The 113,824-nt window shown below is 63.0% G+C and carries 104 protein-coding genes and 1 other RNA gene (1 of these 105 cut by a window edge); 34 read left to right on the top strand and 71 right to left on the bottom strand.

The window, feature by feature from the left end; translation table 11 throughout:
• Positions 1-33 precede the first annotated feature (33 nt).
• The gene (gene dnaX / locus ABOC32_RS11675) at positions 34-2,103 is read right to left on the bottom strand and encodes a DNA polymerase III subunit gamma/tau (protein ID WP_426811113.1); all 2,070 of its coding nucleotides are present in this window, start codon (positions 2,101-2,103) and stop codon (positions 34-36) included.
• Between the two features lie 124 nt (positions 2,104-2,227).
• Between dnaX and ABOC32_RS11670 the strand changes: the two genes are divergently transcribed.
• The gene (locus tag ABOC32_RS11670) at positions 2,228-2,992 is read left to right on the top strand and encodes a substrate-binding periplasmic protein (protein ID WP_426811112.1); all 765 of its coding nucleotides are present in this window, start codon (positions 2,228-2,230) and stop codon (positions 2,990-2,992) included.
• 350 nt (positions 2,993-3,342) lie between these two features.
• On the opposite strand, the gene ABOC32_RS11665 is transcribed toward ABOC32_RS11670, so the two are convergent.
• Entirely contained in the window at positions 3,343-3,612 is a 270-nt protein-coding gene (locus tag ABOC32_RS11665; RefSeq protein WP_426811111.1) for a hypothetical protein, read from the bottom strand.
• Positions 3,613-3,996: 384 nt separating this feature from the next.
• Here ABOC32_RS11665 and ABOC32_RS11660 point away from each other — a divergent pair, with 384 nt between their 5' ends.
• The gene (locus ABOC32_RS11660) at positions 3,997-4,176 is read left to right on the top strand and encodes a hypothetical protein (RefSeq protein ID WP_426811110.1); all 180 of its coding nucleotides are present in this window, start codon (positions 3,997-3,999) and stop codon (positions 4,174-4,176) included.
• A gap of 4 nt (positions 4,177-4,180) precedes the next feature.
• Here the strand turns inward: ABOC32_RS11660 and ABOC32_RS11655 are convergent, their stop codons facing one another.
• Complete coding sequence (locus ABOC32_RS11655) at positions 4,181-4,669, bottom strand: DUF2938 family protein (RefSeq protein WP_426811109.1); 489 nt, start codon at positions 4,667-4,669, stop codon at positions 4,181-4,183.
• An 82-nt stretch (positions 4,670-4,751) separates the two neighbouring features.
• Between ABOC32_RS11655 and ABOC32_RS11650 the strand changes: the two genes are divergently transcribed.
• A complete protein-coding gene (locus tag ABOC32_RS11650) occupies positions 4,752-5,171 on the top strand; it encodes a helix-turn-helix domain-containing protein (RefSeq protein WP_426811108.1) in 420 nt (139 codons plus the stop codon).
• A 28-nt stretch (positions 5,172-5,199) separates the two neighbouring features.
• Here ABOC32_RS11650 and ffs read toward each other — a convergent pair.
• From ffs to ABOC32_RS11625, 5 genes are all read right to left on the bottom strand, one after another.
• Positions 5,200-5,296: signal recognition particle sRNA small type (ffs, locus tag ABOC32_RS11645), an RNA gene on the bottom strand.
• Positions 5,297-5,649: 353 nt separating this feature from the next.
• Positions 5,650-7,980 (bottom strand): NAD-dependent DNA ligase LigA, encoded by a 2,331-nt coding sequence (gene ligA / locus ABOC32_RS11640; protein ID WP_426811107.1) that lies wholly within the window; start codon positions 7,978-7,980, stop codon positions 5,650-5,652.
• Between the two features lie 217 nt (positions 7,981-8,197).
• Positions 8,198-9,088: a cell division protein ZipA gene (gene zipA, locus ABOC32_RS11635; protein WP_234226773.1), complete on the bottom strand. Its 891-nt coding sequence runs from the start codon at positions 9,086-9,088 to the stop codon at positions 8,198-8,200.
• Between the two features lie 205 nt (positions 9,089-9,293).
• Complete coding sequence (gene smc / locus ABOC32_RS11630; RefSeq protein WP_426811106.1) at positions 9,294-12,782, bottom strand: chromosome segregation protein SMC; 3,489 nt, start codon at positions 12,780-12,782, stop codon at positions 9,294-9,296.
• Between the two features lie 3 nt (positions 12,783-12,785).
• Positions 12,786-13,445 (bottom strand): GntR family transcriptional regulator, encoded by a 660-nt coding sequence (locus ABOC32_RS11625; protein WP_016498621.1) that lies wholly within the window; start codon positions 13,443-13,445, stop codon positions 12,786-12,788.
• A gap of 268 nt (positions 13,446-13,713) precedes the next feature.
• On the opposite strand from ABOC32_RS11625, the gene xdhA reads away from it, so the two are divergent.
• From xdhA to guaD, 4 genes are all read left to right on the top strand, one after another.
• Positions 13,714-15,168: a xanthine dehydrogenase small subunit gene (xdhA, locus tag ABOC32_RS11620; RefSeq protein ID WP_043197254.1), complete on the top strand. Its 1,455-nt coding sequence runs from the start codon at positions 13,714-13,716 to the stop codon at positions 15,166-15,168.
• Positions 15,161-17,560 (top strand): xanthine dehydrogenase molybdopterin binding subunit, encoded by a 2,400-nt coding sequence (gene xdhB, locus ABOC32_RS11615; protein WP_426811105.1) that lies wholly within the window; start codon positions 15,161-15,163, stop codon positions 17,558-17,560. Before xdhA ends, xdhB begins: the two co-directional genes overlap by 8 nt.
• Before the next feature lie 149 nt (positions 17,561-17,709).
• Positions 17,710-18,555, top strand: a complete 846-nt coding sequence (gene xdhC, locus ABOC32_RS11610; protein WP_426811104.1) for a xanthine dehydrogenase accessory protein XdhC — start codon at positions 17,710-17,712, stop codon at positions 18,553-18,555.
• A gap of 10 nt (positions 18,556-18,565) precedes the next feature.
• Positions 18,566-19,870 carry a guanine deaminase gene (gene guaD / locus ABOC32_RS11605; RefSeq protein ID WP_043197248.1) on the top strand — a complete coding sequence of 435 codons (1,305 nt, stop codon included), beginning with the start codon at positions 18,566-18,568 and terminating at the stop codon, positions 19,868-19,870.
• On the opposite strand, the gene aqpZ is transcribed toward guaD, so the two are convergent.
• Both aqpZ and ABOC32_RS11595 read right to left on the bottom strand, forming a co-directional pair.
• Positions 19,867-20,565, bottom strand: coding sequence for an aquaporin Z (aqpZ, locus tag ABOC32_RS11600; protein WP_019472843.1), 699 nt, complete (start codon positions 20,563-20,565; stop codon positions 19,867-19,869). The two genes, guaD and aqpZ, sit on opposite strands and share 4 nt — an antisense overlap.
• A 236-nt stretch (positions 20,566-20,801) precedes the next feature.
• Positions 20,802-21,557, bottom strand: a complete 756-nt coding sequence (locus tag ABOC32_RS11595; RefSeq protein WP_012273431.1) for a GntR family transcriptional regulator — start codon at positions 21,555-21,557, stop codon at positions 20,802-20,804.
• Between the two features lie 284 nt (positions 21,558-21,841).
• Between ABOC32_RS11595 and ABOC32_RS11590 the strand changes: the two genes are divergently transcribed.
• Positions 21,842-23,191: an NCS2 family permease gene (locus ABOC32_RS11590; protein WP_019471483.1), complete on the top strand. Its 1,350-nt coding sequence runs from the start codon at positions 21,842-21,844 to the stop codon at positions 23,189-23,191.
• A gap of 165 nt (positions 23,192-23,356) precedes the next feature.
• On the top strand, positions 23,357-24,100 hold the full coding sequence (locus ABOC32_RS11585) for an RHS repeat-associated core domain-containing protein (RefSeq protein ID WP_426811103.1): 744 nt from the start codon (positions 23,357-23,359) through the stop codon (positions 24,098-24,100).
• 60 nt (positions 24,101-24,160) lie between these two features.
• Here ABOC32_RS11585 and uraH read toward each other — a convergent pair whose 3' ends face one another.
• Both uraH and ABOC32_RS11575 read right to left on the bottom strand, forming a co-directional pair.
• Positions 24,161-24,514, bottom strand: coding sequence for a hydroxyisourate hydrolase (uraH, locus tag ABOC32_RS11580; protein ID WP_198749790.1), 354 nt, complete (start codon positions 24,512-24,514; stop codon positions 24,161-24,163).
• 17 nt (positions 24,515-24,531) lie between these two features.
• Positions 24,532-24,837 (bottom strand): hypothetical protein, encoded by a 306-nt coding sequence (locus ABOC32_RS11575; protein ID WP_426811102.1) that lies wholly within the window; start codon positions 24,835-24,837, stop codon positions 24,532-24,534.
• A 76-nt stretch (positions 24,838-24,913) separates the two neighbouring features.
• Between ABOC32_RS11575 and puuE the strand changes: the two genes are divergently transcribed.
• From puuE to ABOC32_RS11540, 7 genes are all read left to right on the top strand, one after another.
• Entirely contained in the window at positions 24,914-25,840 is a 927-nt protein-coding gene (gene puuE / locus ABOC32_RS11570) for an allantoinase PuuE (protein WP_426811101.1), read from the top strand.
• On the top strand, positions 25,840-26,355 hold the full coding sequence (uraD, locus tag ABOC32_RS11565) for a 2-oxo-4-hydroxy-4-carboxy-5-ureidoimidazoline decarboxylase (RefSeq protein WP_234226763.1): 516 nt from the start codon (positions 25,840-25,842) through the stop codon (positions 26,353-26,355). Before puuE ends, uraD begins: the two co-directional genes overlap by 1 nt.
• 49 nt (positions 26,356-26,404) lie before the next feature.
• A complete protein-coding gene (locus tag ABOC32_RS11560) occupies positions 26,405-26,908 on the top strand; it encodes an ureidoglycolate lyase (RefSeq protein WP_016488365.1) in 504 nt (167 codons plus the stop codon).
• A 43-nt stretch (positions 26,909-26,951) separates the two neighbouring features.
• Entirely contained in the window at positions 26,952-28,280 is a 1,329-nt protein-coding gene (locus ABOC32_RS11555) for a urate hydroxylase PuuD (protein ID WP_016488366.1), read from the top strand.
• Between the two features lie 207 nt (positions 28,281-28,487).
• Positions 28,488-29,843 (top strand): nucleobase:cation symporter-2 family protein, encoded by a 1,356-nt coding sequence (locus ABOC32_RS11550; RefSeq protein ID WP_012273436.1) that lies wholly within the window; start codon positions 28,488-28,490, stop codon positions 29,841-29,843.
• 140 nt (positions 29,844-29,983) lie between these two features.
• A complete protein-coding gene (locus tag ABOC32_RS11545; protein ID WP_426811100.1) occupies positions 29,984-30,769 on the top strand; it encodes an outer membrane protein OmpK in 786 nt (261 codons plus the stop codon).
• 355 nt (positions 30,770-31,124) lie between these two features.
• On the top strand, positions 31,125-31,907 hold the full coding sequence (locus ABOC32_RS11540) for an outer membrane protein OmpK (RefSeq protein ID WP_426811099.1): 783 nt from the start codon (positions 31,125-31,127) through the stop codon (positions 31,905-31,907).
• Positions 31,908-31,985: 78 nt separating this feature from the next.
• Here ABOC32_RS11540 and ABOC32_RS11535 read toward each other — a convergent pair whose 3' ends face one another.
• Complete coding sequence (locus ABOC32_RS11535) at positions 31,986-32,300, bottom strand: hypothetical protein (RefSeq protein ID WP_426811098.1); 315 nt, start codon at positions 32,298-32,300, stop codon at positions 31,986-31,988.
• A 154-nt stretch (positions 32,301-32,454) separates the two neighbouring features.
• Here ABOC32_RS11535 and ABOC32_RS11530 point away from each other — a divergent pair, with 154 nt between their 5' ends.
• Positions 32,455-34,398 carry an LTA synthase family protein gene (locus tag ABOC32_RS11530; protein ID WP_426811097.1) on the top strand — a complete coding sequence of 648 codons (1,944 nt, stop codon included), beginning with the start codon at positions 32,455-32,457 and terminating at the stop codon, positions 34,396-34,398.
• A gap of 143 nt (positions 34,399-34,541) precedes the next feature.
• Here ABOC32_RS11530 and ABOC32_RS11525 read toward each other — a convergent pair whose 3' ends face one another.
• Positions 34,542-35,456, bottom strand: a complete 915-nt coding sequence (locus ABOC32_RS11525) for a DUF808 domain-containing protein (RefSeq protein WP_426811096.1) — start codon at positions 35,454-35,456, stop codon at positions 34,542-34,544.
• A gap of 132 nt (positions 35,457-35,588) precedes the next feature.
• Here ABOC32_RS11525 and ABOC32_RS11520 point away from each other — a divergent pair, with 132 nt between their 5' ends.
• Complete coding sequence (locus tag ABOC32_RS11520; RefSeq protein WP_426811095.1) at positions 35,589-36,200, top strand: TetR/AcrR family transcriptional regulator; 612 nt, start codon at positions 35,589-35,591, stop codon at positions 36,198-36,200.
• A 135-nt stretch (positions 36,201-36,335) separates the two neighbouring features.
• Here ABOC32_RS11520 and ABOC32_RS11515 read toward each other — a convergent pair whose 3' ends face one another.
• Positions 36,336-36,776 (bottom strand): GlcG/HbpS family heme-binding protein, encoded by a 441-nt coding sequence (locus ABOC32_RS11515; RefSeq protein WP_426811094.1) that lies wholly within the window; start codon positions 36,774-36,776, stop codon positions 36,336-36,338.
• Positions 36,777-37,033: 257 nt separating this feature from the next.
• On the opposite strand from ABOC32_RS11515, the gene gcl reads away from it, so the two are divergent.
• The 6 genes from gcl to ABOC32_RS11485 all read left to right on the top strand — a co-directional run bounded on the left by gcl (position 37,034) and on the right by ABOC32_RS11485 (position 44,732).
• On the top strand, positions 37,034-38,809 hold the full coding sequence (gcl, locus tag ABOC32_RS11510) for a glyoxylate carboligase (protein ID WP_426811093.1): 1,776 nt from the start codon (positions 37,034-37,036) through the stop codon (positions 38,807-38,809).
• A gap of 54 nt (positions 38,810-38,863) precedes the next feature.
• Complete coding sequence (hyi, locus tag ABOC32_RS11505; RefSeq protein WP_049273327.1) at positions 38,864-39,646, top strand: hydroxypyruvate isomerase; 783 nt, start codon at positions 38,864-38,866, stop codon at positions 39,644-39,646.
• A 171-nt stretch (positions 39,647-39,817) separates the two neighbouring features.
• Positions 39,818-40,711 carry a 2-hydroxy-3-oxopropionate reductase gene (locus ABOC32_RS11500; RefSeq protein WP_086974384.1) on the top strand — a complete coding sequence of 298 codons (894 nt, stop codon included), beginning with the start codon at positions 39,818-39,820 and terminating at the stop codon, positions 40,709-40,711.
• A gap of 247 nt (positions 40,712-40,958) precedes the next feature.
• A complete protein-coding gene (locus ABOC32_RS11495) occupies positions 40,959-42,233 on the top strand; it encodes a glycerate kinase type-2 family protein (protein WP_426811092.1) in 1,275 nt (424 codons plus the stop codon).
• Positions 42,230-43,645, top strand: a complete 1,416-nt coding sequence (gene pyk, locus ABOC32_RS11490; RefSeq protein WP_426811091.1) for a pyruvate kinase — start codon at positions 42,230-42,232, stop codon at positions 43,643-43,645. Before ABOC32_RS11495 ends, pyk begins: the two co-directional genes overlap by 4 nt.
• Before the next feature lie 211 nt (positions 43,646-43,856).
• Complete coding sequence (locus ABOC32_RS11485) at positions 43,857-44,732, top strand: urea transporter (protein WP_426811090.1); 876 nt, start codon at positions 43,857-43,859, stop codon at positions 44,730-44,732.
• Positions 44,733-44,744: 12 nt separating this feature from the next.
• Here ABOC32_RS11485 and ABOC32_RS11480 read toward each other — a convergent pair whose 3' ends face one another.
• Positions 44,745-45,488 carry an RHS repeat-associated core domain-containing protein gene (locus ABOC32_RS11480; protein WP_426811089.1) on the bottom strand — a complete coding sequence of 248 codons (744 nt, stop codon included), beginning with the start codon at positions 45,486-45,488 and terminating at the stop codon, positions 44,745-44,747.
• 145 nt (positions 45,489-45,633) lie between these two features.
• On the opposite strand from ABOC32_RS11480, the gene ABOC32_RS11475 reads away from it, so the two are divergent.
• The 3 genes from ABOC32_RS11475 (at position 45,634) to ABOC32_RS11465 (ending at position 49,904) form a co-directional block, all read left to right on the top strand.
• Positions 45,634-46,455 carry an ion transporter gene (locus ABOC32_RS11475; protein WP_426811088.1) on the top strand — a complete coding sequence of 274 codons (822 nt, stop codon included), beginning with the start codon at positions 45,634-45,636 and terminating at the stop codon, positions 46,453-46,455.
• 217 nt (positions 46,456-46,672) lie between these two features.
• A complete protein-coding gene (locus tag ABOC32_RS11470; protein WP_132845361.1) occupies positions 46,673-47,671 on the top strand; it encodes a sulfate ABC transporter substrate-binding protein in 999 nt (332 codons plus the stop codon).
• Positions 47,672-47,879: 208 nt separating this feature from the next.
• Complete coding sequence (locus ABOC32_RS11465; protein WP_426811087.1) at positions 47,880-49,904, top strand: mechanosensitive ion channel family protein; 2,025 nt, start codon at positions 47,880-47,882, stop codon at positions 49,902-49,904.
• 101 nt (positions 49,905-50,005) lie between these two features.
• Here the strand turns inward: ABOC32_RS11465 and ABOC32_RS11460 are convergent, their stop codons facing one another.
• Together ABOC32_RS11460 and ABOC32_RS11455 are read right to left on the bottom strand one after the other, a co-directional pair.
• Positions 50,006-50,932, bottom strand: a complete 927-nt coding sequence (locus ABOC32_RS11460) for a class I SAM-dependent methyltransferase (protein ID WP_426811086.1) — start codon at positions 50,930-50,932, stop codon at positions 50,006-50,008.
• Positions 50,933-51,077: 145 nt separating this feature from the next.
• Positions 51,078-51,974 carry a DMT family transporter gene (locus ABOC32_RS11455; protein ID WP_426811085.1) on the bottom strand — a complete coding sequence of 299 codons (897 nt, stop codon included), beginning with the start codon at positions 51,972-51,974 and terminating at the stop codon, positions 51,078-51,080.
• Positions 51,975-52,107: 133 nt separating this feature from the next.
• On the opposite strand from ABOC32_RS11455, the gene ABOC32_RS11450 reads away from it, so the two are divergent.
• The 3 genes from ABOC32_RS11450 to ABOC32_RS11440 all read left to right on the top strand — a co-directional run bounded on the left by ABOC32_RS11450 (position 52,108) and on the right by ABOC32_RS11440 (position 55,378).
• Positions 52,108-52,545: an Lrp/AsnC family transcriptional regulator gene (locus tag ABOC32_RS11450; protein WP_019473363.1), complete on the top strand. Its 438-nt coding sequence runs from the start codon at positions 52,108-52,110 to the stop codon at positions 52,543-52,545.
• 555 nt (positions 52,546-53,100) lie between these two features.
• On the top strand, positions 53,101-54,633 hold the full coding sequence (locus ABOC32_RS11445) for an NCS1 family nucleobase:cation symporter-1 (RefSeq protein ID WP_426811084.1): 1,533 nt from the start codon (positions 53,101-53,103) through the stop codon (positions 54,631-54,633).
• Between the two features lie 16 nt (positions 54,634-54,649).
• Positions 54,650-55,378, top strand: a complete 729-nt coding sequence (locus ABOC32_RS11440; RefSeq protein WP_426811083.1) for an aspartate/glutamate racemase family protein — start codon at positions 54,650-54,652, stop codon at positions 55,376-55,378.
• Positions 55,379-55,473: 95 nt separating this feature from the next.
• Here ABOC32_RS11440 and ABOC32_RS11435 read toward each other — a convergent pair whose 3' ends face one another.
• The 18 genes from ABOC32_RS11435 to ccmA all read right to left on the bottom strand — a co-directional run bounded on the left by ABOC32_RS11435 (position 55,474) and on the right by ccmA (position 69,626).
• Positions 55,474-56,691 carry a D-amino acid dehydrogenase gene (locus ABOC32_RS11435; protein ID WP_426811082.1) on the bottom strand — a complete coding sequence of 406 codons (1,218 nt, stop codon included), beginning with the start codon at positions 56,689-56,691 and terminating at the stop codon, positions 55,474-55,476.
• 44 nt (positions 56,692-56,735) lie between these two features.
• Entirely contained in the window at positions 56,736-57,398 is a 663-nt protein-coding gene (locus ABOC32_RS11430) for a histidine phosphatase family protein (RefSeq protein WP_234226745.1), read from the bottom strand.
• A 233-nt stretch (positions 57,399-57,631) separates the two neighbouring features.
• Positions 57,632-57,970 carry an FKBP-type peptidyl-prolyl cis-trans isomerase gene (locus ABOC32_RS11425; protein ID WP_016498588.1) on the bottom strand — a complete coding sequence of 113 codons (339 nt, stop codon included), beginning with the start codon at positions 57,968-57,970 and terminating at the stop codon, positions 57,632-57,634.
• 39 nt (positions 57,971-58,009) lie between these two features.
• Positions 58,010-58,951, bottom strand: a complete 942-nt coding sequence (locus ABOC32_RS11420; RefSeq protein WP_426811081.1) for a DMT family transporter — start codon at positions 58,949-58,951, stop codon at positions 58,010-58,012.
• Positions 58,952-59,072: 121 nt separating this feature from the next.
• Entirely contained in the window at positions 59,073-59,480 is a 408-nt protein-coding gene (locus tag ABOC32_RS11415) for a GFA family protein (RefSeq protein ID WP_426811080.1), read from the bottom strand.
• A 183-nt stretch (positions 59,481-59,663) separates the two neighbouring features.
• Complete coding sequence (locus ABOC32_RS11410) at positions 59,664-60,452, bottom strand: PhzF family phenazine biosynthesis protein (protein WP_426811079.1); 789 nt, start codon at positions 60,450-60,452, stop codon at positions 59,664-59,666.
• A 52-nt stretch (positions 60,453-60,504) separates the two neighbouring features.
• Entirely contained in the window at positions 60,505-61,443 is a 939-nt protein-coding gene (locus tag ABOC32_RS11405) for a 2-hydroxyacid dehydrogenase (RefSeq protein ID WP_426811078.1), read from the bottom strand.
• Between the two features lie 64 nt (positions 61,444-61,507).
• Complete coding sequence (locus ABOC32_RS11400) at positions 61,508-61,663, bottom strand: hypothetical protein (protein WP_426811077.1); 156 nt, start codon at positions 61,661-61,663, stop codon at positions 61,508-61,510.
• A 617-nt stretch (positions 61,664-62,280) separates the two neighbouring features.
• Positions 62,281-62,697, bottom strand: coding sequence for a hypothetical protein (locus ABOC32_RS11395; RefSeq protein WP_234228958.1), 417 nt, complete (start codon positions 62,695-62,697; stop codon positions 62,281-62,283).
• 12 nt (positions 62,698-62,709) lie between these two features.
• Positions 62,710-63,906, bottom strand: a complete 1,197-nt coding sequence (gene ccmI, locus ABOC32_RS11390; protein ID WP_426811076.1) for a c-type cytochrome biogenesis protein CcmI — start codon at positions 63,904-63,906, stop codon at positions 62,710-62,712.
• Complete coding sequence (locus ABOC32_RS11385) at positions 63,899-64,375, bottom strand: cytochrome c-type biogenesis protein (protein ID WP_426811075.1); 477 nt, start codon at positions 64,373-64,375, stop codon at positions 63,899-63,901. Before ABOC32_RS11385 ends, ccmI begins: the two co-directional genes overlap by 8 nt.
• Positions 64,372-64,908, bottom strand: a complete 537-nt coding sequence (locus ABOC32_RS11380) for a DsbE family thiol:disulfide interchange protein (protein ID WP_016498582.1) — start codon at positions 64,906-64,908, stop codon at positions 64,372-64,374. The genes ABOC32_RS11385 and ABOC32_RS11380 overlap by 4 nt, the downstream gene beginning before the upstream one ends.
• Complete coding sequence (locus ABOC32_RS11375) at positions 64,905-66,893, bottom strand: heme lyase CcmF/NrfE family subunit (RefSeq protein WP_426811074.1); 1,989 nt, start codon at positions 66,891-66,893, stop codon at positions 64,905-64,907. The genes ABOC32_RS11380 and ABOC32_RS11375 overlap by 4 nt, the downstream gene beginning before the upstream one ends.
• A complete protein-coding gene (gene ccmE / locus ABOC32_RS11370) occupies positions 66,890-67,345 on the bottom strand; it encodes a cytochrome c maturation protein CcmE (protein ID WP_426811073.1) in 456 nt (151 codons plus the stop codon). Before ccmE ends, ABOC32_RS11375 begins: the two co-directional genes overlap by 4 nt.
• A complete protein-coding gene (gene ccmD, locus ABOC32_RS11365) occupies positions 67,342-67,518 on the bottom strand; it encodes a heme exporter protein CcmD (protein WP_012273475.1) in 177 nt (58 codons plus the stop codon). Before ccmD ends, ccmE begins: the two co-directional genes overlap by 4 nt.
• Positions 67,515-68,282 (bottom strand): heme ABC transporter permease, encoded by a 768-nt coding sequence (locus tag ABOC32_RS11360; RefSeq protein ID WP_043197173.1) that lies wholly within the window; start codon positions 68,280-68,282, stop codon positions 67,515-67,517. The genes ccmD and ABOC32_RS11360 overlap by 4 nt, the downstream gene beginning before the upstream one ends.
• A gap of 46 nt (positions 68,283-68,328) precedes the next feature.
• Positions 68,329-68,997: a heme exporter protein CcmB gene (gene ccmB / locus ABOC32_RS11355; RefSeq protein WP_012051653.1), complete on the bottom strand. Its 669-nt coding sequence runs from the start codon at positions 68,995-68,997 to the stop codon at positions 68,329-68,331.
• Positions 68,994-69,626: a cytochrome c biogenesis heme-transporting ATPase CcmA gene (ccmA, locus tag ABOC32_RS11350; RefSeq protein ID WP_426811072.1), complete on the bottom strand. Its 633-nt coding sequence runs from the start codon at positions 69,624-69,626 to the stop codon at positions 68,994-68,996. The genes ccmB and ccmA overlap by 4 nt, the downstream gene beginning before the upstream one ends.
• 266 nt (positions 69,627-69,892) lie before the next feature.
• Here ccmA and ABOC32_RS11345 point away from each other — a divergent pair, with 266 nt between their 5' ends.
• The 4 genes from ABOC32_RS11345 (at position 69,893) to ABOC32_RS11330 (ending at position 77,313) form a co-directional block, all read left to right on the top strand.
• Positions 69,893-71,449 (top strand): flagellar hook-length control protein FliK, encoded by a 1,557-nt coding sequence (locus tag ABOC32_RS11345; RefSeq protein ID WP_426811071.1) that lies wholly within the window; start codon positions 69,893-69,895, stop codon positions 71,447-71,449.
• A complete protein-coding gene (locus tag ABOC32_RS11340; RefSeq protein WP_426811070.1) occupies positions 71,446-71,790 on the top strand; it encodes an EscU/YscU/HrcU family type III secretion system export apparatus switch protein in 345 nt (114 codons plus the stop codon). The genes ABOC32_RS11345 and ABOC32_RS11340 overlap by 4 nt, the downstream gene beginning before the upstream one ends.
• A 63-nt stretch (positions 71,791-71,853) precedes the next feature.
• Positions 71,854-74,580: a dermonecrotic toxin domain-containing protein gene (locus ABOC32_RS11335; protein ID WP_426811069.1), complete on the top strand. Its 2,727-nt coding sequence runs from the start codon at positions 71,854-71,856 to the stop codon at positions 74,578-74,580.
• Between the two features lie 45 nt (positions 74,581-74,625).
• Complete coding sequence (locus ABOC32_RS11330) at positions 74,626-77,313, top strand: dermonecrotic toxin domain-containing protein (RefSeq protein ID WP_426811068.1); 2,688 nt, start codon at positions 74,626-74,628, stop codon at positions 77,311-77,313.
• Between the two features lie 33 nt (positions 77,314-77,346).
• Here the strand turns inward: ABOC32_RS11330 and ABOC32_RS11325 are convergent, their stop codons facing one another.
• The 35 genes from ABOC32_RS11325 to ABOC32_RS11155 form a co-directional block, all read right to left on the bottom strand.
• Positions 77,347-77,742: a DUF2802 domain-containing protein gene (locus ABOC32_RS11325; protein ID WP_086975508.1), complete on the bottom strand. Its 396-nt coding sequence runs from the start codon at positions 77,740-77,742 to the stop codon at positions 77,347-77,349.
• Position 77,743: 1 nt separating this feature from the next.
• Positions 77,744-78,223, bottom strand: coding sequence for a chemotaxis protein CheW (locus tag ABOC32_RS11320; RefSeq protein ID WP_003254393.1), 480 nt, complete (start codon positions 78,221-78,223; stop codon positions 77,744-77,746).
• A gap of 41 nt (positions 78,224-78,264) precedes the next feature.
• Positions 78,265-79,158 (bottom strand): chemotaxis protein CheW, encoded by an 894-nt coding sequence (locus ABOC32_RS11315; RefSeq protein WP_426811067.1) that lies wholly within the window; start codon positions 79,156-79,158, stop codon positions 78,265-78,267.
• Positions 79,158-79,946: a ParA family protein gene (locus tag ABOC32_RS11310; RefSeq protein WP_426811066.1), complete on the bottom strand. Its 789-nt coding sequence runs from the start codon at positions 79,944-79,946 to the stop codon at positions 79,158-79,160. The genes ABOC32_RS11315 and ABOC32_RS11310 overlap by 1 nt, the downstream gene beginning before the upstream one ends.
• Positions 79,947-80,149: 203 nt before the next feature.
• On the bottom strand, positions 80,150-81,007 hold the full coding sequence (motD, locus tag ABOC32_RS11305) for a flagellar motor protein MotD (RefSeq protein ID WP_426811065.1): 858 nt from the start codon (positions 81,005-81,007) through the stop codon (positions 80,150-80,152).
• Between the two features lie 3 nt (positions 81,008-81,010).
• On the bottom strand, positions 81,011-81,751 hold the full coding sequence (locus ABOC32_RS11300; RefSeq protein WP_016488409.1) for a flagellar motor protein: 741 nt from the start codon (positions 81,749-81,751) through the stop codon (positions 81,011-81,013).
• On the bottom strand, positions 81,751-82,881 hold the full coding sequence (locus ABOC32_RS11295) for a protein-glutamate methylesterase/protein-glutamine glutaminase (protein ID WP_426811064.1): 1,131 nt from the start codon (positions 82,879-82,881) through the stop codon (positions 81,751-81,753). Before ABOC32_RS11295 ends, ABOC32_RS11300 begins: the two co-directional genes overlap by 1 nt.
• 46 nt (positions 82,882-82,927) lie before the next feature.
• Positions 82,928-85,165 (bottom strand): chemotaxis protein CheA, encoded by a 2,238-nt coding sequence (locus ABOC32_RS11290; RefSeq protein WP_426811063.1) that lies wholly within the window; start codon positions 85,163-85,165, stop codon positions 82,928-82,930.
• Between the two features lie 12 nt (positions 85,166-85,177).
• Positions 85,178-85,966, bottom strand: coding sequence for a protein phosphatase CheZ (locus ABOC32_RS11285; protein ID WP_234228936.1), 789 nt, complete (start codon positions 85,964-85,966; stop codon positions 85,178-85,180).
• A gap of 20 nt (positions 85,967-85,986) precedes the next feature.
• A complete protein-coding gene (locus ABOC32_RS11280; protein WP_161775562.1) occupies positions 85,987-86,361 on the bottom strand; it encodes a chemotaxis response regulator CheY in 375 nt (124 codons plus the stop codon).
• A gap of 120 nt (positions 86,362-86,481) precedes the next feature.
• A complete protein-coding gene (fliA, locus tag ABOC32_RS11275) occupies positions 86,482-87,222 on the bottom strand; it encodes an RNA polymerase sigma factor FliA (protein WP_019472908.1) in 741 nt (246 codons plus the stop codon).
• The gene (gene fleN / locus ABOC32_RS11270) at positions 87,219-88,052 is read right to left on the bottom strand and encodes a flagellar synthesis regulator FleN (RefSeq protein ID WP_012273492.1); all 834 of its coding nucleotides are present in this window, start codon (positions 88,050-88,052) and stop codon (positions 87,219-87,221) included. Before fleN ends, fliA begins: the two co-directional genes overlap by 4 nt.
• A 93-nt stretch (positions 88,053-88,145) precedes the next feature.
• Positions 88,146-89,453, bottom strand: a complete 1,308-nt coding sequence (flhF, locus tag ABOC32_RS11265; RefSeq protein ID WP_426811062.1) for a flagellar biosynthesis protein FlhF — start codon at positions 89,451-89,453, stop codon at positions 88,146-88,148.
• A gap of 11 nt (positions 89,454-89,464) precedes the next feature.
• Positions 89,465-91,594, bottom strand: coding sequence for a flagellar biosynthesis protein FlhA (gene flhA, locus ABOC32_RS11260; protein WP_426811061.1), 2,130 nt, complete (start codon positions 91,592-91,594; stop codon positions 89,465-89,467).
• A 218-nt stretch (positions 91,595-91,812) separates the two neighbouring features.
• Positions 91,813-92,955, bottom strand: coding sequence for a flagellar biosynthesis protein FlhB (flhB, locus tag ABOC32_RS11255; protein WP_426811060.1), 1,143 nt, complete (start codon positions 92,953-92,955; stop codon positions 91,813-91,815).
• 2 nt (positions 92,956-92,957) lie between these two features.
• Entirely contained in the window at positions 92,958-93,734 is a 777-nt protein-coding gene (fliR, locus tag ABOC32_RS11250) for a flagellar biosynthetic protein FliR (protein WP_234228927.1), read from the bottom strand.
• A 7-nt stretch (positions 93,735-93,741) separates the two neighbouring features.
• Positions 93,742-94,011, bottom strand: a complete 270-nt coding sequence (fliQ, locus tag ABOC32_RS11245; protein WP_234228925.1) for a flagellar biosynthesis protein FliQ — start codon at positions 94,009-94,011, stop codon at positions 93,742-93,744.
• Between the two features lie 21 nt (positions 94,012-94,032).
• Entirely contained in the window at positions 94,033-94,788 is a 756-nt protein-coding gene (fliP, locus tag ABOC32_RS11240; protein ID WP_426811059.1) for a flagellar type III secretion system pore protein FliP, read from the bottom strand.
• The gene (gene fliO / locus ABOC32_RS11235; RefSeq protein WP_426811058.1) at positions 94,788-95,222 is read right to left on the bottom strand and encodes a flagellar biosynthetic protein FliO; all 435 of its coding nucleotides are present in this window, start codon (positions 95,220-95,222) and stop codon (positions 94,788-94,790) included. The genes fliP and fliO overlap by 1 nt, the downstream gene beginning before the upstream one ends.
• Before the next feature lie 12 nt (positions 95,223-95,234).
• Complete coding sequence (gene fliN / locus ABOC32_RS11230; protein ID WP_426811057.1) at positions 95,235-95,702, bottom strand: flagellar motor switch protein FliN; 468 nt, start codon at positions 95,700-95,702, stop codon at positions 95,235-95,237.
• 47 nt (positions 95,703-95,749) lie between these two features.
• Positions 95,750-96,718 (bottom strand): flagellar motor switch protein FliM, encoded by a 969-nt coding sequence (gene fliM / locus ABOC32_RS11225; RefSeq protein ID WP_013973595.1) that lies wholly within the window; start codon positions 96,716-96,718, stop codon positions 95,750-95,752.
• Between the two features lie 9 nt (positions 96,719-96,727).
• On the bottom strand, positions 96,728-97,225 hold the full coding sequence (fliL, locus tag ABOC32_RS11220) for a flagellar basal body-associated protein FliL (RefSeq protein ID WP_426811056.1): 498 nt from the start codon (positions 97,223-97,225) through the stop codon (positions 96,728-96,730).
• A 185-nt stretch (positions 97,226-97,410) separates the two neighbouring features.
• A complete protein-coding gene (locus ABOC32_RS11215) occupies positions 97,411-98,658 on the bottom strand; it encodes a flagellar hook-length control protein FliK (protein WP_426811055.1) in 1,248 nt (415 codons plus the stop codon).
• A 72-nt stretch (positions 98,659-98,730) separates the two neighbouring features.
• Positions 98,731-99,078 carry an Hpt domain-containing protein gene (locus tag ABOC32_RS11210; RefSeq protein ID WP_043197137.1) on the bottom strand — a complete coding sequence of 116 codons (348 nt, stop codon included), beginning with the start codon at positions 99,076-99,078 and terminating at the stop codon, positions 98,731-98,733.
• Positions 99,079-99,126: 48 nt separating this feature from the next.
• Entirely contained in the window at positions 99,127-100,818 is a 1,692-nt protein-coding gene (locus ABOC32_RS11205; protein WP_426811054.1) for a SpoIIE family protein phosphatase, read from the bottom strand.
• 8 nt (positions 100,819-100,826) lie between these two features.
• Complete coding sequence (locus tag ABOC32_RS11200) at positions 100,827-101,132, bottom strand: STAS domain-containing protein (RefSeq protein WP_016711787.1); 306 nt, start codon at positions 101,130-101,132, stop codon at positions 100,827-100,829.
• A 232-nt stretch (positions 101,133-101,364) separates the two neighbouring features.
• Positions 101,365-101,817, bottom strand: coding sequence for a flagellar export protein FliJ (gene fliJ, locus ABOC32_RS11195; RefSeq protein ID WP_016498552.1), 453 nt, complete (start codon positions 101,815-101,817; stop codon positions 101,365-101,367).
• Between the two features lie 6 nt (positions 101,818-101,823).
• Entirely contained in the window at positions 101,824-103,179 is a 1,356-nt protein-coding gene (gene fliI, locus ABOC32_RS11190; protein ID WP_426811053.1) for a flagellar protein export ATPase FliI, read from the bottom strand.
• Positions 103,169-103,963 carry a flagellar assembly protein FliH gene (gene fliH / locus ABOC32_RS11185; protein WP_426811052.1) on the bottom strand — a complete coding sequence of 265 codons (795 nt, stop codon included), beginning with the start codon at positions 103,961-103,963 and terminating at the stop codon, positions 103,169-103,171. Before fliH ends, fliI begins: the two co-directional genes overlap by 11 nt.
• Before the next feature lie 181 nt (positions 103,964-104,144).
• Positions 104,145-105,164 (bottom strand): flagellar motor switch protein FliG, encoded by a 1,020-nt coding sequence (gene fliG, locus ABOC32_RS11180; protein WP_016488432.1) that lies wholly within the window; start codon positions 105,162-105,164, stop codon positions 104,145-104,147.
• A complete protein-coding gene (gene fliF, locus ABOC32_RS11175) occupies positions 105,157-106,935 on the bottom strand; it encodes a flagellar basal-body MS-ring/collar protein FliF (protein WP_426811051.1) in 1,779 nt (592 codons plus the stop codon). Before fliF ends, fliG begins: the two co-directional genes overlap by 8 nt.
• A 15-nt stretch (positions 106,936-106,950) precedes the next feature.
• A complete protein-coding gene (gene fliE / locus ABOC32_RS11170) occupies positions 106,951-107,283 on the bottom strand; it encodes a flagellar hook-basal body complex protein FliE (RefSeq protein WP_003254438.1) in 333 nt (110 codons plus the stop codon).
• Positions 107,284-107,517: 234 nt separating this feature from the next.
• A complete protein-coding gene (locus ABOC32_RS11165) occupies positions 107,518-108,873 on the bottom strand; it encodes a sigma-54-dependent transcriptional regulator (protein WP_426811050.1) in 1,356 nt (451 codons plus the stop codon).
• On the bottom strand, positions 108,873-110,090 hold the full coding sequence (locus ABOC32_RS11160) for a sensor histidine kinase (protein ID WP_426811049.1): 1,218 nt from the start codon (positions 110,088-110,090) through the stop codon (positions 108,873-108,875). Before ABOC32_RS11160 ends, ABOC32_RS11165 begins: the two co-directional genes overlap by 1 nt.
• 212 nt (positions 110,091-110,302) lie before the next feature.
• Positions 110,303-113,824 carry the 3' portion of a glycosyltransferase gene (locus ABOC32_RS11155; RefSeq protein ID WP_426811048.1) on the bottom strand. 1,338 nt of this gene lie beyond the right edge of the window, so only the last 3,522 of its 4,860 coding nucleotides appear in the window; its start codon lies off the right edge, out of view; the stop codon is at positions 110,303-110,305.

Below are 113,824 nucleotides of genomic sequence, written 5' to 3'. Positions count from 1 at the left end.
GGCCCGGCGCTGGGCCAGCCGCATGGTTATCCGTTACTGGCCCTGTTTGGCCAGGGCCTCTACAGGCTCAATAGTATCCTGCCGCACCTTGGCACCGAACAACTTGATCATCTGCTGGATCAACGGATCCTGCTCGATCGAGGTGACCGCGTCCTGCTGGCGCTCTGCACGCTTGCGCGACGCCGCCTGGGCCGGGGTTTCCTGCTCGGGCAGGATCAGCTCGATACGCAGGTTCAGCGTTCGCCCCAGGTGCTGGTTGAGCGCATCGTTCAGCCGCCGCTGCTGGGTAGTGTTGAACAGCGCGCCCTGGCCAGGGTCCAGGTGCAGCAGCCAATCGTCGCCATCGGCGGCAATCAGCGTACAGTTTGCCGCGATGTTGCCTGTCATCCCGGACACAGGCAACTGTGGGAATAATTCCAGCCATTGCAGGGCCAGCCCGGTGGCCGGCTTGGCTGCCGGCAGCGGTTCGGCAGCCGGTTTGGACACGTCTTCCTGGACATGTTCGGCCAACTCGTCCAGGTAGCTGAAACCGACCGGGTCGCTTTCACCGCCGTAATAGTCTTCGTCCAGCGGCGGCTCATCGTCGCGGTCCATGCCAACATCGGCGTAGGCGGATGGGTCGAAGGGCGGCGCGTCGTGGTGCGCCGGGGCAGCCTGTGGGGCTGGAGCAACCGGCACAGGCGCTGGGGCCGGCGCGGGCTCTGGCTCGGCCACGGCAGGCGCTGCTGCGGGCTCTTCCCATGGCAGGTCGATTACCGGGGCAGCGGGCTCTGGCTCTGGCTGGATTACAGGGGCAGGCTCAGGCTCAACAGCCACAACTGGCTCAGCTACAGGCCGGGGTGGTGGCTCGACCGGCGCAGGTGCCTGAGCCTGTGGCGTGGCAGCCACTGCAGCAGGCTCCACCACAGGCGCTGATGGCGCCATGGCAACCGCTGGCGCTGCCACCGCTGTTGCAGGATCAGCTGTGGCCTGGCTGATCCCCACTGGCTTTAGCACCGGTTTCGGCGCGTCGTCGGTATCGGCCGGGCGGAACGCCAGCATGCGCAGCAGGACCATCTCGAAGCCACCACGCGGGTCCGGGGCCAACGGCAGGTCTCGGCGGCCGATCAAGCCCATCTGGTAATAGAACTGCACGTCCTCGGCCGGCAATGCCGAAGCCAGCGCCAGCACGCGCTCGCGGTCGCCCTGGCCGTTGTCCACCGCTTCCGGCAGCGCCTGGGCAATGGCCACACGGTGCAGCACGTTAAGCATCTCGGCCAGCACGCCAGCCCAGTCCGGGCCCTGCTCGGCCAGGTTGCGCACGGCCTCCAGCAATGCCCGGGCATCGCCTTCGAGCAACGCCTGCAACACGCCGTAGACCTGGCCGTGATCAAGGCTGCCAAGCATGGCCCGCACATCCGCGGCCAGCACCTTGCCTTCGCCAAAGGCGATGGCCTGATCGGTAAGGCTCATGGCGTCACGCATCGAGCCATCGGCCGCGCGGCCCAGCAGCCACAGGGCATCCGGCTCGAACGGTACGTTTTCGGCCGCCAGTACGTGGCTGAGGTGTTCCACCACCCGCTCCGGGCTCATGTTCTTCAGCGAGAACTGCAGGCAGCGCGACAGGATGGTGGCCGGCAGCTTCTGCGGGTCGGTGGTGGCGAGGATGAACTTGACATAGGGCGGCGGCTCTTCCAGCGTCTTGAGCAAGGCGTTGAACGAGTGGGTCGAGAGCATGTGCACTTCGTCGATCAGGTAGACCTTGAAGCGCCCACGGCTCGGGGCGTACTGCACGTTGTCCAGCAGTTCGCGGGTGTCCTCGACCTTGGTGCGGCTGGCGGCGTCGATCTCGATCAGGTCGACGAAGCGGCCTTCGTCGATTTCACGGCACACCGAACAGGTGCCGCACGGCGTCGAGGTGATGCCGGTCTCGCAGTTCAGGCACTTGGCGATAATACGGGCGATGGTCGTCTTGCCCACGCCCCGGGTACCGGTGAACAGGTAGGCATGGTGCAGGCGCTGATTGTCCAAGGCATTGATCAAGGCCTTCAGCACATGGGCCTGGCCGACCATTTCGCGGAACGAGCGCGGACGCCATTTACGTGCAAGAACCTGATAACTCATCGAAAAACCATCGTAGCCTGATAGAGCGGAAGATCGCTAATGCTAGCGGAGCGGGGGCAAAATTGCACCCTGCGCGAGTCGTCTACGCTTTGAGGCAGGCGCGGTGTTCAGGGAGGATACGCCTTTGCGAAGATTGCTGGCCCTGCTATTGCTCTGCAGCGCCCATAGCCTGGCTGAACAGCCGGTGCTGCGCTTTTCCGTGGCGGAGAGCTGGGGCATGCCACTGGTGCGCCTGGAAGGCGACCAGCCGGTAGAGGGGTTGCTGTATGACCTGATGCAGGCGCTGGCCAAGGAAGTGGGCGCACGCCCCCAGTACCACGTCATGGCCCGCCTGCGCCTGGAAGAGGCCATGAACAGCGGTGATATCGATGTGCGCTGCTATGTCAGTACCCGCTGGCTGAACGACCGGCCGGGGGATTTTGTGTGGAGCATTCCGCTGATTCACCAGCGTGACGTGCTGGTTGGCCGCGTGAGCGACAGCACCCCTATGCCCCCGGAGCAACTGCCGCCCCAGCCTATCGGCACGGTGCTGGGCTACACCTACTCAACCCTGCAGCCGCTACTGGACCAGGGCCGGTTGCACCGGGAGGACAGCCGCAGCCAGTTGCTGGTGCTGCAAAAGCTGCAGGCCGGACGGTACCGGCATGCGGTGAGCAACCAGCTGTCGTTGCAGTGGTTCAACCAGGGTTTGCCCGCTGAGCAGCAATTGCAAGCGCTGGCGGTGCTGGAGGAGCAGGACCTGGGGTGCATGGTGCGCAACGACCCGGCGATACCGACACAAGGGCTGTTGCGGGCGCTGGTAAGAATGAAGCAGTCGGGGGAGATCGAGCGGATCTTGCAGCGGTATGGGGGGGCGGGGTTTTCAGGGGTTTCAGTGGCTCGACCTTGATCTGGGGAGGGCTGACGGGTGTACGCCGATGGTTTTTTATTGCCTGTGAGACCGAGCGCCGCCCGCGCGGCGCATCGCGAGCTGCGCTCGCTCCTACGTCTGTTTCAGGCCAATTATTCCTATGGGATTTGCGCGCGAACGCCTTGGCGCATGGCGTGATATCGCGTCGTACCAACAAGGCGGTCGCGCGCCTCTGGCACAGGCTTTACTGGCCCGAAACAGACGTAGGAGCGAGCGCAGCTCGCGATGCGCCGCGCGGGCGGCGCTAGATCTCACAGGCGCCAAAGAACGCAAGCCAAGCACCCGGCAGCCATCACGCGATTACACGGCAACGCTCAGCATCCGTAATGTCAACGCCGCTCAACCGCCAATGCCACAGCATCCGCCTGCCCCCAAGCGATCTGCATGGCCCGCAGCCCATGCTCCAATAACTGCCTGGTTTCTTCGTCATGAATGCGCTCAAGCGCCCGGCGGCTGTCGCTGTAGGCGAACATCAAGTAGTGGGAAACATTCATCAGCGCGAACTCCATCGGGACGATGCCTTCGCTGATGGCGCGGGAAAGGGATTTGCCTTGGGGAAGATCGAAGACGTGGGGTGGATCGGGGACCAGCTTTTTCATGAATTCACCATACCGGGCTGAGGACACCCTTTCGCTTCCACACGTAGGGTGACAGTTGTACGCGGGGTGGAAGACCAGGGGCACGGCAAACCCGGCAGGCCCGAAGGCCTCCCACGCACAACTGTCATGACGACAGCCGCCACACCCCAGGCTTCCACACCCGATCGCTGAACTGACAGCGACCGCAAAAGCCTAGTGGGCGGGGTTTCCCGGGACAATCAGACGGGAGTCGACGGAGATCGTAGGATAATTCGCTGCACTTATATGGGCCGTAGGAGTTTTCTCAGGCTGATGTCAGATCCATCTAAAAACACACCATGCCTGCGATTGCCAAGGTTAATGCAGGCATCATTCCCCTAGTCATCCACCCGCAAGGAATCGCAAATGCGCCGCACCACCCAAGCACCCTCCGAGAACATGCAGAGCGAAGCCGAGATACTCGACGAGGAATTGCGCAAACTCAGAGCATCTTCACCCTGGACGGGCGTTCTCCTTTTCTACCTCGGGGCAGCATCTACAGCGGTAATGCTGATAGCAGGGATATTGATTGCACGCTGGCTCTGACCGCTCACACCAAAGCCAGCAACCCCGCACCCAAGAACAACCCCACCCCAAACACAAAATGCGTAACCAGGCTCTTCAGGCAGTTACGCGCAGGCGTCGGAGTTCTGGACGCAAAGAACCCCGCCCCCATCACCGGCTGCATGAAGCACAGCGGCGCCACGACCGTAGCTACGCCAACAACTACTGCAGGCAGCAAAGTAGGCGCCAGCAACCAACCCTCCCCTACGACCGCAACCAGCAGCATCGCGAACAGCACGCCGATGGCGTAATGAATCCCCCATCCCCACGCCAGCTCATTTCGTACCGGTTCGGCCTTGGCAATCGCTTGATGCCGTACACGCCCGTTGAGCAAATGCCCCGCCCAACGCCCAACCATGGCGAAGTTCAGTGTGGCGACACCCAGCCGCCTCAGCAGCAACCCCCACAGGTCCATCACCACAGTGGCACCGATGCCAATCGGCAATGCAGCTAAAAGAATCGCAGTAAACGTCATTGAACAAGCCCTCGCAGATTGACGGTGATCACCATGCCGCGCAGCATAGAAGTTAAAGTCAACTTCAAGTCAAGGGCCCGAAATGGACATTGCCGACGTCGCCAAACGCACAGGCGTACCCGCATCGACACTGCGTTACTACGAAAAGAAAGGCTTGCTCAAGTCACTCGCCGGCCGCGGCCAACGGCGGCAGTTTGCAGCCGATGTGACGGACAGGCTGGCATTGATCGCCCTGGGGCAAGCTGCTGGGTTTTCACTGGATGAAGTGGGGGCGATGCTGGTGGACCTGCAGGTGAACCGGCAAATGCTGATCGCCAAGGCGGATGAACTGGATGCGCGGATCAAGCGGTTGCAGGCGATGAGCAAGGGGTTACGGCATGCGGCGCAGTGCCCGGAGAATGATCATCTGGCATGCCCGAAATTCCAAAGGCTGATGAAACTTTCTGCGGCAGGGGCGCTGAACAATAAGCAGGAAAGAACGAAGGCGTTCGCTGCAGATTAAGGTTTTCTGACCCCGGAAATGGAGGCGGCCCCACCAGCCACACCCCGGCACTCGATGTTCCCGCTATGGCTGCTCCCTTCCGGGCCTGACCAGGTTAACGGGTAATCAATGCGGGGGGACCGATGGGGCCACCACTACATGCCTCGCTGAGCAGCGAGTGGCGCCATTGTACCGGTCTTGGGGGCAGATACAACCTCTGAGGGAGAAAAAGTCATCATTTCTCAATGACTTGTCAGGGGTGAGGTGGCCTGGGCTGGCCTCTTCGCGGGTAAACCCGCTCCCACAGGGGTAGCGCTGACGCATGATCAGCGCAGGCCCTGTGGGAGCGGCCCGCGAACACCGGCGCAGCCGGTGCCATTCATCGCGTCGCCTGCTTCGCGGGCATGCCCGCTCCCACAGTGTCTGCATCAGCCCTTAGCCTTTGTGCAAGACAGTTACCCTACAAAGATTGTGCATACCTCTGGATCGAGATTCAGCCTTAGATAGCGATGCCCTGCTCAGCCAGGAATGTGACGAAAGTATCTTCGTCCAGCACCTTCACGCCCAGCTCAGCAGCCTTGGCCAGCTTGGAGCCTGCCCCCGGCCCTGCCACCACGCAGTGGGTCTTGCCAGACACCGAACCGGCCACCTTGGCCCCCAGGCTTTCCAGCTTGTCCTTGGCGATGTCGCGGCTCATGCGCTCCAGGGTACCGGTCAGCACCCAGGTCTGGCCGGCCAGCGGCAAGCCTTCGGCTACTTTCTTCTCGCTGCTCCAATGCATACCGAAGGCCAGCAACTGGGCTTCGATGGCCCGCGCCAGTTTCTGGTTCGCTTCATCCTTGAAGAACTCGCGCACTGCATCAGCCTGCTTGGCCGCCAGGGCCTGGCGCAGGTCGATGCCGTCGGCGGCGATGATCTTGTCCAGGCTGTCGAGCTTGGCCACCAGCTTCTCGGCACCGGTTGGGCCTACCGAGGCGATGTCGAGCTTGGCGATCATCCCGGCCAAGGTGGTGCTGGCAGCGAATTCTGCAGCCAGTTCGCCTTCGTCCTGTAATTGCATGCCGCTGGCCAGAAGCTGTTCAATGACCTTCTGGTTATGCTCGTCTTCGAAGAAGTTGTGAATCTCGTAGGCCACTTCCAGGCCGATGTCCGGCAGGTAAGTGAGCACCTGCGGCAGCGCCTGCTGCACGCGCGCCAGGCTGCCCAGCGAGCGGGCCAGCACCTTGGCGGTCTCTTCGCCTACATCCGGAATGCCCAGGGCGTAGATGAAGCGCGCCAGGCTCGGGCGCTTGCTGGCTTCGATGGCGTCCAGCAGCTTCTTGCTGGACACCTCGGCAAAGCCTTCAAGGCCGACAATCTGCTCGAACTCCAGCTTGTACAGGTCCGCTGGCGAGCGGATCAGGCCTTCGTCCACCAGTTGCTCGACGCTCTTCTCGCCCAGGCCGTCGATGTCCATGGCACGGCGCGACACGTAGTGAATGATCGCCTGCTTGAGCTGGGCGCCACAGGCCAGGCGACCGACACAGCGGTACACCGCACCTTCGCTGGTGGTTTCCTTGCCTTTGCTGCGCTTGACCAGCTGGGTACGTTCGACCTGCGAGCCACACACCGGGCACTCGCTCGGCACTGCTACCGGGCGGGCATCTTCCGGGCGCCGCTCCAGCACTACCTGCATCACCTGCGGGATCACGTCGCCGGCACGGCGGATGATCACCGTGTCACCGATGCGCAGGCCCAGGCGGGCGATTTCGTCCATGTTGTGCAAGGTGGCGTTGGACACGGTCACACCGGCAACCTTGACCGGCTTCAGGCGCGCCACAGGCGTTACCGCGCCGGTGCGGCCTACCTGGAACTCGACGTCCAGCACCTCGGTCAGCTCTTCCATGGCCGGGAACTTGTGGGCGATCGCCCAGCGTGGCTCGCGGGCACGGAAGCCCAATTCGCGTTGCGCCGCCAGGCTGTTGACCTTGAACACCACGCCGTCGATCTCGTAGGGCAGGCTGTTGCGCCGCTCGCCAATGTCGCGGTAGTAGGCCAGGCACTCATCGATGCCGGCAGCGTGCCTGAGCTCGTGACTGATCGGCAGGCCCCAGGCCTTGAGCTGCTCCAGAGTGCCGATGTGGCTGTCGCCAATGCTCTGAGACACCTGGCCGACGCCATAGCAGCAGAACTCCAGCGGGCGGCTGGCGGTAATCTTCGAATCCAGCTGACGCAGGCTGCCGGCGGCGGCGTTGCGCGGGTTGGCGAAGGTCTTGCCGCCGGCTTCGGCCTGGGCAGCATTGAGCCGGTCGAAACCGGCCTTGCTCATGTACACCTCGCCGCGCACTTCCAGCACTGCGGGCCAGCCTTCGCCCTGCAGCTTGAGCGGGATGTTGCGCACGGTGCGCACGTTGGCGCTGATATCCTCGCCGGTGGTGCCGTCACCCCGGGTGGCGCCCTGCACCAGCTGACCGTCGCGGTACAGCAGGCTCACCGCCAAGCCGTCGAGCTTGGGTTCACAGCTGTAGTCGACCGCACCGGGCTGGTCGAGGCCTTCTACCACGCGGCGGCCGAATTCACGCAGGTCCGTTTCTTCGAAGGCGTTGCCCAGGCTGAGCATGGGCACTTCGTGGCGCACCTGGCTGAACGCGGACAACGCCTCGCCACCGACGCGCTGGGTTGGCGAATCGGGGGTTACCAGGTGGGGGTGTTCAGCCTCAAGCGCCTTGAGTTCGTTGAACAGGCGGTCGTATTCGGCATCGGGCACGCTGGGTTCGTCGAGCACGTAGTAGCGGTAGTTGTGCTGGTCGAGTTCGGCACGCAGTTCGTGGATACGGGTTTCGGCAGTCATGGGGTTGTCTTCTCTTGCAAAGCAAAAGAGCAGCCAGGATGGGCATGGGGTGAGAATGGTTGTTGCCTGCACTGGCCTCTTCGCGGCACAAGGCCGCTCCTACAAGGGAACGCGGTCACCTGTAGGAGCGGCCTTGTGCCGCGAAGAGGCCGGTGCAGGTAACAACGGTACCCGAACCGACCAGCACGCCCTCAGGCTGCTCTTTCGTCTGGATCTGTCAGCGCTTCTGGGTCAGCGCGCGGCGCTCGAATTCGACGATGCGCTGGCGGTAGTGCTCGATGGTCTGGGCGGTCAGCACGCTGCGCTGGTCGTCCTTGAGCTCGCCGTTGAGTTCGTGGGCCAGCTTGCGTGCTGCGGCCACCATCACGTCGAAGGCCTGCTTCGGATGACGCGGGCCCGGCAGGCCAAGGAAGAAGCTCACCGCACGGGTGCTGAAATGGTCGATGTCGTCCAGGTCGAACACGCCAGGTTTCACCGCGTTGGCCATGGAGAACAGCACTTCGCCGTGACCGGCCATGCTTTCGTGGCGGTGGAAGATGTCCATTTCGCCAAAGCGCAGGCCGCTTTCCAGTATGTTCTGCAGCAATGCCGGGCCCTTGAAGCCGCCTTCGTCACGGGAGATCACGCTGATCACCAGCACTTCCTCGGCCGGTGGCAGCTCCTTGAGGCTGGTGGCAGGCGCTGGCCCGCTGCTGCGGGTATTGTCGGCGGCAAAGTCGTCATCACTGTCGGCAAACAGGTCGGGCTCGCGCGAGTCGGCACTCAGGTTCAGGTCACCCTGCTGCACATCCGCCGCTGCGGTGGCGCGCTTGTTGCGCTTGCTGGCCTTGGCCGGCTTGGGCTCGCGTTCGCGGTCACGCGAAGAAGCGCTGAGCGACGGCAGGTCGCTTTCGTCCAGCTCAGGCTCCTTGTGGGCATCCAGCACCCGCGACGGGCCGAGCACTTCGGCGCTGCCACCCTCTTCGTCCGGCTGGTTGGAATAACTGCGATCCAGACGGAATTTCAACTTGCCTTTCCCGCCGCGCATGCGGCGCCAGCCGTCGAAAAGAATCCCGGCAATGACAATGATGCCGATGACGATCAGCCACTCGCGCAGACCGATTTCCATGTAATCCCGTGCCTCTATAAAAATATGCTTGAAAACAAAGGGTTCAAAGCCCTTTAACACGTGGCGCCAACTCTATGTTCTGACAGGCGTTTTACCCACGCAAAAAACGAGTGACATTAAGCTAGCACGACCAAAGACAACTTTACACCGTCTGTCGCACATGACGGGGGCATTTCGCTACAGAATGTGCCCCCATCTTCGCGCATCAAGCGTCGACCATGGCCATGGCCGCCTCCACATCAACTGCAACAAGACGTGAACAACCTGGTTCATGCATGGTCACCCCCATCAATTGGTCCGCCATCTCCATGGCAATCTTGTTATGGGTGATGTAGATGAACTGCACGCTCTCACTCATTTCCTTGACCAGGCGCGCGTAGCGCCCGACGTTGGCATCGTCCAGCGGTGCATCGACTTCGTCGAGCATGCAGAACGGTGCGGGGTTCAACTTGAAGATGGCAAACACCAACGCCAACGCGGTCAGTGCCTTCTCGCCGCCGGACAGCAGATGGATGGTGCTGTTCTTCTTGCCCGGTGGTCGCGCCATGATCGTCACCCCTGTATCGAGTAGATCTTCGCCCGTCAGTTCCAGATAAGCGCTGCCACCACCGAAAACTTTTGGGAAAAGTGCCTGTAATCCGGCATTTATCTGATCAAAGGTATCCTTGAAGCGGTTGCGCGTTTCCTTGTCGATCTTGCGGATGACGTTTTCCAGGGTCTCCAGGGCTTCGACCAGGTCGGCGTCCTGCGCGTCCAGGTAGCGCTTGCGCTCGGACTGCTGCTCGTATTCCTCGATGGCCGCCAGGTTGATCGCGCCCAGGCGCTGGATGCGGGCTTCAAGCTGCTCCAGTTCCTGTTCGGTACCCTGCTCGCTGGCCTCGGCCTCCAGGGTGGCGAGCACGCCTTGCAGGTCGTAGCCATCGGCCAGCAACTGCTCCTGCAGGGTTTTGCGTCGCACATCCAGGCCCTGGCACTCCAGGCGCAGTGTTTCCAGCTGGCCGCGCAGCAGTTGGGCTTGCTGCTCGGCCTGGGTGCGGCGCTTTTCGGCATCACGCAGTTCGCGGTCGGCCTCGTCCATGTGCAGGCGGGCCTTGCGCATTTCCTCGTCGACGCTCATGCGCCGCTCCAGCAGCTCTTCAAGCCTCAGGCGCAGTTCTTCTTGCGGGGCCTCACCCTCTTCCAGGTTCAGGCTCAGTTGCTCCTGGCGCTCGGTCAGGCGCGCGGCCTGCTGCTCCAGGCGCTCCAGGGCCTGATGGGTGGAGTCGTGCTGGGCGCGCAGCGAACCCAGGCGCACGGCCAGCTGGTGGGCGTGATCCTTGTGCTGGCGGGCCTCCTGACGCACCCGATCGAGGCCTTCGCGCAGGGTGTCGCGGCGGGCCATCAACTGCTCACGCTGCTCGGTGTCCTGGGCCATCAGCTCCAGGGCCTCCTGCAGCAGCAAGCGCGCTTCGCCCAGCTGCTCATGCTCCAGGGCGCGCTGCTCTTCCAGCTCGGCCAGTTCTTCAAGCAGGCGCCGACGCCGCAACTCGACCTGCTCGGCACGGGCACGGCTGGCCGACAGGCTGGCGTTCAGTTCGCCATGCAGACGGTTTTCTTCCTGGGTGCGGCGGCGCAACTGTTCGCGCTGCTCTTCCTGGTCCAGTTGCTGCTCGCGCAGGGCCTGCAGCTGTTGCTCCAACTGCTCCAGTGCCGCCTCCTGCTCATGCTGCTCCTGGCCCAGGCGCTCGATCTCCTGGCCGCGCGCCAGCACGCCGCCTTCGGCTTCACCCCCTCGGCGCACCCGCAGGAAGTGCCGGCCAACCCAGTAGCCATCGCGGCTGACCAGGCTCTGCCCTTCGCCAAGCGACGCGCGCTGCGCCAGCGCCTGAGCCAGGTCTTCCACCGGTTTTACCTGCCCTAACCAAGGCGCCAGATCGATACGGCCCTCTACCTTTTCCAGCAGGCTGCCGGGCAACGACGAGCCATTGCCGCTGGCCTGCAGCAAGCGCAACTCACCTTGCTCCAGGCCCGTGAAATCGAGCACGTTGAAATCGTCCACCAGCACGGCCTGCAGATCGGCGCCAAGCACCGTTTCTACCGCCAGCTCCCAACCCGGCTCTACCCGCAAGTCTTCTGCCAGGCGTGGCTGTTGCTCCAGACCTTGGCCTTGCAGCCAGCCTGCAGCGCCAGCGCCTGGCTCCAGTGCGGCCTGCTGCAAGGCTTCGAGCGAAGCCAGGCGCCCCCCCAGGCGCTGCAGGTCGCCCTGCGCCTGCTGCTGGGCCTGGGTGGCCTGTTGCAGTTGCTCGCGCGCGCTTTCCAGGCGCTCGACCACCTGTTCTTCAGACAGCTGCAGTTCTTCCAGCAGCATTTCACTGCTGGCCAGCTGCTCGGCCAATTCGAGCATGGCCGCATCCTGCGGGTCACTACCCAGTTGCTCGCGTTCCTCGCCCAGCTTGCGCTGACGCTCGGCCAAACGCTCCAGGCTGGCTTCCAGCTGTTGCAGGCGCGCCTGCTGCACTTCAGCCTGGCGGCGTGGTTCGGCGGAGCGGCTGTTGAAGCTGTCCCACTGTTCCTGCCAGCCGTGCATGCCCGACTCGGCCTCTTCAAGGGCCGCGGCGGCCTCTTCGGCGGCAGCCAGGGTCATTTCCTGCTCGGGCTCGAGCATGGCCAGCTCTTCGCCCAGGGTGGCCAGCAAGGTGCGGTCGTGGCCCAGGTGCGATTCGGTCTCCAGGCGCGTGCGCTCGGCTTCCTTGAAGTCGTCCTGCAACTGGCGCAGGCGCTGCTGGCCGTGCTGGATACTCTGCTCGACCCGGGCGATGTCACCGGCTACCGAGTAGAAGCGGCCCTGCACCTGGTTGAAGCGTTCGGACAATTCGTGATGGCCATCGCGCAGGCGCTCGATGCTGGCATCGGCATTGCGCTGCTCGGCCACCAACGCCTCATGGGACACATCCTGGTCGCCAATCACCGACTCGCGCTGGCGCACCTGTTCGTCCAGGCCGCGCCAGCGCAAGGCCGACAGGCGTGCCTTTGACTGGCGCTCCTGGGCTTTGTACTCGCGGTACTTCTCGGCCGCCTGGGCCTGGCGGTGCAGGCGCTCCAGCTGGCGCTCCAGCTCTTCGCGCAGGTCGGTCAGACGCGCCAGGTTTTCCTGGGTGCGGCGGATGCGGTTCTCGGTTTCGCGGCGGCGCTCCTTGTACTTGGAGATGCCAGCGGCTTCCTCGATAAAGTTGCGCAGCTCCTCGGGCTTGGCTTCGATCAGCTTGGAGATCATGCCCTGCTCGATGATCGAATAGCTGCGCGGCCCAAGGCCGGTACCGAGGAAAATATCAGTGATGTCGCGCCGGCGGCACTTGGTGCCGTTGAGGTAATAGCTGTTCTGCCCGTCGCGAGTGACCTTGCGGCGGATCGAGATTTCGGCGTAGGCGGCATATTCGCCGACCAAGGTGGTTTCGCTGTTGTCGAACACCAGTTCGATGCTGGCCTGGCTGACCGGCTTGCGGCCACTGGAGCCGTTGAAGATGACGTCGGTCATCGACTCGCCGCGCAGGTTTTTTGCCGAACTTTCGCCCATCACCCAGCGCACCGCGTCGATGATGTTGGACTTGCCACAGCCATTGGGGCCGACCACGGCCGCCATGTTGCTGGGGAAATTGACCGTGGTCGGGTCGACAAACGACTTGAAGCCGGCCAGGCGAATGCACTTCAGGCGCATCGGTCAGCCTCGGGCCAGCGCCGCCAGCACCAGTTCGCAGCTGCGCTGGCCGTAGGCGGTAAGCACCTCGCGAATGCGCGGCAGGTCGCGGGCGACCACGGCGTCGAGCAGGCGGGCAAACAGGTCGAGGTAGTCGATCATGTTGGCCTGGCGCTGGTCCAGCGACAGGTAGTAGGCACGGCTCATGGCCGGCTGCAGGTTTTCCACGGTTTCCTGCAGGAACGGGTTGTCGGCGAACGGATAGGCCGCGCGCATCACCGCGAAGCTGTCGGCGACAAACGTCTTGATGTCGAGCTGGTCATGGGCGCGCTGCAGGCGCTGCTGAATATCCAGAAACGGGCGCAGGTCGGCATCGGTGCGCCATTTTTGCGCAACCGCGTTGCCCAGCAGGATGTAGAACTCGCCCATCAGGGAACACAGGCTGCGCACGCTGCGCTCGTCCAGCACGGTCACGTGGGCACCCCGGCGCGGCAAGATTGCCACCAGGTGCCGGCGTTCGAGGATCAGCAACGCTTCGCGCACCGAGCCGCGGCTGACGTTGAGGGCCAAGGTCACCTTCTGCTCCTGGATACGCTCGCCTGGCGCCAGCTCGCCGCGGATGATGCGTTCGGCCAGGTAATCGGCAATCTGCTCGGAGAGGCTGTCCGGGGCCTTGAACGTCATGGTTTTCCTTCAAAATCATTGAACTGGGCACAAGGGGCGGATTGTAGCGTACTTGGGCGGTAATCGCGCAGAGGGGCCAGGCGGTTTATTTGACCTGCCAGACAGCCGCACGCCCGGCGCGATCTATGCTTGTTCTATAGGCAATGTGTTCGGCCGGGCGTTGACTTGAGCAATTTCCTGACCTTTGAGTCAGAAAAATATTGACCTGATAGACAGGTGTTGCTTAGAGTCCGCCCAACAACAATAAAACCATTGCGAGGCCATCCCCGTGATCCAGTTTCTCGTCAACCAGGAGCTGCGTAATGAGCACGCCCTGGACCCGAACATGACGGTGCTGCAGTACCTGCGCGAGCACCTGGGCAAACCCGGCACCAAGGAGGGCTGCGCCAGTGGTGACTGCGGCGCCTGCACCGTGGTGGTAGGCGAATTGACCCAGGACGAACAAGGCAACGACAGCCTGCGCTACCGCAGCCTCAACTCGTGCCTCACCTTTGTCTCGTCGCTGCACGGCAAGCAACTGATCAGCGTCGAAGGCCTCAAGCACCAGGGCCAACTGCACAGCGTGCAACAGGCTATGGCCGATTGCCATGGTTCGCAATGCGGCTTCTGCACCCCAGGCTTTGTCATGTCGCTGTTCGCCCTGCAAAAGAACAGCAGCGGCCCCGACCTGCACCAGGCCCAGGAAGCCCTGGCCGGCAACCTGTGCCGTTGCACCGGCTACCGCCCGATCCTCGACGCCGCCGAGCAGAGCTGCCGCCAGCCCTGTCGCGACCAGTTCGATGCCCAGCAGGCGCAAACCATCAGCCGCCTCAAGGCCATTACCCCGACCCAGACCGGCGAGCTGAACAGCGGCGACAAGCGTTGCCTGGTGCCGCTGACCGTGGCCGACCTGGCCGACCTGTACAGCTCGCACCCCGAAGCCCGCCTGCTGGCCGGTGGTACCGACCTGGCCCTGGAAGTGACCCAGTTCCACAAGACCTTGCCGGTGATGATCTATGTCGGCCACGTGGCCGAGCTCAAGCGCATCGAAAAAACCGCCAGCCACCTGGAAATCGGCGCTGCCACCCCGCTTACCGACTGCTACGGCGCACTCCACGAGGAGTACCCGGACTTCGGCGACCTGCTGCACCGCTTCGCCTCGCTGCAGATCCGCAACCAGGGCACCCTGGGCGGCAATATCGGCAACGCCTCGCCCATCGGCGACTCGCCTCCCCTGCTGATTGCCCTGGACGCGCAGATCGTCCTGCGCCAAGGCGAGCGCCAGCGCACCATGGCACTGGAAGACTACTTCATCGACTACCGCATCACTGCCCGCCAGGACAGCGAGTTCATCGAGAAGATCATCGTGCCTCGCGCCACCAGCGACTGGGCGTTCCGCGCCTATAAAGTGTCCAAGCGCCTGGACGACGACATTTCTGCGGTGTGCGCGGCCTTCAACCTGAGCATCGAAGACGGTGTGGTCAGTGGCGTGCGCATCGCCTTCGGCGGCATGGCGGCCATCCCCAAGCGCGCCCGCGCCTGCGAAGCAGCACTGCGCGGCAAGCCGTGGAACCAGGCCGCCATCGAGCGCGCCTGCCAGGCCCTGGCCGAGGACTTCACCCCGCTCAGCGACTTCCGCGCCAGCAAGGAGTACCGCCTGCTGACCGCGCAGAACCTGCTGCGCAAGTACTTCATCGAACAGCAAACGCCGCACATCGAAACCCGGGTGACCGCTTATGTCTAACCATCACGTAGCCAAGAGCCAGGCCGAGATGGCCGAGCTGTTCAGCCAGGACCTGACCACCGGGGTTGGCCGCAGCGTCAAGCACGACAGCGCCGACAAGCATGTATCCGGCGAGGCGCTGTACATCGACGACCGCCTGGAATTCCCCAACCAGCTGCACGTCTATGCGCGCACCGCCGACCGCGCCCATGCGCGCATCCTGCGCATCGACACCGCGCCGTGCTATGCCTTCGAGGGTGTGCGCATCGCCATCACCCACGAAGACATCCCCGGCCTGAAAGACATCGGCCCGGTGGTGGCCGGTGACCCGCTGCTGGCCATCGACAAGGTCGAGTTCTTCGGCCAGCCGGTGCTTGCCGTGGCCGCCCGCGACCTGGAAACCGCACGCCGCGCCGCCATGGCCGCCATCGTCGAATACGAAGACCTGGAGCCGGTGCTGGATGTAGTCGATGCGCTGCGCAAGAAGCACTTCGTGCTCGACAGCCACACCCACCAGCGCGGCGACTCCGCTGCCGCCCTGGCCAGCGCCCCGCATCGCATTCAGGGCACCCTGCACATCGGCGGCCAGGAACACTTCTACCTGGAAACGCAGATTTCCTCGGTGATGCCTACCGAAGACGGCGGCATGATCGTCTACTGCTCCACGCAGAACCCCACCGAAGTGCAGAAGCTGGTGGCCGAAGTGCTCGACGTACCGATGAACAAGGTGGTGCTGGACATGCGCCGCATGGGTGGCGGTTTTGGCGGCAAGGAAACCCAGGCCGCCAGCCCCGCCTGCCTGTGTGCGGTGGTGGCGCGCCTGACCGGCCAGCCGACCAAGATGCGCCTGCCGCGGGTCGAAGACATGACCATGACCGGCAAGCGCCACCCGTTCTATGTCGAATATGACGTGGGGTTTGACGACAACGGCCGGCTGCACGGCATCAACTTCGACCTGGCCGGCAACTGCGGGTACTCGCCCGACCTGTCGGGCTCGATCGTCGACCGCGCCATGTTCCACTCCGACAACGCCTACTACCTGGGCGATGCCACCGTGCATGGTCACCGCTGCAAGACCAACACCGCCTCCAACACCGCCTACCGCGGCTTCGGCGGCCCGCAGGGCATGGTCGCCATCGAGCAGGTGATGGACCATATCGCCCGCCACCTGGGCCGTGACCCGCTGGCGGTGCGCAAGGCCAACTACTACGGCAAGACCGAGCGTAACGTCACCCACTACTACCAGACCGTCGAGCACAACATGCTCGAAGAGATGACCGCCGACCTGGAAGCCAGCAGCGACTACGCCGAGCGCCGCGAGTCGATCCGCCGCTTCAATGCCAACAGCCCGGTGCTGAAGAAGGGCCTGGCGCTGACGCCGGTCAAGTTCGGTATCTCGTTCACCGCCACCTTCCTCAACCAGGCCGGGGCGCTGATCCACATTTATACCGACGGCAGCATTCACCTGAACCACGGCGGCACCGAGATGGGCCAGGGCCTGAACACCAAGGTGGCACAGGTGGTGGCGCAGATTTTCCAGGTGGATTTCAGCCGTATCCAGATCACCGCCACCAACACCGACAAGGTACCCAATACCTCGCCAACCGCCGCCTCCAGTGGCGCCGACCTGAACGGCAAGGCGGCGCAGAACGCGGCCGAAATTCTCAAGAAGCGCCTGACCGAGTTCGCGGCACGGCACTACAACGTCACCGAAGAAGACGTCGAGTTCCGCAACGGCCATGTGCGTATGCGCGACCAGATCGTCAGCTTCGAGCAACTGGTGCAGCAGGCCTACTTCGCCCAGGTGTCGCTGTCGACCACAGGCTTCTACCGCACGCCGAAAATCTTCTACGACCGCGGCCAGGCACGCGGCCGGCCGTTCTACTACTACGCCTTCGGCGCCGCCTGCGTGGAAGTGATCGTGGACACCCTGACCGGCGAATACAAGATGCTGCGCGCCGACATCCTGCACGACGTGGGCGACTCGCTGAACCCGGCCATCGACATCGGCCAGGTGGAGGGCGGGTTCATCCAGGGCATGGGCTGGCTGACCACCGAAGAACTGGTGTGGAACGCCAAGGGCAAACTGATGACCAACGGCCCGGCCAGCTACAAGATCCCGGCCGTGGCCGACATGCCGCTGGACCTGCGGGTGAAGCTGGTGGAAAACCGCAAGAACCCGGAAGACACCGTGTTCCACTCCAAGGCCGTGGGCGAACCGCCGTTCATGCTCGGCATTGCGGCCTGGTGTGCGATCAAGGATGCCGTGGCCAGCCTTGCCGACTACCGCGTGCAGCCAAACATCGACGCGCCGGCGACACCGGAGCGGGTGCTGTGGGGGTGTGAGCAGATGCGCAAGGCGGTGGCTGAAACCCAACCTGCCGAACAGGAATTGGAAACCGTCACCCACTGAGGCTGGGTGGGCGCCTGTACGGGCCCTATCGCCGGCAAGCCGGGCTCCCACAGGTACTGCACCGCCGGCAAGCCCTGTGTAGTACCTGTGGGAGCCTGGCTTGCCAGCGATAGGGCCAGAACAAGCCACCCGGAATGAGGAACTGCATCATGCACCAATGGATCAACGCCCTCGCCGACCACCAGTCCCGTGGCGAAGCCTGTGTACTGGTGACCATCATCGAGGAGCGCGGCTCGACCCCGCGCAACGCAGGCTCGAAGATGGTCGTCAGCGCCAGTGGCCTGTTCGACACCATCGGCGGCGGCCACCTGGAATACAAGGCCCTGCACATCGCCCGGCAAATGCTCGAAGAACAGCGCACCACCCCACACCTGGAGCGCTTCAGCCTTGGCGCCAGCCTGGGCCAGTGCTGCGGCGGCGTCACCGTGCTGCTGTTCGAGCCCATGGCCGCCGTGCAGGCGCAAATCGCCGTGTTCGGCGCGGGCCATGTCGGCCGGGCTCTGGTACCCTTGCTCGCCGCGCTGCCCTGCCGGGTGCGCTGGATCGACTCGCGCGAACAGGAATTCCCCGAGTTCATCCCCAACGGGGTGACCAAGGTCGTCAGTGAGGAACCGGTCGACGAAGTCGCAGACCTGCCACCAGGCAGCTACTGCATCGTCATGACCCACAACCACCAGCTCGACCTGGAGCTGACCGCCGCCATTCTAAAGCGCAACGACTTCACCTGGTTCGGCCTGATCGGCTCGAAGACCAAACGGGTCAAGTTCGAGCACCGCCTGCGCGAGCGCGGCTACGACGAGGCCGTGCTGGCACGCATGCGCTGCCCGATGGGCCTGCCCGAGGTAAAGGGCAAGTTGCCCATCGAAATCGCCGTGTCCATCGCCGGCGAAATCATCGCCACCTACAACGCCTGCTTCGGCCAGCACGACGCTGCCGCCAATGCCGGCCCCATTGCCCAGTTGCTGCCGCCCTCCCGGCGCAGCCAAGCTATTTGACGAGTGTGTTATGACCGTTACCCGCAAAGCCTACCGTGCCGCCATCCTGCACAGCATCGCCGACCCGGCCGAGGTAGGCCTGGAGGCTTCCCATGAGTACTTCGAAGACGGCCTGCTGGTGGTCGACGATGGCCGCATCAGCGCCATCGGCCACGCCAGCGACCTGCTGCCGACCCTGGACGCCGGCATCCCGGTGGAGCACTACCAGGACGCGCTGATCACCCCGGGCTTCATCGACACCCATATCCATTTCCCGCAGACCGGCATGATCGGCTCCTACGGCGAGCAACTGCTGGACTGGCTGAACACCTACACCTTCCCCTGCGAAAAGCAGTTCGCCGACAAAGCGCACGCCGACCAGGTGGCGAAAATCTTCCTCAAGGAACTGCTGCGCAACGGCACCACCACCGCGCTGGTATTCGGCAGCGTGCACCCGGAATCGGTCAATGCGCTGTTCGAGGAGGCTGAGCGCCTGGACCTGCGCCTGATCGCCGGCAAGGTGATGATGGACCGCAACGCGCCGGACTACCTGACCGACACTGCCGAATCCGGCTATGCCGAGAGCAAGGCGCTGATCGAGCGCTGGCATGGCAAGGGCCGCCTGCACTACGCGGTTACCCCACGCTTCGCCCCGACCAGCACGCCGGAACAGCTGACCCTGGCCGGCCAGTTGCTCAAGGAACACCCGGGCGTGTACATGCACACGCACCTGTCGGAAAACCTCAAGGAAATCGACTGGGTCAAGTCGCTGTTCCCCGAGCAGAAGGGTTACCTGGACGTGTACGACCACTTCGAGCTGCTGGGCGAGCGCTCGGTGTTTGCCCACGGCGTGCACCTGTGCGACGACGAATGCCAGCGCCTGGCCGAAACCGGCTCGGCCGTGGCCTTCTGCCCCACCTCCAACCTGTTCCTCGGCAGCGGCCTGTTCAACCTGCCCCAGGCTGAGCGCTTCAAGGTCAACGTGGGCCTGGGTACCGATGTGGGCGCCGGCACCAGCTTCTCGCTGCTCAACACCCTGAACGAAGCGTACAAGGTGATGCAGTTGCAAGGCGCACGCCTGCACCCGTACAAATCGCTGTACCTGGCCACCCTCGGCGGCGCCCGCGCCCTGCGCCTGGACGACCGCATCGGCAGCCTGCGCCCGGGCAACGATGCCGACTTCGTGGTGCTGGACTACAAGGCCACGCCGCTGCTGGACTACCGCATTCAGCAGTCCAACAGCATTGAAGAGACCTTGTTCGTGCTCACCACCCTGGGCGACGACCGCACTGTGCGTGAAACCTACGCCGCAGGGCGTTGCGTGCACCAGCGCTAAGGCTCTTTTGCAAGGCCCCGGTACAGCGCGCCGCCGATTGCAGCCCCGATCAGCGGCGCCACCCAGAACAGCCACAGCTGTTGCAGGGCCCAGCCACCGACGAACAAGGCCGGCCCCGTGCTACGCGCGGGGTTGACCGAGGTGTTGGTCACCGGAATGGAGATCAGGTGGATCAGAGTCAGGGCCAGGCCGATGGCAATGGGCGCGAAACCTGCCGGCGCACGGGAGTCTGTGGCACCCATGATCACCACCAGGAACATCGCCGTCATCACCACTTCACTGATGAAACCCGCACCCAGCGTATAACCACCGGGCGAGTGGTCGGCGTAGCCATTCGAAGCCAACCCCGAAGACAGCTCGAAACCGGCCTTGCCGCTGGCGATGAGGTAGATCACCCCCGCCGCCAGGATGGCGCCAATCACTTGCGCGATCACGTAGGGCAGCAGCTCTTTGGCAGGAAAGCGCCCACCGACCACCAGCCCGAACGACACGGCAGGGTTAAGGTGGCAGCCAGAGATATGGCCGATGGCGAAGGCCATGGTCAGCACTGTGAGGCCGAAGGCGAAAGCAACACCGAGAACGCCGATACCGAGAGGGGAACTGGCAGCGAGTACCGCACTGCCACAGCCACCAAGCACCAGCCAGAAGGTGCCGATCAGTTCGGCCCCCATGCGTTTACCGAGGGACATGCTCATGAACCCATTCCTCAAGAAGTTGAACGCAACGAATGCGCAAGCCCAACTGCTTGATGAAGGTTTGCTCACAAGAATTTAGCAGACCTTTGGCTGATGGCCAGAAATGACTGGGGGCCGCTTCGCGCCCCATTCGCAGCACAAGGCTGCTCCAACAGGGATCGCGTAACACCTGTAGGAGCAGCCTTGTGCTGCGAATGGGCTGCAAAGCAGCCCCCTTCAATCACCTTGGCAAACGATCAACCCTTGGCCGAAACCTTGGGCTTTTTCAGCAAATGCGAGAACACCGCATGCAGATCGTCCGAGGCGCTTTCCTCGTCCAGGTTCAGCTTGCTGTCGATGTGGTCCATGTGGTGCATCATCAGGCTCACGGCCTGCTCGGCATCACGCGCCTCGATGGCATCGATCAGCTGCATGTGCTCGTCATATGAGCAGTGCGAGCGGTTGCCGCTTTCGTACTGGGCAATGATCAGCGAGGTTTGCGACACCAGGCTGCGCTGGAAGCTCACCAGCGGCGCATTGCCCGCAGCTTCAGCCAGCTTGAGGTGGAATTCGCCGGAAAGACGAATGCCGGCACCGCGGTCACCGCGCGAGAAGCTGTCGCGCTCTTCGCGCACCATCTGCCGCAGTTCGTTGAGCTGGTCCAGGGTGGCGTGCTGCACGGCCAGTTCGGTAATGGCCCGCTCCACCATGCGCCGCGAGAAGAACACCTGGCGCGCCTCTTCCACCGTCGGGCTGGCCACCACCGCACCGCGGTTCGGCCGCAGCAGCACCACGCTTTCGTGGGCCAGGCGCGACAGGGCGCGGCGGATGATGGTGCGGCTGACGCCGAAGATTTCGCCCAGCGCTTCCTCGCTCAACTTGGTGCCCGGCGCCAGGCGCTGCTCGAGGATCGCCTCGAAAATGTGCGCGTAGACGATGTCGTCCTGGGTACCACTGCGGCCGGCCTTGCCGACACGTGCAGGTTTCTTCAGAGGTTGCAGCTGTTCGTTCATGGGCTCTCGAGGCACGAAGAGAAAGTATGGCGCCATTGTACACAGGCTGAGGCGATTCCGCAGGGGGCGTTTTACCTATATAGCCGTTGTACGACGCATTGCGCACACAAAACATAAAACATTATTTGCATTCTTTGTACACAAAAGCATAATCCACCGAGCAACTTCTTGACCCATGAGTCAACAAAACGGTCAGACGTCTGCCTTCCCTCGTGGGGCCGCCAAGTGCATCGCTCAGGAAACTGGCCCCAACAACAACAAGAAAGACTTGAGGAGTACTCGCTGTGGAAAGCCGCAAATCCGAAGCCCCTACGCTGGATCTCGCCCCACCGCTCGAAACAAGCTGGCTGGAGCGGATTTTCAAACTCAAGCAACACGGCAGCACCGTCAAGACCGAAATGATCGCCGGGGTGACCACCTTCATCACCATGGCCTACATCATCTTCGTCAACCCCAACATCATGGCCGACGCCGGCATCGACCATGGTGCCGCCTTCGTCGCCACCTGCATCGCCGCCGCGCTGGGCTGCCTGCTGATGGGCCTGTACGCCAACTGGCCGGTGGGCCTGGCACCGGGCATGGGGCTTAACGCCTTCTTCACCTACACCGTGGTCGGCACCATGGGCTACAACTGGGAAACGGCGCTGGGGGCGGTATTCGTCTCGGGCGTGCTGTTCATGTTCCTGACCTTGTCAAAAGTGCGCGAATGGCTGCTGAACAGCATTCCGGTCAGCCTGCGCCATGCCATGGGGGCCGGCGTCGGATTGTTTCTCGGGCTGATCGGCCTGAAGACGGCGGGCATCATCGTCGACAGCCCGGCCACCCTGATCAAGCTGGGCTCGCTGCATGAGCCAGGCCCGCTGCTGGCGGCAATCTGCTTCCTGCTGATCGCCATCCTCAGCTACAAGCGCGTGTTCGGCGCGATCCTGATCAGCATCATCGGCGTCACCCTGGCGGGCTGGGGCCTGGGCCTGGTCAAGTTTGGCGGGGTGATGTCGATGCCGCCAAGCCTGGCACCGACCTGGATGGCCATGGATGTGGCTGGCGTGTTCAACGTCAGCATGATCAGCGTGGTGCTGGCGTTCCTGTTCGTGCACATGTTCGACACTGCCGGCACCCTGATGGGCGTGGCACAGCGGGCCAACCTGGTGGCGCCGGACGGGCGTATCGAAAACCTGTCGAAGGCGCTGAAGGCTGACAGTGCATCGAGCGTGTTCGGTGCGGTGGTGGGTGTGCCGCCGGTCACCAGCTATGTGGAAAGTGCTGCGGGTGTGGCGGCGGGCGGTCGTACTGGCCTGACTGCGGTGGTGGTCGGTTTGCTGTTCATCGCCGCGATGTTCTTTGCCCCACTGGCCGGGATGATTCCAGCCTACGCAACGGCCGGTGCGCTGATCTACGTGGCAATGCTGATGATGGGCAGCATGGCGCACATCCACTGGGACGAAGCCACCGACAGCATTCCGGCGATCGTCACAGTCATCATGATGCCGCTGACCTTCTCGGTAGCGGATGGTATTGCCTTGGGCTTCATCAGCTACGTCGCGCTGAAGGCAGGTACCGGCAAGTACAAGGAAATCTCCGCCAGCCTGTGGGTGCTGTGCGCGATCTTCATTGCCAAGTTTGTGTTCCTCTGACCTTCACTGCATCGATGAAAGGCGCTTCGGCGCCTTTTGTCATTTTCGACGCATCTGCAGGAACCGCATCTACCGGTGGACTGATATTTTTGTCAGGTGCAAGGTACATCAGGGTTTGTTACAAATCAGGGGAATCTCACAGGCGTTATCGCCAGAGGCTTACCAATGCTCAACATCGCCCTCCCCCCATCGGTCTATACCGCATACGGCTTCACCGGAGCAGACAAAAGCCGGATTGGTTTCAATGGAGAGTTCCGGGATACGGTTTCCGGATTTTACCCGCTCGGCAACGGCCACAGGGCATTCAGCCCCGTGCTGATGAGGTTCTTGAGTCCCGATGATTACAGCCCATTTCTAGAAGGTGGCTTGAATGCCTATGCATATTGCCTGGGAGACCCGGTAAACCTTATCGACCCCAATGGACGCAATGGTTTTTTTAAAGGCGTCGCCAAAACGCTCAAGAATATATTCATCCCTGGCGATGTTCCTATTGAACAGTTCTCCCCCACCCGCCAACGCTTGCACGAACAGGTCGACACGTCTTCGCAATGGGGACAAGCGACAGCGGTCATCAACAAGGCATTGGGTAGTAATGGGGATACCAGCATTCCTGACTGGAAGGCTGACAGCTATATCCAGCGATCACAGGATGCTTCAGCAAGTTTGAGCCCAAACAAGAAAAACAGCTTGAGTGAACCGACGCTATTTTTCGGTTCAAGTTTCGAGTGGGGCCAGGTGGCAGTAGAGGCCTTTCAACGCGGTAACAATGAACAGGCGGGGGCTGCAGCCGTGGGGCTCAGCTTCAACTCTGCAGGTGGGATCATGGCAGGTGCTGGAGTTCATTCGAACTACAAAACAGGCCGGATACTGTCCGCGCCTGCAAATCTACAAACCACCATTCGCAAATAAAAAAAGCCCGCCAGTGTGAGAGCGGGCTAAAGGACCTACGAAGATTCTTCTAGCGACCAACTAGCTTCCACGATAGGTCGAATAGCTGTACGGCGAGATCAGCAGCGGCACGTGGTAATGCTCTTGCGCCTCGTCGATGCCAAAACGCAGCACCACAACATCCAGGAACGCCTGGGCAGGCAACTGCACGCCACGGGCGCGGTAGTAATCGCCAGCGCTGAACTGCAACTGGTACACACCAGTGCGGTAGTCGTCACCCTGCAGCAGGGGCGCGTCGACGCGGCCGTCGCTGTTGGTCAGGGCGGTGTTCACCAGCTCCAGCTGCTGGCCTTCGACACGGTACAGCTCGACCTTGATCGAGCTGCCCGGGCAGCCATGCGCGGCATCCAGTACGTGTGTGGTCAAACGTCCCATTGCGTGTCGCCTCTTGTTCAATCTGTGGGCAAAAAATACTCAGCCATCGCACCGGCATAGTGCCTGCGGCAGGCGGGAATGACGCCATTAAGACATTCCATCGCAAAATTGTACACAATTTTTTGAACCCATCCGTCGCACCCGGCGTTTTCTGCCCATAAACGACCCATCGGTCGCAGATACAGGCCCCGTAACGAGGCAAACGTCATTAGCTGACCAATCAGGCAGGTTTCTTGCACTGTGTTTCCAGGTCGCTGCGCGGCGACAAAAGGAAAGAAATGCGGAAAAACAGGCTTACAAAAGATTTCAGAAGTTGTATACAATCAGCCCATCCGGTGGTGCGACATACCGACGCGGCCCGCCCACCACCCGCACTAACGCACAAGAAGGAAGACTGCAGTGAGCGCTGACTACCCTCGCGACCTGATCGGTTACGGCAACAACCCTCCTCACCCGCAATGGCCGGGCAACGCTCGCATCGCGCTGTCTTTCGTCCTCAATTACGAGGAAGGTGGCGAACGCAACATCCTGCACGGTGACAAAGAGTCCGAAGCCTTCCTGTCCGAGATGGTCGCTGCCCAGCCGCTGCAGGGCCAGCGCAACATGAGCATGGAGTCGCTGTACGAATACGGCAGCCGTGCTGGCGTGTGGCGCTTGCTGAAGCTGTTCAAGGACAGCGGCGTGCCGTTGACCGTCTTCGCCGTGGCCATGGCCGCCCAGCGCCACCCCGACGTGATCCGCGCCATGGCCGAAGCCGGCCATGAGATCTGCAGCCACGGCTACCGCTGGATCGACTACCAGAACATGGACGAGGCCCAGGAGCGCGAGCACATGCTCGAAGCCATCCGCATCCTCACCGAACTTACCGGCGAGCGCCCGGTGGGCTGGTACACCGGCCGCACCGGCCCGAACACCCGCCGCCTGGTGATGGAAGAAGGTGGTTTCCTGTACGACAGCGACACCTACGACGACGACCTGCCCTACTGGGAGCCGAACAACCCCACCGGCAAGCCGCACCTGGTGATCCCCTACACCCTGGACACCAACGACATGCGCTTCACCCAGGTACAGGGTTTCAACTGCGGCGAGCAGTTCTTCCAGTACCTGAAGGACGCGTTCGACGTGCTGTACGCCGAAGGCGCCGAAGCACCGAAGATGCTCTCCATCGGCCTGCACTGCCGCCTGGTCGGCCGCCCGGCGCGCCTGGCCGCGCTGAAGCGCTTCGTCGACTACGCCAAGAGCCATGAACAGGTCTGGTTCGCCCGTCGTGCGGACATCGCCCGCCACTGGCACGCCACCCACCCGTACAAGAAAGAGAACGCCTGATGACCGCCTTCAACACCCTCAAGCCTTCCGCCCTGGGCCGCGACGCCTTCGTCAAGGCTTTCGCCGACATCTACGAGCACTCGCCGTGGGTGGCCGAAAAAGCCTATGACCTGGGCCAATTGGGCGAGCTGGACGAGATCGAGGCGCTGCACCAGCGCATGAGCGACATCCTGCTCAGCGCCAACCACGCCGACCAGTTGGCACTGATCAACGCTCACCCGGACCTCGCCGGCAAAGCCGCCGTCCAGGGCGAGCTGACCGAATCGAGCACCAACGAGCAGGCTGGCGCTGGCATCCACCAGTGCACCGCCGAAGAGTTCGCCCGCTTCACCGAACTGAACGATGCCTACAAGGCCAAGTTCCAGTTCCCGTTCATCATGGCGGTGAAGGGCAGCAACCGGCACCAGATCCTCGCCGCCTTTGAAAAACGCATCCACAACGATGCCGATGCCGAATTCAAGGAAGCCCTGGCGCAGATCAACCTGATCGCCCTGTTCCGCCTGCTGCAGTTGTAAGCGACAGCCGAACCTATTTCAGTACAACGAACATATAAGAGAGACCCGCATGCGCACCCTGATGATCGAGCCCCTGACCAAAGAAGCCTTCGCCCAGTTCGGAGACGTGATCGAAACCGACGGCAGCGACCACTTCATGATCAACAACGGCTCGACCATGCGCTTCCACAAGCTCGCCACGGTCGAGACCGCCGAGCCCGAAGACAAGGCGATCATCAGCATCTTCCGCGCCGACGCGCTGGACATGCCGCTGACCGTACGCATGCTGGAACGCCATCCGCTGGGCAGCCAGGCTTTCATCCCGCTGCTCGGCAACCCCTTTCTGATCGTGGTCGCGCCCGTTGGCGATGCACCTGTATCAGGCTTGGTCCGCGCCTTCCGCAGTAATGGCAGGCAGGGCATCAATTACCATCGCGGCGTTTGGCACCACCCGGTGCTCACGATCGAAAAGCGGGATGATTTCCTGGTGGTTGATCGCAGTGGTTCTGGCAACAACTGCGATGAGCATTACTTCACCGAGGAACAGATGCTGATCCTCAATCCCCACCAATAAGAAAAGGTCGATCATCGCTAGGTGATCGGCAGAGGTACATACTGTGGAAGCACACCTTCACGAATGGCTGAACCTGAGCATTCGCTGGGTTCACATGATCACCGGTGTCGCCTGGATCGGTGCATCGTTCTACTTCGTCTGGCTGGAGAACCACCTGAACCGAAGCAACCCGCGCGATGGGTTGTCGGGTGATCTCTGGGCAATTCACGGCGGTGGTATCTACCACCTGGAGAAATACAAGCTCGCACCCCCGAAAATGCCCGAGAACCTGCACTGGTTCAAATGGGAAGCCTACTTCACCTGGATGTCCGGTATCGCCCTGCTGTGCGTGGTGTTCTACTGGAACCCGGCGCTGTACCTGCTGGCCCCTGGCAGCACCCTGAGCGGTGCCGAAGGCGTGGCCATCGGTATCGGCTCGCTGATCGCCGGCTGGTTCATCTACGACTTCCTGTGCGACTCGCCCCTGGGCAAGAAGCCAGCGCTGCTCGGCGGTGTACTGTTCGTGCTGATCATCGCCGCCTGCTGGGGCTTCAGCCTGGTGTTCAGCGGCCGTGGTGCATACCTGCACACCGGCGCGATCATCGGCACCATCATGGTCGGTAACGTGTTCCGCATCATCATGCCGGCCCAGCGCCAGCTGGTGGCGGCGATCGAGAACAACCAGACGCCCGACCCGGTACTGCCGGCCAAGGGCCTGCTGCGCTCGCGCCACAACAACTACTTCACCCTGCCGGTGCTGTTCATCATGATCAGCAACCATTTCCCGAGCACCTACGGTAGCCAGTACAACTGGCTGATCCTGGCCGGTATCGCAGTAGCCGCGGTTCTGATCCGCCACTACTTCAACACCCGCCACGACAGCAACAAGTACGCCTGGACCCTGCCCGTCGGCGCCCTGGCGATGATCTGCCTGGCCTACGTCACCGGCCCGAAACCGATGGCCGTAAGCCCTGAGCAAGCCGCAGCCAAGGTCGAGTACCAGCCGCTGCCTGCGACCGCCGTCGGTGGCAAGACCGCTGCCGAGCAGCGCGCCGAGGACGCCGCCAAGGCTGCCGAAGCGCCGGCTGCACCTGCGCAAGCACCGGCCCAGGCCGCTGCCCAGGCCGGTGGTGGCGACTTCGACAAGATCCACAATGTCATCCAGGAACGCTGCACCGTGTGCCACTCGTCCAAGCCGACCAGCCCACTGTTCAGCGCCGCCCCTGCCGGCGTGATGTTCGACACCCCGCAGCAGATCCAGGCCCAGGCCGCGCGCATTCAGGCGCAAGCGGTCGCCAGCCAGATCATGCCACTGGGCAACATCACCCAGATGACCACCGAAGAGCGCAAGCTCGTCGGCGACTGGATCGCCAAAGGCGCCCAGGTCAACTGACAAACCAGTCGGGCCGAAACCGTTCCCTGTGGGAGCGGGTTCACCCGCGAAGAGGCCGGCACTCCCGGCCTCTGTTTCAAGACATACGCAACAAGCAAGCATCGAGCGTTCAACTGCAAGCGGGAACCACAGGCTCTCTTCATCGAGAAACTGCCGCTTGTACCCAACGCTTGGATCCGAGAATAAAAACAAAACTCGAGGTGCTGCATGTCCGAGTCACGCAAGGCGTACATCCCCATTGCGCCGCCGCGAGAGCCTCTGCCCTTGTTCCAACTGATCCTGGTTGGCCTGCAACACGTTCTGCTGATGTACGGTGGCGCGATTGCCGTGCCGTTGATCATTGGCCAGGCTGCTGGGTTGTCCCGTGAAGAAGTCGCTTTCCTGATCAACGCCGACCTGCTGGTCGCTGGCGTCGCCACCATCATCCAGTCGTTCGGTATCGGCCCGGTGGGCATCCGCATGCCGGTGATGATGGGTGCCAGTTTCGCTGCCGTCGGCAGCATGGTTGCCATGGCCGGCATGCCCGGCGTGGGCCTGCAGGGGATCTTCGGCGCGACCATCGCCGCCGGGTTCTTCGGCATGCTGATCGCGCCGTTCATGTCCAAGGTCGTCCGCTTCTTCCCGCCGCTGGTCACCGGTACGGTGATCACCTCGATTGGCCTGTCGCTGTTCCCGGTGGCAGTCAACTGGGCCGGTGGAGGGCATGAAGCGGAAACCTTCGGCTCGCCGATCTACCTGCTGGTGGCCGGCCTGGTGCTGGCGGTCATCCTGTTGATCAACCGCTTCATGCGCGGCTTCTGGGTCAACGTGTCGGTACTGGTGGGCATGGGCCTTGGCTACATCCTGGCCGGTTCCATTGGCATGGTCGACCTGTCTGGCCTGAAAGACGCGCCGTGGTTGCAGGTGGTAACCCCACTGCACTTCGGCATGCCGACCTTCAGCCTGGCGCCGATCCTGTCCATGTGCCTGGTGGTGGTGATCATCTTCGTCGAGTCCACCGGCATGTTCCTGGCCCTGGGCAAGGTGACTGATCGCGAAGTCACGCCGGGGATGCTGCGTCGTGGCCTGCTGTGCGATGCCGGTGCATCGTTCATTGCCGGCTTCTTCAACACCTTTACCCACTCCTCGTTCGCCCAGAACATCGGCCTGGTACAGATGACCGGGGTGCGCTGCCGCTTTGTCACCATCGTGGCCGGTGCACTGCTGATCCTGCTCAGCCTGCTGCCAAAGGCGGCCTTCCTGATTGCCTCGATCCCGCCTGCGGTACTGGGGGGCGCGTCCATTGCCATGTTCGGCATGGTCACCGCCACCGGGATCAAGATTCTTCAGGAGGCGGACATCGGCGACCGCCGCAACCAGTTGCTGGTGGCGGTGAGCGTCGGCTTCGGGCTGATCCCCGTGGTGCGTCCGGAGTTCTTTGCCCAGATGCCGCAGTGGATGGAACCCATCACCCACAGTGGTATCGCCATGGCCACGGTCAGTGCCCTGGTGTTGAACGTGCTGTTCAACATCCTCGGTGGCGCCGACCGCGCGGTGCACAACGACGCCTGTCACCAGCATTGAGCCAAAAGGGGCGGCGCTATGCCGCCCCTCACCCACATCTGCAGTAACCGCTACGCCGTCGACCCGCCGGAATGGGTCGCCCGGGGCGCTTGCGCGCCAAAAAAACCGCCAACAAAAACAATAAGTCCGGGAATCACAACATGAAGCGCATCACCACGTCCCTGTTGTTGGGCAGCAGCCTGCTGGCCACCCTACCCTCGCATGCAGGCGAATGGCTGCAATGGCACGGCGAAAGCCTGACCTACCTGTATGGCAAGGACTTCAAGGTCAACCCTGATATCCAGCAGACCATCACGTTCGAGCACGCCAACAAATGGAAGTACGGCGACACCTTCATGTTCGTCGACAAGATCTTCTACAACGGCAAGGCCGACCCCGGCAAAGGCGTGACCACCTACTATGGCGAGTTCAGCCCGCGCCTGTCGTTCGGCAAAATCTTCGACCAGAAGCTTGCCTTCGGCCCGATCAAGGACGTGCTGCTGGCCATGACCTACGAGCGTGGCGAAGGCGACAACGCAGCCTATCTGATCGGCCCCGGCTTTGACCTGGACATCCCCGGCTTCAACTATTTCACCCTCAACTTCTACGTGCGCAACACCGAGGGCAGCCGCCCCGGTGACAACGTCTGGCAGATCACCCCGGGCTGGTCGTACACCATCCCCGTGGGCAGGTCTGACATTCTGATCGACGGTTACATGGACTGGGTCACCGACAACGACCAGACCCGCCGTGGCACCTATCACGCCAACCTGCACTTCAACCCGCAGGTCAAATACGACTTGGGCAAGGCGCTGAACCTGGGCGCCAAGCAGCTGTACGTGGGCTTTGAGTACAGCTACTGGAAGGACAAATACGGCATCGACAGCCGCGGCAACCTGGACAGCAACCAGAGCGTCGCCAGCGCCCTGATCAAAGTGCATTTCTAAGAAACTGACCAAACGCACAAGTTTGAATCACCCCGCTCCAGGACGGAGCACTTGAGGCGCGGCGCGCAAGCCAGTAATCTGCGCGCCCCCTCGATCAGGGCAGAACGGATTCTGCCTGCGTTTACTGACCGCTCAGTCAATGAATACGGGCGGTTGGCCAACGTGTTGCCAGCCTGAAAGACCCTTTTCATCCGTTCAGAACGAAGTCGAGCAGGAAGGTTTTGCCAACCCGGAAAAGTTGGCTCAACCCTTGCCAAACAGCTGTGGCCTATCGAAAAAAGCTGACTCGCAAGACAACAAAAAGGCGCCAATACCGAGCGCTGACAACAGATCAATCAAGGGAGCGACACTCGCAATGCGTACCATCAACAGCCTGATCCTCGCCGGCGGCCTGCTGGCCTGTGGCACCACCTACGCCGACGACCTGCTGCAATGGCAAAACAACAGCCTGACCTACCTGTGGGGCAAGAACTTCAAGGTCAACCCGGCGATCCAGCAAACCGTCACGTTCGAGCACGCCGATGGCTGGAAGTACGGCGACAACTTCATCTTCGTCGACAAGATCTTCTACCAAGGCCAGAAAGACGCCGGCAATGGCCCGAATACCTATTACGGTGAGATCAGCCCACGCCTGTCGTTCAACAAGATCTTCGACCAGAAGGTCGAGTTCGGCCCGGTCAAGGACGTGCTGCTGGCGATGACCTACGAGTTTGGCGAGGGTGACACCGAGTCGTACCTGATCGGCCCGGGCTTCGACCTGGCCATCCCCGGCTTCGACTACTTCCAGCTGAACTTCTACCAGCGCACCACCGACGGCAGCCGTGCTGGCGACAACGTGTGGCAGATCACCCCGGTGTGGTCCTACACCATCCCGGTGGGTGATTCCGACGTGCTGATCGACGGCTTCATGGACTGGGTGGTGGACAACGACGAGAACCGTCGCGGTACCTACCACGCCAACCTGCACTTCAACCCGCAGATCAAGTATGACCTGGGCAAGGCCCTGCACCTGGGCGAGAAGCAGTTGTACGTGGGTGTGGAATACGACTACTGGAAGAACAAGTACGGCATCAAGGACAGCGATGCCTTTACGACTGACCAGAACACCATGAGCTTCCTGGTAAAAGTGCACTTCTGATGCGCTGAAACGTGACAGCGCGTTGACTTTTCAACGCGCCGTTACGTGTAGTTCGACGCACATCATGTAAGTAATTTCCTACAACTTATTCAGCTCAATCTTACTTACAATAAAACCTGCCTTGAAAGTCAGAGCGACTATACAAGGTAACAACATGCCAAACAGTAAAAGACCCGCCTCTACCTGCCAGTGTTCCAGCACTCGCAATATATCCAGCACCAACATGATACTGCTGATCGTCAACGCCAGGCCGAACACTGCACAGCACTTATACAACGCCTCGATCCCCACCCCTTGCAGCAGCAGCCACAGGCCCAGCGCGCCCCAGGCCATGGCCGTAGCCAGGTAAAGCGCCAGGTGGTACACATCGTAAGTCAACACATTTCCAAACATGGAGTCCTCCTCCTTACCTGTGGGAAAAATAACGTGCTGACTATAGGCCCAGTCCTTCTACCCGAACACTGCGAAATTTTGACAAAATTTTTGCACTTCACCCTCTAGCATGCTTTTCTTCTTGCACTCAAAAAAAAGAAAACAGGCCTACTTAATGCGCACGCCCCTCGCCGCCCCATGGCGGTATCTTCTGTTAGTTTGCTCACTGTGGTTTGGCATCTTCCTGCTGACCCGCCTGGTATTACTGGCTACCCATCTGGATGAAGTTCATGGCGACTATCTCTCGTTATTCTTCAGTGGTGCCCTGTACGACCTGAGCTTCCTCACCTACGCCGCCCTGCCGCTGGGGCTGTACCTGGCCGTGTGCCCGAGAGCTTTGTGGCGCACACGCTGGCATCGCCGGCTGATGGGCGGGGTACTGGTCGTCAGCCTCTTCGTGATGTTGTTTGTCGCGGTGGCCGAGTGGCTGTTCTGGGACGAATTCGGCGTGCGCTTCAACTTCATCGCGGTCGACTACCTGGTGTACTCCAAGGAAGTGCTGGACAACATCCGCGAGTCCTACCCCCTGCCAACCCTGCTGGGCAGCATCGCCGTCGTCGCCGTGCTGCTTGCCCTGGTCTTGCGCAAGCCCCTGGCACACGCGCTGGCAGCACCGGGCGCGACCCTGCGCCAGCGCCTTGGCGGCCTTGCCGTGCTGGCGCTTCTGGGTGGCCTGAGTGTGCTACTGGTCGACCAGCAGTTCCCCCGCGGTCAGGGCGGTAACGCTTACCAGCGCGAACTGGCCAGCAACGGCCCATACCAGTTCTTTGCCGCGTTCCGTAACAACGAACTCGATTACACCCAGTTCTATGCCAGCCTTGAATCGGCAGAAGCCGGTGCGCAGATGCATCAGGAGCTGGCCGAGCCCAACGCCCGGTTCCAGGCCAGCGAGCCCGAAGATATTCGCCGCCACATCAGCGCCGACGGCACGCCACGCAAACCGAACATCATCCTGGTCACCATCGAAAGCTTCAGTGCCAAGTACATGGGCAGCAACGGCGACCCGCGCAACCTTACGCCCAACCTGGATGCCCTGCGCCGCGAGAGCCTGTACTTCAACAACTTCTACGCCACAGGCACCCGTACTGATCGCGGCCTGGAGGCCATCACCCTGTCGATCCCGCCAACGCCGGGGCGCTCCATTGTCAAACGCATTGGCCGTGAAAGCGGCTACGGCAGCCTCGGCCAGCAACTGGCCGCAGTCGGCTATGACCCCGTGTTCGTCTACGGTGGGCGCGGCTACTTCGACAACATGAATGCCTTCTTCAGCGGCAACGGCTACCGCATCGTCGACCAGAGCAGCGTGGATGAAAGCGAAATCAGCTTCAAGAACGCCTGGGGCATGGCCGATGAAGACCTGTATCGGCAAGCCCTGAAACTGGCCGATGCCGACCATGCCAAGCAGCAGCCGTTCCTGCTGCAGCTGATGACCACGTCCAACCACCGCCCTTATACCTACCCGGACGGCCGAATCGACATCCCGTCCGGCGACGGCCGCGAAGGCGCGGTGAAGTACACCGACCATGCCATCGCCCAGTTCCTGCGCGAGGCCAAGGGCAAGCCGTGGTTCGACAACACCCTGTTCGTCTTCGTCGCCGACCACACCGCCGGTAGCGCCGGCGTGGAAGACTTGCCGGTAAGCAACTACCAGATTCCGCTGTGGATCTATGCGCCCAAGCTGATCGCCCCCCGCGAGGACGCGCAACTGGCCAGCCAGATCGACCTTGCACCGACCTTGCTCGGCTTGCTCAACCTGAGCTACACCTCGACCTTCTTCGGCCGCGACCTGCTGCGCGAGGATAGCTTGCCGCCACGGGTACTGATCGGCAACTACCAGCACCTGGGGCTGTTCGACGGCAAGGACCTGGCGATCCTCAGCCCACGCGGCGCCATGCGCGTGCACCAGGACGCCTTGGGCAACAGCCGGGAAATGGCTGCCGGCACCGACAACCCGCTGGTCCGCCGGGCTATCGCCTACTACCAGAGTGCCGCCAACGACTTCAGCAAAGGGCTGCTGGCCTGGAAGCCACAGGATCAAGGTGCGGTGGCCGAACAGTAAATAAACTGTGTGGATGGCACCGGCTTCGCCGGTGTTCGCGGGCTTGCCCGCTCCCACAGGGTCAGTGCTGGTCCTGAGGTTTGCGCTGTACTTGTGGGAGCGGGCAAGCCCGCGAACCGGGGCAGAGCCCCGGCCATGCAACCTTATGTGGCAGGCCGGACTGCCCGCCACAATTTGCCGGCAACCGCCACCACCGCCAGCACCACGGCACCGGCTACCACCCCGGCCACGCCGTTGAGCAGCGCCCCGGTCAGCGCGCCCCCGCGCCCCTCGCTGAACGCCTCGATGGCGTGATGCAGCGGCTCGATGCCATGCACCAGAATACCGCCACCGACCAGAAACATCGCCGCCGTGCCGATCACCGACAGGCTCTTCATCATGTACGGCGCAGCACGCAGGATGCCGTTGCCGACGGCCTGGGCCAGGCTCGAGGCCTTTTGGGTCATCCACAACCCCAGGTCATCAAGCTTGACGATGCCGGCCACCAGCCCGTAAACGCCGATGGTCATGACGATGGCGATGCCCGACAGCACGATGATCTGCTGGGTAAGCGGCGCATCGGCCACGGTACCCAGGGTGATGGCGATGATTTCTGCCGACAGGATGAAGTCGGTACGCACCGCGCCTTTGATCTTGGCCTTCTCGAACGCCACCAGGTCGACATTGGCGTCAGCCACGGCTGCCTTTCGGGCATTGCGCTGCGCGTCGTCCTCTTCCTTGCTGTGCAAGAACTTGTGCGCCAGCTTCTCGAAGCCTTCAAAGCACAGGTAAGCGCCACCGATCATCAACAACGGCGTAACCGCCCACGGAATGAATGCGCTGATCAGCAGCGCCGCCGGCACCAGGATGGCCTTGTTGACGAACGACCCCTTGGCCACCGCCCACACCACGGGGATTTCGCGCTCGGCGCGCACGCCGGTCACCTGCTGGGCATTCAGCGCCAGGTCGTCACCCAGCACACCCGCAGTCTTCTTCGCCGCGACTTTGGTCATGAGCGAGACGTCGTCCAGCAGCGTGGCGATGTCGTCGATCAGTACCAGTAGACTGCTTCCTGCCATGTTTGCCTGTTTCCACTGAAATGAATGTGCCGGAGTCTAGCCGAAAGTCGCTGCCTTGAGCGCCCGTCAAGCCCGGTGCTACCATGCCCGATCCCTCATAGAGGTGGCCAGACACGAGGAAGATCCCTGACCATGAGCACCATTCGCGAGCGCAACAAGGAACTGATCCTGCGCGCGGCCAGCGAGGAATTCGCCGACAAGGGCTTCGCCGCCACCAAGACCAGCGATATCGCGGCCAAGGCCGGCCTGCCCAAGCCAAACGTGTATTACTACTTCAAGTCCAAGGACAACCTCTACCGCGAGGTCCTGGAAAGCATCATCGCGCCGATCATGCAGGCATCCACGCCGTTCAATGCCGACGGTGACCCCAGGGAAGTGCTGAGTTCTTACATTCGTTCGAAGATCCGCATTTCGCGCGACCTGCCGCACGCCTCCAAGGTATTCGCCAGCGAGATCATGCACGGCGCCCCGCACCTGTCGCCGAACCAGGTGGAGCAGCTGAACGAGCAGGCCCGGCACAACATCGAGTGCATCCAGCGCTGGATCGACCGCGGGCAGATCGCCCATGTGGACGCGCACCACCTGATGTTCAGCATCTGGGCGGCGACCCAGACGTATGCCGACTTCGACTGGCAGATTTCTGCGGTGACGGGTAAGGCGAAGCTGGCCGACAGCGATTATGACGCGGCGGCGGAGACCATCATTCGCATGGTATTGAAAGGCTGTGAGCCTGAGGCAGCCTGACAGGGCCAATGGGGCTGCTTTGCAGCCCAATCGCCGGCAAGCCAGCTCCCACAGGTACACCACAGTTCTTGAACACTGTGCTGTACCTGTGGGAGCTGGCTTGCCGGCGATTGGGCCAGAACAGGCAATAGAGATTTAGGCTGCTACCCCGGCATCTGCCCGCAACCCCACATGCTCGATCGCACTGATCGCACACTGCTCGTCGATATCCGACGTATCGCCGCTGATCCCCACCGCACCCAGCACCTTGCCGTCCTGATCACGAATCAGCACTCCCCCCGGTGCCGGCACCACCGGCCGTTCACCCATCCCGTTCAACGCGGCAAAAAACGCCGGACGCTGCTGCGCATCCAGCGCCAGCAAGCGCGAGCCCTTGCCCAGGGCAATCGCCCCCCAGGCTTTGCCAGTGGCCACTTCAGGGCGGATCAGGCTGGCGCCATCCTCACGCTGCAGCGCCAGCAGGTGCCCGCCGGCATCCAGCACCGCCACGGTCAGTGGCGCGGCATTGATCTTGCGGCCCGCTGCCAGTGCGGCATTGACCAGGCTGACAGCGACTTTCAGGTTCAAGACGTTCATGGAAAGGTCCTCTTCTTGTTGTGAGAAGCCCTAAGGGCAGTTGAAAACCGATAGGGCAAATAGAACACAACGAAAGGTATTTTTGTATACAATATTTTGAAACGATCGTATGCGATGGCGCAAATAGCCGTTTTCATGGCCGCTCTGACGAAACCTGGCCCACCCGATGAAAACCCATTGACCTAAGCCGCCAGCCGTGAATACACTCTGTCGCAAAGCAAGTTGTATACAATTACAAAATCGATGAGGCACAACCCATGAGCAAAATGAGAGCAATCGATGCAGCCGTTCTGGTCATGCGCCGTGAAGGTGTAGATACCGCGTTCGGCATTCCAGGGGCTGCCATCAACCCGTTGTACTCGGCCCTGAAGAAAGTCGGTGGCATCGATCACGTCCTCGCTCGCCACGTCGAAGGTGCCTCGCACATGGCCGAGGGCTACACCCGTGCCAATCCGGGCAACATCGGCGTGTGCATCGGCACTTCCGGCCCAGCCGGCACCGACATGGTCACCGGCCTGTACAGCGCCTCGGCCGACTCCATCCCGATTCTGTGCATCACCGGCCAGGCCCCGCGTGCACGCCTGCATAAAGAAGACTTCCAGGCCGTCGACATCACCAGCATCGTCAAGCCGGTGACCAAGTGGGCGACCACCGTTCTGGAGCCGGGCCAGGTGCCTTACGCCTTCCAGAAGGCCTTCTTCGAAATGCGCAGCGGCCGCCCAGGCCCGGTACTGATCGACCTGCCGTTCGACGTGCAGATGGCCGAAATCGAATTCGACATCGATGCCTACGAGCCGCTGGCCATCAACAAACCGTCCGCCACTCGCGTACAGGCTGAAAAAGCCCTGGCCCTGCTGAACGACGCCGAGCGCCCACTGCTGGTAGCCGGTGGCGGCATCATCAACGCCGACGCCAGCGACAAACTGGTCGAGTTCGCCGAACTGACCGGCGTACCGGTAATCCCGACCCTGATGGGCTGGGGCACCATCCCGGACGACCACGCACAAATGGTCGGCATGGTCGGCCTGCAGACGTCGCACCGCTACGGCAACGCCACCCTGCTGAAATCCGACCTGGTGTTCGGTATCGGTAACCGTTGGGCCAACCGCCACACCGGTTCCGTCGACGTCTACACCGAAGGGCGCAAATTCGTGCACGTGGACATCGAACCGACCCAGATCGGCCGCGTATTCACCCCGGACCTGGGTATCGTTTCCGACGCCGGCAACGCACTGGACGTGTTCCTGGAAGTGGCCCGCGAGTGGAAAGCCGCTGGCAAGCTGAAGTGCCGCAAGGCCTGGCTGCAAGACTGCCAGGAGCGCAAGGCCACCCTGCAGCGCAAGACCCACTTCGACAACGTGCCGGTCAAGCCGCAGCGCGTGTACGAAGAGATGAACCAGGTATTCGGCAAGGACACCACCTACGTCAGCACCATCGGCCTGTCGCAGATTGCCGGCGCGCAGTTCCTGCACGTGTACAAGCCACGCCACTGGATCAACTGCGGCCAGGCCGGCCCGCTGGGCTGGACCATCCCTGCCGCACTGGGTGTTGTGAAAGCAGACCCGAAACGCAAGGTTGTCGCGCTGTCGGGTGACTACGACTTCCAGTTCATGATCGAAGAGCTGGCAGTGGGCGCGCAGTTCAACCTGCCGTACGTTCACGTGCTGGTGAACAACGCCTACCTGGGCCTGATCCGTCAGGCGCAGCGTGGCTTCGACATGGATTACTGTGTACAACTGGCGTTCGAGAACATCAACTCGACCGACGCCGCCACCTACGGTGTCGACCACGTTGCAGTGGTCGAAGGCCTGGGCTGCAAGGCCATTCGCGTGTTCGAACCGGCCGAGATCGCCCCTGCCCTGCTCAAGGCACAGAAAATGGCCGAAGAGTTCCGGGTACCGGTCGTGGTCGAAGTGATTCTCGAGCGTGTGACCAACATTTCCATGGGCACCGAGATCAACGCGGTCAACGAGTTCGAAGACCTGGCGCTGGTCGGCAACGACGCGCCAACCGCCATCTCGATGCTGGACTGATCGCCTGACGCCCCCAGGCACGCCCTGGGGGCCTTCATCGCAAGGAGACAACTCATGCCTCGCTTCGCTGCCAACCTGTCCATGCTGTTCACCGAACAGGACTTCCTGGCCCGCTTCAAGGCTGCCGCCGACGCTGGTTTCAGTGGTGTCGAATACCTGTTCCCGTACGACTTCAGCGCTGCCGAAATCAAACAGCAGCTGGAAGCCAACGGCCTGACCCAGGTGCTGTTCAACCTGCCTGCTGGCGACTGGGCCAAAGGTGAGCGCGGTATCACCTGCCACCCCGACCGCATCGAAGAATTCCGTGCCGGTGTCGACAAGGCCATCGAATACGCCAAGGTGCTGGGCAATACCCAGGTCAACGCCCTGGCCGGTATCCGCCCACAAGGCCCGGACTGCGCCACCGTGCGCAAGACCTTCGTCGAGAACCTGCGCTACGCTGCCGACAAGCTCAAGGCCGCCGGTATTCGCCTGGTCATGGAAATGATCAACACCCGTGACATCCCGGGCTTTTACCTGAACACCACCCAGCAGGCCCTGGAAATCCAGGCCGAGGTGGGCAGTGACAACCTGTTCCTGCAGTACGACATCTACCACATGCAGATCATGGAAGGTGACCTGGCGCGCACCATGGAAACCAACCTGCAGCTGATCAACCACATCCAGCTGGCCGACAACCCCGGCCGTAACGAGCCGGGTACTGGCGAGATCAACTACCGCTTCCTGTTCGAGCACCTGGACCGCATTGGCTACCAGGGCTGGGTCGGCGCGGAATACAAGCCCAAGACCACCACCGAAGCAGGCCTGGGCTGGCTGAAGACCCATAACGCAATTTGAACGGTTGGGCGCTAACCCCCTGTGAAACACAAAACCCTGTGGGAGCGGGCATGCCCGCGAACACCGGCATAGCCGGTGCCATCCACCGAGTCGCCTGTTTCGCGGGCATGCCCGCTCCCACAGGGGCCGCGGCTTGCTTGAGACATCACAAATACAAAGAGGCACATTCTCATGGCTAAAATCGGTTTCATCGGCACCGGCATCATGGGCAAGCCCATGGCCCAAAACCTGCAAAAAGCAGGTCACAGCCTGTTCGTTTCCACCCACCACGACGCCGCGCCAGCCGACCTGATCGCCGCCGGTGCAGTGGCCCTGGCCAACCCGAAAGAGGTTGCCCAGGAAGCCGAGTTCATCATCGTCATGGTGCCGGACACCCCGCAGGTTGAAAGCGTACTGTTCGGTGAAAACGGCGTGGCCGAAGGCGTGGGCCCGAACAAGGTGGTGATCGACATGAGCTCGATCTCCCCTACCGCCACCAAAGTGTTCGCCGAAAAAATCAAGGCAACCGGCGCAGCCTACCTGGACGCACCGGTGTCCGGTGGTGAAGTCGGCGCCAAGGCCGCGACCCTGAGCATCATGGTCGGTGGCTGCCCGAAAGCCTTCGAGCGCGCCCTGCCGCTGTTCGAAGCCATGGGCAAGAACATCACCCGCGTGGGTGGCAACGGTGACGGCCAGACCGCCAAGGTCGCCAACCAGATCATCGTCGCCCTGAACATCCAGGCCGTCAGCGAAGCACTGCTGTTCGCCGCCAAGAACGGCGCCGACCCGGCCAAGGTGCGTGAAGCACTGATGGGCGGCTTTGCTTCGTCGAAAATCCTCGAAGTGCACGCCGAGCGCATGATCAAGGGCACCTTCGACCCAGGCTTCCGCATCAACCTGCACCAGAAAGACCTGAGCCTGGCCCTGCAAGGCGCCAAGGAACTGGGCATCAACCTGCCCAACACCTCCAACGCCCAGCAAGTATTCAACACCTGCCAGGCCCTGGGTGGCGGCAACTGGGACCACTCGGCGCTGATCAAAGGCCTGGAGCACATGGCCAACTTCTCGATCCGCGGCGACAAGTAACCTATACCGGCCTATTCGCGGGTAAACCCGCTCCCACAGGTACTGCGCAAGGCCTTTGGGCAGCGAAACTCCTGTGGGAGCGGGTTCATCGAGGCGTCGAACCGCCGCGAAGAAGCCAACACCGCTGAACCTGCGACCACAGGTTCAGCGGTGGCACCGAGCAACACCCGCCCCTGGTTCGGCCTGCACGGAGGCAGTTCCAGGGGCGTTTTTGATTCTGCAGAACAACAATAATTGGGAGCCTGCCATGTCGGTCGATCCGCAAAAAATTCTCCGCGAGCTGTTCGACACAGCCATCGCTGCCGCCCACCCCCGCCAAGTCCTCGAACCCTACCTGCCCGCCGACCGTAGCGGCCGGGTCATCGTCATCGGCGCCGGCAAGGCCGCAGCCGCCATGGCCGAAGTGGTCGAGAAAAGCTGGCAGGGCGAAGTATCCGGCCTGGTCGTGACCCGTTACGGTCACGGCGCCAACTGCCAGAAAATCGAAGTGGTCGAAGCCGCCCACCCGGTCCCGGATGCCGCCGGCCTGGCCGTCGCCAAGCGCGTGCTGGAGCTGGTCAGCAACCTCAATGAAGACGACCGCGTCATCTTCCTGCTGTCTGGTGGCGGTTCCGCCCTGCTGGCGCTGCCGGCCGAAGGCCTGACCCTGGCCGACAAGCAGCATATCAACAAGGCACTGCTCAAATCCGGCGCCACCATCGGCGAGATGAACTGCGTGCGCAAGCACCTCTCGGCAATCAAGGGCGGCCGCCTGGCCAAGGCGTGCTGGCCGGCCACCGTCTACACCTATGCCATTTCCGATGTACCAGGCGACCTCGCAACCGTGATCGCTTCCGGCCCCACCGTGGCCGACCCGAGCACGTCGGCTGATGCCCTGGCTATCCTGAAACGCTACAACATCGAAGCGCCGAAAGCGGTCATCGACTGGCTGAACAACCCGGCCTCGGAAACCGTCAAGGCCGATGACCCGGCCCTGGCCCGCAGCCACTTCCAGCTCATCGCCAAACCCCAGCAGTCACTCGAAGCCGCCGCAGTCAAAGCCCGCCAGGCGGGTTTCAGCCCGCTGATCCTCGGCGACCTGGAAGGCGAATCGCGCGAAGTGGCCAAGGTACACGCCGGTATCGCCCGGCAAATCGTTCAGCACGGCCAGCCATTGAAGGCGCCCTGCGTGATCCTGTCCGGCGGCGAAACCACCGTGACCGTGCGCGGCAATGGCCGTGGCGGGCGCAACGCCGAGTTCCTGCTCAGCCTCACTGAAAGCCTGAAAGGCCTGCCGGGCGTGTATGCCCTGGCCGGTGACACCGACGGCATCGATGGCTCGGAAGAAAACGCCGGTGCCTTCATGACCCCGGCCAGCTACGCCCGCGCCGAAGCCCTGGGCCTGTCGGCCAGCGACGAGCTGGACGACAACAACGGCTACGGCTATTTCGCCGCGCTGGATGCGCTGATCGTCACCGAGCCGACCCGCACCAACGTCAACGACTTCCGCGCCATCCTGATCCTCGAGACTGCCCAACCATGACGCCTGATAAAAAAGTAAAGATCCTCGCCACCCTCGGCCCTGCGATCAACGGCATCGACGACATCCGCCAACTGGTCGAAGCCGGCGTGAACATCTTCCGCCTCAACTTCAGCCACGGCGAACACGCTGACCACGCCCTGCGCTACCAGTGGATCCGCGAAGTGGAGCAGCAACTCAACTACCCGCTGGGCATCCTCATGGACCTGCAAGGGCCGAAGCTGCGCGTGGGCCGTTTTGCTGAAGGCAAGGTGCAGCTGCAACGCGGCCAGGCCCTGCGCCTGGACCTGGACAAGGCCCCGGGCGACAGCCGCCGGGTCAACCTGCCACACCCTGAAATCATCGCAGCCCTTGAGCCCGGCATGGACCTGCTGCTGGACGACGGCAAGCTGCGCCTGCGCGTCACCGCCAAGCACAGCGATGCCATCGACACCGAAGTGCTGAACGGTGGCGAGCTGTCCGACCGCAAGGGCGTCAACGTGCCGCAAGCGGTGCTCGACCTCTCCCCGCTCACCGAAAAAGACCGCCGCGACCTGGCCTTTGGCCTGGAACTGGGTGTGGACTGGGTAGCCCTGTCGTTTGTACAGCGCCCCGAGGACATCGTTGAAGCGCGCCAGCTGATCGGCGACTGCGCCTACCTGATGGCCAAGATCGAGAAACCCTCGGCGGTCGAACAACTGCAAGCCATCGCCGAACTGGCAGACGCGATCATGGTGGCCCGTGGTGACCTGGGCGTGGAAGTGCCGGCCGAAAGCGTGCCGCAAATCCAGAAGCGCATCATCAACACCTGCCGCCAGCTGGGCAAACCGGTGGTGGTGGCCACGCAGATGCTCGAATCGATGCGTTTCTCGCCAGCACCCACCCGTGCCGAAGTCACCGACGTGGCCAACGCCGTGGCCGAAGGTGCGGACGCTGTGATGTTGTCGGCCGAGACAGCCTCGGGTGACTACCCGCTGGAAGCCGTGCAGATGATGAGCAAGATCATCCGCCAGGTGGAAAACGGCCCGGACTACCAGGCCCAGCTCGACGTTGGCCGGCCAAAGGCCGAGGCTACCGTGTCGGACGCCATCAGCTGCGCCATCCGCCGCATCAGCGGCATCCTGCCGGTGGCGGTGCTGGTCAACTACAGCGAGTCGGGCGCTTCGACCCTGCGTGCTGCACGCGAGCGGCCACGGGCACCGATCCTCAACCTGACGCCGAACCTGAACACCGCTCGACGCCTGAGCGTGGCCTGGGGCGTGCACTCGGTGGTCAATGACCGCCTGCGCCAGGTCGATGAAGTTGTATCTACGGCGCTGGAAATTGCCCAGGCGCAAGGCATGGCCAGCCGTGGCGACACGCTGCTGATCACTGCGGGTGTGCCTTTCGGCAAGCCAGGGTCGACTAACACGCTGCGGATCGAGACTTTGATCTGAGATTGCCGGGGGCGCTTTGCGCCCCTATCGCGACACAAGGCCGCTCCTACAAAAGCACCGCGAGACCCTCTGGCTACGCGACCCCATGTAGGAGCAGCCTTGTGCTGCGAATGGAGGGCGCAGCCCTCCCCGTACACCGATCTACCAGACCTGCGGAAACCCGAGGCCCAAAGAGGCCCACCGCCCTCCCATCAACCTCACTGACTGCCCCATGTACACCAAAAATTTCGTCAACCCGTGCCCCGACTGGGCCACGGCGTTACTCAACGGTTTCAGCCAGGTGCTGCTGCTGCGCAACCCCCTGTGCGGCCTGTGCTGCCTGCTGGCCATCCTGCTGACCGCGCCCGACCTGGTCGGCGGCGCCCTGCTCGGCGCCCTGGCCGGCCTGCTCACTGCCCAGCGTCGCGGCTACGACCGTGCCGACCGCCAGGCAGGGCTGTATTGCTACAACGGCGTACTCATCGGCCTGCTGATCAGCGCTGTGCTGCCTTGGTCGGCCATTCTGCCGCCACTGATCATCGCTGCCGGCGGCCTGTCCAGCATCATCACCCACCAGTGGCGCAAGCGCGGCGGCAAGCTGCTGATTGCCTATACGGCGCCGTTCGTGCTGCTGGGCTGGGGCACGCTGATGCTCGCCAGCCCGTCACCCAACGGTTTTGTCGAAGCCGATCCGCTGTATGCCCTGGCGCGCGGCGTCGGTCAGATCTTTCTGCTCGACAACCCCTGGGCCGGCCTGTTGATCATCCTCGGCATGTTCATCGCCAGCCCCTATGCCGCGATGTGGGCCGTGATCGGCTCGGCCATCGGCGGCGGTGTGGCACTGCTCGCTGACCAGGCGCAAGCCGCATGGCTGGGCCTGTATGGCTTCAATGCGGCACTGGCGGCACTGGCCTTCAGTAGACAAGGTGAGAAGCCGTGGGTAACGCTGCTGGCGATTATGCTGGCCCTGGTGCTGCAACCACTGTTCAAACTGCTGCCAGTGCCTGCACTTACCGCGCCGTTCGTGGTCGCCTGCTGGCTGATGCATCTGGGTACTCACCCAAGACAGGTCAAGCAGCGAAACGTTGAGATACAACTGAGAGACTGAATACGCCCTTGCCTACTCGATAGAAATCCAGTTGAAGGGCCAGGGCAAAGGGCCACGCCCCGCCTCAACCAGTTGCGCTCTGCGGTCATTATCAATCCTGATCAAGCTTGCCTGCGTTACAGCTTGATCAGGATTACGGAGAGCCTGGTCGACATTACTTCTAGCAATGCCTGCTCCGATCAGCACCCGTGAAGGAAGCGGGGCGTCCCCGCTTGCGATAAGAGCAACTTCGACCATCTGCTCTCGCGACAATGGACGCTCAGCGATTATCTGATCGAAGGCCTGCCTCTGACGCAGAGGAACATCCATTGCGATGTCGTACATTCGCGAGGAGGTCTGAGCAAACTTGTGCACGTTTTCCAAGGGCAAGTGATCGACAATTCTGCTGATGAGCTCATTAGGTAAAGCCTCAAGCGAGGTGATGGGCTGGCGGGGCACCTTGTTCAACTTTACTGCGCCAAATACTTTTTTCGTCTGGCCAGATGGATCCACATTGTTTATCGGATCCCCCTCACAGTAACAGTAAGCGTTCACCCCGCCTCGACCAAACGGACTCAACGCATCCGGGCTTAGGAACCGCATCAACGCAGGGCGATAGAAGCGATGACCATTGCCCAACGCGTAGGCCTGCATGACACTATCGCGCAACTCGCCATTGAACCCCAACCCGGCGTTCACCATTGCCGGCAAATGCCCATAGGCTGTATACGACAGCACCTGTTGCGCCAGTCCCCGCTGTTCAGCTGCATTCTTCATGACCACACGCTCGCCTACCTTCGTCCGATACCATATTGCGACCTACACAGACGTCTCGAAAACTGGCACTTTTGCCAGTTGCGCCTGTTGCAGACTTAGGGACTGACCTTCTAGGCTTGCTGCTTATGCACTCGGAACACAAGCCATGCACACCGCGCAATCCGTACGCGAACGCCTGTACATCATGGTCTTCCAGACCGACACCGTAGCTGGCCGCCGCTTCGACAAGATCCTGCTGCTGATCATTCTCGCCAGCCTGGTCACCGTCATCCTCGACAGCATCGACGATGTACACCAGAGCTACTCCGGCGTGCTGGCCGCCATCGAATGGGGCTTTACCGCGATCTTCCTGGCCGAGTACATCACCCGCCTGTACTGCTCGCCCAAACCCTTGCGCTATGCCTTCAGTTTCTACGGCCTGGTCGACTTGCTGGCAATCGTGCCGGGGATCATCGCGTTGTACTACAGCGACGCCCAGTACCTGCTCATCATCCGGGTGATACGGATGCTGCGGATCTTCCGCGTGCTCAAGCTCAGCCCGTACCTCAAGCAGGCGCATTACCTGATGGAGGCGCTGCGCGGCAGCAAGCAGAAGATCATCGTGTTCCTGGTGACGGTATCGACCCTGGTGACCGTATTCGGCACGCTGATGTACGTGATCGAAGGGCCGGAGCACGGCTTTACCAGCATCCCCAAGGGCATCTACTGGGCCATCGTCACCCTCACCACCGTGGGCTTTGGCGACATCGTGCCGAAGACACCGCTGGGGCAGGTGCTGTCGTCGCTGGTGATGATCACCGGTTACTCGATCATTGCCGTGCCGACCGGCATCTTTACTGCCGAACTGGCCAACGCCATGCGCGGGGAGCAGTTGCAGCATGACTGCCCGACTTGCCACAAGAAGACCCATGAGCATGGGGCGGCGTTCTGTTCCCGGTGTGGGAATGGGTTGTTTCCCAAGCAATGATGCTGCCTGTACCGGCCCTTTCGCGGGCTCGCCCGCTCCCACAGGATCACCACAAGGCTGAACGGTGTGCGGTCCCTGTGGGAGCGGGCGAGCCCGCGAAAGGGCCGGCACAGGCAGAAGCATAACCAAAGTCGTTTTTGTTCTTTAACCCGCGCAAACCCACCCGCTATAGTCGCTGGCAATCTGCCCCAATAACCTTCAAGAACAAGGAAGCAACGTGAAAAAACTCTTCACCGCCTCGCTGCTCGCCGCAGGCCTGGCCCTGGGCAACCTCGCCCAGGCCGCCCCTACCCTGCTGAACGTTTCCTACGACGTGATGCGCGACTTCTACAAGGACTACAACCCGGCCTTCCAGAAGCACTGGGAAGCCGAGCACAAAGAGAAGGTCAACGTGCAGATGTCCTTCGGCGGTTCGAGCAAGCAGGCGCGTGCAGTGATCGATGGCCTGCCGGCCGATGTCATCACCATGAACATGGCCACCGACATCAACGCCCTGGTCGACAATGGCAAGCTGGTACCGGACAACTGGGTAACCCGCCTGCCGAACAACAGCGCGCCGTTCACCTCGGCCACTGTGTTCATCGTGCGCAAGGGCAACCCGAAAGCCCTGAAAGACTGGCCTGACCTGCTGAAAGACGGCGTGCAAGTGATCGTGCCCAACCCGAAAACGTCGGGTAACGGCCGCTACACCTACCTGTCGGCCTGGGGCTATGTGCTCAAGCAAGGCGGTGATGAAACCAAGGCCCGCGATTTCGTCGGCAAGCTGTTCAAGCAGGCGCCGGTGCTGGACACCGGTGGCCGTGCCGCCACCACCACCTTCATGACCAACCAGATTGGTGATGTGCTGGTCACCTTCGAGAACGAAGCCGAGATGATCGCCCGCGAGTTCGGCCGCGACCAGTTCGAAGTGGTTTACCCAAGCGTGTCGGCCGAAGCCGAGCCACCTGTCAGCGTGGTCGACAAGGTCGTGGCGAAGAAAGGTACCCAGGCCGTGGCCGAGGAATACCTGAAGTACCTGTGGTCGCCAGAAGCCCAGGAGATCGCCGCCAACAACTACCTGCGCCCGCGTGATGCAACTGTACTGGCCAAGTACACTGACCGCTTCCCGAAAGTGGACTTCCTGTCGGTGGAGAAAACATTTGGTGACTGGCGCACTGTGCAAAAGACCCACTTCAATGATGGTGGGGTTTTTGACCAGATCTATACCGGTCAGTAATTGATATAGGCAGGTCCGGCCCTATCGCCGGCAAGCCAGCTCCCACATGGATCGCACAATGCCCGAGGCGTGTGCAGTACCTGTGGGAGCTGGCTTGCCGGCGATAGGGCCAGTAGCTTTGACACACTTCTTCGAACTTTCTCCATCAACCTGCAATCAGTTCCTTGAGTAACCCTGCCCCGCTCACCCCGGCCCAAGGAGTACTCCAGTGCTGCGTTTTCTCTCTACCCTGCTGCTCGGCTGCCTGCTGAGCACCCACCTGTTGGCCGCTGACCCCGCCCCCACCGAAGAACAACCCGCCGAACCCGAACCGGTATTGCAAGGCGGACTGCTTGGCGCCCTGGCCGACGGCCTGGACAGCGCCGCCCAGGAGCTGGACCTGGACGCCCACCTGGTGGATGCCTGGCGCCTGCGCACCGACCGCGCCGCCAAGGAAGTCGAACGCCTGGTCGACCGCCATTCGGCCACCGATTCGCTGCAACTGGCCAGCAACTTCATTCTGCTCACCCTCACCTGGGCCGCCAGCTTCGCGGCACTCACCAGCCTCGGCCGCTGGGTCGCCAAACGCACTTCAGGCACGCCATGGCTACGCGAACGCAAACGCGCCAGCAGCCTGCTCGGCTACCTGCTGCCCTACACCCTGCCGGCCCTGGCCAGCCTGCCGCTGACGCTGTACGCCAGCCGCTTCCTCGACCCGTCAGTGGCCCGCGCGCTGGGCCTGAGCCTGGCCTATGCCACTAGCAGCGGCCTGTTCTCGACTTCGATCATCCTCTGCCTGGTGACCCTGTTCGATGCCGGCCACAAACGCGACGCCGTGGCGGTGATCAAACGCCTGGCCCCCCGCCCGCTGTTCATGATCGGCTTTCTCGCGGCCTGGAGCGACGCCCTGACCAGCCCGCAGATCGCCCGCCAGCTGGGCGGTAACATCACCGCCAGCATCGCCGTAGCCACGGGCCTGATTGCCACTTTCATCTTCGCCAGCCTGGTGATCCGCCTGCGCCGCCCGGTCGCGCACCTGATCCGCAACCGCGCCTTCAAGGACCGCGTGCAGCATCGCGCCGTGCAGGAAACCCTGCGGATCTTTTCGGTGCTGTGGTATTTGCCAATCCTGCTGATGATCCTGGTTTCGGCCATTCACCTGATCGGCGCCGGCGAAGAAAGCCAGAAGGCCCTGCAGAAGGCCTTGCTGACCACTGTACTGCTGGTCTCGACCGTGTTCCTCAGCACCTTGCTGCAACACTTGCTGGCCCAGCGCGAAACCGACCCTGCGCAACGGGTACGCCCCTACAAGGAACTGCTGCGCAGCCTCGCCCATGCACTACTGCGTATAGCCATGGCGGTCACCTTCATCGAACTGCTGGGGCGCATCTGGGGCTTCTCGGTGGTCGATTTCGCCCTGAGCAACAGCCTGGGCCAGGCGATCAGCAACTCGCTGTCGAGCATTGGCCTGATCCTGCTGGTCACCTGGCTGCTGTGGGTGGTACTCGACACGGCCATCCAGGAAGCACTCAAGCCACCCGTTGGCCGGCGCAGCGCGCGCCAGCCGAGCACCCGGGTACGGACCATCCTGCCGATGCTGCGCAATGCGATCAAAGTGATCCTGATCGTCATCTGCACCATCACCACCATGGCCAACCTGGGCATCAACGTAGCCCCGCTGCTGGCCGGTGCCGGGGTGATCGGCCTGGCCATCGGCTTCGGCTCGCAGCAGCTGGTGCAGGATGTGATTACCGGGTTGTTCATCCTGATCGAGGACACCATTTCCATCGGCGACTGGGTAGTGCTCGATTCCGGCCATGCCGGTACTGTCGAAAGCCTGACCATCCGTACCTTGCGCCTGCGCGATGGCAAAGGCTTCGTGCACTCGGTGCCGTTCGGCCAGATCAAGGCGGTTACCAACCAGTCGCGGCAGTTCGCCTATGCGTTCTTCTCGGTGCAGTTCACCTACGACAGTGATGTGGATGCGTCACTGGCGCTGATCCATGAGGTGGGCAAGTCGATCAGCGAAGACCCGCTGCTGCGCATCAACCTGCAAGGGCCGTTGCAGGTGTTCGGGGTGGACCGCATGGACTTGAACGGGTTTGTGCTGACGGCGCAGTTCCGCACCATTTCCGGTGGGCAGTATGCCGTGAGCCGGGCGTTCAACGAGCGGCTGAAGAAGCGGGTGGACCAGACCGACAAGGTGAGCTTTGCCCAGGTGTATCCGCTGCCGGTGCAGGCCCTGGGGGCTTGATTTCGCCTGTACCGGCCTCTTCGCGGGTAAACCCGCTCCTACAAACGGGTGCGTTCCCAGTGGGAGCGGGTTTACCCGCGAAGAGGCCAGCAAGGGCAACATCAAACCTGACGGAATACCAAGGCTTTGAGCCCGCCGGCCGGGTCCACATCCGGAAACTCCGGCGGGTTTTCCAGCCGCTCGACAAACGCCAACGAAGGCGCCTGCTCAGCCATCCCTTCAATGAGAAACTCCGGCCCGATTCCCGGATCGTTGACGCAAGCCAGCACCGTCCCACCCACGTTCAGCAACTCCGGCAAACGCCGCAGGATCTTCGCGTAATCCTGGGTCAGCACAAAGCTGCCACGCTGGAAGGTGGGCGGGTCGATGATGATCAGGTCGTAAGGCCCGTACTTGCGCACCTTGCCCCACGACTTGAACAGCTCATGCCCCAGGTAGGCCACCCGCGACGCATCGTGGCCATTCAGGCGATGGTTATCGCGCCCACGGGACAGCGCCGACTTGGCCATGTCCAGGTTCACTACCTGCTCGGCGCCCCCGGCAATCGCTGCCACCGAGAAGCCGCAGGTGTAGGCGAACAGGTTCAGCACGCGCTTGCCCGCCGCCTGCTCGCGCACCCAGCGTCGGCCGTAGCGCATGTCCAGGAACAGGCCGATGTTCTGCCGCACGCCCAGGTCCAGCAGGTAGGTCAGGCCGTCCTCGACCACCTCGCGTTGCTGGCACGGCTCGCCCAGCAACCACTGGCCCGGGCTATCGGGCAGGTAGCGGTGCTGGATGATAATGGCCTGGCCGGTCCATTGCGGGGACTGGGCCACAGTGCGCAGCATGGCTTCCAGCTCGGCCAACTGGCCTTCTGGCAGCTCGCGGAACAGGGCGACCGACAGCACACCTTGCAACCAGTCGACAGTGACCTGCTCCAGGCCTGCCCAGCAGCGGCCACGGCCATGGAACAGGCGGCGGGTTTCCTGCGGGGCAGGGTCGAGGGCGGCGAGCAGGTGTTGCTCAAGGGTGTGGATCGGGGAAGTCATGGTGGGTCGCAGGCTGGCAAAAGCGGCATTCTACCTTGCTGGCCTCTTCGCGGGCACGCCCGCTCCCACAGGAATATCACAAGGCCAAGACCTGCACCGTACCTGTGGGAGCGGGCTTGCCCGCGAAGAGGCCAGCAGGGTCACCTCAAGGCTTGACTACAACCCGCGCCGGCCGAAACCACCACCCCTGCTGCATCCCCGCCGCTGCCAGCAGAATGAGCCCTACTCCCAGCCATTGCAGCGGCGCCAGCCGGTGCCCGAAAGCCACCCAATCCACCAGAATGGCTGCAATCGGGTAGACGAACGACAGCGCCCCCGTCAACGCCGTAGGCAAACGCTGAATGACGCTGTACAACAGCACGTACATCACGCCGGTATGGACGATGCCCAGCGTCAACAGGCTGGCCAGCGCAGGCACTTCACCCGGCAGCCCGCCGAGCTTGACCCACGGCGCCAGCAACAGCACACCCGTGGTTACCTGAATCAATGCAATCAGGTGAGGTGGCGTGCCTTTCAGCCGCTTGATGATCAACGCCGCAATGGCATACAAAAACGCCGCGCCCAGTGCCAGGGCAATGCCCAGCAGATAGTCTTCGCCACCGCCCTGCCCCGCACCGTGGGCGCTGACGATGGCCAACATGCCGAGGAAGGCGACACTCAGCCAGGTAACCTTGGCCAGGGTGATCTTTTCGCCCAGGAACAGTGCCGCCAGCCCCACCAGCATGAACGGCTGCACGTTGTACACCGCTGTCCCGATGGCGATTGACGCACGGGAATACGAGGCAAACAGCAGCAGCCAGTTGCCGACAATGGCTACGCCGCTGGCAATCGCCAGCAGGAACGCCGTGCGGCTGATCACCCCAGACCGCAAAAAGCCGAAAGCGGCGCAAATCACCAGCAAGGTCACGGCGCCGAACACGCAGCGCCAGAACACCACCTCGAGCACCGGCTGCCCGGACACCAGCACGAACCAGCCGATGGTCCCGGAAATCAGCATGGCGGCGACCATTTCCAGCGAGCCGCGGCGCATTGAACTGTCCATCTCACACCTCCCGTTGACGATGGCAACAGTATGCAAAGGTTACCGCTAAGCCTTCCAGCGGATAACAAAGGCAAACTTACAGCCTTGCCTTTACTATCAAGGCAAATAACGCGAACTACCTGATGAGGCGACCATGACCGATGCCATCGACCAACTGTTGATCAATGCACTGATGGAAGACTCGCGCCGCTCGCTCAAAGCCCTGGCCCAGGTCAGCGGGCTGTCCGCGCCCAGCGTCAGCGAGCGCCTGCGCCGCCTGGAAGAGCGTGGCGTGCTGCGCGGCTATACCGTGGAGGTCGACCCGCGCGCCTTTGGCTACCAGTTGCAGGCCATCGTGCGCATCCGCCCACTGCCGGGCCAGCTGCAGGAGGTGGAACGGCAGATCATTGCCATCCCCGAGTTCACCGAGTGCGACAAGGTCACCGGCGAAGACTGTTTCATTGCCCGGTTGCATGTGCGCTCGATGGAGCAGTTGGACACCCTGCTTGACCGCATCAATGTGCTGGCCGAGACCAACACCGCCATCATCAAGAAAAGCCCGGTGAAGCGGCGGTTGCCGCCGATGGAATGATTTCACTTGTTCCGGCCTCTTCGCGGGTGAACCCGCTCCCACAGGTACTTCACCAGATCTGGGCTTGTGATGGACCCTGTGGGAGCGGGTTTACCCGCGAAGAGGCCGAAGCAGGAAAAGCTGACTATTTTTTGTACACACAAATGTCACCATAAGTGCCATTTTTGTGTGCACTTCCTTCAGAAACGCCCCATCGCGTTACACACTCCCCGCCACTAATTTTGACCATTCGATCAACTAACTAGTCGATATAAAATTTAAACCTGTTCATTCGGTCAACTTATATCTTCTTTATTTCATTAACTTATCTTTCAACAAGATAAGTTCGAAATGATCACCTGCAGAAACTTGCTTTCCCTTGGCATGGAACTCGCTTTTGTGTGTTCGTGTTTTGTATACAACTTGAACAAAACATAAATACACAAGAACCCGCGACGCCGGTCCAAAGCCGGCCGCCGCGCCCAGAACCCTGTGATGCCAAGCTGCACCGACGAGATGGCGAGCCCGTGCGCATGCCCGCTCATCGCAGTCAACGTGCATCAGGAGCCCGCCGGAATGAGTAGCAGCCTCGACCTTGCCCCTGAACTATCCGTCGCCAGCACCCACCCCGCTTCCAACCTCGTCGGCAATGCGCCGGAACTGGCCCTGAGCCCGCGCCTGCACAACCGCGACCTTGCCCCGACACGCATCGAAGGGCGGCGCTGGGGTGGCTACAGCATCTTCGCGTTGTGGACAAACGATGTGCACAATATTGCCAACTATTCGTTTGCCATGGGCTTGTTCGCCCTCGGTCTGGGTGGCTGGCAAATTCTGCTGTCGCTGGCCATTGGCGCAGCGCTGGTGTACTTCTTCATGAACCTGTCCGGCTACATGGGGCAGAAAACCGGGGTGCCGTTCCCGGTCATCAGCCGCATTGCCTTCGGCATCCACGGCGCACAGATACCGGCGCTGATCCGCGCAGTCATTGCCATCGCCTGGTTCGGCATCCAGACCTACCTGGCCTCGGTGGTGCTGCGCGTGCTGCTTACCGCCGTGTGGCCGCAAATGGCAGCCTACGACCATGACAGCATCCTTGGCCTGTCGAGCCTGGGCTGGGTGTGCTTCGTGTCGATCTGGCTGGTGCAGCTGGTGATCCTGGCGTACGGCATGGAGATGGTGCGCCGCTACGAGGCCTTCGCCGGCCCGGTGATCCTGCTGACCGTTGCCGCCATGGCAGTGTTCATGTACTTCAAGGCCGACGCGCGCATCGCCTGGTCGGTCGCCGAGCCACTGACCGGCGTTGACATGTGGCGCAACATCTTCGCCGGCGGCGCATTGTGGCTGGCGATCTACGGCACCCTGGTGCTGAACTTCTGTGACTTCGCCCGCTCCTCGCCGTGCCGAAAGACCATCCGCGTCGGCAACTTCTGGGGCCTCCCGGTGAACATCCTGGTGTTTGCCGTGATCACCGTGGTGCTGTGCGGCGCGCAGTTCCAGATCAACGGCCAGATCATCGACAGCCCGACCCAGATCGTCGCCGCCATCCCCAGCACGTTGTTCCTGGTACTGGGCTGCGTGGCCTTCCTGATTGTCACCGTGGCGGTGAACATCATGGCCAACTTCGTCGCCCCGGCCTTCGTACTCAGCAACCTGGCGCCACGCCACCTGAACTTCCGCCGCGCCGGGCTGATCAGCGCCACCCTGGCGGTGCTGATCCTGCCGTGGAACCTGTACAACAGCCCGCTGGTGATCGTGTACTTCCTGTCCGGCCTGGGTGCCCTGCTCGGCCCGCTGTACGGGGTGATCATGTCCGACTACTGGTTGCTGCGCAAAGGCTGCATCAACGTGCCGGAGCTGTACACCGAGCACCCGGCCGGCGCCTACCACTACAGCAAAGGTATCAACCTGCGCGCCGTGGCCGCCTTCGTGCCCGCTGCGCTGCTGGCCATCCTGCTGGCCCTGGTACCCAGTTTCCACAGCGTGGCGCCGTTCTCCTGGCTGATCGGTGCCGGCATCGCCGCCGTCCTGTACCTGCTGATCGCACCGCGCAACCGCCACTACGTTGATGCCAGCGGCGAGTGCATCGCCGTCGACCACAGCAGCCATTAATCAGGGAGGACTGCCCATGCGTATTCTGATCGCCAACGTCAACACCACCGAAGCCATCACCGAAGCCATTGCTCAGCAAGCCCGAGCCGTAGCAGCGCCCGGTACCGAAATCATCGGCCTTACCCCTTGGTTTGGCGCCGAGTCGGTGGAAGGCAACTTCGAAAGCTACCTGGCTGCCATCGCCGTGATGGACCGGGTACTGGCCTACGAGGGCCCCTACGACGCCGTGATCCAGGCCGGATACGGCGAACACGGCCGCGAAGGCCTGCAGGAATTGCTGAACGTGCCAGTGGTGGACATTACCGATGCAGCTGCCAGCACCGCGATGTACCTGGGCCATGCCTATTCCGTGGTCACCACGCTGGACCGCACCGTGCCGCTGATCGAAGACCGTCTGAAGCTGTCCGGCCTTTATGACCGCTGTGCGTCGGTGCGGGCCAGCGGGCTGGCGGTGCTGGAACTGGAAGCCGACCCGCAACGGGCCGTGGAGGCGATTGTCGAGCAGGCGGAACGCGCCGTGCGTGACGACAAGGCCGAAGTGATCTGCCTGGGTTGCGGCGGCATGGCCGGGCTGGACGAGCAGATCCGCCAGCGTACCGGCGTGCCGGTGGTGGACGGTGTGAGCGCGGCGGTAACCATTGCCGAATCGCTGGTGCGCATGGGCTTGAGCACCTCCAAGGTGCGCACCTATGCCACGCCGCGGGCGAAAAAGGTGGTGGGCTGGCCGGTGCGGTTTGGCCGCTGATCCAGCGCTTTCCTGTTCCGGCCTCTTCGCGGGTAAACCCGCTCCCACAGGGATCGCACAGCACTCAGGCTTGTAGTGATCCTGTGGGAGCGGGTTTACCCGCGAAGAGGCCGGTCCTGCGAAATCATTATTTGAGCCACGCGCTGCGCGCTGCCACAGGCCAAGGTAAACCCCAGGGCCCCATGCCCCAGGTTCAGCCACAGGTTGTGATACACCGTCCCGCCAATGATCGGCACCCCGGTCGGTGTTGCCGGTCGCATCCCCGCCCACTCCACCGCCTGGCCATAATCGGCAGCCATCGGTAATGTCTCCAGCGCCAGCCGCCGCATGCTCTGCAACCTGCGCTTCTCCACCGACTCGTCGAAGCCGACAATGTCCACCATCGCCGCCACCCGCAGCTGCTGCCCCAGGCGGGCGTAGACGATCTTGCGTTCATAGTCGGTAAGGCTCACCTCCGGTGCCCGGTGCCCGGCGCTGATCGGTGCCGTCAGGCTGTAACCCTTCAGCGGGTAGACCGGTATGTGCACCCCCGGCAATGCCAAGCCTGGGCCACGGTGCCCGGCACACAGCACCAACTGCTCCACATCCAGTTGTTCATCGCCCAGTTGCAGCGCGACGACCTGGTCCTGGCGCCGTACCAACTGCGTCACTGGCCGGCCCAGCAGGAAGCGGCATTGCCCCGAAGCGCGCAACAGTGCCTCCAGACGCTGGCAAAACAAGTGGCAGTCGCCAACCTCTTCATCCGCGGTGAACACGCCCCCCACAAATAGTGCGCCCTCCAGGGCAGGGTCCAGCACACGCAACTCGCCTGCCGTCAGCACCCGCTGGCTGGCCGGGTCCGTCAACTGCCCCCGGCCATGGGCAAAGGCCCGCTCGCTGCGAAAAGCCACCAGCTTGCCATTGCGCCGCCAGTTGAAATCACCGAAATCCTGGCTTTCGCGCCATTGCGCCAGAACGGCCTGGCTGCGCAGCGCCAGCTCCAGCAGTTGCCCGGCATTACGGCGATTGACGCTGCGCCGGCAAGCCAGAATGAATGCCAACAGCCACCGCCATTGCGCCGGGTCCAGACGCACGCGCAGGCGCAGCGGCGACTCGCCCTGCAACAGCCAGCCCAGTGCCTGCCACGGCACCCCGGCATCAGCCAGCGGCGCCACATAGCGATAGGACAATTGCCCGCCATTGGCGAAGCTGGTGGCCGACGCCAGGCTGTCGCGGGCCTCGATCAAGTCAACCGACCGCCCCTCACGAACCAGCGCGTAGGCCGTCGCCAGGCCCACCACCCCGCCACCGATTACCGTTACCCGCTGCTTCATCACGCTTCCCTGTTTCGGCTTCCTGGCCAAACAGTACCAGCGGATCAGGTCGGGCAGCTATGCGCACCGCCATTCAAGCCCTGCCGCACGTTGCGGCTGAGCAGGCTGGCTTTGCCGTCGTGCCAGGTCAGGGTCAGTACATAGAGGGTGTCGAAGTCGTCGCCGCTCCAGTCCTCGGTGATCACCCGCTCTTCACCCAGGGCCTTGCCGGCCACAGTGTTGATCAATTCCGGCAGGTAGCCGTGGGACCAGGCGGTGTAGATGGTCGCATTGCGGTATTTGTCGCTCAGCAACTCATCGGCCAGGTCTTCGGTGTCGTTGGCGCCGTAGTCGATGTTCACGGGCAAGCCGAGACGGATGGCGCTAGGGGTGATGGTCATCAGCGGGCGGATGTAGCTGTAGCTTTCGTCCTTGCTGCCTTCCTCGACATGCCGCGAAGGGTTGGCGGCAAACACGTAGTCGGCATTACCGAAGCGCTCTGGCAGCAAGGTTGCCAGGTCCAGTGCACGGTTGAGGCCCTGGCAGTTCAACTGGCCCAGCCCCTCACCCGGTTTCTCGGCATGGCGCAAGAACACCAGGGTCTGGGTGCCATCCACCGGTTCGGCCCGGCTTTCGACAGCCTCCAGCGCCAACGGTACGGCGACGGCCGTGAGTACCAGGCTCAGCAGCAAATGGCGACGACGGCGGAAGAATGTTGGCAACTTCATCAAGGCAGGCTCGTGTGGCAGAGAAAATCGGGTTGACCCGCCACATCGCCCTGCCAGCTGCAGGGCGCCCTTGTAGTGAATGCCATCCTTGGCAACGAGTGAGGGTCAGAGTGCCCTGAACCCGTTTGGTTCCTCCCTGGAGGTGGATGCCGTTCCCTAGGCAAGGCCTAGATTAGGGGATGGGTGTTGCTGAAATATGTAGGGTGCAAGAACCTGAGGTTGCAATGCAGCCTTCAATCATCCCGCGTCAGCACTTCCAGCAATTCGATCTCAAAGGTCAGGTCCGAACCAGGCGGTATCGCCCCCACACTGCGCTCGCCATAGCCCAGGTGCGCAGGCACCAGCAGTTTGCGTTTGCCGCCAACGCGCATCCCCATCAGGCCCTGGTCCCAACCCTTGATCACCCGACCCGTGCCTATCACGCACTGGAACGGCTTGCCGCGTGACCAGGACGAGTCGAATTCGCTGCCGTCGGCCAGCCAGCCGGTGTACTGGGTGGTAATCAGGGCGCCTTTGACGGCGGCTTTGCCTTCACCCTCGACCAGGTCGATGATCTGCAGTTCTTGGCTCACGGGCACACTCCAACACGGGGAAACAAAGCCGCCCTTTTCTCAGGAATGCACCGGTTTGGCAAGCTCACGTGGCGTTTCATGCTGGCGCATCGACCACAGCACGCCGCCGACCACCAGCACGATCGCCGCGGCTTCCAACAGGCTCGGCCCGGTCTGGCGCCAAAGAAAGGCATACAACAGCGCGAAAAGGGTTTCGAACACGATCAGTTGCCCGCTCAAGGTCAACGGCAGGCGTTTGGATGCGGCGTTCCACAGCGCCATGGCCAGCCACGAGCCCAGCACCGCGCAGGCCAGGCTGGCGGCCCAGAACAACCACCAACGCGACATTGGCGCCTCCACCTGCAACTGTTGTGGCTGCCATAGAGCAAGGCCTGCAACCATCAACAGGCTGGCCAGGCCCGTCATCACCCCGCACAGCACCGACCACTGATGACTGTCGAAATGGCCGCACTGTTTCAGGTAGCGGCTGTTCTGCACTGCATACCAGGTCCAACAGGCCAGGGCAGCCAGCGCGTAGAACAGGCCCATCAGCTTGTCGCCGATATCGCCGGGGGCAAACGCGAAGGTTTCCAGGTTGATACACAGCATGCCCGCAAGAATCAGCGCCAGCGGGCCGACCAGCCGCGCCAGGGGCACCGCGCCGCTGTCGTTGCGGCCGTACAGGGTGATGGTCAGCGGCAACACACCGACGATCAGCGAGGCCGGGGCCACACCCAGCCGCTGGATCGCCGCCACCAGGAAGACGAAGTACACCAGGTTGCCGATCACTGCCAAGCGCAGCAGCATCCACGCATCGCTTGCAGTCAGCTGGCGCAACTGGCGCGCCATGGGCAGCGCCAGCAGCAGCGAGATCACCCCGACCATCAGGTAGCGCGCGCTGCTTAGCAGCATCGGGTTGAACTCGGGCAGCAGCTCGGGAACCATCAGCACCATGCCCCATAACGCACCGGCCATGCCGGCGTACATCACACCGCGTTTCACGTGTCTGCTCCTGTTTCAAGATGGGCGCAGGCTACCTGCATGCGGCGTGTCGGGCAAAAGATGAATACGCATGGTGCCATTCCCGGGAGGAATGGGTACTACACGTGTCGACAGACGGTTGTCAGCTGCTCTGCTCGAACACTTCTTGGCCGGTCAGCTCTTTGGTCTGGTTGGCGAAGCAGTACCAGGCGGGCTTCTGCTCGACAAAAATCTGCAGATCGAAATCCCATTCCTGGTCCCCATCCAGCAGGCCGACCGGCACCGCATGGAAGTCGTTGGCCTTCAGCCGGTAATACAGGTGCGTGCCGCATTGGCCGCAGAACCCTCGCTGGGCCCAGTCGGAGGAGTCGTAGACACTGGCGGCACGCCCCTCGATCACTGGTGGTTGGCTGCAATGCACCACCAGCAACGGGCCGCCAGTCCACTTGCGGCACATGCTGCAATGGCAGGCGCTGATATGGGTGTTGTCGACGGTGACCTTGAGCGTGGTGGCGCCGCACAGGCAGGTGCCTTGTTTTTCCATGGCCATGGCTGGTTCCTTTAGCGAGGGTTGGGCCAGCAATTATAGATCCACGCTCTTTGTGGGAGCGGCCTTGCGTCGCGATTGGGCCGCAAAGCGGCCCCCGAAGATCGCGCTGTTGCTGAATCCGGGGGGCTGCTTTGCAGCCCAATCGCGACGCAAGGCCGCTCCCACAGATATCCGCGCACTTCCTTAGATGTATGCCGTACCGCGCAGGTACAACGCCGCCCGCCCGCTGATGATCACCCGGCCATTGCCCGGTACTTCACACAGCAGCTGGCCTTTGCGTGCCCCGCCCTGCTCGCAGCTCAGCACCTGCTTGCCCAGGCGCTCAGCCCACACTGGCGCCAGCGAGGTGTGTGCCGAGCCGGTGACCGGGTCTTCGTTCACACCCACCCGTGGGCCGAACCAGCGGGTGACGAAATCAAAGCCACGCCCTGCCGCCGTCACGGCAATGCCGCGCACGTCGAAGGCCGACAGCGCCACAAAGTCCGGCTTCAGTGTGTCGAGCAACAGGGCGTCATCAATCACGACTACATAATCATCGCTGCGGTATACCGCCTGTGCCTGGCTCAAACCCAGCGCTTGCAGCAGGCCCGCCGGGGTTTCCACGACGGCCGGTTGCTTGGCCGGGAAGTCCATGGCCAGCAGCCCGTCAGCGCCACGGCTGACGCGCAGTTCGCCACTGCGGGTGTTGAAGCGCAGTACCTGCGCCCGCTCACCCAGCTGCTCGAACAGCACATAGGCCGACGCCAGGGTGGCGTGGCCGCACAGGTCAACTTCAACGGTCGGGGTGAACCAGCGCAGGTCGAAGGTTTCGCCGTTACGCACGAAGTAGGCGGTTTCCGACAGGTTGTTTTCTTCGGCAATGCGCTGCAGCACATCGTCCGGCAGCCAGGCTTCAAGCGGGATCACCGCCGCCGGGTTGCCACCGAACGGTTCAGCGGAAAAGGCATCGACCTGGAAGATTTCGAGTTGCATGCACACACTCCTTGTTGCCCGGGCGTTGCCAGGCAGATGTCTGAAAAAGGGGTTACAGGCGCACCGGGGTCAGTACTGGCTCACCGGCAAAGAATGCCTGCAGGTTTTGCAGCACCAGGGTCACGGTATCGCGCGCGGCCTCCGGCGACTGGCCGGCCACATGGGGCGTGAGCACGGTGTTGCCCAAGGCCTTGAGGGCATCAGGCACCGCCGGCTCGTCGTCGAATACATCGAGGGCGGCGCCGGCCAGCTTGCCTTGCTGCAGGGCGGCCACCAGGGCGTCGGTGTCGACCACGCTGGCCCGGGCGATATTCACCAGATAGCCCTTGCCGCCCAGCGCCTCTAGTATCTGGGCATCGACCAGATGCTGGGTATTGGCGCCACCGGGGGTGGCCACGACCAGGATGTCGACGGCAGCGGCCAGGCACAGGGGGCTGTCATACCAGGTGTAAGGCACATTTTCGCGCGGCGTGCGGCTGTGGTAGCTGACGGGCATGTCGAAGCCCTGGTTGGCGCGTTTGGCAATGGCCTGCCCCACCGCCCCCAGGCCAAGAATGCCCAGGCGCTTGCCACTCACCGAGGGGCTGATCACCCGGTTCCACTCGCCGCGGCGGGTGCTGGCATCCGCACGGGGAATGTCGCGCAGCAGTGCCAGCACCAGGGCCAGGGTGTGGTCGGCGACCGCGCTGGCATTGGCACCTGCGCCGTTGGTAACGGTAATGCCGCGCGCGGCGGCGGCAGCCAGGTCGACTTGCTCGTAGCCGGCACCGATCACACAGATGATCTGCAGGTTGGGCAACGCGTCGATTTCGGCAGCCGTCAGGCCCAGCGGGCCGCGCGTGAGCACGGCATCGATTTCACTGGCGTGGCGCTGGATGGCGTCGGCGCGCTGTTGCGGCGAGGGGGCGCGGATCAGCCGGTAACCGGCCTGCTCCAGCAGCGGCAGGTAATCATCGACGGTTTCCACCAGTACCAGGACTGTCTTGCGCATGCCACCTCCGGGTCAATTCGAGGCGTCATTATGCGGAGTCACCAGCCAGTACAGTCAATTGAAATTACAAGGCAAAACTGTACTGTGCTGCTCCGCTGTTTTTGATCTTGATCTTGATCTTGATCTTGATCTTGATCTTGATCTTGATCTTGATCTTGATCTTGATCTTCGCGACTTCAGGAGGCCGAACGCAGGCCTTGCGGAGGGAGGTGACGGGCATGGATGCCCGTCAAGCGCTGGGCCCCAGGATGGGGCCTGCAGCGCGGTCCTCCCGGGAGCGAGGCCGGAGTGAGGGAACCCCGGAGCGCAGCGCAGGGGCCGGATGATGGGAGCGCAGCGTTTTTTGGTTACTTTTTGTCGCGTCTGACAAAAAGTGACTCGCCGTAAGGGCGAAAAGGTGAATCAGCGTCACCATAGCAAATGGACTATACCCGCCATAAAAACCAACGCTGTTTCGCTTCGCTTTTCGCTTTTCGCTTTGAGACGTGTGCATCAACCACGTCGTCAACATTCGTTTTCGAAGGTGGCGCTTAATCACCTTTCCGCCCTTACGGCGGGTCACTTTTTGTCAAACGCGACAAAAAGTAACCAAAAAACGCTGCGCTCCCATCATCCGGCCCCTACGCTGCGCTTCGGGGTCCCCTCGCTCCGGGCTTGCTCCCGGGAGGACCGCGCTGCAGGCCCCATCCTGGGGCCCAGCGCTTGACGGGCATCCATGCCCGTCACCTCCCTCCGCAAGCCCTGCGCTCGGCCTCCTGAAGTCGCAATCTGCGGCGCCTGAGCTACCGCGCGCTTAGATGCAAAAGCAAAAAGCAAAAAGCAACGATAGCGCAGGACCTATTGCGCGAATGCGCGTCCTAATCCACCAGGGACACCGCTACTGTCGGTTTCCTGCCAAGGCCCATTCGGGCTCAGCGACCAGCTCCAACCATTATCAAACCGGTAATAGGTACGCTGCCGGTAGAAGGTATTGGGCTGCTTCTCCAACACATATACACCCAGTTTCGGATCCCAGTGGCTCGCCCCGCCAGGCGGTGGCGCAAAGCTGGCCGAGGTACGCGGCATCGGCTTGGGTATCGCCGCCGGTTTGCTCGGCTGGGTGGACGGCTGCCCACCCGGCAACGGCTTGACCACCGGCCCTTGCGGCGGCACGCGCTCGATCGGTGGTGCCGGCTGTTCATACGGTTGATGCACCGTACACGCAGACAAACCCAGGGCCAGGGTGATCAGGGTCAGGCGGACGGTGCTGTGCATGGCTTTGCTCTCTTACGGGTCTGGGCTGTCGATGGTCAGGTGCTGGGTCGCCTGGGTGGCGCTGGGCAACGGTGCGCCCTGGCCAATCCACTCGCCGCGGGTTGGCTGGCCAGCGCGGGAAACACGTGCAACCAGTTGGACTTCGGCAAATTGCGACAGTTTCATCTGCGGCATCATCGCGTCAGCATCGGACAACTCCACTTCGATCGGCAACTGCGCCACCGTCACCCGCTTGGCTGCCAGCGGCATCGGCGGGCCATTGCTGGCGCGAGCGAAAATGAACACCGTATCGTCCGGTTTTACCTTGTCCTTCAGTGCCGCCGCCAGTTCCACCCGCACTTTCAGCCGCGCAGCCACCGGCGCGGGCTCTGCAGCCTGCCCTGCCGGCCCACCCAGGCGTTCGGCAGCGCGGTCGATGCCGCCTTGCAGGGCATCACGCGATGCATCGCCTTCCGGCAACTGGGCCAGCAGGCGCTTCCAGTAGTCGATGGCCTCCTGGTAACGCTCGCCTTCGAAGGCGGCAATGCCGCGCAGGCCCAGGCTGGTCACCTCGTTGGGGTCGGCCTTCAGCGCTTCATCCGTCAGTGCCTGCACCTGCGGGCTCCACTGCTTGTCGGCGGCAAAGTACAAGGCCTGGGCCCATTGGCCCAGCAACTCGGGCTGACGACCAGCCAGGGCCACCGCCCGCTCGAACGTGCGCGCAGCATCGGCCGGGCGCTGCTCGGCCATGTAGGCACGGCCCAGGAAGTACAGGGCCTCTGCCGACTCCGGCTGGGCCTGGACCACACGCTCCAGGCGCGTGGTCATTTCTTCCATCGACTTGGGCGCCTCGGCGAACTCCCGGGTGAGCTCCACTTTATCGGCGGCACCAAAATGCAGGTACAGCCCCAGCGCCATCAGCGGTACCAGCACTGCAGCCAGCAGCGGCAGGGCTTTGCCCAGATGGCCCTGGCGCTGAACTTCGGCGCCTTCGGTATCGGCCAGCAGCTCGCGGGCAGCCTCGTCACGGCCCTTGGTCAACTGCGCCTCATCGAGTACACCGGCAGCCTGCTGGGCAGCCAGTTCGGCGACGCGCTCCTGGTACAGGGCCACGTTCAGGGCGGTACGGTCTTCTTCCTGCTGGCGGCCACGGCCACGCAGGATCGGGATCAGCAGGAAACTGAGGGCGGCGAGCAGCAGCAGGCCCGCGCTAAGCCAGAATTCAATCATGGGTCTGTTCTTTTTCCAGCAGTTTGGCGAGTCGCTCGCGTTCTTCGACGGAAAGCTCATTGTTGCCCGGCAACGCCGTACCCCGGCGTCGGCGCACGATCACCGCCAGCGCCACGAAACCACCGGCCAACAGGATGCCCGGGCCGAACCACAACAGCCAGGTACGCCCGCTGAGCGCCGGTTTGTAGCGCACAAAGTCACCATAGCGGTCGACCATGAAGTCGACGATCTGCTGGTTGCTCTTGCCTTCGCCAAGCATGCGGAAGATCTCTCGGCGCAGGTCGGCGGCAATCGGCGCGTTGGAGTCGGCAATGTCCTGGTTCTGGCACTTGGGGCAACGCAGTTCCTTGGTCAACTGCTGGTAGCGCTCACGCTCGGCGTCGTCGCGGAACTGGTACGTGTCGATGGCCGCCTTGGCCACACCGGCCAGGCTCATGCCCAGCACGGCAGCTGCCAGCCAGCGCCTCATGGCCTGGCCTCGTCGACCAGGCCCTGGTACAGCGGCGCCAGCTGTTCACGCCAGACAGTGGCATCGACAATGCCCACGTGCTTGTAGCGGATGATGCCCTTGGCGTCGATCAGGAAGGTTTCCGGGGCGCCGTACACGCCAAGGTCCAGGCCCAGGCTGCCCTGCTCGTCACGGATGTCCAGCTGGTAGGGGTTGTGGAACTCGGCCAGCCATTTCTGCGCGGCGGCGTTGTCGTCCTTGTAGTTGACCCCGTGGATCACCACGCCCTGCTGCGCCAGCTGGTTGAGGTACGGGTGCTCGACCTTGCACGACGGGCACCAGGTGGCCCACACGTTGACCAGGGCCGGGCGGCCCTGCAAGTCGGCCTGGGTCAAGGTGCGGTCGCCCTGGGTCGAAGCCAGGGAAAACACCGGGAACGGTTTGCCGATCATTGCCGAAGGCAGCTCGTCGGGCTTGAGGAACAGCCCCTTGTAGAGGAACACCGCCACCAGCAGGAACACTGCCAGGGGGACTACCATGATCCAACGCTTCATGCAGTTGCTCCAGACACGCCCAGGGCATCACGCACCCGGGTCTTGACCTTGACGCGGTAGCGCCGGTCGAGTGCCGCCAGCAACCCGCCCAGGCCGGTCAGCAGACCGCCCAGCCAGATCCAGCGAACGTAAGGCTTGATATGTACGCGCACGGCCCAGGCGCCGTTTTCCAGCGGTTCGCCCAGGGCAACGTACAGGTCGCGGGTAAAGCCGGCGTCGATACCGGCTTCGGTCATCATCGACTGCTGCACGGTGTAAAGGCGCTTTTCCGGGTGCAGGGTGGTTATTTCACGGCCATCACGGCTGACCACCACGGTACCCTTGTCGGAGATGAAGTTCGGCCCTTCGAAGTGCTTGGCCCCCTGGAACAGGAAGTGATACCCACCCAGCTCCACGCTTTCGCCCGGGGCCATGCGCAGGTCGCGTTCGGCGCTGTTGTTGCTCGACAGCACCACGCCCAGCGCGCACACCGCCAGGCCCAGGTGTGCCAGTTGCATGCCCCAGTAGCTGCGGCCCAGGCCAGGCAGGCCCTTGAGCAGGCCTTTGTGGCGGGTTTTGTCGAGAATGTCGCGCAGCCCGCCGAGCACCACCCAGGCCGCCAGGGCGAAGGCGGTCAGGGTCGGCCAGTCGAAGTCGTCAACGATAAAACCGGCCACCGGGGCAAGGATGGCACTGCCGATCAGCACCGGGGTCATCATGCTGACCAGCCATTTGCCCGGGGTGTCCTTCCAGCGCACCAGCACGCCCACGCTCATGACCACCATCAGCAGTGCCATCAGCGGCAGGAACAAGGCATCGAAATACGGCGGCCCCACCGACAGTTTGGCCCCGGTCAGCGCATCAAGCACCAGCGGGTACAGCGTGCCGAGCAGAATCATCGACGCGGCCACCACCAGTACCAGGTTGTTGGCCAGCAGCAGCGTCTCGCGCGACCACAGGGCGAAGCCGACCTGGCTCTTGACCACCGGTGCGCGCAGGGCGAACAGGGTGAGCGAACCACCCACCACGAACAGCAGGAAGAACAGGATGAAAATACCCCGCGACGGGTCGGCGGCAAAGGCGTGCACCGAGGTCAGCACACCGGAGCGCACCAGGAAGGTACCCAGCAGGCTCAGCGAGAATGCGGCAATGGCCAGCAGCACGGTCCAGCTCTTGAACACACCGCGCTTTTCGGTCACCGCCAGCGAGTGAATCAGCGCCGTACCCACCAGCCAAGGCATGAACGAGGCATTTTCCACCGGGTCCCAGAACCACCAGCCCCCCCAGCCCAGCTCGTAGTAGGCCCACCACGAGCCCAGGGTGATGCCGACACCCAGGAAGGCCCAGGCGACGATGGTCCAGGGCCGCGACCAACGCGCCCAGGCAGCGTCCAGGCGGCCGCCGAGCAAGGCGGCAATGGCGAAGGCAAAGGCCACCGAGAAGCCCACGTAGCCCATGTACAGCATCGGCGGGTGAACGATCAGGCCAAAGTCCTGCAGCAACGGGTTGAGGTCGCGGCCGTCGGTGGGCACTTGCGGCAACAGGCGCTGGAACGGGTTGGAGGTGATGATCAGGAAGCTCAGGAAGCCCACGCTGATCATGCCCATCACCGCCAGCACGCGGGCCAGCATCACCTGCGGCAACTGACGCGAGAACACCGACACGGCAAAGGTCCAGCCGCCCAGGATAAACGCCCACAGCAGCAACGAACCTTCGTGGGCGCCCCACACGGCGCTGAACTTGTAGTACCAGGGCAAGGCGCTGTTGGAGTTGCTGGCCACATAGGCGACCGAGAAGTTGTCGGTCATGAAGGCATGGGTCAAACAGGCGAAGGCAAAGGCCAGGAAGGCGAATTGCCCCCACGCCGCCGGCCGCGCCAGGCTCATCCACAGGCTGTCGCCACGCCAGGCGCCGAGCAGCGGCACACTGGCCTGCACGACGGCAAAGCAGATGGCCAGGATCATCGCCAATTGGCCGAGTTCGGGGATTACCAGCGCTGCGTTCATGGCTTGGCCTCCGTGCCGGCAGCGGCCTGGCCGCTTTCCTTCAGGGCCTTGGTCACCTCGGGCGGCATGTACTTCTCGTCGTGCTTGGCCAGCACTTCATCGGCCACCACCACGCCTTCGGCGTTGACCTTGCCCAAAGCGACGATGCCCTGCCCTTCGCGGAACAGGTCGGGCAGGATGCCGCGGTAGGTGATCGGCACCGACTTGTTGAAGTCGGTGACCACAAAGCGAACGTCCAGCGAGTCGGACGAGCGCTGCACGGAGCCTTTCTCGACCATGCCGCCAGCACGGATGCGGGTGTCCAGCGGTGCTTCGCCGTTGGCGATCTGGGTGGGCGTGTAGAACAGGTTGATGTTCTGCTGCAATGCGCTCAAGGCAAAGCCGACGGCAACCCCGACACCGACCAGCAGGCCGACGATGAGCAACAGGCGTTTCTTGCGCTGCGGATTCACTGGTTGTTCTCCCGGCGCAAACGGCGCGCCTCTTCTTGCAGGTAGCGACGACGGGCCAGCAGCGGCGCGGCGACATTCAGCGCCAGCACCGCCAGGCAGATGCCATAGGCCGACCACACGTACAGGCCATGGTGGCCCATGGCGAGAAAATCACCGAAGGTGGCAAAGCTCATTGTGCGGCCCTCCGCCCCAGGCTGTTCAACACTTCGTCCTTGACCCAACTGGCGCGCGCCTCGCGCTTGAGCACTTCAAGGCGCATGCGTAGCAGCAGCACGGCGCCGAAGAAACAGTAGAAACCCAGCGCCGTACACAGCAACGGCAGCCACATTTCCGCCGGCATCGCCGGTTTCTCGGTGAGGGTGAAGGTGGCGCCCTGGTGCAGGGTGTTCCACCATTCCACCGAGTACTTGATGATCGGGATGTTGACCACGCCGACAATTGCCAGCACCGCGCAGGCCTTGGACGCACTGTCACGATTACTGATCGCCTGGCCCAGCGCAATAATGCCGAAGTACAGGAACAGCAGGATAAGCATGGACGTAAGGCGGGCATCCCACACCCACCAGCTGCCCCAGGTCGGCTTGCCCCAGATGGCGCCGGTAACCAGCGCCACGGCGGTCATCCAGGCGCCGATGGGCGCGGCACATTGCAGGGCGACGTCGGCCAGTTTCATCTTCCACACCAGCCCCACCACCCCGGCCACCGCCAGCAGCACGTAGCAGGACTGCGCCAGCATCGCCGCCGGCACGTGGATATAGATGATGCGGAAGCTGTTGCCTTGCTGGTAGTCCTGGGGGGCGAACGCCAGGCCCCAGGTGATACCGACCAGCAACAGGAGCACGGCAGCGCCGGCCAGCCATGGCAGCATGCGGCCGCTGATGGCATAGAACCATTTCGGGGAGCCCAGCTTGTGGAACCACGTCCAGCTTATTTTCATCAGGGTACATCCAGGGTATTTGCCGGGCTTGAAAGCCCGGGACTCGTTATTCGCCGACGCTGATCTTCAGGCCGGCCGCTATCGCAAAGGGTGCCAGGGTCACGGCCAGGGCCGTCAGGCTGGCGAGCCAGAGCAGGTGGCCGGTTGCGGGCATATTTTGCAACGCCGCTTGCAACGCACCACTGCCCAGGATCAATACAGGGATATACAACGGCAGAATCAGCAACGCCAGTAACAAACCACCGCGCTTCAGACCGACTGTCAGCGCCGCACCTACCGCGCCCAGCAGGCTCAGTACCGGTGTGCCCAGTAGAAGGGAGCCAAGCAGCACCGGCAGGCAATGGCTCGGCAGCCCCAGCATCAGCGCCAGTAGCGGCGCCAACAATACCAGCGCCAGCCCGGAAAAGATCCAGTGCGCCAGCACCTTGGCCAGCACCAGCAGCGCCAGCGGGTGCGGCGACAGCACCCACTGCTCCAGCGAGCCATCCTCGAAATCGCTGCGGAACAGGCCGTCCAGCGACAGCAGCACCGCCAGCAGCGCCGCTACCCAGACCAAGCCCGGCGACAAGGTTTGCAACAATTGGCTTTCCGGGCCGACTGCCAGGGGGAACATGGCCACGACGATGGCGAAGAACACCAGCGGGTTGGCCAGCTCGGCCGGGCGACGAAACAGCAGGCGCGCTTCGCGGCGCAGCAACAGGATGAATACGCTCATGCCGCCCAGTGCCCCAGGTTCAGTTCACGGTAACCGGAGGGTTTGCGTTCCAGCGTGTGGTGCGTGGTCAGCACCACCGTGCCACCCTGCTCGCAGTGGGCCGCCAGGTGCGCTTCAAGCTGTGCCACGCCTTGTTTGTCCAGGGCGGTGAACGGCTCGTCGAGAATCCACAGCGGCGGGCTGGCCAGGTGCAGCCGGGCCAAGGCCACGCGGCGCTGCTGGCCGGCCGACAGGGTATGGCAGGGTACGTCTTCGAAACCGCGCAAGCCGACGGCCTCCAGCGCCGCCCAGATCGCCTCGCGGCTGGCCGGCTGGTGCAGGGCGCACAGCCAGGTGAGGTTTTCCTCGGCGGTGAGCAGGTCCTTGATGCCCGCGGCGTGACCGATCCACAGCAGGATGCTGGCCAGGGCATGGCGCTGCTCGGCCAGCGGCTTGCCGCCCAGCAGAATCTGCCCGGCGGTCGGCTGCATCAGCCCGGCCAGCAGCCGCAGCAAGCTGGTCTTGCCGCTGCCGTTGGGGCCGCTGATCTGCAGCATGTCGCCGGCGCCCAACTCGAAATCGAGCTGCTCGAACAGCAGGCGCCAGTCGCGCTCGCAGGCCAGGCCTGCGGCTTGGAGGTGAAGGGTCACGGTTTCGCCTTATCTTTGTAGGGCTTCGGGCCGGCGTTGCCTGCTTCGCGGGCTTGCCCGCTCCCACAGGTACAGCGCAGCTTTCAGAAACTGCACGAAACCCTGTGGGAGCGGGCAGGCCCGCGAAGCAGGCGACGCCGCTTCGAAGCCCTTGTGTCTCAAGTCGCCCCGCACGCTGCCGTTATACTGGCAACCACGGGCGGTCGGCATTATTACACGCGCCACCGCGCTGCCAAGAGGCCGGGCTCGACAGGTTGTATACAATCATGACTGAAATCAATAGTCTCGGCGCACAAACCGCGATCAACAGCCAAGCCATGAAGGCGGGCATGACCGGCGAACTGCTGCGCCTGATCCAGGCGCAGCCCGGCCTGCTGGCGCCCGGCGAGACCGCGCAGGTCGAAGTCGTGTCGTTGCGCCAGACGGGCCAGGAGTTTCAGTTGGTGCTGCGCCTGATACAGGCCAACGGCGTGCAGACCCAACTGCAGGCCAACGCCAGCCAGCCCCTGCCCCAAGGCAGCCAGATCACCGTCAGCCAGACCGAAAGCAATCGCCTGGCGATCATGCTGCAGCAAGCCAATGCCAGCCAGATTGCAACGCTCACCCGCCTGGACACCAGCAAAGTGCCCGTCGGGACGCTGTTGCAAGGCAAAGTACTGACCAACCAGGCGTTACCCCAAACGCCCGGCCAACCCGCTGCCTACCGGGCGTTGGTAAGCCTGCTCAACAGTGCCCAGGCCGGTGCCACCCTGAGCATCGACAGCCCGCGCCCGCTGGCCATTGGCAGCCTGCTCAGCGCGCTGGTGCAGGGCGACCAGTCGCTGCGCTTTGTGCCGCTTAGCGGCAGGCAGGACCAGCTCAGCATTGCCCAGCAACTGCTGACCCAGCAAAACCGCCAGGCCTCGCTGCCCGGCGTGCTCAACGCCCTGCAACAGCTCACCCGCGACCCGGGCGTCGAGGGCGACCTGCGCGCCAGCGCCGAGCGCCTGCTGGCCGGCCTGCCAGACGCCCGCCAACTGGGCGACGCCAAGGCCGTGGCCCAGGCCCTGAACAACAGCGGCACCTTCCTTGAAGCGAAACTGCTGGGCGGCTTTCCTGCCAGCGTGGCCACTGACCTGAAGGCACACCTGCTGCGCCTGATCACCCAGGCCCCGGCCAGCACACCCGGCACGCCCAACCTGGCGCCCGCCAGCCTGGCCGTGACCATGCCGGCGCTGGCCCGCAGCGCGCTGGGCATGCTCGAACGGGTCAGCCCCAAACCGCAGCCAGGGGCGTTCCCCCTGCCCTCGCGCCTGCTCAAGGCCATGGAGGACGAAGGCGACCTGCAACAACTGCTGCGCCTGGCCGCTGCGGCCATCTCGCGCCTGCAAAGCCATGCCATGAGCAGCCTGCAACAAACCGGCACGCTGGAAAACGGCAACCTGCAGACCACTTGGCAAACCGAAGTGCCAATCCGCCACGGCCAGGAGTTCATCCCGCTGCAGGTAAAACTCCAGCGCGAAGAAACCCCGCAACAGCAGGCCGACCGCCAGCACGAAGGGCAAGACCCGCTGCAAGCCATGTGGCGCATCGAGCTGGCCTTCGACCTGTCGCCCCTCGGCCCGCTGCAAGTACAGGCACAGTTCAGCCAAGGTCGCCTGAGCGGGCATCTGTGGGCAGAGCGCGAACAGACCGCCAGGCTGATCGACAGCCAGCTCGGCGCCTTGCGCCAGCGCCTGCTGGAACGCGGCCTGGACGTTGGCGACCTGGAATGCCACCCGGGCATCCCCCCTCAAGGCCCGCGCACACGGGTGGAACAACGCTGGGTAGACGAAAACGCATGACACAGAAACCACCCCGCCAGGCCATTGCCCTGACCTACGACGGCCAGCAGGCCCCTACCCTCAGCGCCAAGGGTGACGATGCGCTGGCCGAGGCCATCCTGGCCCTGGCCCGCGAGCATGAGGTGCCGATCTACGAAAACGCCGAGCTGGTGCGCCTGCTGGCCCGCCTGGAACTGGGCGAACAGATCCCCGAGGCGTTGTACCTGACCATCGCCGAAATCATCGCGTTTGCCTGGCAATTGCGCGGCAAGGTGCCCGCCGGCTTCAACGAGCAGCCCGACAACCCGCGCGACCTCACCCCAGGGCAACTGCGCCTGCCACCCGGTTCAAGCACTATCTAACACCTTGCCCTGGGGCAGGCACGGGAGGCTGGGGGCTTCTTCAAGCCACAAGAAGCTCCCCCAATGCGCTACATCCCCCCGGAAAACCTGCAACTCGCACGCGACGCCCTGGTTGGCCTGCCACGTCCGGACACCCTGGCGCGCACGCTGCTCAAGGAATGGCTGGGCAAGCAAGGCGTGACCTTGTCACCCGACCAAATCGACGTGGTGACCCTGCACTACCAATCAGAGCGACAGGAAGACGATAGCGGCCAGCCGGATTTCCACGTAAACGCCGTGGTTGCCCAACGCATGGACCTGGTGCAGGCACTGCTGAGTAACTGGCAGGGCGAATCCACCGACACGTTCGGCTTTCACTATGGTGACTGGGCAGGCCTGGCGCCGATGGGCCCCGTCAACCTGGTCACCCAGCTCCGGCCCAAGGACCTGTTTTCCAACTACTCGCCTTTTGCGGTGTTCAATGGCATGTACACACGCACCGAGCCGGCCAGCTATGGGCCGCACAACCGGGTACAGGTCCGTGCCGAGGACTTCCAGACATTCATCTGGAGCCTGCATCTGCACAATCGCTACAAGACCAGCCTCGATGAATACTGGGAGGAACACCTCGCGCTCTATGAGCGGGGTCTGAAGATCAGTTTCATTGCCGCCTGCAACAAACAGCTGCTCGAAGGCAGCCTGTGTGAAGAGGGCAAGCGCCTGGCCTGGGAGGCCGCCGAACTGATCCCGCGGCAAGCCTCTACGCACGTCTCGATGCTCAATGTCTATGGCTATGCCTCGTCATCGATACTCTCCATCAGCGACAGTGCATCAGGCCTTACCTTGCTTTACCTGCCGGGTAACGCTTCACCGTTTCACACCTTCAGCACCAAAAACGCCATGAAGGCCTGGTTCGCCCTACAGTGCCAGAACCCACGCAAGCGTCAGGCATTGTTGCAGGCCTTCAGCCCCGCCGACTGGCCCGACGGGCTGGACTTCAGCGGGGCTCGTACCGCCCTCACGGGCCTGGGACGCTACCCGGCGCCACATACATTCCCGGTCAACCACCCTGGCTTTGCCACCAGCGGTGTGTGGGACCCACAGGCGATTGTCGACTTCCAGTCGGACAAATACAGCCCGCCCATCACCGACCACCTGTTCCACCACCTGGCACGGCTGCAGAAGCAACTCAGCTACCAGTATGCCGATAGCCAGATCACCACCAATCACCAGATCGACAAGTCCCGATGGGTCAGTTACCTCGATCTGGCCATGCTGATTGCCGCTCCGCTGATACTGGTCGTGCCGGAGCTTACCCCGGTGCTGGTTATCGGCGGCCTGACCCAGTTCAGCCTGGGCATGGACAAAGTGGTCAACGGCAGAAGCCTGGAGGAAAAGGCCGAGGGCGTGGAAGACCAGGTCTATGGGCTGTTCAACGCGGTGCCCACCGCGATCAACCTGGCCCGCACCTCACCAGAGCTGTTCAGCTGGCACCGCCCCGACTTTGCCGTGCCGCCGCGCCTGCAAGGCATGTTGAACGAAGCCACGCAGACTGATGCGCAAGCGATTGAGTTGCAACCGGCAGAAAGCGCGTTCCGCCAGGCGCCGCAATTGTCCGACGAGCAGGTAACGAGCGTCGTCACCCGCATCGACGCAAGCCTGGAACACCGATTCATCGCGCGCTTGAACCTTGGTGAGCAAACCGACGCCGACTGGGTAGAGTACGAAGTGGCCAGCAACAGCTTCATCAGGACGCGAGACGCAATGCTTGCGGATCCGCCGCGCTGGGTTGCCCAAGGTGGCGTGCTGGTACCCCTGGAAATGGACGAACGCCTGGTCTCCAATGCCCAACGCATGGCCACCTTACGGGCCCTGGGCATACACCTCAGGCTGCCGATCAACCTGGCCGGTTACGACCTGCTGACCTGCACGCCCATACCACGGCTGATTACCAGCCTCTGGGTAGGCGACCGCCTCATCACCGGCGAATTCCTCGACGCGCTGGCACACAATGCCCACGCTCTCCAGGGCAGCGATTACCGCTTCCAGTTACTGCTGTCACGCATGAACCACCAGGCATACCAGGCCAACCTTGCTCAGCTCATGCTCAAGGCTCGAGGGCTTCAGGTGCTCCCACTGGAGGACCAGGCCTTTTACCAGGAATTCCTCGAATCCCCCTTCTATCACCAATACCAGGCGGCAATCGATGGCAATGGAGGCACGGCCACCAACTTCAGTTCGGCCAGCGACATCCTGCGCTACCGCGTGCTCCACCATTTTGGCGGGCTGTACCTGGATGCCGATGATCGTTTGCTGGTCACCGAGCGTGACCAGCAAACCTACGTCCCCCTCCTGCACACAACCCTGAGTACCCCCGAAGACGGCCTGCTGCTGGCCCCACCCGTGTCCAACGATCAGCTGGGCATGTACATCAAGTACAACACCAGCATGATCGGCAGCCACGCAGGTAACCCGATCCTCGACCAGGTCTCCTACGAAATGCGCCGCCGGTTCGTCCTCGCCCCCGATTTTTACCAGCAACGCCCCGACCCGGCCATCGCACCGGCGGCCTTCTCCCGCTACACCCGGCAGCTGAACCAGCTGACCGGCCCCGACGTGCTCAACGAGGTCATCGACCAAAACCTGCCCTGGCTCACTCAGTTGCGCGAAATCTGCAACCTGATCGCCTCGCCGATCCATGACATCCGCACCACCGTGAATCTGCACCAGTTCCTGCAGCGGATACACACCTTCGCTCCGCTCGATCAGGTAGCACGGATCGGTCAGGCCCATAGCTGGTTGCGCACTTAGCACCACCTCGACCCACTGTTCAACGTTCCCGTAAAGGTAAACCCCATGCCAACAACCCAAGTAAACGCAGCCGGTGTGCAGCTCGTGCGCAACCTGCTCGCCCATGTTCCCAGGCCCGATCATGAAGCCAGCCGACGGATAGCGGAGTGGGCGCGTACCCACCAAGGGCTTGAACTGGATCCCGACCAGACAGACGTGGTGACCCTGCACTACCGCGGCCAGAAGGCTGTAGTCGTCAAACGTCTGTCGCTGACCCAGGCCGTACTGGCAGACTGGCAAGGCGAGTCGGACAACAACCTGATTGGCGCACTGTTTGGCGAGCCCTGGGCTGGCCACTTTCCCCAAGGGCCAATACAGCTCGTCGATGCCCTGCCGCCGCAAAGCGTGTTGGACAACAGCGCAAGCCATGCTGTTTTCAACGGCCTTTTTCGACGCACCGACCCACCCCGCTACGACGAAGGCACGCACCTGCAAGTGCCCGCCGAAGCCTTGCAGCGGTTCATCTGGGACCTTGATTTCCACACCCGCTTCAAAGCCATGCTCGACAGCTACTGGCATGAACACATGGCGGACCATTGCCTGGCCGCCAAGGTCAGCTTCATTGCCGCCTGCAACAAACAAGTGCAAGAAGGCTCGCTGAGCGATACCGGTCGTCAACTGGCCTGGCAGGCTGCGGGGCTGATGCCAATCGCGGCCGGGTTGAAGATCAGGCCCCTGAACGTTTACGGCTACGTTGCCACCGACCTTATCTGCATCGCTGACCGGGCACAGCCCGCGCTCCTGCTGTACCTGCCAGGAAATGCCTCGCCGTTCCATGAGTTCGACAGCATGGCTGCGATGAAGGACTGGTTTGCCGAGCAATGCCGAAGTACCGAGAAACGCCTCAGCCTGCGCCAGTACTTCAAACTGGCCGACACCCGGGATGGCCTCGATTTCAGCGGGCTGGACACTGCACTGGACGGCCTTGGCGCCTATCCGGGCTTTCACACACGCTCACCCGACCGCTCCGGGTTCACCGTCGATGGCCCCTGGCCGCCTCAGGAGTACGTCAACTACAAGGTCAATGAGTACAGCCCATTGCTCGAAGGTGACCTTTTCGCAGCCCTTTCGCAAAGGCAGCGCGACCGCAGCCATGCCGATGCCGACTTCATCATCACCAGCGACGCACAGGTGATCAAGGCCAGGTGGCGCGGCTACCTGGTGACCTCTATCAACCTGTTGGCCCCTCTCGCGCTGGTGGTACCCGAGCTCATCCCGCTGCTGGCCGTGGGTGGCGTCGCGCAGTTTGGCCTGGGGCTCGATCAGGCGATCAACGGCAAGACCCTTGCAGACAAGGACGCCGGCGTGAGCAACATCGCCTTTGGCCTGCTCAACGCGGCCCCTCTGGCCATGCTCCCTGCAGCCGAGCCGCGCATGCTGTTCCCAGGCAAAAGTTCGCGCTTCGTCATGCCCACGCGCCTGAATGATCAGTGGGGTTACCCGCTGAGCCCCAACAGCCCTCCGCGGCTACCTGAAGAGATACTGGCAGAATTCTTCGTGCCAGCCGAGCCACCCGTGGAGGCCACGCGGCTTGCCAGAGGCCCGTTGAATCGCGCAACGGGTACCAACCCGCTGCTGGCGCTCAAGGACGGCACCCAAGTCGAAGTACTGTACGACACTGAAAACGATGCCTTCATCCTCACGGAAGATGCCAACGAAGTACTGCCAAACTACTACCAGGTCACCGCGGGCACACGCGACCTGTATGAGGTCAACCCGGCCACGCGTGGCGCCAGCGATGCAATGCGCATGCACACGCTACGCAGGCTGGGCGTAGACCTGCAACTGCCGCTCAGTGTGCCTGTGGTCGACAGCGCGCAGGTATCCCCGCTGCCGAAGAAAATCCTCAGCATCTGGGTCGGCAACAAAAGCATCCCCGATGAGCTGGTGGAGAACATCGCGAGCAATGCCAAACGCCTTGACGGTACGGGCTTTACCTATGAGTTCTACCTGTCGAAGTCCAACCCTAAAGCGTTCATGAAGAACCGCGCAAAGCTGACCGCTGCTTCGAACGTTCAGGTCAAAACCCTGGAAGAGCAGCCCTTCTACGCAGCCTTCGAGCAAACGGACGCCTACCAGCAGTACCGGCAGGCGCTGGACGCCAACGGGGCAAACTTCGCGTCTGCCTCCGATGTCCTGCGCTACCCGTTACTCCATTCGGAGGGCGGCATCTACATGGACGTCGACGACACGCTGCGCAGCTTCGAAGACAACCCCGACAGCTTTGCAATGATCAGCTCGGTGGCCTTGAAAACCACGCCTGATGGCCTGGTGCTCGGCAGCCCGGTGAACAACGATCTGCTGGGCATGCATTGTGACTACAACAGCAACATCATCGGCAGCCATGCCAACAACCCGACCCTGCGGGCGATTTCTGCCGAGATGAACGCACGCTACCGCAGCAATCTGGCCTTCTACGACATCAGGCCGCTGGCCCGCACCCACGGTTACGCAGCCTACGCCAAGGAGCTGAGCAGGATGACCGGGCCTGGCTTGCTCAACGATGTCGTGGCTCGGCATCTACCCAGGCTGCAGTTCCTCCGCCAACTGAGCAAGCTGGAGTCAATTCCGGAGACTGCCTATCGCTCCCTCACGGAAAACCTGGCCTTGCCCGTTTCTTCGGCACGCAACAGCGACCAGGCACTGGGTAACGTGGTGACGATCGGCAACTATCATTCGTGGGGCAAACCCTGACACAAAAAGGGCGACTTGCGTCGCCCCTTTTCATCACCCGCTGCGGTGCAGCTTGCTCATCAACTCCGCCTCGGCCTGGGTCAGGCCGCAGCTTTCGGTCAGCTCGGCCACACTGGCGCCCATCCCCACCAGCTTGGCCGCCTGGCTGAAAGTCACGTTGTTGGGGTCGCGTTGCTCCAGCTGCTGGATCTTGTCGGGCAGCGGCGCAACCGTCACGCTCAGCTCGTGCAGCGCCTCGCCCATGCGCACGGTGCCGTTCTGGTAATCGTCCAGGCGTTTGGCCAGGTCCTTGATGCGCTGGTCACGCAGGGCATCGCCCTCGGCCTGCTGTGCGGCCAGCTCGCGCTGGCGCTTGCTGTAGTTGAGGAAGAACCACAGGCTCAGCGCCCAGACCAGCGCCAGGAAGATGACAGCAACCTGTAGGATCAACTCAGATATTCTCCAGCTCGGACCACTCTTCCTCGGTCATCATCTTGTCCAGCTCGACCAGGATCAGCAGTTCGCCATTCTTGTTGCACACGCCCTGGATGAACTTGGCCGACTCTTCGTTGCCCACGTTCGGCGCGGTCTCGATCTCGGACTGGCGCAGGTACACCACCTCGGCCACGCTATCGACCAGGATGCCGACTACCTGCTTGTCAGCTTCGATGATGACGATACGGGTATTGTCGGTGACTTCAGTCGGCATCAGGCCAAAACGCTGACGGGTGTCGATCACCGTCACCACGTTGCCGCGCAGGTTGATGATGCCCAGCACGTAGCTTGGCGCACCCGGCACCGGGGCGATCTCGGTGTAGCGCAGCACTTCCTGTACCTGCATCACGTTGATGCCGTAGGACTCGTTGTCCAGACGGAAGGTAACCCACTGCAGGATCGGATCTTCGGAACCTTGTGCAGACGACTTTTTCATTCCCCTACCCTCAAAATCCGCCACTGGCGGTGTGTTCGGTGTCATTTGTGTTTGGCATGCATCTGCTTGACCGCGCCGCTGGCGATCAGCTCGGCCAGTGCGGCGACGTCGAGCAGTGCACACATGTGTTCAATCACCGTGCCGGCCAGCCACGGGCGCTGGCCACGCTGGCTACGCCACTTGATTTCGGACGGGTCCAGGCGCAACGAGCGGCTGACCTGGTGCACGGCCAGCCCCCATTCGTAGCCCTGCACGGAAATCACGTAATTCAGGCCTTGACGAAAATCGTCGCGGTAGCGGTCGGGCATTACCCAACGCGCAGTGTCCAGTACCTTCAGGTTGCCGGCCTGGCAGGTCAGGATACCCAGGAACCAGTCAGGCTGGCCGAACAGCGGCGTCAGCTCCTGGCCGGCCAGGTTGTAGATCGAGCCCAGGCACACCAACGGCACCGCCAGGGTCAGGCCGGCAACATCGAACAGCAGGCATTCGAACGGCTCGGCCGCCCACGCCGGGCGACCGTCGACGGTGGCCGGGGGCACCGGCAGGTTGGGCGCCGGCAGGTGCACATCGACCAGCGGCACTGCGGGTTCCACGGTTTGTTCCTCGACCAGCACCGGGATGGCGGCCTCGGCGATCACCTCCTGCTCCACCACCGTCACCACCGGCGCTTCTACCGGCATGACGCTGGGCAGCACCGCCAACCGGGGTTCGGCAAACGGCCGCGGGGCAAGGCTGGCGGGGGCTTCAGCCGGCACCGGCCGGGCCGGCTGACGGGCATCACGTGCCTGCTCCTCGCGCACTGCCTCGGCGAACTCGTCCGGCGCGGCTGGCGGCTCGAGCAGGTCTTCGGCTTCGGTGGCCTCCTGCAGCAGGCCGTCGAGGTACGACTGCAGCGCCATCTGCGGGCGGGTGCTGGTTTGTCGGGTCTGGGTCATCAGGCCACCTGCACTGCAGTCTTGTAGGTCAGCAGGTGCTTGAGCAGCGCCCGGTAAGCAATCAGCCCGCGGCTCTTGTTGTCGAACTGCGAAGGCGTGACGCCTTTGCGGCTGGCATCGCGCAGGCGCGTATCCACCGGAATGTAGCCCTGCCACACCTGTTGGCCGTAGGTATCACGCAGCAGCTTGAGTGTGCCCAGGGAGGCCTGGGTACGGCGGTCGAACAGGGTTGGCACGATCTGGTACGGCAGCGCCTGCTTGCGCGAACGGTTGATCATGGCCAGGGTACCGACCATGCGTTCCAGGCCCTTCACCGCCAAAAATTCGGTCTGCACCGGGATCACGAGTTGCTGGCTGGCGGCCAGCGCGTTGACCATCAGCACGCCCAGCAAGGGTGGGCTGTCGATCACGGCATAGTCGAAATCCTGCCACAGCTGCGCCAGACTCTTGGCGATCACCAGGCCCAGGCCATTCTGCCCCGGCGACTGGCGCTCCAGCACCGCCAGGGCGGTGCTCGACGGCAACAGCGAAATGCGCTCGTCGCTGGTGGGCAGCAGCAGCTGCCCGGGCAGGCCGTCCGGCACTGCGCCCTTGTGCAGGAACAGGTCGTAGCAGCTGTGCTCCAGCGCATCGGGGTTGTGCCCGAAATAGCTGGTCATCGAACCGTGCGGATCGAGGTCGACAACGACCACGCGCTTGCCGGCCTCGGCCAGCAGGCCAGCCAGGGCGATGGTTGTGGTGGTCTTGCCGACGCCACCTTTTTGATTGGCTACTGCCCAGACTCTCATCAAGCAAACTCTATCTATTGATTTGGCAGGGACACTGTAGAAACAACTATCCAAGCGCCGGCACGATCCCTGTGGGAGCGGGCTAGCCCGCGAACACCGGCGCAGCCGGTGCCATTCACCGGGTCGCCTGCTTCGCGGGCATGCCCGCTCCCACAGGGGACGGAGTCACTTCCAATGCAATGCAGCGACGGGGAATTGACGGATCACTGCCCCGCCACCGTTGCTGGCGTTGTAGGTGCACTTTGTGTGCCAGCCCGGCGCAACGCAGCATCCGGCGTGGCATGGGCACTGCCCGAGCCGGTCAGGCTGCGGCGCACTTCGAGGTTGCGCGAAATCACCAGCACCACCCGCCTGTTACGCGCGCGGCCTTCAGCGGTGTCATTGCCGGCCACCGGCTGGTACTCGCCATAACCCACCGAGGCCATGCGCGCCGGGTTGACCCCTTCCATGGCCAGCAGGCGCACGATGCTCGCCGCCCGCGCCGACGACAGCTCCCAGTTGGTCGGGTACTGCGCCGTGCGGATCGGCAGGTTGTCGGTGAAGCCTTCGACATGCACCGGGTTGGCGAACGGCTTGAGGATGCTGGCCACCTTGTCGATGATGGCAAATGCCTTGTCGCTGGGCATGGCATCGCCACTGCCGAACAGCAACGACGAACTCAGCTCGATCTCGATCCACAACTCGTTGCCGCGCACGGTCATCTGGTTGCTGTTGATCAGGTCGCCGAAGGCATCGCGCACGTCATCGCTGATGGTTTTCAGCGGGTCGACATTGGTCGCTGCCAGGCCGGCTTCGGTCTGCTCGCTGTCCTTCACCAGCGGCTCTGCCGGGCGCACGCTCAACGGCTGTTCATCACCGATGGGGATCGGTTTCATGCTGCGCTCAGGGTCGTTGAACACCCCGAGCAAGGCTTGGGAAATGACCTTGTACTTGCCCTCGTTGATCGAGGAAATCGAGTACATCACCACGAAAAAGGCGAACAGCAAGGTGATGAAGTCGGCGTACGACACCAGCCAGCGTTCGTGGTTTTCGTGTTCCTCGGTATGACGACGGCGACGCATGGGTTACTCCATGAAGCCTTGCAGCTTCAACTCGATCGAGCGCGGGTTCTCACCCTCGGCAATCGACAGCAAGCCTTCGAGCAGCATCTCGCGGTAGCGCGATTGACGCATGACGTTGGCCTTGAGCTTGTTGGCGATGGGCAGCAGGATCAGGTTGGCGCTGGCCACGCCGTAGATGGTGGCGACAAAGGCCACAGCAATGCCGTTGCCCAGCTGCGAGGGGTCGGCCAGGTTGCCCATCACGTGGATCAGGCCCATCACCGCACCAATGATGCCGATGGTCGGCGCATAGCCGCCCATGCTCTCGAACACCTTGGCCGCCTGGATATCACGGCTTTCCTGGGTCAGGAAGTCGACTTCAAGGATGCTGCGGATGGCTTCCGGTTCGGCACCGTCCACCAGCAACTGCAGGCCCTTGCGCGCATACGGGTCGGGCTCGGCATCGGCCACACCTTCCAGGCCCAGCAGGCCTTCCTTGCGCGCGGTCAGGCTCCAGTTCACCACACGGTCGATGCCACCCGCCAGGTCGACCCGCGGCGGGAACAGGATCCAGCGCAGAATCTGCAAGGCGCGCTTGAAGGAGGACAGCGGCGACTGCAACAAGGCAGCCGCCAGGGTGCCACCCAGCACGATCAGCGCCGCCGGGCCGTTGACCAGGGCACCGGCATGGCCGCCTTCAAGGAAGTTGCCACCGACGATGGCGACAAAGGCGAGAATCAGGCCGATCAGGCTGAGGACGTCCATCAGACGCAGGCCTCCACCAGGTGCTTGCCGATTTCGTCCAGGCTGTACACCGCGTCAGCCAGGTTGGCCTTGACGATGGCCATGGGCATGCCATAGATCACACAGCTGGCTTCATCCTGGGCCCACACGGTGCTGCCGCCCTGCTTGAGCAGGCGCGCACCTTCGCGGCCGTCGGCGCCCATGCCGGTGAGCACCACCGACAGCACCTTGTCACCGTACGACTTGGCTGCCGAACCGAAGGTGATGTCCACGCACGGCTTGTAGTTCAGGCGCTCGTCACCGGGCAGGATCTTCACCGTGCCACGGCCGTCGATCATCATCTGCTTGCCACCGGGGGCCAGCAGGGCCAGGCCTGGGCGCAGCATGTCACCGTCCTCGGCCTCCTTCACGTTGATGCGGCACAGCTTGTCCAGGCGTTCGGCAAAAGCCTTGGTGAACGCCGCCGGCATGTGCTGGATCAGCACGATCGGCGCCGGGAAATTGGCCGGCAGCTGGGTCAATACCCGCTGCAGGGCCACCGGGCCGCCCGTGGAGGTGCCGATGGCCACCAGCTTGTAGGGCTTGCGCTTGGGGGCTGGCGAGTGTGACGCCGCCGGGGCCGGGGCCGCTGCACGGGCAGGCGCCGCAGGGCGGGCCGGCGCCGGGCTGGCGAAGCTGCTGGCGGGCGCAGGGCTGCTGGCCGGCACAGGCGCGGCGACCGGAGCCGGCCTGGCATAGCTGGCGAGGCGGCGGTTGCTGCGCGAAATGGTATGCACCTTCTCGCATAGCATCTGCTTGACCTTGTCGGGGTTGCGCGAGATGTCCTCGAAGTTTTTCGGCAGGTAATCCACCGCACCAGCATCCAGCGCGTCGAGGGTGACGCGCGCGCCTTCGTGGGTCAGCGAGGAAAACATCAATACCGGCGTCGGGCAGCGCTGCATGATGTGCCGCACCGCGGTGATGCCGTCCATCATGGGCATTTCGTAGTCCATGGTGATGACATCGGGCTTGAGCGCCAGCGCCTGGTCGATTGCTTCCTTGCCATTGGTCGCGGTACCTACCACCTGGATCGTTGGATCCGCGGAGAGGATTTCCGAGACACGGCGGCGGAAGAAACCGGAATCATCCACCACCAGGACCTTGACTGCCATAAACACTCCATTAGGCGGCGCGACCCGCCAGGGTCCGCCACCGAAATCAAATACGCCGCGCGGCGTAACGCTTGAGCATGCTCGGGACGTCGAGAATCAACGCAATGCGACCGTCACCGGTGATGGTGGCCCCGGACATGCCCGGGGTGCCCTGCAGCATCTTGCCCAGCGGCTTGATTACCACTTCTTCCTGGCCAACCAGTTGATCGACGACAAAGCCGATGCGTTGCGTGCCGACCGACAGGATCACGACATGACCCTCGTGCTGCTCTTCGTGCACCTGGCCCTGTACCAGCCAGCGCTTGAGGTAGAACAGCGGCAGCGCCTTGTCACGTACGATCACCACTTCCTGCCCGTCGACCACGTTGGTGCGCGATAGGTCGAGGTGGAAGATCTCGTTGACGTTGACCAGCGGGAAGGCGAACGCCTGGTTGCCCAGCATCACCATCAGGGTGGGCATGATCGCCAGGGTCAGCGGCACCTTGATGACGATCTTCGAGCCCTGGCCCTTGGCCGAGTAGATGTTGATCGAGCCGTTGAGCTGGGAGATCTTGGTTTTCACCACATCCATGCCCACGCCACGGCCAGACACATCGGAAATCTCGGTCTTGGTCGAGAAGCCCGGGGCGAAGATCAGGTTGTAGCAGTCCGATTCGCTCAGGCGATCAGCGGCATCCTTGTCCATCAGGCCTTTTTCCACGGCCTTGGCGCGCAGGATGTTCGGGTCCATGCCCTTGCCGTCGTCAGAAATCGACAACAGGATGTGGTCCCCTTCCTGCTCGGCCGACAGCACCACGCGGCCGGTGCGGGCCTTGCCCGACGCTTCACGCTCATCGGGCATCTCGACACCATGGTCGACGGCGTTGCGCACCAGGTGCACCAACGGGTCGGCCAGGGCCTCGACCAGGTTCTTGTCCAGGTCGGTTTCTTCGCCGACCAGTTCCAGGTTGATCTCTTTCTTCAGCTGGCGGGCAAGGTCGCGTACCAGCCGCGGGAAGCGGCCGAACACTTTCTTGATCGGCTGCATGCGGGTTTTCATCACCGCCGTCTGCAGGTCGGCCGTGACCACGTCGAGGTTGGACACGGCCTTGGACATGGCCTCGTCACCGCTGTTCAGGCCCAGGCGCACCAGGCGGTTACGCACCAGCACCAGTTCACCGACCATGTTCATGATCTCGTCCAGGCGCGCGGTGTCGACGCGAACGGTGGTTTCCGCTTCGCTGACGGCATGCTTCTCGGCAGCCGGCGCCGGCGCACGAGGGGCCGGCGCAGGCTTGCTGGCGGCGGCAGGTGCAGGCGCAGCAACGGCTGGCTTGGCCACCGGCTGGCTGTCGGCCTTGGCCTGGGCAGGCGCTTGCACCTTGGCTGCAGCCGGGGCCTCGACCGCAGCAACATCACCACCAAACTTGCCCTTGCCGTGCAACTGGTCCAGCAAGGCCTCGAACTCGTGCTCGCTGATTTCGTCGCCAGCGGCGCTGTTGTCAACCGCGACCGGCGCCGGTGCTTTGACGGCAGGCAAGACATCGGCCTGGAACGTGCCCTTGCCATGCAACTGGTCGAGCAACGATTCGAATTCTTCGTCGGTAATTTCGTCGCTTACTGCTTCTGCAGGCGCGGCAACCGGCTGTACCGCAGCTTCGACACTGAACTGGCCTTTGCCGTGCAACTGGTCAAGCAGCGACTCGAACTCGGCGTCGGTGATTTCGTCACCTGCGCCACTGATGGTCTCGCCCTGCATCTGCTCGTCGACCGCGGCTTGCGCCTTGACCGCATCGAGCGAATCGAGCAACTGCTCAAACTCGCTGTCGGTGATGTCCTGGTCATCGGCAGGGGCCACGGCTGCAACCTGCGCCTCGGCTACCGGTGCCGCAGGCGCTTCAGCAACCTCGGCACCACCGGGTTCGGCCAGGCGCGACAAAGCCGCCAGCAACTCGGGGGTGGCCGGGGTGACGTCGGCGCGCTCGCGCACCTGGCCAAACATGCTGTTGACCGTATCCAGTGCCTCAAGCACCACGTCCATCAGTTCCGCATCGACCCGGCGCTCACCTTTGCGCAGGATGTCGAACACGTTCTCGGCGATATGGCAGCACTCCACCAGCTCGTTCAGCTGGAGGAAGCCGGCGCCCCCTTTTACAGTGTGGAAACCGCGAAAGATCGCATTGAGCAGGTCGGCATCGTCAGGTCGGCTTTCCAGCTCGACCAGTTGCTCGGACAGTTGCTCAAGTATTTCGCCGGCTTCTACCAGGAAATCCTGGAGGATTTCTTCATCGGCGCCGAAGCTCATCAAACGTGCTCCTTAAAAACCCAGGCTGGACAGCAAATCATCGACATCGTCCTGACCGGACACAACGTCTTCACGCTTATCGGCATGAATCTGCGGACCTTCACCCCGAGTCGGATGTTTTTCTGCATCTTTTTCTGCGCGCAGTTGATCGTGGTCATGCTGGATACCGGCAAAGCGGTCGACCTGGCTGGCCATCAGCACCAGTTTGAGCAGGTTGCTTTCCACCTCGGTCACCAGGCTGGTGACGCGCTTGATCACCTGGCCGGTCAGGTCCTGATAGTCCTGAGCCAGCAGAATGTCGTTGAGATGCCCGGCAACCTTGCGGTTACCTTCAGCGCTGTGCGTCAGGAAACTGTCGACGCGCTTGACCAGGTCGCGGAACTCCGGCGCAGCCACTTCGCGGCGCATGAAGCGCTGCCAATCGGTGCTCAGGGCCTTGGCTTCGCTGGCCAGGTCGTTTAGCACCGGGGTGCTTTCCTCGACCAGGTCCATGGTGCGGTTGGCCGCGCCCTCGGTCAGCTTGACCACGTACGACAGGCGCTCGGTAGCGTCGGTAATCTGCGACACCTCCTCGGCCTGCGGTATGGTCGGGTCGATCTGGAAGCTGACGATCGCGCTGTGCAACTCGCGGGTCAGCTTGCCAACTTCCTGGTACAGGCCGCGGTCGCGGGTCTGGTTCAGCTCGTGAATCAGCTGTACCGCCTCGCCGAAACGGCCCCGCTCCAGGCTTTCGACCAACTCCTGGGCATGCTTCTTCAGGGTCGATTCGAACTCCCCCAAAGACGTTTGTGATGAATCCATGGCGCGCCCCCTGACGTGACTCAGCCGTTGACGCGTTCGAAGATCTTCTCGATCTTTTCTTTGAGCACCTGAGCGGTGAACGGCTTGACCACATAGCCATTGACGCCGGCCTGGGCCGCTTCGATGATCTGGTCGCGCTTGGCCTCGGCAGTTACCATCAGTACCGGCATGGTTTTCAGCTTTTCACTGGCTCGCACTTTACGCAGCAGGTCGATGCCGGACATGCCGGGCATGTTCCAGTCAGTCACCAGGAAATCGTAGTGGCCGTTTTCCAGCATCGGCAGCGCCGTAGTGCCATCGTCGGCTTCTTCGGTGTTGGTGAAGCCCAGGTCACGCAACAGGTTCTTGATGATCCGCCGCATCGTCGAAAAGTCGTCAACGATGAGGATTTTCATGTTCTTGTCCAATTAGACCTCCAAGCAGTCTCAAACGCGCCCGGTCTACCGGGCACGCACTCATTCAATTCGGTACAACGTGGAAAAAGCACGTGGAAAACGCCTGCAACGACACCGGGCTCAACGTGCCCGCCATTCCCCCAGGCGGCTACGCAGGCGCGCGGCGCACTGGCTGTGCAACTGGCTGACCCGCGACTCGCTGACCCCAAGCACCTCGCCGATTTCCTTGAGGTTCAACTCTTCGTCGTAGTACAGCGCCAGTACCAGGCGCTCACGCTCCGGCAGGTTGGCAATGGCCTCGGTCAGGGCAGCCTGGAAGCGTTCGTCCTCCAGGCCACGCGCAGGTTCGACATGGCCACTGGCGCCATCCTCATGCAGCCCTTCGTGCTCGCCGTCCTGCAACAGGTCGTCAAAGCTGAACAGGCGGCTGCCCAAGGTATCGTTCAAGATCCCGTAGTAATCGTCGAGACTCAATTGGAGTTCGGCAGCAACTTCATGATCTTTAGCGTCCCGGCCTGTTCTGGCTTCAACGGCACGCATTGCGTCACTGACCATGCGGGTATTACGGTGCACCGAACGCGGTGCCCAGTCGCCCTTGCGCACCTCGTCGAGCATGGCCCCGCGGATGCGGATGCCAGCATAGGTTTCAAAGCTGGCGCCTTTGCTGGCGTCATACTTGTTGGCCACTTCAAGCAGGCCGATCATGCCGGCCTGGATCAGGTCCTCGACCTGCACGTTGGCCGGCAAGCGCGCCAACAGGTGGTAGGCAATGCGCTTCACCAGCGGGGCGTAGCGTTCGATAAGCTCGTACTGGGCGTCTTTCGCCGCCCGGCTGTACATCTTGAAGCCGCTGGCGTTCATAGCACGGGTCCCGCGCTGGTGGGTTGCACCAGACGCTCGACAAAGAACTCCAGGTGCCCGCGCGGGTTGGCCGGCAGCGGCCAGCTGTCGACCTTCTGGGCAATCGCCTTGAAGGCCAGCGCGCATTTGGAACGCGGGAAGGCTTCGTAGACGGCGCGCTGCTTCTGCACCGCCTTGCGCACGCATTCGTCGTACGGCACGGCGCCCACGTACTGCAGGGCAACGTCGAGGAAGCGGTCGGTGACCTTGGTCAGCTTGGCGAACAGGTTGCGCCCTTCCTGCGGGCTCTGCGCCATGTTGGCCAGCACACGGAAACGATTCATCCCGTAGTCGCGGTTGAGCAGTTTGATCAGGGCGTAGGCATCGGTGATCGAGGTGGGCTCGTCACACACCACCAGCAGCACTTCCTGGGCGGCGCGAACGAAGCTGACCACCGACTCACCGATACCCGCCGCAGTGTCGATCACCAGCACGTCGAGGTTGTCGCCGATTTCGCTGAACGCCTGGATCAGCCCGGCATGCTGGGCCGGGGCCAGGTGCACCATGCTCTGGGTGCCCGAGGCCGCCGGCACGATGCGCACACCGCCAGGGCCTTGCAGCATCACGTCACGCAGCTCGCAGCGCCCCTCGATGACATCGGCCAGGGTACGTTTGGGGGTAAGGCCCAGCAACACGTCGACGTTGGCCAGGCCCAGGTCGGCGTCCAGCAGCATGACCCTGCGGCCAAGCTCGGCCAGCGCCAGGGACAAGTTCACTGAAACGTTAGTCTTGCCGACGCCACCTTTGCCACCGGTCACGGCGATCACCTGTACGGGATGCATGCTACCCATGTCTGTTCTTTACCTTGTCTCGCTGGGACTCAGGCCACACGTGGGGCAATTCTGCGTACCCCTTGGCATAGCTACTTTGCACACGCTTCATGGTCAACCCGCTCGCCGGGGGTTGTGATAGAGATCAGCGAACATGTCGGCCATGGCCTCTTCGCTGGGCTCGTCCTGCAGCTGCACATTCACCGCACGGGACACCAGCTGGTGACCACGCGGCAGGTGCAGGTCGTCAGGAATGCGCGGGCCATCGGTGAGGTAGGCCACGGGCAGTTCATGACTGATGGCAAGGCTCAGCACATCGCCGAGGCTCGCCGTTTCATCCAGTTTGGTCAGGATGCAACCGGCCAGGCCACAACGCTTGTAGCTGTGGTAGGCGGCGGTCAGCACCTGTTTCTGGCTGGTGGTAGCCAGTACCAGGTAATTCTTCGCGGCAATGCCACGCCCGGCCAGGGTTTCCAGCTGCATGCGCAGTGCCGGGTCGCTGGCCTGCAGGCCGGCGGTATCGATCAGCACGACGCGCTTGCGCAGCAGTGGCTCCAGCGCCGCAGCCAACGACTGGCCCGGGTCGACGTAGGTCACTGGCACGTTGAGGATGCGGCCCAGGGTCTTGAGCTGCTCCTGGGCACCGATACGGAAGCTGTCCATGCTCACCAGCGCCAGGTTCTGCGCGCCGTACTTGAGCACGTAGCGGGCAGCCAGCTTGGCCAGGGTGGTGGTCTTGCCCATGCCGGCCGGGCCGACCATGGCAATTACCCCACCCTCTTCGATCGGTTCGATTTCAGGAATTTCGATCATCCGCGCCAGGTGCGCCAACAGCATGCGCCAGGCCTGGCGAGGCTCTTCGATCTCGGTGGTCAGGTCCAGCAGCTCACGGGCGATAGGCCCGGACAGGCCAATGCGCTGCAGGCGGCGCCAGAGGTTGGCCTGCTGCGGCTTGCTGCCCTGCAGCTGGCTCCAGGCCAGCGAACCGAGCTGCACTTCCAGCAGCTCGCGCAGGCCCGACAGCTCGGAGCGCATGGCATCGAACAGGCGCGGGTCGACCGGCGCCGCAGCAGGGGCAGCGACAGCCTCAGGGGCATCGACGTGCGGCTCGATCAACGGCTCGGCGGCCGTCAGCGACTGCCCGGCAAACAATTGGCGGTTGTTGTCGCTGCTGTCCTGGCGGTGGTCCAGCTCGGCCTGGGCAGTGGCGATGCGCGTATGGGTCTTGCGCAGCTCTTCTTCCAGCTCGGCGTTGGGCACGCGCGGGGCCAGGGCGGACAGCTTGTAGTCCAGCGCGGCCGTCAGTTCGACACCACCGGCAATGCGGCGGTTGCCAATGATCGCGGCATCGGCGCCCAGCTCGTCACGGACCAGTTTCATGGCCTGACGCATATCGGCGGCGAAAAATCGCTTAACTTGCATTATCCACTACCTCAGCCGTTAGGGCCCACGGTGGCAACGATGGTGACTTGCTTGTTGTCAGGTATTTCCTGATACGCCAGAACATGCAAATTCGGTACAGCCAGGCGACCGAAACGCGACAGCATGGCGCGGATCGGGCCGGCGACCAGCAGTATGGCCGGTTGGCCCTGCATTTCCTGGCGCTGGGCCGCTTCGATCAGCGAACGTTGCAGCTTCTCGGCCATGCTCGGTTCCAGAAGAACACCATCTTCCTGACCCTGCCCGGCCCTTTGCAGACTATTGAGCAAAATCTGTTCCAACCTTGGCTCCAGGGTAATCACTGGCAGCTCAGACTCAACGCCGACAATGCTTTGCACGATGGCGCGACACAATCCGACGCGTACAGCCGCCACCAGCGCGGCGGTATCTTGACTCTTGCCGGCGTTGTTCGCGATGGCTTCGGCAATACTGCGAATATCGCGCACCGGCACCTGTTCCGACAACAACGCTTGCAGCACCTTCAGCAGGCCCGACAAGGAAATGACACCCGGCACCAGCTCTTCTGCAAGTTTAGGCGATGCCTTGGACAGCACCTGCAGCAGTTGCTGAACCTCTTCGTGGCCAATCAGCTCGTGGCAGTGCTTCTGCAGGATCTGGTTGAGGTGGGTGGCCACCACGGTGCTTGCGTCGACCACGGTGTAGCCCAGCGACTGAGCCTGGGAACGCTGGCCGACGTCGATCCACACCGCCTCCAGGCCAAACGCCGGGTCGCGCGCGGCAATGCCGTTCAGGGTGCCGAACACTTGCCCGGGGTTGATCGCCAGCTCCCGGTCCGGGTAAATCTCTGCTTCGGCGAGGATCACCCCCATCAGGGTCAGGCGATAGGCGCTGGGCTGCAGGTCGAGGTTGTCGCGAATGTGCACGGTGGGCATGAGGAAACCCAGGTCCTGGGACAGCTTCTTGCGCACCCCCTTGATCCGCGCCAGCAACTGGCCGCCCTGGTTGCGGTCGACCAGCGGGATCAGCCGGTAACCGACTTCCAGGCCGATCATGTCGATGGGCGTCACGTCGTCCCAGCCCAGCTCCTTGGTATCGAGCGCGCGCTGCGGCGAGGGCAACAGGTCTTGCTGGCGCTGCGCCTCTTGCTGCGCCTCCAGCTTGACCTTGTGCTGCTTCTTCCACACCAGGTAGGCGCCGCCACAGGCCATCAGGCCAAGGCTGAGGAAGGCCACGTGGGGCATGCCCGGCACCAGCCCCATGACGATCATCAGCCCGCCGGATACCGCCAGGGCCTTGGGCGAATCGAACATCTGCCGGTTGATCAGCTTGCCCATGTCCTCGGAGCCCGAGGCGCGGGTGACCATGATCGCGGCGGCGGTGGACAGCAGCAGTGATGGCAATTGCGCCACCAAACCGTCACCAATGGTCAGCAAGGCGTACACCCTGCCGGCATCGCCGAAGCTCATGCCGTGCTGCAGCATGCCGATCAGCATGCCGCCGATCAGGTTGATGAACAGGATCAGCAGGCCGGCGATGGCGTCACCGCGGACGAACTTGCTGGCACCGTCCATCGAGCCATAGAACTCGGCCTCCTGCGCCACCTCGGCACGGCGGTGCTTGGCCTGGGCCTGGTCGATCAGGCCGGCGTTGAGGTCGGCGTCGATGGCCATCTGCTTGCCGGGCATGGCGTCGAGGGTGAAACGCGCGCTCACCTCGGAAATACGCCCGGCACCCTTGGTCACCACCACGAAGTTGATGATCATGAGGATGGCAAACACCACGCCACCGACCACGTAGTTGCCGCCGATCACTACCTCACCGAAGGCCTGGATCACCTTACCGGCAGCGCCGTGGCCCTCCTGGCCATGCAGCATGACCACGCGGGTGGACGCCACGTTCAGGGCCAGACGCAGCAGCGTGGCCACCAGCAGGATGGTGGGGAAGGCGGCGAAGTCCAGCGGGCGCAGGGCGTACACGCAGACCAGCAGCACCACGATCGACAAGGCGATGTTGAAGGTGAAGAACACGTCGAGCAGGAACGGCGGTATCGGCAACATCATCATTGCCAACATCACCAGCAGCAGCAGCGGCACGCCCAGGTTGCCCCGGCCGAGACCGGCCAGGTTGTTGCGGGCGTTGCTGATTAACTGAGTGCGATCCACCGCGAGTCCTCTTGATGCAAAACTTTGACGCCCAGGGGGCGCCTGGGCGTGGCTTTGCAAGAAGCCTTCCAACTTTGCTCGGCAGATGATTTATGTTGCCTGTGCCGGCCTCTTCGCGGGTAAACCCGCTCCCACAGGTACTGCACAGGGTTTGAAATTTGTGACGCCCCTGTGGGAGCGGGTTTACCCGCGAAGAGGCCAGCCGCCTTGATGCAAGGTCAACTGTCGCGGCGCAGGTCCGGCGGGATCGGCAGGTCTTCTTTCAATGGCTCTGGCCGCTTGCCCCTGCCAGCGCGGTACTGGCGGATCTGGAACACATAGGCCAGCACCTGCGCCACGGCCAGGTACAAGCCGGCGGGGATTTCCTGCTCAGGCTCGGTGGAGTAGTAGATCGCCCGCGCCAGCGCCGGCGATTCGAGGATCTGGATCTTGTGCTCCACGCCAATCTCGCGAATCTTCAAGGCCATGAAGTCGGTGCCCTTGGCCAGCAGCAACGGCGCCGCCCCGCCCTTCTCCGGGTCGTACTGCAGGGCCACCGCATAGTGCGTCGGGTTGGTGATGATCACATCGGCCTGCGGCACCGCCGCCATCATGCGCCGCTGCGACATCTCGCGCTGCAGCTGGCGAATGCGTTGCTTGACCTCGGGCTTGCCCTCGCTGTCCTTGTACTCGTCGCGCACTTCCTGCTTGGTCATCTTCATTTTCTTGTGCGTCTGGTACAGCTGGATGGGCACGTCCGCCGCCGCGATCAACAGCAGCCCGGCCGACATCCACAACGCACTCCAGCCCACTACCTGCAGGCTGTGAATGATCGCCTGCTCCAGCGGCTCGTTGGCGATCGACAACAAGGCCTGGCGGTCGTTGATCAACACCACCACCGCCACTACCAGGATCACGAAGAACTTGGCCAGCGCCTTGAGCAGCTCGGTCAAGCCATTCACCGAGAACATGCGCTTGATCCCCGACAGCGGGTTCATGCGGCTGAATTTAGGCTGCAGCAAGCTGCCAGAGAACAGGAAGCCGCTGAGGGCAATGGGCGCGACGAAAGAAATCACGAACAGCAAAATCAGCACCGGCTGCACCGCCCATATCGCCATCTTGCCCGACACCAGCAGGAAGGCACCCATGGCCCGCTCGTCGACAATGATGTCGCGGGTCAGGCTGAAGTTCATGCGCATGATGCTCAGCAACGTCTCGGCCATATGGCCGCCGAATGCCAACAGGCCGCCCGCGCCCGCCAGGGTCACCGCCACCGTGTTCAGCTCCTTGGAGCGTGCGATCTCGCCTTTCTCGCGGGCATCGCGCTTGCGCTTCTCGGTGGGGTCTTCTGTCTTGTCCTGACCGCTCTCGCTTTCTGCCATGCTCAGCGCGCCCTCGCCAGTTCACGCAGCCATTGCAGCGCTTCGCTGGCCAATGCCTGATAGTGGGACAGCACATCGGCCAGACCAACCCAGAAAATGAGCATGCCCAGGACCAGGGTCAGCGGCAGGCCAATGGAGAAAATATTCAGCTGTGGCGCGGCCCGGGTCATTACGCCAAAGGCAATGTTCACCACGAGCAAGGCGGCGACTACCGGCAGGATCAGCAGCAGGCCGGCCGCAAACATCCAGCCCACTCGCCCGACCAGCTCCCAGAACTGGTTGACCACCAGCGCATTGCCGACCGGCAAGGTGGTGAAGCTTTCGGTCAGCACCTCGAACACCACCAGGTGGCCGTTCATCAGCAGGAACAGCACGCTCACCAGCATGGTCAGGAACTGGCTGATCACCGTGACGTTTACACCGTTGGCCGGGTCGACCATCGAGGCGAAGGCCATACCCATCTGCACCGCGACGATCTGCCCGGCAACCACAAACGCCTGGAACAGCAACTGCAAGGCCAGGCCGAACAGCGCACCGACAATGATCTGTTCGGCGCACAGCAGCATGCCGCGCAGGCTCAACGGGTCGAATTCGGGCAACGGCGGCAGCGCCGGCACGATCACCACGGTAATGGCCACCGCGACGTACAGGCGCACACGCGCCGGCAGCATGCGTGTGCCAAAGATCGGCATGGTCATCAGCACCGCTGTCACCCTGAACAACGGCAGGATGAAGGTGGCGACCCAGGTGCCGATCTGCGCGTCGGTCAGCTCCAGCATGCCCGCGTCAACCGATGAGCTGCGGAATGTTGGTGTACAGGGTGGTGATGTACTCCATGAACTTCTGCACCAGCCAAGGCCCGGCGACGATCAGCGTGATCAGCATCACCAGCAGACGCGGCAGAAAGCTCAGGGTCTGTTCGTTGATCTGGGTGGCGGCCTGGAACATCGCCACCATCAGGCCCACCAACAGGCTCGGCACCACCAGCACGGCGACCATCAGGGTGGTCAGCCACAGGGCATCACGGAACAGGTCGACAGCTACTTCAGGTGTCATCGGCGGCTCTCCTTGACGGCGTCAGACGCCGCCGAAACTGCTGGCCAGGGTACCCATGATCAGCGCCCAGCCATCCACCAGCACGAACAGCATGATCTTGAACGGCAGCGAGATGATCAGCGGCGACAGCATCATCATACCCATGGCCATCAGCACACTGGCCACCACCATGTCGATGATCAGGAACGGGATGAAGATCATGAAACCTATCTGGAACGCGGTTTTCAGCTCGGAGGTAACGAACGCCGGCACCAGGATCGTCAGCGGGACCTGGTCGGGGCCGGCGATATCGGTGCGTTTGGACAGGCGCATGAACAGGTCGAGGTCGCTTTGCCGGGTTTGCGCCAGCATGAAGTCCTTGAGCGGCACCTGGGCCTTGTCGATGGCCTGCTGGGCGGTCATCTGCTCCTTGAGGTACGGCTGCAGGGCATCCGTGTTCACCCGGTCGAACACCGGCGCCATGATGAACATGGTCAGGAACAGCGCCATGCCGGTCAGGATCTGGTTCGACGGCGTCTGCTGCAGGCCCAGGGCCTGACGCAGGATCGAGAACACGATGATGATGCGGGTAAAGCTGGTCATCAGGATGACGAACGCCGGGATGAAGCTGAGCGCCGTCATGATCAGCAGAATCTGCAGGCTGACCGAATATTCCTGCTGCCCGTCCGCACCGTTGGACAGGGTAATGGCCGGGATCGACAACGGGTCGGCGGCCAGGGCCAGCGGCGCCGCAAGCAGCAGCACCAAAGTCAACAACATACGCAGCGGGCCGCTCATCACTTCTTGTCCTTAGGGTCCTTGCCCATCAGCTCCATCAGCCGCTGGGCAAATTCCGGCGTTGCCTGACGCGCGCCAGCCGGCACTTCCACGGGTTCGGCCAGCACATGCAAGGCCTCGATGCTGCCGGGGGTGTGGCCAATCAGGATCTGCTCCTTGCCCACCTGCACCAGCAGCAGGCGGTCCCGCGGGCCGATGGCCCGGCTGCCGACGATCTCGATCACCTGCCCGCCCTTCACCGCCGTGCTCTGCATACGCCGCAGCACCCAGGCCAGGAAGAAGATCAGGCCCACCACCAGCAGCAGGCCGAAGACCATCTGCGCCAACTGACCGCCGAGGCTGCCAGGCGCCGTCGCCGGGGTCGCCGCGGGCGTGGCTGCGGCCAGGCACGCCTGGCTGGCCTGCAATGCAGCGAACGCCGCGATGGCGCGCATCGTGCCCTTCACTCAGCGCAGCTTCTTGATACGTTCGCTGGGGCTGATCACGTCGGTCAGGCGAATGCCGAACTTCTCGTTGACCACCACCACTTCGCCATGGGCGATCAGCGTGCCGTTGACCAACACGTCGAGCGGCTCGCCGGCCAGGCGGTCCAGCTCGATCACCGAGCCCTGGTTGAGCTGCAGCAGGTTGCGGATGTTGATCTCGGTGCTGCCCACTTCCATGGAGATGTTCACCGGGATGTCCAGGATCACGTCCAGGTTCGGGCCTTCGAGACTGACGTTTTCGTTCGGCTTCGGCGAGCTGGCAAACTCTTCCATCGGCATGCGGCCAGCGCCGTTGCTGCTGCCGGTGTCACCGCCCAGCAGCGCATCGATGTCGGCCTGCCCGGCCGAGCCGGTTTCCTCAAGGGCCGCAGCCCACTCATCGGCCAGCGCCTGGTCCCCTGCGGAGGTGATCTCGTTTTCGTTAGCCATGGTTTCCTCGACAGGCATTCAATTCGTTATGAGCGACCGGCACGCCGTCAGCGGCGTTCGATCGGGTCGATGATCTGCAGGGCCAGGTTGCCCTTGTGCGAACCCAGCCGCGCCTTGAACGACGGCACACCGTTGGCGCGCAGCACCAGGTGCTCGGGCAGCTCCACCGGGATCACGTCGCCAGGCTGCATGTGCAGGATGTCGCGCAGCTTCAGCTGGCGCCGGGCGACCGTGGCGGTCAGCGGCACGGCCACATCCAGCACGTCCTCGCGCAGGGCCTTGACCCAGCGCTCATCCTGGTCGTCCAGGTCGGACTGGAAACCGGCATCGAGCATTTCGCGCACCGGCTCGATCATCGAGTACGGCATGGTCACGTGCAGGTCGCCGCCACCGCCGTCCAGCTCGATGTGGAAGGTAGACACCACCACCGCCTCGCTGGGGCCGACGATGTTGGCCATGGCCGGGTTGACCTCGGAGTTCATGTACTCGAAGGTGACCGGCATGATTGCCTGCCAGGCCTCCTTGAGGTCGACGAAACACTGGTCCAGCACCATGCGCACCACGCGCAGCTCGGTGGGGGTGAATTCGCGGCCTTCGATCTTGGCGTGGCGGCCATCGCCACCAAAGAAGTTGTCCACCAGCTTGAACACCAGCTTGGCATCGAGGATGAACAGCGAGGTGCCGCGCAGCGGCTTGATCTTGACCAGGTTGAGGCTGGTTGGCACGTACAGCGAGTGCACATATTCGCCGAACTTCATCACCTGCACACCACCCACGGCCACGTCGGCAGAGCGGCGCAGCAGGTTGAACATGCTGATACGGGTGTAACGGGCGAAGCGCTCGTTGATCATTTCCAGGGTCGGCATGCGACCCCGCACGATACGGTCCTGGCTGGTCAGGTCGTAGCTTTTGATACTGCCAGGCTCGGATGCACTTTCGGTCTGCACCAGCCCGTCGTCGACGCCGTGCAACAGGGCATCGATTTCATCCTGGGACAGCAGGTCCTGTACGGCCATTGCGGACTCCTACTGCAATACGAAATTGGTGAACAGCAACTGGTCGATGACCGGCTTGCCGACTTCCTTCTGCGCCACTTCCTGGACCACGGCGGTGGCCTTCTGGCGCAGCATCTCCTGCCCCACAGGGCTGCTGGCGAGGGTGTCGAAGCCCTGCCCGGAGAACATCATCACCAGGTTGTTGCGGATCACCGGCATGTGCACCTTCAGGGCATCCAGGTCAGCCTGGTTCCGCGCCTGCATGGTGATGCTCAGCTGCATGTAGCGCTGGCGGCCGTTCTGGTTGAAGTTGACCACGAATGCCGGGGTCAGCGCCTCGTAGATCGATGCAGGCTTGACGTTGCTGGCCGCAGGCTCGGCGGCCGGGGCCGAATCGCCCTTGTGCATGATGAACCAGGTAGCGCCCACCGAAAGGCCGATCGCCAGCAACAGGCCAACAACGGCCAGCAGGATCAGCTTGAGTTTGCCTTTAGTGGCGGGGTCTTTGACTGCTTCGCTCTTCGCCATGCCAATAATCCGTCGTCCATCGGGGGTTCAAAGGTGGATGGCTTGGCTTGAGCAAGTGTTATGCCAGAATGGGGCTGGGCAGCCTGTGCCGGTCTCTTCGCAGCACAAGGCTGCTCCTACAGGGACCGCATTCCCCTGTAGGAGCAGCCTTGTGCTGCGAAGAGGCCGGCACTGCAAAAGAAGGGTCAGGCGTAATAATCAACCGCACTGTCGCCAACAACCACCTGCTGCTCCACAGGCCGGGCGCTTTCGGCTGACTCAACGCCGCCCTGCTCCGCCTGCCGCGCCGCCACCCCGGACAGGTTGCTGCCCTGCGCCTGCCCCTGCTGCTGTTGCTGCCCGCGCGACTGATCGGCCACGTTGACATCCGGCTGGGCCAGCCCCTGCTGGGCGAACAGTTCGCGCAGGCGGTGCACCTGGCTGTCGAGGGCATCACGCACACCGGCGTGACCGCTGATGAAGGTGACCTGGGTCGACTGGTCCGCCGCAACATTGACGCGAATGTCCAGGCGGCCCAGCTCGGCCGGCTCCAGCTGGATATCCGCCGACTTGAGGTTCTGGCTGGACAGGTACATGACCCGGTTGACCAGGCCCTCCGCCCAGGCGCCCTGGTTCATCGGCAATGGCTGGTGCAACGGGCTGGCATTGGCCGGCACGGCGTTGGCGGTCTTGGCCGTGGCAGCCTGGGTCAGGCTGGCCAGGCGATTGGCGAAATCATCGATGCGGGTGTCGCTGCTGGCGCTCTTGGTGTCTTTCAGGCCATCTTCAAGCAAGGCGCCAAAGGCCTTGTCACCCGGCTCACCCGCTTCACCCTCGGCATCGTCCACCAGATTCGCCAAGGTATTGACGGCTGCCTGCCCATCTTCGCCCTGGGCCCGGGACGGATCCAGGGCGTGTGCCGAGGTACCCCCCTTCGCTTGGGCACTATGTTCCAACGCCAGGCGCAAGGTGGGCAGGTTGGCCAACGGGTCGGCATCGGGGTCGAAGGCTTCTTCGGCAGCGGGCTCTTCGGGCAGTGCAGCACCCTGCGCCGTGGCGGCCTGCAATACCGGCGCAACGGCCTCGGCCTGGGCCTGGATCAGTTGCGCACCCGGCTGGGCGTCGGTGACCTGGCCGGCCACCAGGCTGGCATCACGCAGCCCGGTATCAGCCTGGGCAGCGTCGTCAGCTGGCAATTTGTTGCCGTCATCGGCAACCGCAGTTTTGTCGGCGGGGTCTTTCTTGCCACCCGCTGCCGCCTCAGGTTTGTCCTTGGGCTTGGCCGGGGCGACCTTGTCATCCTGCCCGGCGGCCTTGTCACGCCCCTGCCTGGCCATCACCTGGCCAAAGCCATCGCCCTTGTCACCCAGCGGTTTGTCCGCCTGCGCGGTGGCCGAACGCGAGGTGCTGGTGATGGCGTTGGCTTGCAACAAAGGGTTGGGTGCGACAGGCATTGAGCGGTCTCCGCGCCAGAAACAAAAAGATCATCCGGCCAGAGACAGGCAAGACTCGCGCCAACTCACGTTTCAGCCTGCGGAAATACGCTGCTGCTCACCGCGGTAGAAGTGCTGCACTTCGACATATTCCAGGTCGATGCGGTTGATCAGGTCTTCGATGCCATACAGCGGCGGCCGCCGCGCGCGGTCTTCCAGCTGCTGGCACAGGCCAGCCAGGGCCACGGCGCCCATGTTGCTGCTGCTGCCCTTGAAACTGTGGGCAGCCGCACCGAGCTCTTCGGCGCTTTTGGCCGCATGCAGTTGGCTCAGGCGACGCTCGGAGTCGTCGAGAAAGGTCTGCACCAACTGCAGGTAGCCATCTTCCATGACTTCACGCAGGTCACTGAGTACCTTGTGGTCAATATGCATGTCAGTCACTTGTTCACTCCTTGATCAAGCCAGATTATGCCCGAGCCAGCCTGTGGCTCACCATACGAACTCCACATGTGCGCAACGCCCGCCTTCGCTCCAGCGGGCATTGCTGGCCAGGCGCTGAACCAGGTTCAGGCCACGCCCGCTCAGGCCCTGCGCCAGCGAAGGCCGCGCCAGCACACGCTGCACATCGAACCCGGCGCCACTGTCGAGCACCTCGATCATCAGACGCCCGCCCTCGGCGTGCGGTTCAACCCTGAAGTCGATGCGCACAAAACCGTCGCTCAACCCACCCAGCCGCCGGGCGCGCTCCTGATAATAGTCGGCGAACCCCTGCACATCGCGCTTTAGCCGCGAATCCAGGCCCAGCACCCCATGCTCCAGCGCATTGGAATACAACTCGCTGAGCACCGCGTGCAGGCTGCCGGTGCGCGCCCGCAGGCCGTGTATTTCCTGCAACAACTGCACCAGGTACGGCACCGGGTTGAAGCGCTTGAGGCTCTCACCACGCACTTCGAACCCCAGCGACCAGTCCAGCGGGCTGGAACGGCCGCTATCAGAGTAGATCATCGGCGCCGGCACACGCTCTTCAGCGCTGAACATGCGGATGTCACACAGGCTGATGTCATCACGCGGGCGCCCGCCAAAACGCTCCAGCGCCTGCATGACTTCATCGAACAGCTGCGCCGGGTCGTGATTGTCGGCCAACACCGCACGCAAACGCTCCACGCCGAATAACCGTTCCTGGTCATCGGCGGTGTCCAGCACGCCGTCCGACAACAGCAACAGGCGCTCGCCCGGTGCCAACGGCAGCACTTCGGTGCTGTCATCGAAACGCTCTGCAGCCAGAATGCCAAGCGGCAGGTGCCGCGAGCCCAGCGATGATAGCACGTCGCCACTTACCGACAGGCGATAGCCATCGGGCATGCCCCCGTTCCACACCTCGACCGAACCCCGCTGCAAGCTGAGGTCGAGCAGCAGTGCGCAGCAGAACATGTCCACCGGCAGGATGCGTTTGAGCTTGGCGTTCATCTCACGCAGGATCTGCGCCATGCCATAGCCCTTGGCGGTCATGCCGTAGAACACCTCGGCCAGCGGCATGGCCCCTACCGCCGCAGGCAGACCATGGCCGGTGAAATCGCCAAGCAGCACACGCATCTCACCGGCTGGCGTGAACGCGGCCAGCATCAGGTCGCCGTTGAACAGCGCATAGGGCGATTGCAGGTAGCGGATGTTGGGGGCAGACAGGCAGCCGGAGTGGGCCACTTTGTCGAATACTGCCTTGGCCACCCGCTGCTCGTTGAGCAGGTGGTGGTGGTGCCGGGTAATCTGGTCGCGCTGCTCCATCACCGTAGCCTGCAGCCGGCGCAGGCGGTCCATGGCGCGGATCTTGGCGCCGAGGATCACCGCACTGTAAGGCTTGGCCATGAAGTCATCGCCCCCGGCCTCCAGGCAGCGCACCAGGCCCTCTTCCTCATTCAGCGACGTCAGGAAAATGATCGGCACCAGCGCCTCGCCGGCCAGGGCCTTGATCTGCCGCGCCGCCTCGAAGCCATCCATCACCGGCATCAGCGCATCCAGCAGCACCAGCTGCGGGCGCCGCTCGACGAACAGCGCCACCGCCTGCTCGCCGTTTTCTGCGGTGAATACCTGATGGCCCTGGCGGCGTACGATCTGCGCCAGCAGCATTCTGTCGGCGGCCCCGTCTTCGGCGACCAGCACGGTCAACGCCTGTTGGGCCGGCATGTCGGCGCTCAACTGATGTCGAAGAGCTTTTCGAAATTGGAGATGGCGAGGATCTTGCGCACATCGGAGCTGGCATGCACCACGCGCACATCCGACTCATCGCCGCCCGCGTGGTCACGCAGCAACAGCAGCATGCCGAGCGCGGAACTGTCGAGGTAGGTGGTGTCTTTCAGGTCGACGATCACCGAATCGGGCCGGTCGGGCTGGCGTTCGTAGGCGTCACGAAATTCCTGATGTTTGCCGAAATCGAAGCGCCCCTTGATCTTGATCGTCAGCTTTTTCCCATCCTGCGAAAAATCAGTCTCGACTGCCATGCTAGCGATTCCTTCGATGATGGCGAATGCAACTCCATTAAGGTTTAGCAGGCGATGGCGGGGGTGGCAAGCACAGGGTTCCAGCATGCGACGCATGCCCCTGTAGGAGCAGCCTTGTGCTGCGAAGAGGCCGGTAAGGCCAAAGATTAGCTTTGGCTGCAATGGCCTCTTCGCAGCACAAGGCTGCTCCTACAAGGGGATGCGGTGACCTGAGCAGGGGTGCAAAACAGGATTAGAAGTGGTTTTGCCGGGGCAGACGCTGCGACAGCTCATCCAGCAACCGCTGCTCACGCTTGTCTTCGGCCCGCCGGGCTTCGTCCATGTAGCGCTGCACCAGCTTGCGCAGCCCCTCTACCCGGGCATAGGCCTGCTGCCAGGTGCCACGGGCGTTGTTGAGGTTGTTCTGGTGCCAGACCAGGCTCTGGCGCTGCTGGGTCATGGCCGTTTCCAGCTGCCCCAGGAAACGCTGGTAGTTGACCAGCCAGCTGCCATTGACCCCCTGCCCGCCGCGGTTGATCCACTGCAGCTGGTAATCCTCACGAAACCGTTCGAGTTCGGCCAGCTTGGCCTGGGACGTGGCCACTTGCTGCTGGAAATGCCCCAGGCGCTGGGCGGCCTTGCGCTCGGCCTCTTCGGCCATGTCCACCACCGGCGCCAGGCGCGCGGCGCGTCCGGGCAGCGCCATGGCCTATCAGCCCGCCGGGGGCGTGAAGATCGCCCCCAGCTGTTCGCGGCTCTGCGCCATGCCCACATTCTCCTGCAGGCCTTGGCGCAGAAACTCCACCAGCCTCGACTGCAAGGCAATCGCCAGGTCGGTTTCCGGGTCGCCGCCGGCCACATAGGCGCCCACGCTGATCAGGTCGCGGCTTTGCGACAGGCGCGACCACAGCTGCTTGAACTTCTGCGCCTGGCGCAAGTGGTCGGCATCCACCACCTGGGGCATCACCCGGCTGATCGAGGCTTCGATGTCGATGGCCGGGTAATGGCCCTCTTCGGCCAGCCGGCGCGACAGCACGAAGTGGCCGTCGAGCACACCGCGCGCCGAGTCAGCGATCGGGTCCTGCTGGTCATCACCTTCGGACAACACGGTGTAGAACGCGGTGATCGAACCACCACCCGCCTCGCCATTGCCCGCCCGCTCCACCAGCTTGGGCAGCTTGGCGAATACAGACGGCGGGTAACCCCGGGTGGCAGGCGGCTCGCCGATGGCCAGGGCAATTTCCCGCTGGGCCTGGGCGAAACGGGTGAGCGAGTCCATCAGCAACAGCACGTTCTTGCCTTTGTCGCGGAAGTACTCGGCAATCCGCGTGCAATACATGGCGGCGCGCAGGCGCATCAGCGGCGCATCGTCGGCAGGCGAAGCCACCACCACCGAGCGCTTGAGGCCCTCTTCACCCAGGATGTGCTCGATGAACTCCTTCACCTCACGGCCACGCTCACCGATCAGGCCAACCACGATGATTTCGGCTTCGGTGAAGCGGGTCATCATGCCCAGCAACACCGACTTACCTACGCCGGTACCGGCGAACAGGCCCAGGCGCTGGCCGCGACCGACGGTCAGCAGGCCGTTGATACTGCGGATGCCCACGTCCAGCGGCTTGCTGATGGGGTCACGGTTGAGCGGGTTGATCACCGGCCCGTCCATTGGCACCCAGTCCTCGGCCTTCATCCCGCCCTTGCCATCCAACGCACGCCCGGCGCCGTCCAGCACCCGGCCAAGCATGCTCATGCCCATGGGCAGCCGGCCGCCGTCATCCAGCGGCACCACCCGGGCGCCAGGGGCGATACCGACAATGCTGCCGACCGGCATGAGGAACACCTTGGGCCCGGCAAAACCCATGACTTCGGCTTCTACCTGGACCGGGTGGTAGCTGTCGTCGTTGATCACCAGGCAACGGCTACCCACCGCGGCGCGCAGGCCTTCGGCCTCCAGGGTGAGCCCGACCATGCGCAGCAGGCGGCCTTCGACGATGGGCTGGGCCGGCAGCTCGATGGCCTCGGCATAACTGCCCAGGCGCTTGCCAAAGCTGGTGCGCTTAAGGTGCATCAGGGCTGTCCACGGTACGCTCGACCGGGGCGTCCAGGTCTACCGACATGTCTGGCGCCGCCGGGTGCAGGGAATGGTCGTGCAACTGATCGAACAGCTGCGCCACGGTTTTCTCGATGCGCGTTTCCATGGTCGCGTCGATGCGGCTATGGGCCGTCTCGATACGGCAGCCCCCCGGTAGCAGTGCGCTGTCTTCCAGCAGCCGCCAGTTTTCCTCATGGCGTTCGCGCAGGGCCTTGGCCAGCTCGAAGTCCTGCGGGTTGAGGTGGATGCGGATATTGTCCGCCCCCATGGGCAGCAGCTTCAGTGCTTCGCGTAGCACCTGAGTAATCTGGCTGGAGTCGTTATGCAGTTCGCGGCCGATCACCTGGCGGGTCATGTGCGCGACCAGGTGCACGAGGGTTTTCTCGATCTGCGTGTCTTGCTCGGCGATCGGCTCCATCAGGTTGGCCATCAGTTGCTCAAGGCCGTCGAGCTTGGCCTTCAGGGCCACTTCGGCTTCCTGGCGGACCTTGAGCTGGGTGCTGTGAAAGCCCTCTCGCTCGCCGGTGGCGAAGCCTTCGTTGTAGGCTTCCTGGCGGATGGCCTCGAGTTCTTCCAGGGTCAGCGGCTGGACTTCTTCCAGCGGCACTTCCTCGATTTCTTCCTCGACCACCTCGGGTTCCGGCTCAGGCTCGGGTACGGGCTCTGGCTCCGGGTCGAAGCTGGGCAGCGTCCACACGTCCACGCCTTCGAGGTCGCGGGCACGGATCAGGTCGCTGGGGTGGTGTTCTTTGGTGGACATGTTTTCAGATACTCAACAAGCATGTTCGACCGACACGGACCTCTGTGGGAGCTGGCTTGCCGGCGATCAAGGGCGCAGCCCTTGCCAGGCAACACCGGTGCCTGGGCTGGCCTCATCGCCGGCAAGCCAGCTCCCACAATGACCGCACCAGCCCCACAATTATTTTTCCCGACCTGAGGGATCAGATCATTTCCTCGGCGCCCTTGCCGCCGAGCACGATCTCGCCGGCCTCGGCCATGCGGCGGGCGATGGTGAGGATTTCCTTCTGCGCCGTTTCCACGTCGCTGACCCGCACCGGCCCCTTGGCCTCCAGGTCGTCGCGCAGCAGTTCCGAGGCACGCTTGGACATGTTCTTGAAAATCTTGTCCTTGACCCGCTCGTCGGCGCCCTTGAGCGACACCACCAGCACGTCGGACGACACTTCGCGCAGCAGCGCCTGGATACCCCGGTCGTCGACGTCGGCCAGGTTGTTGAAGACGAACATCAGGTCTTCGATCTGCTCCGACAGGTCGCTGTCGACTTCGCGGATCGCATCCATCAGTGCACCTTCCACCGAGCTGTCGAGGAAGTTCATGATGTCGGCAGCGCGCTTGATGCCGCCCAGGGTGGTGCGCGCTGCATTGGAGTTGCCCGAGAACTGCTTCTCGAGGATCTGGTTCAATTCCTTCAGCGCCGCCGGTTGCACGGTGTTCAGCGACGACACGCGCAAGACGATGTCCAGGCGCACCTTGTGGTCGAAGTTGCTCAACACTTCACCGGCCTGGTCAGGGTCCAGGTAAGCGACCACGATGGCCTGGATTTGCGGGTGCTCGTAGCGGATCACGTCGGCTACGGCGCGCGGCTCCATCCACTTCAGGCTGTCCAGGCCGCTGGTATTGCCACCCAGCAGGATGCGGTCGACCAGGCCATTGGCCTTGTCCTCGCCCAGCGCCTGGTTGAGCATCTTGCGGATGTAGGCATCGGAACCCACGCCCAGGCTGGTCTGGTCGCCGACGATGTCGACGAACTCGCTCATCACCTGCTCGACCTGGTCACGGTGCACATTGCCCATCTGCGCCATGGCCACACCCACCCGCTGCACTTCCTTGGGGCCCATGTGCCGCAGCACCTGGGCCGCATCGGTCTCGCCCAGCGAGAGCAGAAGGATCGCCGCCTTGTCGACGCGGCTCAGCTTGGCGGTAACGGCTCGGTTATCACTCATCGGCGTTGATCCAGTCTTTGACGACCTGGGCTACACGGCCCGGGTCTTCGGCCACCAGGCCTTTGATTGCGTTGAGCTGTGCCTCGTAACCCTCGCTCGGGCTAGGCAGCAGAATGCTTGTCGGGCCACCCAGGCTGACGCGGTCGTTGGCCAGTTCGCCATCCAACCCCACCATGCCGCCCAGCTCCATGTCGCTATCCGAAGCAGCCTGCTTGCCGCCCCCTGTGATGTTGTTGAGCACCGGCCGCAGCACGCCGAACACCAGCACCAGGATGAACACCACGCCCAGCACTTGCTTGACGATGTCCCAGAACCAGGGTTGCTGATAGAAGGCGATATCGGCAATTTCTTCGCCACGGTCGGCGGCAAATGGCACGTTGATCACCGACACGCTGTCACCACGGCTGGCGTCGAAGCCGACCGCGTCCTGCACCAGGCGAGTGAAGCGCGCCAGGTCTTCGGCAGCCCATGGCGCACGGCTGGTAGTGCCGGTGGCCGGGTCGATCTTGACCTGGTCGTCCACCACCACCGCCACCGACAGGCGGGTCATGCGCCCCTGCTGCTGGCGGGTGTGGCTGATGGAGCGGTCCAGCTCGAAGTTCTTGGTGCTTTGCTGGCGTTTGTCGGACGGGTACGGCGCGAGCATCGGCTGGCCGGTGGCCGGGTCCATGACCTGCTGGCCGTTGGCATCCACCAGCGGTTGGCCAGGCTGAATGGCTGCGGCCGGGGTAGCGGCGCCACCGGTGGTTTGCGGTGCCGAGGCAGCGCCTGGCGGCTGGTTGCTCAGCGCGCCAGGCACGCCTTGCGGGCCTTGGCTGCTGGCGCGCTGTTCATCAACAGACTGTTCGCTGCGCAGCGCTGGCTGGTCGGGGTTGAACTGCTCGGCAGTCGACTCGACGGCACTGAAGTCCAGGTCGGCAGACACTTCGGCCTTGTATCGATCATTGCCCAGCACAGGCTGCAAGATGTTGCGCACACGCTGGGTAAGCATGCTTTCCATGCGGCGGCTGTAGTCGTACTGCTTGCCGGCCTCGGTCAGGGCAGAGTCCTGCAACTGCTCGGACAGCAGGTTACCTTTCTGGTCGACCACGGTGACCTGGGATTTGTCCAGCTCCGGCACACTGGTCGCCACCAGGTTGACGATGGCCAACACCTGACCGGCTTCCAGGGCACGGCCCGGGTACAGCTCGACCAGTACCGAGGCGCTGGGCTTGCGGTCGTCGCGCACGAACACCGAGCTTTTCGGGATGGCCAGGTGCACGCGCGCGGCCTTGACGTTGTTCAGGCTGGAAACGGTACGCGCCAGCTCGCCTTCCAGGCTGCGGCGGTAGCGAGTGGCTTCCATGAACTGGCTGGTGCCCAGCCCCTGCTCCTTGTCGAGCAGTTCGAAACCGACATTGCCATCGCTGGGCGCCACGCCGGCGGCCGCCAGTTTCAGGCGCGCACGGGAGAGGTCGTCGGCCTTGACCAGCAGAGCACCGGAGTTGGGCTCGACGTTATAGGGGATGTCAGCAGCACCCAGGGTGTCCATGACCTGCTTGGTGTCCATGCCCGACAGGCTGCCGTACAGCGGACGGTAATCGGGTTGTTGCGACCACAGCACCACGGCAAAGCCGATTGCCACGCTGGCCGCCAGGCCGACCATGAGGCCGACTTGGCGCAGCATGGGCATCTGCGCAATGTTTTCCAGGAACGACATACCTGGCAGCGGGCGCTTGGCCGCTGCCGGGCCCGTCTTGGCGGGGGGGTTGTCGACGACTGCTTCAGCCATGGTTTACGTCCGTCCTCAAACCGGCATCTGCATGATGTCCTGGTACGCCTGGACCAGCTTGTTGCGTACCTGGGTCATGGCTTGCATCGACACGCTGGCCTTTTGCGAAGCGATCATCACGTCGGTCAGGTCGACGCCACTCTTGCCGATCTCGAAGGCATTGGCCAGCTGGGTCGATGCCTGCTGGGTCTCATGCACCTTGCCGATGGCCTGGCCAAGCATGTCGGCAAAGGTACTCTGCCCCGGCGCCAGCTCGGGGGCGGCGGTGACCTTGGGCAGCGACATGGCATCGGCCTGCATGGCCCGCATGTCCAGCATCAGACGATTGAATTCAACACCTTGGCTCATGACCCTTCTCTCTCCTGCGGCCGCATTTTTTTGACACTCATGCGGCGAATAGCCTACGTAAAGCAACAAAGGTGCCAGCCTTCGCGACTATTTTCCCCGAGCATTCACACACCCCCTGTGGGAGCGGGCGGGCCCGCGAACACCGGCGCAGCCGGTGCCTGCCACCGCGTTGAATTCTTCGCGGGCACGCCCGTCCCCACAGGGGATCGCGCTCGCTGCGAGACAAGTTGCTCATCAACCGAACAGGCTGGCCTCGACGTCGAACCCGGCATCGCGCATCTGCGCCAGCTTGTAACGCAAGGTGCGCGGGCTGATGCCCAGGCGTTCGGCCGCTTCTTTGCGCCGACCGCGCTCAGCGCGCAGGGTGTCGATGATCATCTGGTACTCATGGCGGCGCATGTCATCGCCCAGCCCGCTGGCCTCAGCCGACACTTCGGGTGATGGCCCTGTGCCAGCTGACAATGGAATGGCGCCTGCCAGACAGAAATCCGCCGCCTCGATCACCCCACCCTGCTGCAGGATCAGCGCCCGCTGAAGCGCGTTGTCCAGTTCGCGCACGTTGCCCGGCCAGGCATAGGCCTGCAGGCAGGCCCGGGCCTGCGGCGACAGGCGCACCGGGGCGTGTTTCATCTTGACCGCGTGGCGGGCCAGCAGGCGCTCGGCCAGTTGCAGGATGTCGCCCGGGCGCTCACGCAGCGGGCACCAGGCCAGGGGGAATACCGACAGGCGGTAGAACAGGTCTTCACGGAAGCGACCCGCTGCCACTTCGCCGGCCAGGTCACGGTTGGTCGTGGCCAGCACGCGGATGTCCAGGCTGATCGGCTTGCGCCCGCCCACCCGTTCCACTTCGCGCTCCTGCAGCACACGGAGCAGCTTGGCCTGCAAGGCCATGGGCATTTCCGAGATTTCGTCGAGCAGCAGGGTGCCGCCTTCGGCCTGCTCGAACTTGCCGGCCTGGGCGGCGATCGCGCCCGTGAAGGCGCCCTTCTCGTGGCCGAACAGGGTGGCCTCGAGCATGTTGTCGGGGATGGCCGCGCAGTTGATCGCCACAAAGGGTTGTGCCGCCCTCGGCGATTGCTGGTGGATGTAGCGCGCCAGCACTTCCTTGCCGGTACCGGACTCACCGGAAATCAGCACGGTCGAGTCACTGCGCGCCACGCGCGCAGCCAGCTCCAGCAACTGGCGGCTGGCCGGCTCACAGGCCACCGGGCCCTCGTCAGCGGGCACCCGCCCGGCGGCATGCCGCTCGACCAGGCTGAGCAGCGCCTTTGGCTCGAACGGTTTGACCAGATAGTCGGCAGCCCCTTGGCGCATTGCTTCGACGGCACGCTCGACGGCGGCGTGTGCCGTCATCAACAGCACCGGCAGCTGGGGTTGCTGGCGGCGCAACTGGCTCAGCAACTGATGCCCGTCCATACCGGGCATGTTCACATCGCTGACCACCAGGCTGAAGGCATCATCCAGCACCGCCTCCAGCGCTTCTTCGGCACTGCCGACTGCCTGGTAGGCGAAACCGCCGATTTCCAGGGTATCGCCCAGCGCCTGGCGCAATACGCGGTCGTCCTCGACCAGCAGCACCTTGATTGCCATTAAACCCCCTCCGCCAATTGCCCGTCGATCAACGGCAGCTCTACCCGTACACACGTGCCTCGGCCCACCTTCGAGCGCAGGCTGATAGCGCCCTGGTGCGCACGCACCACAGCCTTGACCACCGCCAGACCGAGGCCGGTGCCAGTGGCTTTGGTGGTGAGAAACGGCTCGCCCAGGCGCGCCAACAACTCGGCGGCGATACCGCTGCCGGCGTCACTGACACACAGGTGCAGGGTGCGCTCGCGACGGAACAGGTGCACCTTCAAGCGTGCCGGGCCATCACTGGCCTGCAGGGCATTTTCGATCAGGTTGAGCAAAGCGCCGACCAGCGTGTCGCGGTTGCACAACAGCTCACCCAGGTGGCTGTCGCACTGCCAGCGCACGGTGTGCCCCTGCACGTGGGCCTGGGCCGCCTGCTGCAGGGCCTGGAACAGGGCTTTCGGGGTAACCCGGTCACCCAGCGGCAGCTCGCCACGGGCGAACACCAGCATGTCACGCACCTGGTGTTCCAGTTCGTGCAGGCGCTCCTTCAGGGTACCGGCAAAGCGCTGACGGGTTTCTGCGCTCAGCTGTTGCTCGCTATCGGCCAGGTGGCTGGCGTAGAGCATGGCGGCCGACAGCGGCGTACGGATTTGATGCGCCAGCGAGGCGACCATGCGCCCCAGCGATGACAGCCGCTCGTGGCGGGCCAGCTGGTCTTGCAGGCGACGGGTTTCAGTCAGGTCGTTGAGCAGCACCAGCTGGCCGGGCTCGGCGTCCAGCGAGCGGGTGGCGATGGACAGGCGGCGGCCGTCGCGCAGCGAGATTTCATGGCCATCGTCCTTGCGCGGTGCAAAGCTGCGGGCGATCACCTGGCGCCACAATTCGCCGATCAGCGGCTCGCCAAGCAGTTCGCAGGCAGCCGGGTTGGCTTCACGTACAACGCCATGGCCATCGATCACGATCACCCCGCCAGGCAGCAGGTCCAGCAGGTTCTGCAGGCGGTTGGCCAGGCGTTCCTTTTCGCTGAGTTCTTCGATGCGCTGGGCACTGACCACGGCCAGCTCACCCTTGAGCTCACTGACCCGGGCTTCGAGCAGGCTGTAGGACTGGCTCAGTTGGCTGGACACCTGGTTGAACAGGGCGAAGGCTTGCTCGATACCCTGGTGGCTGTCCTGCTCGACCGGGGTGTGCCCCTGCTGATTGGGGGCTCGGGTTAGGTGGGCGGCCTGGGGCATCGTGCTCTCTCGCGTGGCTGACCGTCATAAAAACGGTGTGTTGCCAGCGGTGTAGCAATAGCCGTGCCGGAGATGGGGGTTTGGGTTGCCTGTGCCGGCCTCTTCGCGGGTAAACCCGCTCCCACAGGTACAGCGCAGAGCTTGAGGCCTGTGCTGATCCTGTGGGAGCGGGTTTACCCGCGAAGAGGCCGGCACAGGCCTACGGCCATGTATCAGTCCGGCAGCCAGGCCTTGCGCCAGTTGCTCAGGTTGTCACCTTCGAGCATCCAGCCGCCCAGCACTGCATTGCGCAGTGCATCGCCCGCCTTCGCCGTGGCATCCAGATCAGAGATGTGCATGCGGATGGCATCTACCCAACCTCGGAACCGGTTCTTCACCAGTGTGACCGGCAAATCGCTGTAGCCCTGATAGCAACGCAGGTCGCTGGCGATCACCGGGAAACCACAGGCGCCGTACTCCAGCAAACGCAGGTTGCTCTTGCACTCGTTGAACAGGTTCTGCTCGACGGGCGCCAGGGCCAGGTCCAGGTTCATGCTGGCCAGAACCTGCGGGTATTGTTCAATCGAAACACTCTCGTGGAACTCATGAACATAAGGCCGCAGCTTGTCCGGGCACATGCCGAAGAACACCCACTCCACCTCGTTGGCCAATTCCTTGACCACGTCCGCGATCACTTCCAGGTCGCCCGTATGGCTCGCCCCACCCGCCCAGCCGACACGCGGTTTGCGCGACTGCCGGCGCTGGGCCTTGAGGTCGCCCCAGTAGCGGGTATCCAGCGTGTTGGGTACCACGCGGATATCGCCATGCAGGCCGGCGAAGGCCTCGGCCAGCGGCTGCGTGGAGACGACAAAGCGGTCCACATAGGACAAACCGCGACGTATGGACCGCAGAATGTCCTTGGGCATGTGCGTCCTGTGCACGCTCTTGAGTGGCAGGTTGGGCAGGTAGTCGTCCAGCTCGAAGACCTTGAAGGCCCGCGAAAACGCATGCATCCGGCGCATATGCTCAATCTGCTCGTCGCCAACCTGGCGCTGCAGGATGATGCTGTCGGGCTGATGACGCTCAAGTTCGGCAGGCGCCAGATAATTCCACGCCACCACCCCCTCGACCAGCCCCTCGCGGTTGAGCGTATCCAGCGGCTGGATGACCCGGTAGTTGCCACACCCTCCCCTGTCCGCCGCATGGGCGAGGACCGTCGGCAGCGGTTTCCAGGACGACAACGGTCGCCAGCTCAGACCGGAGGGCGCCAGGCCGAGACCATTGCTGGAAGACAGCGAGAAGTTCGGGTTGTGGAGCGGGTCGCGTGCCAGTACAGGCAGCCAGCGGTCATACAAGGCATCTTCTTCTGCGGCAGTGGCCGGCGTTACCGCCTCCTCACTGAGCAGCAACTGAACACGCGGCGTCCACACGTTCAGGTAGCCACCACGGTGCAGACGCAGGCACAGATCAATGTCCGTCCAGCGCTGCAACTCGGGGGCCTCGTCGAAACCGCCGGCCTCCAGGAACAGGCTTTTGTTCACCAGCAGGCACTTGCCGCTGACTGCGACATAGTTCTGGTCGACCTGCAGGCGCTGCAGGTAGCCAGACGCGTCCATCGGCTGACCGGCAAAAGCTTCGCCAACAGGGCCATTCAGGCCGAGCACGAAACCGGCATGGCTGATGGTAGCGTCCCCCGCCACCAGTTTGGCCCCCACCACGCCGACTTCCTGGCGCATGCCGTGGTTGAGCATCTGTTGCAACCAATCGTTGTCGAGCACCGCTGCGCCTTCGTCCAGCCACAGCAGGAAATCACCACGGGCCTGCCCGGCAGCCTGGTTGCGCATTTGCACAGGCGCCATGCCGGCCGGGAATCGCAGGCAACGGATGGCATCGGTGCCAAGCCGGGCAACGTTGTCGAGCCAGCTGTTTACTGCCGGGCCGGCGTTATCACGCGCCAGCAGCAGCACCTCGTAGTTTCGATAGGTTGTCTTCTCCAGAATGGTTTCCATGCAACGCTGCACCCGCTCGGTGCTGTTGCCCTGGAGCAGGATCAGGATACTGACCGGTGCGTCGCCGGAGGCGCCATAGTCCAGATCATAACGCCCGGGCAGACGAGACTCGACGCGCGCCTGGGCAAAACCGCGGGCTTGCAGATGGCGCTGGATGACCCCGCGCTCATCCGGGCAGTCGCGCAGCGACGGGGCATCACAGACCAACAACGGCTCGCTGATATGCCCCAGCCCCTCGAACCCGGCAGACTCGATCAGGCGCAGGATGTAATCCAGCTCGAATGCGTGGCCCGCCTCCTGACGGAAGCCCCCCATGTCCAGCCACACCTGCCGGTTGAACAGCCAGTGGCGTGACAGGCTTGCCGGCAAACTGAGCAGCAGATCAAGGTTCAGATCTGGGCGCAGCGCAGCGCCCATTTCCGACCCGGCGCAACGCAAACCTTCATCACCATAAACGGCCCGGCAGCCAGGTGCCGCCAACAGGTCAAGCGCGGCGATCAGCAAGCCACTTGCAGTGAACTCACTCCCCGCCTCTACCAGCATGAACCAGTCGAACTCACCCGCCTGAACAGCCAGGTTCAGCTGATCGCTCAGGCTGGCATCGGTCAAACGCATGAAATGCAGCGTGTCCTGCGCCGAAGTCGCGGGCGCATCGCCCGGCGTCAACGCGACAATTTTCAACGTCGAATAAAGGCAGTGATCGCTGTTCAGGCTTTGCAGAGACGCTTTCAACGCATCTGCGTGCCCATCCGCGTCCACCACGATAATGCCGATCACAGGGCCGCCCTGATGGGCCTGCAGACGCTGTTCGATCAGGCGACTCTGCATGGCAGACGGAACACGTTCGGCCAGCCAGGTTTGCAGCGTCAACGCCTTGGGCTTGCCACCCAGATGTTCCAGCATCTCCTGGCGCCCGCGCTCTACTTCCTCGTTGCCAACGTCGCCATGGCGCGCATACAACTCGCGATAAAGCGCTGGGTAATCTTTCAGTGCCTGCTCGGAACGTCGAGCCGGCGCGCTGTCATCACGGCGCATACGGACTTCCACCGTCTCACGGCGAACATGATGGAAAGCGCTTCGCGCGCTCAGGCGCATGAGGAAATCCCAATCCTCCAACCCTGCCAGCGACTCGTCGAAGTCGCCCACGGCAAGTGCAAGCGCGCGTGGACAGGCAAAGGTGTTGATCGGGATGTAGTTGTTGACCAGCAAACGCTCCCTGGAATACGCCTCGTGGAGATAGCGTTGCTCACGCGCCACTTCGGTCCGCTTGCCCGCCGCGATCGTTTCCTGAATGAAGACGGCATCTGTGTACACCACACTGTCGGGGTGGGTATCCAGCGCATTGGCCAATGTTTCAAGGTGGTCAGGCAGGTACAGGTCGTCGTCGTCCAGATACACGACATACCGGCCACGGGCCAGATGCAAAGCGGCATTACGGGCAGCAGCCGGGCCACGATTACGGCCTTGGCGGATGTACGTGACAGGGAAATCGTATTCCGCCAGCAGCGACTCGACCGGGTCGCCGTTGTCGTTGACCAGAATGACGTCAAAGTCCTTGAAGGACTGATGGGCAATGCTGTTCAGCGCATCCTTGAGCAATGCCGGACGGTTGTAGGTCGTCAGGATAATAGAGAACAGCGTCTCCTCTTGCTGCCGCGCCTGTTCTTCCAGGCGCTCGCAGAGCCGGCGCACACGGGCACCCAGTTCGGAATGCTGCTCGCCAGGATACAGGTCCAGGCGCCGCTT

The sequence above is a fragment of the Pseudomonas sp. WOUb67 genome, assembly GCF_050058005.1.
GTDB classification, from domain to species: domain Bacteria; phylum Pseudomonadota; class Gammaproteobacteria; order Pseudomonadales; family Pseudomonadaceae; genus Aquipseudomonas; species Aquipseudomonas putida_R.
Note: the sequence above shows the minus strand (reverse complement) of the source record. Positions and strands in the feature narration are given on the sequence as shown.

What these genes read in the sequence shown, in the direction of transcription:
- dnaX (WP_426811113.1), bottom strand. Translation starts at nt 2,103, where the DNA reads ATGAGTTATCAGGTTCTTGCACGTAAATGGCGTCCGCGCTCGTTCCGC.
- ABOC32_RS11665 (WP_426811111.1), bottom strand. Translation starts at nt 3,612, where the DNA reads ATGAAAAAGCTGGTCCCCGATCCACCCCACGTCTTCGATCTTCCCCAA.
- ABOC32_RS11660 (WP_426811110.1), top strand. Translation starts at nt 3,997, where the DNA reads ATGCGCCGCACCACCCAAGCACCCTCCGAGAACATGCAGAGCGAAGCC.
- ABOC32_RS11655 (WP_426811109.1), bottom strand. Translation starts at nt 4,669, where the DNA reads ATGACGTTTACTGCGATTCTTTTAGCTGCATTGCCGATTGGCATCGGT.
- ABOC32_RS11650 (WP_426811108.1), top strand. Translation starts at nt 4,752, where the DNA reads ATGGACATTGCCGACGTCGCCAAACGCACAGGCGTACCCGCATCGACA.
- ligA (WP_426811107.1), bottom strand. Translation starts at nt 7,980, where the DNA reads ATGACTGCCGAAACCCGTATCCACGAACTGCGTGCCGAACTCGACCAG.
- zipA (WP_234226773.1), bottom strand. Translation starts at nt 9,088, where the DNA reads ATGGAAATCGGTCTGCGCGAGTGGCTGATCGTCATCGGCATCATTGTC.
- smc (WP_426811106.1), bottom strand. Translation starts at nt 12,782, where the DNA reads ATGCGCCTGAAGTGCATTCGCCTGGCCGGCTTCAAGTCGTTTGTCGAC.
- ABOC32_RS11625 (WP_016498621.1), bottom strand. Translation starts at nt 13,445, where the DNA reads ATGACGTTCAAGGCCCCGGACAGCCTCTCCGAGCAGATTGCCGATTAC.
- xdhB (WP_426811105.1), top strand. Translation starts at nt 15,161, where the DNA reads ATGTCTAACCATCACGTAGCCAAGAGCCAGGCCGAGATGGCCGAGCTG.
- xdhC (WP_426811104.1), top strand. Translation starts at nt 17,710, where the DNA reads ATGCACCAATGGATCAACGCCCTCGCCGACCACCAGTCCCGTGGCGAA.
- guaD (WP_043197248.1), top strand. Translation starts at nt 18,566, where the DNA reads ATGACCGTTACCCGCAAAGCCTACCGTGCCGCCATCCTGCACAGCATC.
- aqpZ (WP_019472843.1), bottom strand. Translation starts at nt 20,565, where the DNA reads ATGAGCATGTCCCTCGGTAAACGCATGGGGGCCGAACTGATCGGCACC.
- ABOC32_RS11595 (WP_012273431.1), bottom strand. Translation starts at nt 21,557, where the DNA reads ATGAACGAACAGCTGCAACCTCTGAAGAAACCTGCACGTGTCGGCAAG.
- ABOC32_RS11585 (WP_426811103.1), top strand. Translation starts at nt 23,357, where the DNA reads ATGCTCAACATCGCCCTCCCCCCATCGGTCTATACCGCATACGGCTTC.
- uraH (WP_198749790.1), bottom strand. Translation starts at nt 24,514, where the DNA reads ATGGGACGTTTGACCACACACGTACTGGATGCCGCGCATGGCTGCCCG.
- uraD (WP_234226763.1), top strand. Translation starts at nt 25,840, where the DNA reads ATGACCGCCTTCAACACCCTCAAGCCTTCCGCCCTGGGCCGCGACGCC.
- ABOC32_RS11560 (WP_016488365.1), top strand. Translation starts at nt 26,405, where the DNA reads ATGCGCACCCTGATGATCGAGCCCCTGACCAAAGAAGCCTTCGCCCAG.
- ABOC32_RS11550 (WP_012273436.1), top strand. Translation starts at nt 28,488, where the DNA reads ATGTCCGAGTCACGCAAGGCGTACATCCCCATTGCGCCGCCGCGAGAG.
- ABOC32_RS11545 (WP_426811100.1), top strand. Translation starts at nt 29,984, where the DNA reads ATGAAGCGCATCACCACGTCCCTGTTGTTGGGCAGCAGCCTGCTGGCC.
- ABOC32_RS11540 (WP_426811099.1), top strand. Translation starts at nt 31,125, where the DNA reads ATGCGTACCATCAACAGCCTGATCCTCGCCGGCGGCCTGCTGGCCTGT.
- ABOC32_RS11535 (WP_426811098.1), bottom strand. Translation starts at nt 32,300, where the DNA reads ATGTTTGGAAATGTGTTGACTTACGATGTGTACCACCTGGCGCTTTAC.
- ABOC32_RS11530 (WP_426811097.1), top strand. Translation starts at nt 32,455, where the DNA reads ATGCGCACGCCCCTCGCCGCCCCATGGCGGTATCTTCTGTTAGTTTGC.
- ABOC32_RS11525 (WP_426811096.1), bottom strand. Translation starts at nt 35,456, where the DNA reads ATGGCAGGAAGCAGTCTACTGGTACTGATCGACGACATCGCCACGCTG.
- ABOC32_RS11520 (WP_426811095.1), top strand. Translation starts at nt 35,589, where the DNA reads ATGAGCACCATTCGCGAGCGCAACAAGGAACTGATCCTGCGCGCGGCC.
- ABOC32_RS11515 (WP_426811094.1), bottom strand. Translation starts at nt 36,776, where the DNA reads ATGAACGTCTTGAACCTGAAAGTCGCTGTCAGCCTGGTCAATGCCGCA.
- gcl (WP_426811093.1), top strand. Translation starts at nt 37,034, where the DNA reads ATGAGCAAAATGAGAGCAATCGATGCAGCCGTTCTGGTCATGCGCCGT.
- hyi (WP_049273327.1), top strand. Translation starts at nt 38,864, where the DNA reads ATGCCTCGCTTCGCTGCCAACCTGTCCATGCTGTTCACCGAACAGGAC.
- ABOC32_RS11500 (WP_086974384.1), top strand. Translation starts at nt 39,818, where the DNA reads ATGGCTAAAATCGGTTTCATCGGCACCGGCATCATGGGCAAGCCCATG.
- ABOC32_RS11495 (WP_426811092.1), top strand. Translation starts at nt 40,959, where the DNA reads ATGTCGGTCGATCCGCAAAAAATTCTCCGCGAGCTGTTCGACACAGCC.
- pyk (WP_426811091.1), top strand. Translation starts at nt 42,230, where the DNA reads ATGACGCCTGATAAAAAAGTAAAGATCCTCGCCACCCTCGGCCCTGCG.
- ABOC32_RS11485 (WP_426811090.1), top strand. Translation starts at nt 43,857, where the DNA reads ATGTACACCAAAAATTTCGTCAACCCGTGCCCCGACTGGGCCACGGCG.
- ABOC32_RS11480 (WP_426811089.1), bottom strand. Translation starts at nt 45,488, where the DNA reads ATGAAGAATGCAGCTGAACAGCGGGGACTGGCGCAACAGGTGCTGTCG.
- ABOC32_RS11475 (WP_426811088.1), top strand. Translation starts at nt 45,634, where the DNA reads ATGCACACCGCGCAATCCGTACGCGAACGCCTGTACATCATGGTCTTC.
- ABOC32_RS11460 (WP_426811086.1), bottom strand. Translation starts at nt 50,932, where the DNA reads ATGACTTCCCCGATCCACACCCTTGAGCAACACCTGCTCGCCGCCCTC.
- ABOC32_RS11455 (WP_426811085.1), bottom strand. Translation starts at nt 51,974, where the DNA reads ATGGACAGTTCAATGCGCCGCGGCTCGCTGGAAATGGTCGCCGCCATG.
- ABOC32_RS11450 (WP_019473363.1), top strand. Translation starts at nt 52,108, where the DNA reads ATGACCGATGCCATCGACCAACTGTTGATCAATGCACTGATGGAAGAC.
- ABOC32_RS11445 (WP_426811084.1), top strand. Translation starts at nt 53,101, where the DNA reads ATGAGTAGCAGCCTCGACCTTGCCCCTGAACTATCCGTCGCCAGCACC.
- ABOC32_RS11440 (WP_426811083.1), top strand. Translation starts at nt 54,650, where the DNA reads ATGCGTATTCTGATCGCCAACGTCAACACCACCGAAGCCATCACCGAA.
- ABOC32_RS11435 (WP_426811082.1), bottom strand. Translation starts at nt 56,691, where the DNA reads ATGAAGCAGCGGGTAACGGTAATCGGTGGCGGGGTGGTGGGCCTGGCG.
- ABOC32_RS11430 (WP_234226745.1), bottom strand. Translation starts at nt 57,398, where the DNA reads ATGAAGTTGCCAACATTCTTCCGCCGTCGTCGCCATTTGCTGCTGAGC.
- ABOC32_RS11415 (WP_426811080.1), bottom strand. Translation starts at nt 59,480, where the DNA reads ATGGCCATGGAAAAACAAGGCACCTGCCTGTGCGGCGCCACCACGCTC.
- ABOC32_RS11410 (WP_426811079.1), bottom strand. Translation starts at nt 60,452, where the DNA reads ATGCAACTCGAAATCTTCCAGGTCGATGCCTTTTCCGCTGAACCGTTC.
- ABOC32_RS11405 (WP_426811078.1), bottom strand. Translation starts at nt 61,443, where the DNA reads ATGCGCAAGACAGTCCTGGTACTGGTGGAAACCGTCGATGATTACCTG.
- ABOC32_RS11400 (WP_426811077.1), bottom strand. Translation starts at nt 61,663, where the DNA reads ATGCCCGTCACCTCCCTCCGCAAGGCCTGCGTTCGGCCTCCTGAAGTC.
- ABOC32_RS11395 (WP_234228958.1), bottom strand. Translation starts at nt 62,697, where the DNA reads ATGCACAGCACCGTCCGCCTGACCCTGATCACCCTGGCCCTGGGTTTG.
- ccmI (WP_426811076.1), bottom strand. Translation starts at nt 63,906, where the DNA reads ATGATTGAATTCTGGCTTAGCGCGGGCCTGCTGCTGCTCGCCGCCCTC.
- ABOC32_RS11385 (WP_426811075.1), bottom strand. Translation starts at nt 64,375, where the DNA reads ATGAGGCGCTGGCTGGCAGCTGCCGTGCTGGGCATGAGCCTGGCCGGT.
- ABOC32_RS11380 (WP_016498582.1), bottom strand. Translation starts at nt 64,908, where the DNA reads ATGAAGCGTTGGATCATGGTAGTCCCCCTGGCAGTGTTCCTGCTGGTG.
- ABOC32_RS11375 (WP_426811074.1), bottom strand. Translation starts at nt 66,893, where the DNA reads ATGAACGCAGCGCTGGTAATCCCCGAACTCGGCCAATTGGCGATGATC.
- ccmD (WP_012273475.1), bottom strand. Translation starts at nt 67,518, where the DNA reads ATGAGCTTTGCCACCTTCGGTGATTTTCTCGCCATGGGCCACCATGGC.
- ABOC32_RS11360 (WP_043197173.1), bottom strand. Translation starts at nt 68,282, where the DNA reads ATGAAAATAAGCTGGACGTGGTTCCACAAGCTGGGCTCCCCGAAATGG.
- ccmB (WP_012051653.1), bottom strand. Translation starts at nt 68,997, where the DNA reads ATGAGCGTATTCATCCTGTTGCTGCGCCGCGAAGCGCGCCTGCTGTTT.
- ABOC32_RS11345 (WP_426811071.1), top strand. Translation starts at nt 69,893, where the DNA reads ATGACTGAAATCAATAGTCTCGGCGCACAAACCGCGATCAACAGCCAA.
- ABOC32_RS11340 (WP_426811070.1), top strand. Translation starts at nt 71,446, where the DNA reads ATGACACAGAAACCACCCCGCCAGGCCATTGCCCTGACCTACGACGGC.
- ABOC32_RS11335 (WP_426811069.1), top strand. Translation starts at nt 71,854, where the DNA reads ATGCGCTACATCCCCCCGGAAAACCTGCAACTCGCACGCGACGCCCTG.
- ABOC32_RS11330 (WP_426811068.1), top strand. Translation starts at nt 74,626, where the DNA reads ATGCCAACAACCCAAGTAAACGCAGCCGGTGTGCAGCTCGTGCGCAAC.
- ABOC32_RS11320 (WP_003254393.1), bottom strand. Translation starts at nt 78,223, where the DNA reads ATGAAAAAGTCGTCTGCACAAGGTTCCGAAGATCCGATCCTGCAGTGG.
- ABOC32_RS11315 (WP_426811067.1), bottom strand. Translation starts at nt 79,158, where the DNA reads ATGACCCAGACCCGACAAACCAGCACCCGCCCGCAGATGGCGCTGCAG.
- ABOC32_RS11310 (WP_426811066.1), bottom strand. Translation starts at nt 79,946, where the DNA reads ATGAGAGTCTGGGCAGTAGCCAATCAAAAAGGTGGCGTCGGCAAGACC.
- motD (WP_426811065.1), bottom strand. Translation starts at nt 81,007, where the DNA reads ATGCGTCGCCGTCGTCATACCGAGGAACACGAAAACCACGAACGCTGG.
- ABOC32_RS11300 (WP_016488409.1), bottom strand. Translation starts at nt 81,751, where the DNA reads ATGGACGTCCTCAGCCTGATCGGCCTGATTCTCGCCTTTGTCGCCATC.
- ABOC32_RS11295 (WP_426811064.1), bottom strand. Translation starts at nt 82,881, where the DNA reads ATGGCAGTCAAGGTCCTGGTGGTGGATGATTCCGGTTTCTTCCGCCGC.
- ABOC32_RS11290 (WP_426811063.1), bottom strand. Translation starts at nt 85,165, where the DNA reads ATGAGCTTCGGCGCCGATGAAGAAATCCTCCAGGATTTCCTGGTAGAA.
- ABOC32_RS11285 (WP_234228936.1), bottom strand. Translation starts at nt 85,966, where the DNA reads ATGGATTCATCACAAACGTCTTTGGGGGAGTTCGAATCGACCCTGAAG.
- ABOC32_RS11280 (WP_161775562.1), bottom strand. Translation starts at nt 86,361, where the DNA reads ATGAAAATCCTCATCGTTGACGACTTTTCGACGATGCGGCGGATCATC.
- fliA (WP_019472908.1), bottom strand. Translation starts at nt 87,222, where the DNA reads ATGAACGCCAGCGGCTTCAAGATGTACAGCCGGGCGGCGAAAGACGCC.
- fleN (WP_012273492.1), bottom strand. Translation starts at nt 88,052, where the DNA reads ATGGGTAGCATGCATCCCGTACAGGTGATCGCCGTGACCGGTGGCAAA.
- flhF (WP_426811062.1), bottom strand. Translation starts at nt 89,453, where the DNA reads ATGCAAGTTAAGCGATTTTTCGCCGCCGATATGCGTCAGGCCATGAAA.
- flhB (WP_426811060.1), bottom strand. Translation starts at nt 92,955, where the DNA reads ATGGCAGAAAGCGAGAGCGGTCAGGACAAGACAGAAGACCCCACCGAG.
- fliR (WP_234228927.1), bottom strand. Translation starts at nt 93,734, where the DNA reads ATGCTGGAGCTGACCGACGCGCAGATCGGCACCTGGGTCGCCACCTTC.
- fliQ (WP_234228925.1), bottom strand. Translation starts at nt 94,011, where the DNA reads ATGACACCTGAAGTAGCTGTCGACCTGTTCCGTGATGCCCTGTGGCTG.
- fliP (WP_426811059.1), bottom strand. Translation starts at nt 94,788, where the DNA reads ATGAGCGGCCCGCTGCGTATGTTGTTGACTTTGGTGCTGCTGCTTGCG.
- fliO (WP_426811058.1), bottom strand. Translation starts at nt 95,222, where the DNA reads ATGCGCGCCATCGCGGCGTTCGCTGCATTGCAGGCCAGCCAGGCGTGC.
- fliN (WP_426811057.1), bottom strand. Translation starts at nt 95,702, where the DNA reads ATGGCTAACGAAAACGAGATCACCTCCGCAGGGGACCAGGCGCTGGCC.
- fliM (WP_013973595.1), bottom strand. Translation starts at nt 96,718, where the DNA reads ATGGCCGTACAGGACCTGCTGTCCCAGGATGAAATCGATGCCCTGTTG.
- fliL (WP_426811056.1), bottom strand. Translation starts at nt 97,225, where the DNA reads ATGGCGAAGAGCGAAGCAGTCAAAGACCCCGCCACTAAAGGCAAACTC.
- ABOC32_RS11215 (WP_426811055.1), bottom strand. Translation starts at nt 98,658, where the DNA reads ATGCCTGTCGCACCCAACCCTTTGTTGCAAGCCAACGCCATCACCAGC.
- ABOC32_RS11205 (WP_426811054.1), bottom strand. Translation starts at nt 100,818, where the DNA reads ATGCCGGCCCAACAGGCGTTGACCGTGCTGGTCGCCGAAGACGGGGCC.
- ABOC32_RS11200 (WP_016711787.1), bottom strand. Translation starts at nt 101,132, where the DNA reads ATGGCAGTCGAGACTGATTTTTCGCAGGATGGGAAAAAGCTGACGATC.
- fliJ (WP_016498552.1), bottom strand. Translation starts at nt 101,817, where the DNA reads ATGGCGCTGCCCGGACGCGCCGCGCGCCTGGCGCCGGTGGTGGACATG.
- fliI (WP_426811053.1), bottom strand. Translation starts at nt 103,179, where the DNA reads ATGCACCTTAAGCGCACCAGCTTTGGCAAGCGCCTGGGCAGTTATGCC.
- fliH (WP_426811052.1), bottom strand. Translation starts at nt 103,963, where the DNA reads ATGTCCACCAAAGAACACCACCCCAGCGACCTGATCCGTGCCCGCGAC.
- fliG (WP_016488432.1), bottom strand. Translation starts at nt 105,164, where the DNA reads ATGAGTGATAACCGAGCCGTTACCGCCAAGCTGAGCCGCGTCGACAAG.
- fliF (WP_426811051.1), bottom strand. Translation starts at nt 106,935, where the DNA reads ATGGCTGAAGCAGTCGTCGACAACCCCCCCGCCAAGACGGGCCCGGCA.
- fliE (WP_003254438.1), bottom strand. Translation starts at nt 107,283, where the DNA reads ATGAGCCAAGGTGTTGAATTCAATCGTCTGATGCTGGACATGCGGGCC.
- ABOC32_RS11165 (WP_426811050.1), bottom strand. Translation starts at nt 108,873, where the DNA reads ATGGCAATCAAGGTGCTGCTGGTCGAGGACGACCGCGTATTGCGCCAG.
- ABOC32_RS11160 (WP_426811049.1), bottom strand. Translation starts at nt 110,090, where the DNA reads ATGCCCCAGGCCGCCCACCTAACCCGAGCCCCCAATCAGCAGGGGCAC.